Here is a 115,343-nt window from a genome sequence, read left to right on the forward strand (position 1 = left end):
AGACTTGATACTTTCGCTTTCGCGGCAAACCCCGAAAGGTCCACCGCCGCGTCGCCATCAAGCGCCCACACTTATCGGCTGTTAATTTTTAAAGAACTCTCGCTCAGAAGCTCTGCTTTCTTCGCGTCCGTCATCAAACGGGAGGCGAATTATGCGATGCGGTTCCGGGGCCGTCAACCCCATCCACGAAAAAAGTTTGCGAGCACATCGAAGTCAACGTTCATGACCTCCGCTGCGTTGATGAAGACGACGATCGCGCATGTATTGCGCCCCACGTCGCAAGCGCGCAGCTCGTTCCTCACGTATCTCGCAACAACATCTTGTTTGCCGCGAGGTCGCCCCTACATATGGAGGGCAACGCAAGGAACGTCGTCACGCGCGGGGATTCGTCATCATGGTGATCTGCCCCCAGGGCACACACCACTTGACCATTTTCAACATATATCTCACGAAAGAGAGGAGTTCGCCCTCTAGTTCGTATATAATCGTTGGCCGCGCGAATTTCGCGCGTCTCTATGGGCCCGCTTCGAGCGGGCCAATCTTTTCGCTCTTTGCGAGCATAGACAAACCAGCCGCATGTATCACTCAGGTGATGTTGCGGCCTAGCCGAAACGCCTGAGCGACGCGTCTTGCGCCTCATAGCGAAGCCTTCGAGGAGAAGACATTGAACCCTTTCGATCGGGATGATTCCGGAGACAACGCCGGATACTCAATCAAGGCCCCTGCCGGGCGAACCGCCAAAGGCAAGGGCGCGGGTAAAGCGATCCCGGTTGCTGCCGAAACGTCGCAGCAAGTCGAAGAACAGCAACGCCAGATGCGCGCCCTGATCCAGCTGGGCAAGGAGCGCGGCTACCTGACGCACGCGCAGATCAACGACCACCTGCCCGACAACTTCGCGCAAACCGCGGCGATGGAAACCATCGTCGCCACCTTCAACGACATGGGTGTGGCCGTCTACGAGACCGCACCCGACGCTGAAGCGCTGCTGCTGAACGCCAACTCGCCGGTGGTCACTGACGACCAGGCCGACGAAGAAGCCGAAGTCGCGCTGTCGACGGTGGACTCCGAGTTTGGCCGCACCACCGACCCCGTGCGTATGTATATGCGCGAAATGGGTGCAACGGAACTGCTGACCCGCGCCGGCGAAATCGCCATTGCCAAGCGTATCGAAGATGGCCTGCATGAGATGGTGCAGGCGATCGCCGCGTGCCCGTCGGCCGTGTCGGCCATTCTGGCCAGCGCGGATCAGGTCGCGGCCGGTGAACTGCGCATCGACGAACTCGTCGACGGTCTGAACGAAAACATCAACGCCGAAGAAGTGGCGGATGACAGCGTCGAAGCCGCAGCGGATCTCGACACCGACTCAGCAGACAGCGACGAAGCCGACGGCGACGACGACATCGCCGCAGACTCGAGCGCGGTGGACGAAGCACGTCTGAAGAAGCTGACGGCCGACTGCCTCGAGATCTTCGACCGCGTGCGTACCCGTTTCGACGAAGTGGGCACGCTCCACGAGAAAGAGGGCAGTTCCTCGGAAGCGCATCTGCGCGCGCGCCAGGACATCCAGCAGGAACTCGCGGCGCTGCGCTTCACGGCGCGCACGATCGACCGCCTCTGCGGCGACGTGCACCATCAGGTCACGCAGGTCCGCGCTATCGAGCGGCGCGTGCAGCAAATCGTGCTCGAAAAGAGCGGAATGCCGCGCGAGCTGTTCATCGACTCGTTCCCCGGTCACGAAACCGATCTGGGCTGGACGATGCGCATGGCCGCCAAGTCGAAGGAATTCGGTGCCGCACTCGAGCGTAATCTGCCGGCCATTCAGGCCGAACAGCAGAAGCTGATCGCCATCGAAGCCGCCGTCGCCCTGCCGCTGAAGCAACTGAAGGACATCAACCGGAAGATGGTTGCTGCCGAATCGAAGATGCGCAAGGCGAAGGGCGAGATGATCGAGGCGAATCTGCGTCTCGTGATCTCGATCGCGAAGAAGTACGTCAACCGCGGCATGCAGTTCCTGGATCTGATCCAGGAAGGCAACATCGGGCTGATGAAGGCCGTGGACAAGTTCGAATACCGCCGCGGCTGGAAATTCTCCACGTACGCCACGTGGTGGGTGCGTCAGGCTGTGACGCGTTCGCTGGCCGATCAGGCTCGCACGATCCGCGTGCCGGTGCACATGATCGAGACGATCAACAAGCTGAACCGCATCTCGCGTGAGATTCTGCAACAGACCGGCCAGGAAGCGCATCCTTCCGTGCTGGCTGCGCGGATGGATCTGTCGGAAGAGAAGGTCCGCAGCATCCTGAAGATTGCCCGTCAACCGGTTTCGATGGAAACGCCGATGGGCGAAGACGGCGATGCAACGCTGGGCGACATGATCGAAGATTCCTCGGCCACGTCGCCGGCGGAGGCTGCGGTGCAGGCCGACTTGCGGATCGCGATCGACGACGCGCTTGATTCGCTCTCGCCGCGTGAGGCGAAGGTGCTGCGCATGCGTTACGGTATCGACACGAAGTCGGACCATACGCTGGAAGAGGTCGGCAAGCAGTTCGACGTCACGCGCGAACGGATCCGCCAGATCGAAAGCAAGGCGATGCGCAAGCTGATGCATCCTAGCCGCGCGGATCGATTGAAATCGTTCCTCGACCGGTAAATCGGTAAGTTTAAAAAGGGCTCTGGTTGTTGAAATCAGAGCCCTTTTTCTATGCACCAGGCGGATCGATCAAAGAGACGGGTGCGCAAATCCGCTCCTCGATCTGTCATGGAAAATTCTCCACGGCAGTGCGCTTACGTGAATCGCCCGAGTACGGCTCGGAAGCATCTTGCATATCGAGGACTACGCGATACCCTACCCGCGGCATCGTAATGAGGCGCAAGCCCCATGCGGACTCCACTATCCTGCGCCGTAACGCCGACACGAGGCGCTGCAGTGAAACGCCATCTGCCTCCGCATCGCCAAACACGTAACCGATCAGTTCATCGCGCTGCACGACGCTGCCGGCATTGCGCAGCAGGCATTCCATCAACAGGTACTCGCGCCTCGTCAAAGGCAATTCAGTGCCATCCGCGCCGATCAGGCTGCGCTTGGTGCGAGAAAGCACCGGACCGCCAGCCAAAGACGACGACGACGATGATGCGACCGGTACAAGCATGTCCGCATCCACTTGTGCACCATCACGCCAAAGGGCATGCAATCGCGCCTCCAGTTCAGCGTACTCATAGTCCCCAGTAAAACACGCGTCTGCGCCCGCATACAGCGCCTCAATCCGCGCATCCTGGTTGCCTGGCGCATCGATGATCACCAGCACGGTATGGACCGGCCGCGCCACCATCGCGCGTGCTGCGTCCGCAGCTTCTCCCGCGCAGAGCACGATCGCCGCATCAATATGCTCGACTGCCACCAGATAAGCCGCATCGACAACGCGTTCCACGCTCGAAACACTGTGATTCGCTTCGATCAGCGCAGCGGCCAGATACTCGGCACGTGTCCCGCTTCCCACACACAAGATGCGCATGACATCCCCCCGCTCATAAGCCGCGCCGCTCGGGCCAGCAATCGAGCGCGACACACGTGCCCGGATTGGCATCCTCGAGCGCCAGCCGGAAATCATGCAGACGAGCGACCGCCTGCACAACCGAAAGACCCAGCCCGGAGCCCGGCGTGTCGCGCGTGCGCTCGCTGCGATAGAACCGCTGCAGCACCGCGAGCTTTTCTTCGCGCCGAATCCCGGGGCCGTCATCGCGCACCGTGATACGCGGCCCTTCCGCGCATGGCGACACCGCGATCACCACTGTCCCATCTTCTGGCGCAAACTTGATCGCGTTATCGACAATGTTCACCAACGCTTCGTACATCAACGGATAATCGGCGCGCACACGAAGCACGGGTTGCAAATCGAGTTTCAATTCGACGCTTCTCGCAGCAGCAACAGGCGCATAAAGCTCGCCTATCTGCTGGCACAAGGCACCCATATCCGTATCGCTGAACTCTGCGCGACGATGTAATGCTTCGATTTCCGAAATACGCAGTATCGCGGCAAAGCGCTTGAGCACTTCGTCCGTCTCTTGCGCGGCTAGCTGCACACGCTGCGCATCGGCATCCCTGAGCGCTGTAGGCTCGATACGTGCAAGCAGCGACCGGATATGAATGAGCGGTGTACGCAGATCGTGAGCAATCCCATCGCATGCGCTTTTGACCTCGTTCATCAAACGCGATATTTCGTCGAGCATATGATTGACGATCTGCGACAACCATGCGAGTTCATCGCCGCCACGCTCCGGCAAGCGCGTATTCAGGTTGCCTTGCGCGATCAGATTCGCGAGACGGCGCATCTCCTTGATACGCCGCAGTTGCACAGCCGAACACAGAACACCGAAACCGAGGCCACCCAGCAACGCAATCGCGCCGCTCCATGCGATGCCGCCCAGCATGTAATCGCGCAAACGCGTCATTTCGTCCACGTCACGGGCAATCACCAGCACATCGCCATCGGCAAGCCGCGTGGCCTTGGTCCGCATATATTGTGGCCGCTCGATTTTTAGCGATGTCAGCTGCGGCCTGAACCAGACGCCATCTCCGTTGGGCTCGACAACGGCCGGCCGCACGGCGATATCGCCCTTGAGATACTGGCCATCCGGCGCGAACACACCGTAGTAGTTAACCGGCCGGCGGATCGTCGTCCTGATACGCGCATCGATCTGCTCGAGCATGAGATCGCGAGGCAATGCCGCGAAGTACTGGAATTGCCAGTTGATGTTGTAATCGGCCTGGGTCGCCGTGTAGTTCGCAGAGCTACAGTAGTTAACCCACACGAGTCCCAACACGGAGCCGGCAAACACCAGCGCGTAGATCATCAGCAAACGGAATATCGTGCTACGCCACAAGCTCATTGTCATGGCCTAGCCCAGCATGTAACCCGATCCACGCACGGTCTTCAACAACGGACGCATGCCTGCGAGATCGATCTTCCGCCGCAGCAACCCAACGTACACCTCAATCAGATTGGTGCCCGGATCGAAATGCATGTCCCATACAGACTGAAAGATCATCGTGCGGGTCAGGATCTGCCCGGAGTTGCGCGCGAAGTATTCGAGCAGTTTGAATTCCACCGGCGGTAGCGCGACCACATGCTCGCCACGTGTCGCCGTGCGGGCAATCAGATCGATCTCGAGATCGTCGACGCGCAGCACCGTGGACGCAGCTTGCTGCCGACGTCCGCGCCTGCGTAGCAGCACTTCGATACGCGCCTTCATCTCCTCCGCGGAAAACGGCTTGGGAATGTAATCGTCACCACCTGCGAGCAGTCCGCGCACCCGCTCGTCGACATCGGACAACGCGCTGATCATCAAGACCGGCGTTTCGATGCCCACGCCGCGGATCGTCTTGAGAATCGTCAGCCCATCGATGCCGGGCAGCACGCGGTCGAGCGTAATGACATCGAACTCGTCGTGCACCGCACGCGCGATGCCGTCCTGTCCGCTCAAAACCCACTCCACCTCGAAACCGGCGTCGCACAACGTATCCACGATGTCGCGCCCGACAATGCGATCGTCTTCAATCGTCAAGATTTTTGCCATGGTCTGCGTGGCCGGCGTTATGGAAGCCGGCGCCAGGAAAGCGAACCCGCAGTATCTCAAATGCGCTGCAGTGCAACATGAAAGATCCTTTAGGTACGCATTCAATGCGACCCCATCACTCGTTAAACAAACCTTAATCTTTGCCAAGCGAGCATCCACAGCCACGTTGCGAAGATGTGAATGCACCGCGTGCAGAGGGCAACAAGCGCCTGTCTCGCGGTGCGGAACCATTCACTCCCCTCCCAAGGTTGCCACTCATGAAACGCACACTCGCCACGCTGTTGCTTACCGGTACGCTTTCCCTGCTTGCCGCTGCTGCCCATGCCTCTCCCGCTCAAGTCCCTTCGCAGGGTTTGACACGGGAACAAGTGAAGGCGCAGTTGTACCAAGCATTCTTGAACGGCACGACCGCCGCCGACGAGAAGACGTCCTATCCGTCACCTCCCGAGGATCGGGCAGAAGTCGCGGCGCAGCGTGTCAAGGAAGCACGCGTGGACCCCGCCTATGCGAACTTCGTCAGGTAAGCGCTCGCGCGCTATCTGCCTTCGAGGCCGCATAATCACGGTTGCGCGCCGGCATGCTGTGCATGCCGGCTCTACGTCAGGGGTTCACCGTTAGCGGTTGCGACGTCGTGATGCCGTCGTGCACCTGGCACCTTGTCATCCTGCCAATCCGGGGCTTTACCAGAGGCTCTCTCCGGGCAGACTCACAAGAGGGACGCAACATGAATATGCGCACGAAAGACTTCACCACCCCCGCAGCCTGCACCAACCTGGAATGGTGGCGCAGCGCGGTGATATATCAGATTTATCCTCGCTCTTTCTCAGACTCGGACGGCGACGGTATCGGCGATCTGTCCGGTATCACGGCAAAACTGCCCTACCTGGGGCGTCTTGGAATCGACGCTATCTGGCTGTCGCCGTTTTATCTCTCGCCGCAAGCGGATGCCGGCTACGACGTCGCCGACTATCGCGTCGTCGATCCGATATTCGGCACACTGGACGACTTTGACCGCATGCTTGAGCAGGCGCACGCGCTGGGCATGAGGGTGATCGTCGATCTGGTGCCCAATCACACGTCCGACGAACATGCATGGTTTCAGGCCGCGCTGCAATCGCCGCCCGGCAGCGCCGAGCGCGCGCGTTACCTGTTTCGCGACGGCAAAGGCGCGCACGGCAATTTGCCGCCGAATAACTGGCAAAGCGTGTTTGGCGGTAACGCGTGGTCGCGTGCGCCGGGCGACTCGCAGTGGTATCTGCACCTGTTCGACCGCAGGCAGCCAGATCTGAACTGGGACCACCCCGACGTTCGTTCGGAGTTCGAAGATGTACTGAAGTTTTGGCTAGACCGGGGCGTGGATGGCTTCCGCGTCGACGTCGCCCACGGCCTCGTCAAGGCGCCTGGGCTGCCCGACTGGGCCGGTCAGGCCGCAATGGTGGAGGGCACCGAGGGCGGAGACGACAATCCAGGCCCCATGTGGGATCAGGAGGACGTGCACGAGATTTACCGGAGCTGGCGCCGCCTGCTGGACAGCTACCCCGGCGAGCGCATGATGGTGGCGGAGGCATGGATCGCGCCGCAGGCCCGGCTTACCCGCTACATTCGTCCCGATGAAATGCAACAGGCCTTCAATTTCGACTATCTGCTGACGCACTGGGATGCGGCTGAAATCAAGGCTGTCGTCGACAGTTCGCTGGCTGCCTCAGCAGCAGTCGGCGCGCCCACGACCTGGGTGATGTCGAATCACGACTCCGTGCGCCATACGTCGCGCTATGGCTTGAGCAAACCGGGGGCTCGACCTAAAGGCATCGCTGCGGACGGCGAGCAGCCAGACGAAGCGTTGGGATTGCGCCGCGCGCGTGCCGCCGCCTTCCTCACGCTTGCGCTGCCGGGATCGGCATACATCTATCAGGGCGAGGAACTGGGTTTGCCGGAGCACACCACGCTCGAAGCGCATTATCGGCAAGACCCAGCCTTTTTCCGCACCAATGGCGAAGAAATCGGACGCGACGGCTGCCGGGTACCGCTGCCCTGGCTAGCGGACGCACCGTCCTTCGGCTTCGGTCCGAGCGAGAAAAGCTGGTTGCCGCAGCCGGAAAATTTCGCGCGCTATGCGGTGGATCGCCAGGAAGGCGTGTACGGTTCGACGCTGGAACTGTATCGACAACTTCTTCAATTGCGGCATGACTACAAGCTCGGCAATGGCCAGTTGCGCTGGCAGTCCGGCGATTCGTCAGATGTGCTGAGCTTTGACAACGGCACGCTATGCGCGGTGATCAATCTGGGAATGCGCCCCGTCACACTGCCGCCCGGTAGGCTGCTGCTATCGAGCGAACAGCGAGACGCATCGGGACGCTTGCCTGGTAACGCGGCGGCGTGGCTGGCTTTGCGCTGAGACTAACGTTAAAGACCAAGAGGCCACCTACTCCATCGGAGAGGTGGCCGCCCTAAAATATCTTCCCCGGATTCAAGATCCCATTCGGATCGAGCGCGGCTTTCACGGCACGCATCGCGGCAACATCCGCATCGCTGCGCGTGAACTCAAGATACGCTTTCTTCTTGGTGCCAATGCCGTGCTCGGCGGAAACCGATCCGTGGAATTCGCGCGTGACATCGTAAATCACGTCGTCGATCTCGCCATGCAAAGTCTTGCCTGCTCCCGGCACGTCCACAACGATATGGATATTGCCGTCGCCAAGGTGACCGTAAATCATCACCAGGGCCTGCGGCCAGCGCTCACGCAAACGGACATCGCATCGCTGGGCGACATCGCCAACGTTGCTGATTGAGAAGCTCACGTCGAACGCGGCATGATCTGGAATGAACTTCGGATACTCGCCCGGCGCATCGCGGATCGCCCAGAACGCAAGCGCATCCGACTCCGAGACAGCTAACGCCGCATCACTGACTATCTCCGCCTCCAACATACGGCCGAGAAATTCCTCAAACGCTTGCGCATGCCGCACCGGATCACCGCCTACGCTTTCGAGCAACACGTAAAACGGATAGCGCTCCGCCACGGGCGCACGAAGTTCAGGCAGATTCGCAAGCACCGCGTCGTAGTAACCGGCCCACATCACCTCGAAGGCGGAAACGCCAGCCGCGAGTCCGGCCTGGGCTTCTTCGAGCAACTTCGTCACCGCGCTGTATGACGGCAGCGCGCACCATGCAGTCGCGACCGCTCGAGGCCGCGGCCTCAAACGCAGCACCGCACTCGTGATGACACCGAGGGTGCCCTCGCTGCCAATCAGCAGATTCCGCAGGTCGTAGCCGCTATTGTTCTTGATCATCTTGTGCAGCGCGCCTACCACTTCGCCGCTCGCCAGCACCGCTTCGACGCCAAGCACCTGGTCCCGCATCATTCCGTATTTGATGACGCGGTTACCGCCTGCATTCGTTGCGAGATTGCCGCCAATCGTGCAACTGCCGCGCGCGCCCAGATCGAGCGGGAAGTAAAGATCCGCGTCGAGTGCGGCCTCCTGCACGACCTGCAACGGCGTTCCGGCTTCGACCGTCATCGTGCCTGAAATACGATCGATTTCGACGATGTGGTTCATCCGGTCAAGACTCAGCGCCAGTTCGGCATCGAGCACATTCGCACCACCAACGAGCCCAGTCAGTCCGCCTTGCGTAACGACAGGCTGGCGATATTCGTTGCAGATCCTCATCGCCGTTGCGACTTCGTCCGTATTGCGCGGCCGGATGAGAGCGCGCGGCGTCTTGCCCGGCAACCCGCTCCAATCCACCACCTGACGTGAACCGAACTGCTCCGGCAACGTCACCACGTCTGCACCTAGCGCCTCAAGCAACGCCTTCACAACATCGCCTTGCATGACTGTCTCTTTTAAAGGAATGCGCTTCAGGAAGGATCTACAGCAGTCCGCGTTTTGCAAGACTCTGATAGAGCGCTCTGACGCCAAATGTCCACGGAGGAATCTCGGTCGAAAGCTGCACTGTGTTCACCAAAGCACCTAGCGAAGGCGTCGCAATCGTCACCACATCGCCGAGATGGTGAGTGAAACCCGCACCGGGCGCATCGCGATCCTTGATCGGCGAGAACATCGTGCCGAGGAACAACATAAAACCATCGGGGTACTGATGATGCTTTCCACTGGTCTGTGCGACGAGATCAGCCGGATCGCGACTAATCTCCTTCATATGGCTCACACCTTCCAGCACAAAATCATCCGTGCCTTCGATGCGCAGCGACAAGCTCGCTGCGCGTACTGTATCCAATGTGAAGCGCTCGTCGAACAAACGCACGAACGGCCCGATCGCACACGAGCCGTTATTGTCTTTTGCCTTGCCGAGCAGCAAAGCCGAACGGCCTTCGATATCGCGCAGATTCACATCGTTACCGAGCGTTGCGCCAACAATCTGAGCCGAGCTATTCACGGCCAGCACGATCTCCGGTTCCGGATTGTTCCACACGGACGTTGGGTACAGACCAACGTCCGCACCGAGCCCCACGGCCGACATCGGCTGGGACTTAGAAAACACCTCGGCGTCCGGCCCGATACCGACCTCCATGTATTGGGACCATGCACCGCGTCGCTCGAGTTCAGCTTTCAGTTTCATCGCCGCGTCCGAGCCGGGTTTGATCTTCGCGAGGTCGGTGCCGATCAGTTCCGTGATGGTTCGACGCACTTCGTCAGCCTTGCCGGCGTCGCCGCCCGCCTGCTCCTCGATCACCCGTTCAAGCAGGCTCACGGCGAAGGTTACGCCGCACGCCTTGATCGCCTGCACATCGCAAGGCGCAAGCAGTCGTGTGCCAGCTTGACCCGCCGACGCCAAACTTGCTTCTAGCAACGCATGGACTGATCCCAGCGCCTCTCCAGGCGCAGTGCGGGCGATTTGTACGGCGTCGGCCCGATCAAACAGATCGGCCGTCGTGGGCACCGTGGAAGTGATATCGAAGACCTGCCCGCCGCGAACTACCACGACAGACGGTCCATTAACCGGCGCGGGGCGCCATACGCGGCCTACGAGCAGCGCCTGGTCGAGATCGTTGGGAAGCAAGGAAGCGGGTTCGATTCGCATATCGTCATGTCCGGAGCATTGACCAAAAACCGATCCTATCCATGACGACGCAGAGTGTCCACCTCTTGATGCACGCGGCACGTTCTGGGAACGCGCCGCACTACGCCTGACGATGCGCCGCGTGCAGGGCGGCTTGCCGCACATACCAGTCCAGACACTGCGGATTGGCCATGGCTTCGCGATTGACCACCTTCTCGAGTGCGTGGCCGAGAAACAGTTTCTTGATCGGTACTTCCTGCTTCTTGCCGGACAGGGTGCGCGGAATTTCCGGTGCCTGCAGAATCTGATCCGGAACGAAACGCGGCGATAGCGATGTCCTGATTGCCGCCGCCAAACTCGATTCGAGCGCAGCGTCCAGCACGATGCCGTCGCGCAGCACCACAAACAGCGCCATATAGCTCTCGCGGCCGAGAAACTCGAGATCGATCACCATCGAATCGAGCACTTCAGGCAAGGCCTCGACCGCGGCGTAGATCTCGCTCGTGCCCATGCGCAAGCCGCTACGGTTGATCGTGGCGTCGCTACGGCCGTAAATAATGCATCCTCCGTCCGCTTCGATCTTGAGCCAGTCCCCGTGACGCCACACGCCGGGATAAACGTCGAAATAGCTCGAAAGATAGCGGGCGTTGCCTTCATCGCCCCAGAAATACAGCGGCATGCCGGGGATGGGCCGGGTGCATACCAGTTCGCCGACCTCGCCAATCACCGGCTGCCCCGCTTCGTTCCAGACCTCGACTGCAGCGCCTAGCTGGCGGCACTGCATTTGCCCCGGCACCTGCGGCAGTTCCCGGTTACCGGTGGCGAAGTTGCAGCACAGATCGGTGCCGCCGGAGATATTGATCCACCAGATGTCCGGCGTACCGATTGCAGCAAATTGCTCAGTACCCCAGCGCTGGACATCTTCCGGCAGCGGCGAGCCAGTGCTGCCGATCGCACGCATCCGCGAAAGATCGCCGCAGTCGGCGAGAGAAAGCCCCGCCTTCTTGCAGTTGCCGTGAAAAGCCGCGCCTGCTCCCAACACGGTAATGCGATGGCGGGCGGCGAAGCGCCACAGCACGCCCCAGTCCGGATGTTCCTTGCGGCCATTCGGACTACCGTCGTAAAGGCAGATCGTCGTGCCGGCCAACAAACCTGAAAGCTGCACGTTCCACATGATCCAGCCGGTCGACGTGTACCAGTGGAATCGTTCGCCAAGATTGTTGCTGCTATAGCTCGCGCCGAGGTCGTTAAGCAGTGCGACGGCCATTGCGGTCACCGCGACGCCGCCCTGGCTTTGCACAATCGCTTTAGGCAGGCCCGTGGTGCCGCTCGAATACACCACCCATAGCGGATGATCGAACGGCAGCCACTCGGGAACAAACGCGGCCGTAGCCGCATCGTCGCGGGCGACCGCGCCGGCAAAGCTGAGCGCATCGTCCACGCGTGATGCCGCATGCGGCGTTTCCAGCACGATCAACGTATGCACGTCCGGCAGCGCGGCACGCAACGAGGCCACCACCTGGCTGCGGCCCATTGGACGGCCGGCATAGTGGACACCGTCGGCTGCGATCAGAACGCGCGGCTCGATCTGACGAAACCGGTCGATTACAGCGTTAAGCCCCATGTCAGGTGCACACACGCTCCACACCGCCCCGATACTGCTGCAGGCGAGAAACGCCACAATCGTCTCGGGCACATTGGGTAAATAAGCCACAACGCGATCGCCGCGCTGCACTCCACGTTCACGCAAGGTCAGTGCAAGCGAGGCAGCCTGTCGCTTCAGTTCGGGCCAGCTTAGCTCTCTTGTGCGGCCCTGCTCATCCTCGCTGACGATAGCTGGCATACCAGCGGCATGTGCGGCGTCCGCATGCCTAAGCACCTGATGCGCGTAGTTCACCTGTGCACCGGGAAACCACCGTGCGCCCGGCATGCGTTCCTCGGCCAGCACCGCGCTGTAGGGTGTCGGCGAGAGCATGCCGCCAAACTCCCAGACGCTTGCCCAGAACGCGTCGAGGTCAGAGACCGACCAGCGCCACAGCGCATCGTACGAATCGAAGGAGAGGCCGCGGGTTTGCTGCAACCACTCCTGGTAGAGGCGAATTTGCGGAACGCAGGTGGGACCAACAGCCGGGTCTCTAGCGACAGAATCTGCTTGGTTCATATTTTCGATCGGCAATAGAGGAACACTAAACCTCTAGCCACTCCTTGCGTACCTGCGCGTTGGCCTTTAGCTCGGCAGGCGTGCCTTCGAACACGATGTTTCCGTGGCCCATGACATAGACGCGCTGCGAGATGTCGAGCGCAATGGCGAGCTTCTGTTCGATCAGCAGCACCGACACGCCGCGCTCCTTGAGCGCCTGCAGATACTCACCCACCAGCGCCACCAGCTTGGGCGCGAGTCCTTCCGTGGGCTCGTCGATGAGAATCAGATCCGGGTCTCCCATCAGCGTTCGGCACAGCGTCAACATCTGCTGCTCGCCGCCCGAAAGCACACCCGCTACGGTGTTCTCGCGCTCCTTGAGGCGCGGGAACATCTCGTACATCTCCGCTAGCGTCCAGCGTGGTTTGTGTTGTCGACGGTTACGCTTTTCGCCTAACAGCAGATTTTGGCGCACCGTTAGCGTGGGGAAGATATCGCGGTTCTCGGGAACGTATCCAATGCCTAACTGGGCGATCTCAAACGTGCGGCGCCCTAGAATTTCTTCGTCGCGAAATCGCACCGACCCCGCAGCCTTGACCATCCCGAGGATCGTCTTAGCCATGGTGGAACGCCCTACCCCGTTGCGCCCTAGCAAGGTGACGATCTCGCCCTCGTCGACATGCACGTCGACGCCTTGCAGAATATGGCTCTTGCCGTAGTAGGCGTGCAGACCTTGCACGTCGAGCATGCGCTGGGTCATTAGTGCGCTCCTTCCGTGGAGCTTTCGTCGAGGGAGGCGCCGAGATAGGCCTCCTTGACCTTGCTGTTGTTGCGAATCGCCTCAGGCGTATCCGTTGCGATGATCTCGCCATAAACCAGCACCGAGATACGGTCCGCGAGACCGAACACCACGCCCATATCGTGCTCGACCATCACCAGCGTCTTGCCTACCGTCACATTGCGAATCAACTCCACCGCCTGATCCGATTCCGAGCGGCTCATGCCCGCTGTCGGTTCGTCGAGCAGGATCACCTCGGCACCGCCGGCGATAGTGATGCCGATCTCCAGCGCGCGCTGTTCCGCGTAGGTCAGCAGGCTCGCCTGCGTATCGCGGCGACGTTGCAGGCCAATCAGTTCGAGCACCTCGTCGGCACGCTGACGCGCGTCGTGCAACTGGGACAGCCGATGCCAGAACGAGTATTTGTAGCCGAGCGACCAGAGCACCGCGCAGCGCAAGTTCTCGAACACCGAAAGCCGATGAAAAATGTTGGTGATCTGGAAGCTGCGCGAAAGGCCCATACGGTTGATCACAAACGGCTTGAGTCCGCCGATCTCGGTACCGTTAAGCTTGACCGAGCCTGAACTCGGCACACTGCGCCCCGAAATCAGATTGAAGGTGGTCGACTTGCCCGCGCCATTGGGGCCGATCAGCGCATGGCGTTCGCCCTTCGGAACGCTCAGGTTAACGCCGCGGATGATCTCCGTCTGTCCGAAGTTCTTGCGGACGTCTGTTAGCTCAAGTGCGGCCGTCATCGTGCGCCTCCTGCCATTTCCGCCTGCACTGCGTCCCAGGCCTGATGGACGCGCGCCACCGCCGCGCGCCAACCCAGCGCACCCGCTAGCCATAGCACCACGGCAACCGCCCAAGGCTTGAACGACGACGCATCGAAGCTAAAGCCGGCGAGTGTCATGGCCGTGCCGTTGTCACTATCGATCTGCAGCTTGTAGGTCAACTCCACCGTCAGGATCAACGCGGCCAACAGGATCAGGCCCGCTCCCAATGCGACTGAGTACGTCGGCAACATGCGGCCAAACTTGCGCTTAGCTAGCAACGGCACCTGCTTCATCAGCAGACTGGAGACGCCGCCGGGCACGAACATCACCATGAGCACGAAGAACAGCCCCAGATACAGCAGCCACGCCTGAGTCAGGCTGGACAGGGCGACTGCAAACAGCACAAAGACCACAGCACCGATGACGGGCCCGAAGAAAAAGCCGCCACCGCCGATAAACGTGGCCAGCAACACGCTGCCCGAATGCACGGCACCCACGTTCTCCGCCGAGACGATCTCGAAGTTGATAACCGACAACCCGCCGGAAATGCCCGCAAAGAACGCCGAGAGAATTACCACCAGATAGCGCACGCGCTGCGTGTTGTAGCCGACAAACTCGGCCCGTTCCGCGTTGTCACGCACGGCGTTGGCGATGCGACCCAAAGGGGTCTGCGTCCAGGCATACATTGCGATCATCGACAGCAGGCACCACACCGCGATCAGGTAATACACCTGGCGCCCGGGTCCGTACGTAATGCCGAGCACCGCATTGCCGACGACCCGGTTGGTCGAGACGCCACCTTCTCCACCAAAGAAGTCGGGAAACATCAGCGAACTGGCGAACACCATCTCGCCGATACCGAGCGTGATCATGGCGAATGTCGTGCCCGCTTTGCGCGTCGTCACGTAACCGAATAGCACGCCGAACAAAGCCCCACCGAGGCCTCCCACCAGCGGCAACAACGAGACCGGAAACCAGTACGCCCCCGCACCGACCTGGTTGAGCACATGCACGGCGATGAACGCACCCATGCCCGAATAAACCGCATGGCCGAAGGACAACATGCCGGACTGCCCTAGCAGCATGTTGTACGACAGCGCGAAGATGATCATGATGCCCATCTGCGACAACAGGGTGATCGCGAAGCCGCTGGAGAAGATTAGCGGCGCGATCGCCATCACAAGAGCCGTTAGCCCCCAGATCAGGTAGCGCGCGAGATGACGCGGTGGAGCAGCCGCACGGCCCTCTTGTGCCATGGCCTGTTCGTAGCTCTGCCTCATGGTTGGTTTCATGATCTAGCCCTCCCGGGTTCCCATGAGACCACGTGGGCGCACAATCATCATCACCACCATCAAAAGATAAGGCAGCACTGGCGCCATCTGCGAGACGGTCAGCTTCCACACCGAGGACAGCGGCGTGGCACTCGTCACATGCAAGCCAATGAAGCCAAACAGGTCGGCTAGTGAGGAGTCGATGGTGACGGCGAATGTCTGCAAGAGTCCTATCAATAGCGAAGCGATGAACGCCCCTGCAAGCGAACCCATGCCGCCCACCACCGCCACGACGAACACGATGGTGCCCACTGAAGCAGCCATCGATGGCGAAGTGACAAACGCATTGCCGCCGATCACGCCCGCGATGCCCGCAAGCGCTGCGCCGCCGGCGAACACCAGCATGAACACACGCTGCACATTGTGGCCGAGCGCCTCGACCATCTGCGGATGCGTCAGCGCAGCCTGAATCACGAGCCCGATGCGCGTGCGAGTAAGCACGAGGTACATCGTCACCAGCATCAACACCGACACGAGCATCATGAAGGCACGATACTTCGGAAACACCGACGAGAACACCTGAAACAGCGGACCATCCAGTTCCTGCGGAATCCGGTAAGGCACCGCGGACTGTCCCCAGACGAGCTTGACGGCCTCTTCAATCAGATAGGCAAGACCGAACGTAAACAGCAGTTCGGCCACATGCCCGTACTTGTGCACGGTGCGCAAGCCGAAACGTTCGACGAGCGCTCCGACAACCACGATCAGCAATGGCGCTAACACGAGCGCGGGCCAAAAGCCGATCTTGCTGGCGATGGCATACGCAAAATAAGCGCCCAGCATGTAAAAGCTGGCGTGAGCGAAATTGAGCACGCCCATCATGCTGAAAATCAGCGTAAGCCCCGATGACAACAGGAACAGCAACAGCCCGTAGCTGATGCCGTTCAACAGGGAAATGACGAAGAATTCCACAGACAATATTCCTTGCTTCTTGCGCCAGTATCGGGAAACTCGTGCCGCACGATGGAGAGCGCGCCGCCTAGTTCGGTCGCTTCATCTGGCAGGTTGTCGGCTGCACTGACGACGAAGTATCGAGCACCGCATCGGTTCGCCAGCCATAGCCGGTTTTCTCCTGGTCGTACTTGACGTCTTTGCCATCCGCCTTGACCCACGTGGCGATCACGAGGGGCTGCTCCGCCTGATGGTCCGACGCCCGCATCTCGACGGTGCCGTTCAGGCTTTGTACCTTCATGCCCTCCATCGCCTTGGCCACCTTGACCGGATCGGTGGATCTGGTGTCCTTGATCGCCTTGCTCAGCAATGCCACGCCCGTATAGGCGGCCATTTCGAAGAAATCGTCGTCGTACTTCTTCTTGAAGCCGTCCATGATCTGATTCGCTTGCGGCGGATTGCTCGCGGTATTCGCGCCCATGTAACCCACGTATCTGACACGCCCGGCGCCAGCCGCTCCCATCGCCGTCGGCACGCCGGTGGTCGCGGCATAGTAAGTATAGTAATTGGCGGTCACACCTGCGTCCTTACCGGCCTTGATGAGCAGCGCCAGATCGCTGCCCCAGTTACCCGTGATAACCGTATCGGCACCGGATGCCTTGATTTTGCTCGCATAGGGCGAGAAATCCTTGACCTGTGCAAGCGGATGAAAATCGTCGCCCACTATCTGGATGTCCGGACGCTTGCGCTTGAGGTATTCCTGCGCAGTACGCGACACATCATGGCCGAAGGAATAATCCTGATCGATCAGATAGACCTTCTTGACGTTCGGATCCTTGGCAAGAAATGTCGTCAACGCTTCCATCTTCATGTCCGAGTTTGCATCGAGACGGAAGTGCCAGTAGTCGCACTTGGCGTTGGTCATGGCCGGATCCACCGCCGCAAAATTCAGGTAGATGATCTCCTTGCCAGGATTGCGCGCATTGTACTTGGACACCGCATCTTCGAGCGCAAGGCCTACGGAGGAGCCGTTACCCTGCGTGATGTAACGGATGCCCTGATCGGCCGCTTCGTTGAGCAGCGTAAGACTCTGTTGCGGAGACAACTTGTTGTCGAACGGGACCATTTCGAATTTTGTTCCACCGGCCCAGTCCTGCTGGTTGGCCACCTCGGTCACGTATTGCCAGCTCTTCAGTTCGTTGTTGCCTAGCGCACCCATCAGGCCCGACAGCGTATCGATATACGCAATCCGGACCGTTTCCGCCGAGGCGATACTGGAAGCTAGCGCGAAGACAATCGTTGCGCCAGCCATTAAGGAACGCATCTTGTTCATGCAGTTGTCTCCTACGATTCTGGAATCGATTCTTTCTTAGGTATAACTAACTATATGCGAAGCTGAAGCGGCCCTGCACGTTTGCGCTGGGCGTTATGAGACGTTGGGAACGGTGCTGCCGCGACACGTAAACAGGAACGGCTGGCCGACATGCTTCGTATCTCCGTGTCAGTTGAAATCGCTTCAATTGACGAAGTGATGCGCGTCTATCCGGGATGGCTATCGAGGGGATTCGACACACAATTTCGCACGACCGTTCGTAGCGTGTCAACGGGCAAACCGCGCAAAAGTCCTCCCCGGCAGGGGTTGGCCGGGAAAACACCTAGCGCAGTGATGCGCCCCACGAAGTGAATGAGCGTGCTTTTATTTACATGGCACAAGTGCGCACGTATGATCGTCAAACAATACGCGCGTACGCCTGCGCCACACAACAACATCGAGGAGCGCTGTAATGCCTGTGAAAGACGTGTTTCATCCGCTTCGCAAGACGACGCTGTCTGCTACATCGAATGGTGGCATGAAGACCTGCTGGGGCACGCGCAAATGACATGGCTCGACACATTGGTGGACGAACCGTTCGTCTGCATCACGGATACGTTACGCCGCTTCGCCACCGAACGCGGCGATCATCCCGCCTTGATCTGCGACGGCGAGGTTGTGACGTACGCTGAACTGGACGCAAGAGTCGACCGCTTCGCGGCCGCGTCACAGCGCGATGGACTTAAGCCGTGCGATGCGGTGGCGCTATGCGCGGCGGCTTCGGTTGAATACGTAGTCGCTTTTCTTGGCGGCCTGAGGGCGGGCGCAGCGGTTGCGCCGCTTGCACCGACGTCGAGCACGGCGAGCCTTGTCAGCATGATCGGCAATTCAGGCGCGCGATTGCTGTTTCTGGACGCCGAGGTCCAGCGTCTGCTCGAGCCGCTGGCCGGCGACATCAACGCCAAGGCCATCGGACTTGATGGGCACTCAGGCAGCATCGCCCTGCAGACATGGCTCGCGCCCGAGGGTACGGCGCCCCTGCCAGTTGCGATCAATCCTGCATGGGCATTCAACATCATCTATTCCTCGGGCACCACGGGTACGCCGAAAGGCATCGTGCAGTCGCACGGCATGCGTTGGGCTTACGCGCAGCGCAGCGTCGAGCGTGGCTATGGGCCGCACGCCACAACGCTGATCTCGACGCCGCTGTATTCGAACACCACGCTCGTGAGCTTCATGCCGACGCTCACCTTCGGTGGCACCGTCGTGCTGATGCCGAAATTCGACACCACGCGTTACCTGACACTCGCGCAGCAATACCACGCGACGCATACGATGCTCGTTCCGGTCCAGTATCAGCGGCTGATGGCGCACTCCGAGTTCGACCGTTACGACTTGTCCAGCTTCCAGGCCAAGTTTTGCACCAGCGCGCCATTCTCGGCCAGTGTGAAGGCCGACGTGGTACGGCGCTGGCCCGGCAAGCTCACCGAGTACTACGGCATGACCGAAGGCGGAGGTTCATGTCAGCTGGAAGCACACGCGTTCCCCGACAAACTGCATACGGTCGGCAAACCCGTGGAAGGGCACGATATCCGCCTCATCGACGAACACGGCAACGAGGTCGCGCAAGGCGAAGTCGGTGAGATCGTCGGCAACTCACCGGCAATGATGACCGGCTATTACCGGCAACCCGAAAAAACCGCTGAAGCGGAATGGTACGACCCGAGCGGCAAGCGCTTTATCCGCACCGGCGATATGGGACGTTTCGACGAAGACGGCTTTCTCACGTTGCTCGATCGCAAGAAGGACATGATCATTTCGGGCGGCTTCAATGTGTACCCAAGCGATCTGGAAGCAGAACTGCATAGGCATCCTGATGTTGCGGATGCCGCCGTGGTCGGCGCGCTGTCCGAGCAATGGGGCGAAACGCCTGTGGCCTTCGTCGTGCGCCGCCTGGGAGCAACGCTAGACGAAGACGCGTTGCTAACGTGGATCAATGCGCGTCTGGGGAAGATGCAGAGGCTCTCCGCGCTGAGATTTGTCGATACACTGCCGCGCAGCCCCATCGGCAAGGTGCTGAAACGGGAGTTGCGCGAGCAGTTCAGTTCGGGAACGCGTTGAACGTTCTCGCCCGGTATTCGTCCGTTAGAACCTGTGAGTACCGGGGTGCAGACCGAGCAGCACGCGCCCGGCGGTTTCCATATTGCGTTGGGAAAACGCCAGGTGCTGGGCCGCCGCCTGCGCGTCCCGCAGATAAGCACTGAACGGCGAACGCTCGTGTAGCGCCGAGCCGCCGGCCGCCTCGAACATCCGCATCGCAACCTCCTTTCCCATATCGACGACATTGCAACTCGCCATGCGGACGAGCGCGCGCTGCTTCATATCGTCCGGTTGCCCTGAAACGCGGCGATCCCATAGATCCTGGACCGATTCAAAAAGAAATCCCCGCGCCGAACGAAATGCTGTTTCAGCTTGAGCAACGGCAGCCTGGACACTGGCTTGCTCTCGCAACGGGCCTTGTGCGCCCGCGGCGACCTTGTGCTGTGCCAGTTCAACCAGCGCGTCGATAGACCCACGAGCGATACCAAGCGATACGGCCGTGATCCCTAAAGCAAACATGGTAATGAAAGGCAGTCCGTAAAGCGCCCCTGGCTGGCACGGTTCAGGGTTGAAGTCGGTCAAGGCGAATGTACGTGCGTCTTCGACAAACCCATTCTCGATAGCGAAGTCATGACTGCCCGACGAGCGTAATCCACCACCGTCCCACGTGCGGATAATATTAACTTCGCGCGTGGGCAGCAGCGCTGCTCTGAGCACCGGGCCGCCTTCACGGGTTGAGCGTGCGACGCCGTTTTCGTACTCCACGCAGACCGCCAGTGTGACCTTGCTGTGTACGATGAAGCTTCCCCAAGGCCAACGTCCGTTGATTCGCCAGCCGTCCTTTTCCTTGACGATCTTACCGGTCGGACTGAGGCTGCCCGCGACAAAGCCCCCGTCTGCGAGCAATTGCGCTGCGGACGACTGCGGAATCAGGCCCGCCGCGCGTGTTCCCGTGGACGCAATGCTCGCGCACCAGCCGACTGAACCGTCGTGTCTGGAAACCGCTTCCATTACGCGGAAGTAATCTACTGGGGATAGCTCCATGCCTCCAATATTTCGGGGAAGCCACAGACGGGTTAATCCCGCGGCTTCGAGTGCCTCGGCGATTTCAAGCGGAAGATCCGGGCCCAGTGCCAGTGCTTTCTTATGCTTTGCGACGATAGGGCCGAGTGCATCAGCCGCATCGATCAAGGCTTGCGTTGCGTCGGGGGCAGCGGTGGCGGCGGTATCGGTCATTTGTGTTCTCGTCTCTCAAGATCGGCAACGACTGCGCGATATCGTTTTATAGAACGCATGAGCGACTACTTTATTCCATGCTGGCGGCGCACACCGTAGCGCAGCACGTCAGGGGCACCGTACTCGGTAAGGATGATCGCTTCCAGTGGTGTCTTCCCCTCGGCACTCCAGGAACCGTTGGCGTTTCCGATGAGAAAACCTGAGCGAAATGCCATAAGGTCGGGCTCCAGGCGCACCGACTGTTAAGCCTGTTTCGGACGACCTCCGACAGAAAAGGCTTGGGAGGTCACCCAATGTTATGATCGGAAACATTACCCGCCAAAAGGCGAACGTCGGTCCCTACATTCCATGGATACCCATCTCACCAAACCCGCGGAGCCGTCCACCTCGGATCTGGGCCGGCGCGTGCGTGCCGCGCGCCAGGCGCAGGACCTGACGCTCGAGACGGCGAGCCGCCTGTGCGGCGTGTCGCGCTCGACGCTTTCGAAAGTCGAAAACGGCCTGATGTCGCCGACCTTCGACGTGCTGCAAAAGATCGTGCTCGGCCTGAAGATCGAGATCGGCGAGCTGTTCGGCTCCACGCCGAAGGTCAGCGCCGGCGGTCGCCGTGCGCTGACTCGCAAGGATGCGGGTCAACGCCACGCGTATCGCGGCTACCAGATGGAACTGCTCGCCACCGACCTCGCCCATAAGGCAATGCTGCCGTTTCGCATCCGTATCTCGGCGCACACGCTGGATGCATTCGACGACTGGGGGCGTCACGAAGGCGAAGAGTTTCTGTATGTGATCAGCGGCAGCGTGTGCCTGTACTCCGAGCTCTACGCCCCTACGCATCTGAATGCGGGAGACAGTATCTATTTCGATAGCCGCACGGGTCACGCTGCGGTTTCCACTAGCGATGAAGACGCCGAAGTACTCTGGATGGCGACCAGCGCGGACATTCCACAAGTAGCGGCTGATTCGGCGAAGAAATAGGCGCCGCGCGAGTCGCTGCGTGCACGGCACCTCGTTTTAACAACGCCCGCTGCGCCAACTGCGCAATATGCAATGCATGACGCCCCGTGCCGTGCTCGATCTGCTCACGGCAGCTAAACCCGTTGGTCAATACGATGGTTTGCGCCGCCGCGCCGCGAATCGCCGGAAACAGTTTGTCTTCGCCGATCTTCTCCGAGAGCTCATGGTGTTCCGCGTTAAAGCCAAATGAACCGGCCATGCCGCAGCAACCGGTATCGAGCAGCTTCCATTTCACACCGAGCCGTTCCAGCAGCGCCGTATCGCCTTGCATACCGAACAGCGCCTTCTGATGGCAGTGGCCGTGTACGACCACCTCGGCGTCGAGCCTGGGCCAGTCGTACGGCTCGCGCACGACGAAGTCCGAGAACAGGAAAGTCTGTGCCGATAGACGCTTCGCCTGAGCATGATCGGGTAGCTGCTTGAGCAGTTCATCCTTGAACACCGACAGGCAGCCGGGCTCAAGACCGACTAGCGGCACACCTGCTGCGATATCGTCGGCGAGGTCGTCAAGCACGTTCACAAGCAATTGCCGCGCACGGTCCAGCAGGCCGAAGTCGTAGAGCGGGCGGCCGCAGCACAAGCGATTTTCAGGCAGCACGACCTGCCAACCGAGTTGGGTTAGCACGTCCGCGGCGGCGTCGGCGATCTCCGGCGAGAAGTGATCGCTGAACGTATCCACCCAGAGGATGACTTTGCGAGCGACCGGCTTAGGTGCGGCCGGCCCAGGTGCGACCGGCTTCGGTGTGGCCGGCTTAGACAAGCCCAAATTAAACGCCGCCAGCCTCGCACGTTCCCGATACGTCTGCTTCGCAAACTTCGGCAACTCACGCGCCTGCGCCACCCCAGCCATCCACTTACCCAACGACGCCAACCCCGGCGCCGAAGTCATAAAATTGGCCAACCGTGGAAAGCGCGCTGCAATCGGCGCCCACTCGCCAATCCGGCCCATGAACATCGCCTGGCGTGGCCGGCGATTCGTTTCATAGTAATGCGAAAGAAATTCCGCTTTGTACGTGGCCATGTCGGTATGCGTGGGGCAATCGGACTTGCAGCCCTTGCAGGCAAGACACGTATCGAGCGCTTCCTTGATTTCCCGGCTCTGCCAGCCATCTTTAATGACTTCGCCTTGCAGCATTTCCCAAAACAGGTGAGCGCGGCCGCGAGTCGAATACTTCTCTTCGCGCGTAGCCCGATAACTGGGACACATCGTGCCTCCTTCCAGCGAACGGCACTTGCCCATGCCAATACAACGTTCCACCGCGCGCTGAAAACCATCGCCCTCCTGACTGGCGAACGTCAGTCTGGTCTGCAAGGTCACCGTCCTGTACGCCGGCCCCATGCGCAAGTTTTCATCGGCACGATACGCATGCACTACCTTGCCGGGATTAAGACGGTTCGCCGGATCCCAGATTGCCTTGAACTGCTCCATCGCCTGCATCAGTTCAGGCCCATACATGATGGGCAAAAACTCAGCCTTCGCCTGGCCATCGCCATGTTCGCCCGACAACGAGCCGCCAAATTCCACCACCAGTTCGGCCGCTTCGCGCAGAAAACCGCGCCATGTCGCAATACCCTCTGCCGTACGCAGATCGAAGGTGATGCGCGCGTGCACGCAGCCGTCGCCGAAGTGGCCGTATAAGCTGGTTTCATAGCCGTAGCGATCGACCATCGCCTGAAAAGCACGCAGATAATCGCCGAGCCGTAGAGGATCGACCGCGGCGTCTTCCCATCCGACGATCGGATCGGGACGCGCAGGGTCAACCGAAAGCGCCACCGCCGATGCACCCGTCTCGCGAATCGACCAGACCTTCGCCTGCAACGCACGATCTTCGACGAGCACCATCGAAACATCAGGCCCTGCCGCGCCCGATGCAAAATACTCAGCCGCCGCGCGAGCCTGCAGCACTGCCTCGTCGTGCGTATCCGCGCCGAATTCGAGCACGACCCACGCATCGCCCGCGGGCAGGAGCGCAATCTCTTCCTTTTTCAGACCACGCGCCTGCAGGCCACGAATGATTGCCCGGTCGAGTCCCTCGATGGCGATCGGTCCGCAATGCATGAAATGCGGTACCGCGTCGGCGGCCGTAAAGATATCCGTGAAGCCAAGCGTGAGCAGCACGCGCTTCGCGGGGCTTTTCACCAGCCGTACTTTCGCCTGCAAGGTGATCGCACACGTGCCCTCAGTCCCAACTAGCGCACGCGCGACATTAAAGCCGTTTTCCGGCAACAGCTGGTCGAGATTGAAGCCCGACACGCGCCGTTTGATTTGCGGGAATTTCGCGCGAATCAGGTCGGCATACTTATCGCGCAGTTGTCTGAGTGCCGCATAAATCTCGCCCTGCCGACCGCCAGCCGCAATGATGCGTTCGAGTTCATCATCCTGCGTAGGACCGACCCAGAAGCGCGCACCGTCGTAAGTGACGATCTCGAGCGCTTCGATGTTCTCGACCGTCTTGCCGGCCATCACCGAATGCGCGCCGCAAGAATTGTTGGCAATCATGCCGCCCAGCGTGCAGCGACTGTGCGTGGCCGGATCCGGAGCGAAGGTCAGGCCGTGCTGTTCCGCGGCATCGCGCAACGTGTCGCAGACCACGCCGGGTTCGACGATCGCGGTGCGCGCCACCGGGTCCACGGAGACAACGCGATTCACATACTTGCTCGCGTCCGCAACGACTGCCACATTCACGCACTGTCCATTCTGCGACGTGCCCCCGCCGCGCGGCAGGAACGGCACATCGTTGCGTCGGCACACGGTGACGGTGGCAACGAGATCGTCGACATTGGCCGGCACGGCCACCGCAAGCGGCACCTGTCGATAGTTCGACGCATCCGACGAGTACAGCGCTTTGGATGCGTGATCGAACCGCACTTCGCCGCGCACATGCTGCCGCAGATCGGCTTCGAGCGATTGCATGACGGCCGCCGTACCGCGAAACGGCGTAGCGACGGATGGGGTGCCAGTTGCTTTAACCCGTGTCTCATCGGTTGACGATTCCACCTCGACTGCCCTCTCGTGCGAATGAGCGCGGCACGCTCATAGACCTGCTAATCAAGCAGCCTGGAAGCGAATTTACGCAGCCTGACTGGCGGTCATCTTGAAGATCCCCTGCGCATTACCCGCATCGAAACGCAGGTCCGTTTCCCAGCGGCGCGTGTCCTGATCGAACGTCCGCTTGCGCGTGATGAACTCGTAGAACGATCCCGGCACCTCACGCGTCACCGTGCTGCCATCCGCCGCGCGGAATTCGCGCTTCACGATATCCGCCCGGTAAGCGGTCTGAAACACCCGGCCCGAACGCGAACGCTCGACTTCGGGTTTCATCGGACGTCCCTTGGCTTTTTCGTCGTCCGAAAGCTGGAACACGTCGGCGACGCGATCCGTCGCGTGATTGAATGCATTACCTTCGGTGGCGATCCACGCCATTTCCGCCGACTCCTTCAACAATACTTCGTAATCGGCCTCGCGTGGCGTCTCGTGTTGCCGCGCAAACGCGCCCACGATCACCGGTAGCAATTCGTGCGCCGCCGCGAGTGGCAGCACGCCTTCACGCTCGAGCTCCCAAAGATGCGCCGTGGCGAGCGGCGTCAACGGATCGCGCGATGTCCCGATCACATTCGTGACGGCCTGCTGAAATTCAGGCGAGAAGCGCTCGGGATGCAGTTCGCTGACGAAGAACTGGGCGATTTCATCGGGTGCATCCTCGTGCGCCCATGCGCGGCCCGTCATGCCAAGACGATCGAGCGGATAGCGTCCGTTGATGCGAAAACCGAGCGGCCGCAAAATGCGAGCGAATGCGGCCTCGCCCGGCGGCAGCGCTCCACTCGACGCCCAACGCACCGTGCGCAGCGCCCCGTGATCGAAGTACACGCTGCCGCCCGCGGTCAGCGCGTCCTGCGTGTAGGCGCGGCCGTTCGCCGAGCGCGCCAGCAGGTCTTCGAACAGGACCATGTTCATCGCCTGCGCGAGCTCCGCGCGGGTGACCACGCCGGGTTCCCATTCATTGAGTACTTGCGGATGGTTCAGCGTCTTGAAGAGCGCCGCGGTCTTCTCGGCGCCGATCAGTTTCAGCAGCAGTTGTTCGACATTTGCATTTCGCGGGTTCTGCACGGTCTTTCTCCGGAGCGCGGGCTGCATGAGCCAACGCATGTAGGGGGATCCGCCAGTGCCGCGTCGCTTGGACGCAAGCCCGGCATCGTTCGACGGCAATTATTCAAATCCGCGCGGGTGCCGTAAAGCGAGATAAACTTCAGACTTGATGCGTTTTCGGAATCAACGTGCGAAAGTTCAAGATCCCCAACATGGGCGCGCTGCTCGCTTTCGAAGCGTCGGCACGGCATGAAAGCTTCACCCACGCAGCACGCGAACTCTTTCTCACCGAGAGCGCGGTCTCGCGGCAGATTGCGACGCTCGAGGGCAATCTCGGCGTACGGCTATTCGTGCGGGTCAAGCAACGCGTCGTGCTCACCAAGGCGGGCAAGGTCTACAGCGCTCAGGTGCGCCGGGCGCTGGAAGGACTCGACCGCGACACGCTGTCGATCGTCGCGCACGGCAGCGGCGGCGGTTACCTCGAACTGGCCGCCCTCCCCACCTTCGCATCGCACTGGCTGATTCCGCGCATGGGCGAATTCAACGCGCGCTATCCCGACGTCCGCGTGAACATGGGCGTGCGCACCGGCACGTTTCCGTTTGCGGAGACCCACTTCGAAGCGGCGATTCACTACGGCAAGCCGACCTGGCCCGGCACGTCTGCGGACTTCCTGTTTCGCGAGGAGGTCATTCCGGTCTGCGCGGCGAGTCTATTGAAGCGGCCCGTGGCAACGCCCGCCGAACTGCTCGACTACCCGCTGCTGCACTCGACGACGCGCCCGGATGGCTGGGCGAACTGGTTCGAGAAACTGGGTGTGGACGATAACCGTACGATGCAGGGCGTACGCTACGAATTGCATACGATGTTGATCAGCGGCGCCGCGGCGGGGCTCGGCATCGCACTGGTGCCGCGCTTCTTCGTGGATGCGCAATTCGCTCGACTCGGGCTGATCGTGCCGTTCGACGCGCCGGCGATTGCCGAAGCCGCCTACTACCTGGTCTATCCCACCGAGCTCAGCCACGGCCGGCCGCTAGCGAGCTTCCGCGAGTGGTTGCTGGAGCAGGCTGCGGCCTATGGGGCCGCGAATCCTGCGTTAGCCAGCGAGGCAGACGAAGACTGAGCGGCTGCTTCCCGCCTTCCGGCGTTCGATTCGCTAACGCTTCTGGTCGATCTGGCAATAGAGACGTCGATCAACGGGCCTTGGCGAGCGCGCTCAGATTGCCCTCGCCGAATCCGTGATGTCCCTTGCGCTGCACGATTTCGAAGAAGATCTCGCCGGCGCGGCGCCGCACAAAAGTCTGAAAGAACAGCAACGGCACGCCATCCACACCGATCTCGCCGTCCACCAGAATCCGCCCGCGCTTGAGGCGCTCGAGATCGAGCCCATGCCCCGGCAAACGCGCATCGATCTGCTCGTAATAGCGCGGCGGCGGTTCGACGAATTCGATGCCATTGGCCATCAGTTGCTCGACGCAGGCAAAGATATCGCCGGTGGCCAAGGCGATATGCTGCACACCCTCGCCCGGATGGTCAGGCAAATACTCATGCATCAGACTCGTACGCTGCGTGCCTTCCTCGTAGAGCGGAATACGGATCGCCCCGCACGGCGACACCATCACGCGCGATTCCGCGGCAACATGCCAGTTGGCGTGCAACTCGTGAATCTCGCGGAAGTTAAGCAGGTCGCGATAGAAATCGAGCCACTCCTGCATCCTGCCCGCGCCGACGGTTTGCGTCAGATGATCGATGGCGACCAGACCCGTGCCGGCATGACTCAGATCCGCGTGGGCGGTGTCGATTTCGATGGGACGAAAATCGATGTCGAAGATCGAGATGTCGCCTACACCGCCGCGCAGACCACCCCGGCCGCGCCAGCGGTCGACGAAGTAGATATGCGAATCGCCGATGCCCTGGATGGACGGGATCACCAGTTCGCCCTTGCCGACCTTCTCGCCTTCGAAGGCCCAGGCGCCTAGCTCGACGGCCCGGTCGAAGGCCCGCTGGGCGTCGGCTACGCGAATGCCCACAGCGCAGATGCCCGCGCCGTATTCCTCTGCGTAGCGCGCAGCGAACGAATCCGGCTCGGCATTGAGCAGAAAATTCATCTCGCCCTGGCGGTATAGCGTGACGTCCTTGCTGACGTGCCGCGCAATCGGTTTGAAGCCGAGTTGCTCGAAGGTCTGCCCGAGCCCCTGCGGATCGCGCGCGGCGAACTCCACGAACTCAAGACCAGCTGTGCCGAGCGGATTGTGTTCCGGGTCCGATACGGCCTGCATCGCGTCGCCCGGAGTGGGCAGGTCGCTGGGCATGGCACTCTCCTTGTTCATACGTTCCGACGCTCTTCCTGATGTTGTACGCAGGCCATCGCGATTACGCAATGCCGCAGCGACCTGGGGATGTTACGCACTACGCAAATTGCGCCATAACTTTCGCACCGTGTTTGTACACCGGAGACGGGGCAGCCCGCAACTGCATTTTGTACTGAATAGTTCACTTTGGCGTGAGCTCGCTGGATTGGCGGGACTGTCTCGCTGAACGAGCCTGGGCGCGGCGGAAGCAGGCTCAGGCGGGCTTGCGGCGGCGCTTTGACGCCTTTGGCGCGCCGGTGTCTGCGTTTGCGCTGACGCCGGTGCCGGTGCTCCCGCGTGCTCGGGCACCGGCACTAGCGCTGGCCTTGACCGGCGCCGCCGCCGTATCCGCCATGCGTTGCCGCGCGACCGTTCGCAGCGCATCGATGAGGGCCAGCCCCACCGGCGACGGCTGCGTATCGGAGCGCCGGATCAGGCCGACTGGCTCGCCGGTCCCGGCAAACGGCAACGGGAGGCGTACCAGCATGCCATGTGCCAACTCGTATTCGACGGCGCTTTGCGGCACGAACCAGACCGCGTCGTTCTCGAGCGCCAGCGCGCGGCCCGTCGATACCGACAGCACCTCGACGAAGGCCGAAAGCGGCGGCACACCCCACGCCGCCAGCAGACTATCTGCGGACTGCCGGATCAGCGTGCCGAACGGCGGCACGACCACCGTGAAGCCTTCGAGCAACGCGGCCGGCAACCCGGCGCTTGCCTCGAGCGGATGCCCGGCGCGCACGACCGCAATCAGCGGCTCGGTGAAAAGTTGCTCGAAGCTAAGTCCGACCATTCGCTCGGGATCGGCCAGACGCCCCACAGCGAACTCAATCGAACCGGCCTTCAAACGCTCCAGCAGTTCCGCGTTCGCGCCGGTCGCAAGACGCACGATCACGCGTGGCCATTGCTCGCCGAACAGCTTGAGCACCCGCGGCACCAGCGCGCTGGCGACGGTGGGCAGAATACCGATCTCCAGCGTCGCCGGCGCCGCGCCTTCGGCCCTCGACAGCAGATCGACACCAAGCCGCAACGCACTGACGCAGGCGCTGGCGTGCGGCATGAACAACTGCCCCTCGCGGGTGATCACGGCCCCATGACGGCCGCGCTCGAACAGCCTGACGCCGAGAATGGCCTCGAGCTCGGCCACCGTCTTGGAGACCGCCGGCTGAGTGATGGACAGGCTCTCAGCGGCCTTCTGGACCCCGCCGAACTGCGCGACGGCCAGAAAACACTGGAGATGACGGAATTTGACGCGGCTATCCGCGAGGCTTCGTTGCATAACGACAGGTTATACGAAAGGCGAGAAAACGTCATTTTTCATAACTTCTCGGATTAGTTAAAGTCCCGACATAGCCTGCTATCCCATAATTCATCCAAGGAGACGCCCCATGGACGAGTCCATCCTCACTCCGCGCGATTTCGAATCGCACCCCGCTCACGTGTATCCCAGCTACGGTTCATCCGTGAAGCGCGGCCCGACACGCCCGCTGATTCCGCTGAAGGAAAAGCTGCGCGATCAGCGCGTGCCGGTGTATGGCGCGGAAGACCTCGGCGAACTCGACAACGACCTGACGCGCAACGCCGCACGCAATGGCGCGCCGCTGGGCGAACGCATCATCGTGACGGGCCGCGTGCTCGACGAGGGTGGCCGCCCGGTACGCAATACGCTGGTCGAAATCTGGCAAGCCAACGCAGCCGGCCGTTATGTGCATAAGGCCGACCAGCACGATGCGCCGCTCGATCCCAACTTTCTGGGCGCCGGACGTTGCCTGACCGATAACGAGGGCCGGTATCGCTTTCTGACGATCAAACCAGGCGCGTATCCGTGGGGCAATCATACGAACGCGTGGCGTCCGAATCACATCCACTTCTCGCTGTTCGGCGACCACTTCGGTTCGCGACTCGTGACGCAGATGTATTTCCCCGGCGACCCGTTGCTGGCGTTCGATCCGATCTTCCAGGGCACACCTGAGCAGGCACGCGAGCGTCTTGTATCGCGCTTCTCGCTGGATACGACCGAAGAAGCCTACGCGCTCGGCTACGATTTCGACATCGTGCTGCGCGGCCCTAACGAAACTCCGATGGAGCGCTAAGCCATGACCACACTCAAGCAAACGCCTTCGCAAACGGTTGGACCGTACTTCGCGTATGGGCTGTGCCCCGAGCAGTACAACTTTGATTTCAAGAGCCTCTTCACGGCCGCGGTTGCCGATTACGAAGCCGCTGGCGAGCATATTTCGGTTGTCGGCCAGGTGTTCGATGGCGATGGCAAGGTAGTAGGCGATGCGATGCTGGAGATATCGCAACTGGACAGCCAGGGGAAGTATCCGGCTTCGCGCGAAGAGATCGCGTCGAGCGGATTCCGCGGGTTTGCTCGGGTTGGCACCGGGACGGATCCGCAGAAGCGGTTTATCGTCGAAACGGTAAAGCCGGGGCGGGCTTCAGCGAATGAAGCGCCGCATCTGAATGTGATCCTGACGATGCGCGGGATGTTGCTGCATACGTTCACGCGGATTTATTTCGACGACGAGGCGGCGGCCAATGAGAGCGATCCGGTGTTGGCTGCTGTGCCGGCGGAGCGGCGCACGACTTTGATCGCGCGACGTGTGCCGGGGACCAGCAAGACCGTTTACCGGTTTGATATCCATATGCAGGGCGAACAGGAAACCGTGTTCTTCGATCTGTGATCGATCTTTCACGGGGCTTTCATATTGGCGCGATAGGATTGCCTCTCGCGATCTTGATCGCGAAACTCCGAGTACTTTGGGCCCGCTTGTGTGCGGGCTTTTTTTCGCTGTGTCGTGGTTGGCGGACTGCTCATCGACGCCCTCACCCCAACGGCTTCACCCCAATCCACCACCCGTGCAACCAGAACACAAACACGACCCACGCCACCACCCCAACCACCACCGCCACCGCATCCATCGCCACCGTCCCGGCCGGATAAACCACTCCTGAAACCAGGTCCCGCCGCCGCGCAGCGCGATAGCCCAGCACACCCCAAACCAGAAAAGCTGCAAACAGGACAACCGCGTTCAAAGTCCCATTAGCCAGCAGATGCCCTAAAGCCCACAACGCGGCGCTAAGCGACATCGGATGCTTGACCCAGGTCTTAAAGTGATTGCGCGGGACGTAAGCCGCAACAAAGAGAACAAATGCAATCAGCGTCAGCAATGCAGTAAGATGCGGCGCCCAAACCGGCGGTGCCCACAGCAAGACAGGATCGCGTCGTGCGATCCCGTACCCCCAGATGATCAGCACCAACCCCACGCCAGAGGTTACCGAATAGAGGCCCTTCCACCCATTCGCCCCCAAGCGCGCAATCTGCCGTGTACGCCACGATTCGGCAAAGATTCGCACCGAATGCGCGCCCAGAAAAATCACCAACCCCAGTACCAGTACCGACATGGCAAGCTCCTCGCGACGGGTGTCGACCGATGGCCGCGATTGTCGCTCAAGACACCCGTCCTGCCAATGCCGGATTGCCGGGCTTCAGCCCAGCCGTGACTTCATTCCGCGGCCGGAATCCACGCCGCACTGGCCGCGTCGCTCGCGCGAAAAGCCGGGAATTTGGCGCCCAGTTCGGCAACCGTCTTGATGTCGTTCTTCACGAGGTCGTCGCGTGTGATCAGGGTCGGCTTCACCACGATGTGATGCCCGGGATCATCTCCTGCCACTTCCAGCGCGGCCGCGCGTACCGACACTGCGCCCACGACCGCCGGATTGGTTGCAGCTGTGGCGACCCACGGGCTATCCGGCGCGCGGATCGCTTCGATGTCCGCGGTCGAAATGTCCGCGCTGTAAATGCGGAGCTTCGAGCCGAGGTTCGCCTCGTTCGCCGCGAGCGTCGCACCACGCGCAAATTCGTCATACGGGGCAAACACCACGCGAATCTCCGGATGCGCACGGTAAGCAGCGGCCGCCTGATTCGCGACGGATTGCGCGATCGGGTTGTCCACCGTGCCCCAACGCGCTTTCTCCTGCACCTGCGGATGCGCGCTCTTGAAGTCGCGCCACACCGCATCGCGGCGATCGAGCGGTGCGAAGCCCGCTACGTACACATACCCTGCCGCGAATGAATCGCCATTATCTTTCACTGCCTGAGTCAGCAACAGCGTGGCCAGATCATGATCGCTCTGCTCGATCTGCGGCACTTTGGGATTATTCAGGTCGACGTCGAATGCGACCACCTTGATGCCCTTGTCGAGCGCGCGCTGCACCACATCCTTAAGCGATTCCGGTAAGCCGTGATTCACGATGATCGCCGAGACCCCCAGGCTGATCGCCTGCTGGATCTGCTCACGCTGCTCGGCGGCGTCCTGCCGTCCTTCGTAAATGCGCAGATCGATGCCAAGCGCCTTCGCCTGTTTCTGTGCTCCGGCCTCATAGGCCTGGAAGAAGTCCCCAGTCGACAGGTAGTTGACCAGCGCGATCTTCACGCCACCTTTATTGAACGGTGCTGGTGCGCCCTTGAGCGGCTCGGCCTGGATTGTCTGACCCAGCAACACGGTCGCAGACACGAGTGCCAACGCGCCGACCATGCGACGCCCACCCGATATACGACGAAACAGTGATTTCATGAATGCTCCTCAGCGCGTTGTCTAATAGTTCGTGAAGTTTTAAATTCGAAGGCGAAGCGTTAGTCCGCATGGGCCGTGTGATGAGCGCGATAGCGTGCGCCCGGGTGTGGCTCAGCCAGACGCGCACTGCCGCCGTGCAGCTTTTCGCGCAACGTGCCGCTCTCATACTCGGTCTTGTAGACGCCACGTCGTTGCAGTTCGGGCACAACCAGATCCACGAAATCGCTAAACGTCTCGTGCGTCAACGCGTAGGCGAGGTTGAAACCATCGACATCGGTCTCTTCGACCCATGATTGCAGTTCGTCGGCAATCTCCTGCGGATCGCCAACCGAGAGCGGCCCAAGGCCACCTATGCCGCCCCACTTCGCGATCTCACGCACGGTCCACACACGCGTAGGATCGGCGCTCGAGAGCGCTTCCACCGCGGACTGCACCGCGTTGCTCTCCACATGACGCAGCGGCTCGTCGAGGTCGTACTTCGACAGGTCGATACCTGTCCAACCAGACATCAACGTAAGCGCGCCCTCATCGCTCGTGTAGCGCCGGTAGTCCGCATGCTTGGCGTGCGCTTCGGCCGAGGTCTTGCCGGTAATCACGGTATGCAGATTAAAGATCAGCACGTCGTGCGGATCACGGCCGAACGACTTCACGCGAGCGCGAATATCGGCCACAAACTGCTTCAGAATGGTTCGCGAAGGCGCTGCTATGAAGATGCATTCGGCGTGCTGCGCCGCGAAATCCTTGCCTCTCTTCGACGCGCCCGCCTGATACAACACCGGTGTACGTTGGGGCGACGGTTCACAGAGGTGAATACCTGGTACGTCGAAATACTGTCCGTGGTGATCGATCGGATGCACCTTGGAGGGTTCGGTAAAGACCTGCCGTGTCGCATCGCGTACCACGGCATCGTCTTCCCATGACGATTCCCACAGCTTGTAGCAGACATCCAGATACTCTTCGGCCAACGCGTAGCGTTCGTCATGATTGGCCTGGCTCGGCAATCCGACGTTGCGTGCCGCGCTGTCCAGATACGACGTGACGATGTTCCAGCCGACTCGTCCGTTGGTCAGGTGATCGAGTGTGGACATACGCCGCGCGAACGGATAAGGATGTTCGTACGAAAGCGAACACGTCACGCCAAAGCCGAGATGCTCGGTCACGTGAGCCATTGCGGACACCAGCAACACCGGATCGTTGACCGGCACCTGCGCGGCCTGACGAATCGCCGATTCGCCGTTGCCCTTGAAAACGTCATAGATGCCGAGCACGTCAGCAATGAACAGGCCGTCGAATTTGCCGCGCTCGAGCAGCTTCGCGAGATCGGTCCAGTAATCGAGGTGCTTGTAGCGCCAGGATGTGTCGCGCGGATGCGCCCACAATCCCGGCGATTGATGTCCGACGCAGTTCATGTCGAATGCGTTTAGACGGATCTGTCTGGCCATAGTCGGATCCAGTTAGGTGATGCGCACAATGCCCACGGCAAGCGCGAATTGAACGTCAAATCGCGCCGTGACGCGGGGGCAGTACGTCGTTCAGGTAGTAGTTGCCAACCGCGATGTATTTCCAGCGCACCGGGTCGTGCAAGGTATGAGTGCGTGCATTGCGCCAGTGACGATCGAGGTTGTGCTCGGCAAGCGTGGCCTGGGTACCGGCCAGCTCGATCAGACGCGTGGACGCCTGCAGCGCGATCTCAGTGGTCGCGGCACGCGCTTCGGCCACGGCAATGGAAGCCGAAGCGACCGTCTGCGCTGTCGACTCCTTAACCGCAGCGTCCACTCGCCGTCCGGCACGTTCGAGAAGCGCCTCGGCCGCGTGCAATTGCAGTGCAAGCTTGCCGAACAGTTCGAGCGTTAGCGGATCATCACTCGCTCGCTCAACCCCGCTATCGATCCACGGTCGCGAACGTTCGCGCACGAAACGCCGTGCGTCGGCAACAGCGGCGCGTGCGATGCCGAGATCGACCGCAGCGTGAATCAGTTGACCGATCGGCCCGACCGTCGTGGGCCGCGCGTCGAACGCCGAGCTGTAAGGCACGACGGCGGATGCCTCGACGTACACGTTGTCGAGCGTAGTCGTGCCGCTACCGGTCGTGCGTTGGCCGAATCCGGACCAGTCATCCACCACGGACAGCCCCGGTGTTTGCGCGCTAGCGAAAGCAACATACAAGGTGTCGTCCGCCGCCTTTGCGACAATCGGAATCCACTGCGCAAACAGCGCACCCGTCGAGTAGAACTTCGTGCCGTTGACGCGAAAGCCATCGCCGTCCGGCACGAGCGTGGTCCGATAATCGGCGACTGTTTTTGTGCCGCGCTCGGAGAGCGCATTGCCGAATCGCTCTCCCGCCAGTGCACGTTCGAAATAGAACGCCTGTTGTTCGCGTGTACCGTTTACGCGCAGCACGTCGAGCATGTAAAAGTGGTTCTGCGGAATCTGCCCGAGCGCCGGATCCGCCTCGGAGATGATTGCGGTCACCTCTGCAAGCGTGGCGTACGAGACCTCCGCGCCGCCAAACTCGCGCGGCACAGCAATGCCCCACAGACCGCTCGCCGAATAGATGCCGATCTCGGCATACGGCAAGCGGCGCTCGCGGTCGCGCTGCGAAGCGCCTTCCGCAAGCGTGCCCGCAACCGCATGTGCAACCTCGAGTGCCTGCTGATCGTTCGCGATACGCGCTGCCTGCGGCGCATGAGGCGCGTGAGAAGCCACGGTTTCTGCAAAAGCATTCATAACGTCAATTCCACGGATGGCGAGCCGGTTTGACGCCGTTCAGATAGTAGTTGCCGACCAGGTGATATTTCCAGCGGACGGGATCATGCAACGTATGTGTGCGTGCATTGCGCCAGTGCCGGTCGAGATTGTGTTCGCCCAGCGTGGATTGCGTCCCGGCCAGTTCGAAGAGCTTTTCGCTCGCCAGCAACGCAATCTCAGTGGTCAACACCTTCGCTTCACCTACTGCCACCGACGCCACCGCAACGTCGTCCTCGGTCGTGTCGCCTTTCGCGGCGATCACATCGAGTGTCCTTGCGGCGCGTTCGAGCAGCGCTTCGGCCGCGTGCAACTGGATATGCAGGTGCCCGACTTCGCGCACGGTCAAAGGATCGTCGCTGGCGCGCTCGACGTTACTGTCGATCCACGGGCGCGAACGCGTGCGCACGAACTTCAGGGTATCCGCTATCGCCGCTTGCGCGATGCCGGCGTCGATTGCTGCCTGGATGATCTGCGAGATCGGGCCATTCAGCGTGGGAAAATCGGAGACGCGATGCGCAGGAAAGACATGCGACGCCGGCACGCGCACCGCTTCGAGCACCACCGTGCCACTCGCAGTAGTGCGTTGCCCGAAGCCCGACCAGTCGTCGATCACATTCAGGCCTGGAGTGCCCTTCGGGATATAAGCGAGCCAGCCCTTGCGCTCGTCGTCGAGCCCCAGCACCGGCACGAAATGCGCAAACAGTGCGCCGGTCGAATAGAACTTGGTGCCATCGACCACGTAGTCGCCGCCATCACGCCGCACGCGCGTTTTCAGATCGAGTACGTGCTTCGTGCCCTTCTCGGAGAAGCCGTTGCCGAAGCGCTTGCCTTCCAGTATCTGGGTAAAGAAATAGCGCTTCTGATCTTCCGTGCCGGTCAGCGAAATCACATCGACAAGGCCGAAGTGGTTTTGCGGCAACTGTCCCAACGACGGATCTGCCGCCGCGATGATCTTGATCACTTCGGTAAGCGTGACGAAGGAAACACCCGCGCCACCATAAGCCTTCGGCACGGTGATCGCCCACAGCCCTGATTGCGAGAACCACTCGATCTCTTCATGCGGCAAACGGCGCTCGCGATCCCGCTGCGGCGCGTCTTGCGCGAGGCGAACCGCCAGTTCGTGCGCCACGGCGATGGCCTGGGCGTCGTCCCGAATGAGGCGCACCGCATGCTGACCTGCACCGCTTGTATGCGATGAGGTCGCTTCGTAAAGCTCGGCCATACAAATCTCCGCTTGAGTGACTGTTCGCACAATCTATCAGCGGGTACGACACGCGCAAACTGAACGTTTGAGAAATAGATATTCCTTCGGATGGCAAACCAACTGCCATGGAATCGCGCATAAGCACTTCGGCTAAAGCGTGATAAGCATAGTTGGATTTGATGGTTTCATGCGCAGCGGGTTGTTGATTAAAGTCGTCGCAAGCTGGACACCTTCTGCCTCTTTGATCTGGACAACATGAAACGCTTGCACAACACTCTCTCTTCGTTGCTGGCCGCGACAGTCTTTGGCCTGGTCGGCGGTATCGCCATTCACGCTCACGCCCAGGGCGCTGCACCCGCAGCAGATGCAACCGACAACGCGGCTTCCGTGCCTTCGCTCAAAGGCAAGCGCATCGGCATTACCGCTGCGGGCACCGATCACTACTGGGACCTCAAGGCTTACCAGGGCGCTGTCGACGAAGTGAAGCGCCTCGGCGGCACACCGATCGCACTCGACGCGGGCCGTAACGACAATCGCCAGATCGCGCAGATTCAAACCTTGATCGCGCAGAAGCCCGATGCAATCGTGGAGCAATTGGGTACTGCAACGGTGCTCGAGCCGTGGTTGCAGAAAATCCGCCAGGCCAACATCCCGTTGTTTACGATCGATACCGCTTCGCCGTCGAGCATCAACGACACCACTTCGGATAATTTCTTCATCGGCGAGCAGCTCGCGCTAAAGCTCGTCAACGACATCCACGGCGAAGGCAACATCCTCGTCTTCAACGGCTTTTACGGCGTGCCGGTGTGCGCGATCCGCTATGACCAGTTGAAGGCCGTGCTCAAGTACTACCCGAAAGTACACATCATCCAGCCCGAACTGCGTGATGTAATTCCTAACACGGTGCAAAGCGCGTATGCGCAAGTGAGCCAGTTGCTGCAGAAGTATCCGAAGGGACAGGTTGCTGCGATCTGGTCCGCCTGGGACGTGCCGCAGGTTGGCGCCACTCAGGCCGTGGATGCCGCGCATCGCGACGAGATCAAGACCTATGCGGTCGATGGCAGCCCTGACGTCGTCACGCTCGTCAAGGATCCGAAATCCAGCGCCGCGGCTGTCGTCGCGCAGCAACCCGCGTTGATCGGCAAAACCGCGGTCGATAACGTTGCGCGCTATCTCGCCGGCGATCACACGTTGGCGCCGTACACCTATGTGCCGTCCATCCTCGTCACCAAGGACAACGCCGGCACGATCCAGCAGACCCTCGGTCAGCTCGCTGCAAAATGAGCGCCGAAATCCCTGCTGCGCTCGAGCTGCACGACATCGTCAAGCATTTCGACGGTGTGCCCGCGCTGCGCGGCGCCTCGCTGAAGGTAGCGCGCGGTACCGTTCACGGCCTGATCGGACAGAACGGTGCGGGCAAGTCGACGCTCATCAAGATCCTCGCCGGCATTCACGACGCCGACTCGGGCACGATCGCCGTCGAAGGAGTCTCGCAAGCGCTCGCCGCGTCGGACCGCTCAAACGCCACGGGGATTGGTTTCATTCACCAGGAGCGCTTGCTGCCGGCCACCTTCACGGTGGCCGAAGCGCTCTGGCTCGGCGACGAACGCGCCATAGGCCCAAAGGTAACGAACGGCTTCCGGCTGCTCGACGTGCGACGCATGAACCGCGACGCGCGCGACGCGTTGCACAACCACTTTGGGGTCGACATTCCACCGAATCGGCTCATCGGGGACCTGAGCGTCGCTGAACAACAGATCGTGCAGATCACGCGCGAACTGGTCCGTGAGCCGCACATTCTCGTCTTCGACGAACCGACGGCCGCACTGGTTAGCCGTGAAGTGGACCGTCTGCTGCAAACCATCGACCGTTTGCGGCAACGCGGCCTGACGATCCTGTACGTGTCGCACTACCTCAACGAGATCGCTGCCATCTGCGATCAGGTCACCGTGTTGCGCGACGGCGTGGATGTCGCCCATGTCGACGCGCGCTCGACGTCTACCGAAGCCCTCGTCACTGCAATGATCGGCACTCAGGCGGAAGCGCGAGCTGAAACGTCAGCGCGCACGCCGAGGGAAGTTGTCCTCAACGTGCGCAATCTGAGCGCGCCGCGACGCTTTGAAGACGTGTCGTTCAATGTGCGACGCGGCGAGATCGTCGGCATCACCGGTTTGCTCGGCTCCGGTGGCAAGCCCGTAGTGCGCAGCCTGTTCGGCCTCGAACGCGGGGTGCAGGGCGAAATAGAAGTGGACGGCAAGGCGGTGCGCCTGCGCCGTCCCCAAGACGCTGTGCGCGAGCACATCGCTTTCGTCCCCGAGGACCGACGCGCGCATGGCGTAGCGCCAGCGCTCTCGGTGCGAGAGAACACGACGCTTGCAAGCCTCGCCCGTTTCAGTCGTTTCGGACTACTAGCGCAACGCCGCGAAACGGATACCGTGCAACGCCTGATCGAAGAACTGGCGGTGCGCACGTCCAGTACGGAAACTCCTGTACGGCATCTCTCCGGCGGCAACCAGCAGAAGGTCGCGCTCGCGAAATGGCTGAGCCGCACCTCTTCGCTCTATCTGCTGGACGAACCCACAGTGGGCGTCGACGTCGGCGCAAAGATCGAAATCTACCGGCTACTCGACCGGCTCGCCCGCGATGGTGCCGGCGTCCTGCTGTTCTCCAGCGACCTGATCGAACTGCTCGGCGTCACCGACCGCGTGCTCGTGATGGCGCGCGGCCGCATCGTGCGCGAACTTGTTTCGAGCGAAGCCGATAGCCAGGACGTGCTCGCATGGGCCACCGGAGCACGCGGTACGCACGGTTCGACAGGACAACAGGAGATCGCAGCATGAGCAAGGTACTCGATGCCGCGCCGCGTACCAGCAAGTTCGAATTGCCCGAGCGGCTCTTCGGCGCTCAATGGTGGCTGAGAAGCGGCGCGGCGCTCGCGTTCGCCGTGGTCTTTATTGGCTTCGCGGTGAGCTCGCCGTTGTTTTTCACGGTTGGGAATCTTGCGAACGTGTTGCAGCAATCCATTGTCGTTGGGATTCTCGGTTTCGGTTTGACGGTTGTGCTGATCGGTGGCGGTGCGGATCCGCTTAGAGGCGGTCTCGATCTTTCGGTGGCGGCCAATCTCGGACTGTGTGCGGCCGTTTATGCCGTAGCACAACGCGAAGGCATCGCACCTGACAATGCCCTGCTGTTGACGCTCGCAGCAGGCGCGGGAGTCGGTGCGCTTAACGCATTCGCCGTTATCGTACTGCGCATCTTTCCGCTGCTCGCCACGCTGACCACGATGAATCTCTGTGCCGGATTCGAACTGGTGCTGACGCAGAACACGTCAGTGCCTGCGAGCGGCACACTGCTGAGCTCTCTGCTCGATAACGGCGCATTCGGCGTGCCGCATCTTGCCTACGCGCTGCTCGTCGTTGCCGCGTTGTTTACGGTAGTGGTTCATTACACGCCATTCGGGCTGCGGCTACGCGCCACCGGTGCGCATCGCGATGCAGCGCAGGCCGCCGGCATACGGACGAACCGCTATATTGCTGCGAGCTACATATTGAGTGGGATTGCCGCAGCGCTCGCTGCGTTGGCGTCTACCGCACTGCTCAGCGGTAGTTCGCCCGGCGCCGGGGAGAATCTGCTCGCCACCGTGGCCGCAGCGCTACTCGGCGTCGTATTTTCGCGGCGGCTCGTGCCGACCATCCCTGGCACACTGCTCGCCGTTCTCTTTATCGGCGTCATCAGCAACGGGTTTCAGCTCGACAACGTATCGAGCTATTGGGTCAACGGTGTCGAAGGTGCATTGATCCTGTTCGTCGTTGCCACTACGGCGCTCGTGCGCCGCCATGCAGGGAATCAAGCTCATGATTGAACAGATTGGCCGCTTGCAGCGCTTCGCGCTGGTGGCGGCACTGATTGCGGTGATCGCTTTCTTCGCGATGTTCGCGCCCGGTTTCGCGCGAGCGGATAATCTTGCTAACGTGCTGTTGAACAATTTCGCACTGCTGGCAATTGCTTCGCTTGGGATGACGCTCGTGTTGTCGCTGGGTGCCATTGATCTATCGCTCGGCACATCAATCGATGTAGCCAGCCTCGCGTTTGTCCTGCTAAGCGCACACCAGGTTGGCGTCGTGCCCGCGGCGCTCGGCGGCCTTGCTGCAGCGCTCGTCGTCGGCGCGTTTAACGGCGTGCTGATCGGCTGGCTTGGCATTGCACCGTTTCTTGCTACGCTGGGCACGCTCTTTATCGGCCAGACTGTCCAACAGCTCGCCACCGACGGCGGTCAGCCGGTATACCTGCTCAACGTCGCGTTGCCGCCGCTCTTTAGCGCGCTGGCACACGGCACATTTGCAGGCCTGCCTGTGCCGCTCTGGATCGTGGCGGTGCTGGCGCTCGGCGTGCATGTCACACTCGCGCATGCCGCGTTAGGCAGGCAGCTAACCGCGCTCGGCGCACAACCCGGCGTGGCACGTTATTCCGGCCTGCCGGTTGCGGCCGTCACGCTGGTGACGTTTATTGCCAGCGCATTGATTTATGGCGTCGTCGGTTTGATCTTGTCTTCAACCGTCAAAGCTTACGTACCGCAGGCCGGCAACGGTTATCTGCTCAATGCGATCGGTGCGACCTTCATTGGTACGACGTTGTCACCGACTCGCCGTCCCGGCGTCGTCGGCACACTGCTTGGTGTCCTGCTGCTAAGCCTGGTCGCAAACGGTTTGCTGCTGATTGGCTGGAATTTCTACTGGCAGCAGGTTGCGACCGGTGCGTTGATCTTCGCCGTGCTGGCCGTCAGCTTCGCGCAAAGGCGTGGCCGCTATGCGTGAGATTCCGTGCCACGCCCCACGCTGAACGTGAACGCCAACGCACCCACCAGCAATACGCCCTTGATGAAATCCTGCATGTAGTACGGCGCGTTTAGCATCGTCAGGCCGTTAAGCAAAACGCCGACGAATACCGCGCCGACTACCGTACCAAACACGTTGGGCCGCTTGGCGCCCCAAACTGCATAGCCGACCAGCGCAGCCGCCACCGCATCGAGCAGCATCGAATGGCCTGCGCTGACGTCGCCACGCCCAACACGTGCGGCAATCAGCACGCCACCCAGCGAGGCAATCACGCCCGACGCGACGTAGGCAGCGACGCGATATCGCGCGGTCGGCGCACCGGCGAGGCGCGCCGCTGTTTCGTTGCCGCCAATTGCGTAGATGACCCGCCCCCAGCGTGTGGTTTCCATCACGACACACGCCACTACGGTGAGCACGAGCAGCACGATCACCGGCAATGGCACGACATCGAACAATCGCAGGCGCCCGAGCGCAAGAAACGCATCGGGGAAGACACCTGTCGTTTCAGTGCCATCGGGCAGAATCGTGCCAGTTGCGAGCGAACGGCCGCCCGTCGGAATCAATTGCAGACCGGCAAGCAGAAACAGCGTGCCAAGTGTTGCCAACTGGTCCGGCACACGCAGACGTGTAATCAGCAGGCCATTAAACAGGCCTGCGGCGACACCAAGGACGAGGCATGCCGCAACCGCTTCCAGCGCATTGCCGTGCCAGACGATTAGCACATAGCTCGCCGCCATCTGCGCCGAGGCAGCCACACTGCCCACGGAAAGATCGAAGCCGCCCGCGGCAAGCGTCACTGTTACGCCAATCCCCAGCAACGCGACAATCGACACCGCTTGCAAAATGCTGAAGAGATTGTCGATGTTCAAAAACGCCGGCTGGTTGACGGCGAATACGATGACGAGCAACGCAAGCACGAGCAGCATGCCGGTCCGTTCGAGTTGCACGCGCAGCCTTTGCAGCCAGCTGGGGCGAATTCGACCAGCAGACTCGTGGATAGCGGGGACGCCTTCAGAGGCAACATCGGAGGTAACCGAAGGGCTGGTTTTCATGAGTGAACGTAGGAAGTGAGATCGGAATGGGAAACATGATCGAGCGTCGCTCGGTCGAAGCGAACGACGCGATCTGCGATCTCGAGTGCCTCTTCGAGATCGCTGACGAAGACGAGAGTGGCGCGTTCGGGCGCACGGCGACGCAGCGTATCGACGATATCGGCACGTGCTCCGGCATCCACGCCTTGAAACGGTTCGTCCAGCAATAGCAGGCGTGCGGGCTGCGCATGCCAACGCGCTAGCACTACCTTCTGCTGGTTGCCACCGGAAAGCCGCGTGAGACGATCGTCAGGGCCTGTGCAGCGAATCCCGAAGCGTTCGATCGCTTCAGTCGCGGCACGCTGTTCGCGCGCGCGTTGGACCCTGCCGTGCTTGAACCAGCGTGACAGGAACGGAAAACTAAGCGTGCCCGCAATCGAAGCGAACGGCACGCTATCCGGAAACAGCGAGCTTCGCCAACGGTCCTCACCGGCGAGGAACACGCCGGCACGGATTGCATCGGCGGGTGAGCGAGGACGCCACGGCTTGCCATCGAGCGTCATCGCCCCCGCCGCAGGGCGCGACGCGCCGAAAATGGCTCGCGCGAAGCGGGATTTGCCACCGCCGACCGGACCGGCAATCGCGACAATTTCACCGCGCTGCACATCGAGATCGAAGGGGATGCTGCCGGGCGTCAACTGAAGATCACGCACGCTGAAATACGGCACCTGTGTCGCAAAAGCGGAAGCGCAAGCAGAGCCGAACGCCGCCGTTGCGCTCGCATCAGCAGCTTTAGTACGCAACGGACGGCCGATCATCGTTTCAACCGCGGCATCGAAATCGATCGGTGCAGACAGATCGGCGACGATGCGCCCATCGCGCACAATCGTCACGCGTCCGGCAATGCGGCGCAGATCGCCCAGCCGGTGCGACACCAGCAGGATCGCGACACCCTCGGCGCGCAACCTGTCAAGCAGACCGAAGAGACGCTCGGCCTCAGGGGCAGACAGACTGGCGGTGGGCTCGTCGAGAATCAGCAGCGCGGGCCGCGTCGCCAACGCACGCGCCAACGTCACCAACTGCTGCGACGCGAGCGACAACGAGGCGAGCGGTGCGGACAGATCAACCTCGAGCCCAACACGCTCGGCCAACGGCGCGGCCGCCTGAAGACGGGCGGCAGGCGTCGCGCGCCACGGCGAGGACGGATCGCACAAGCGGTCGAGCAACAGGTTGTCCGCGATCGAAAGCGTCGGCACCACTGCATCCGCAATCGATTGATGAACGGTCGAAACACCGCTCCGTTTGGCATCGTGCGGCGAAGCAGGACGAAGCGGTTGCCCGCGCAACGAGAGCTCACCTTCATCGGGAGAATAGACGCCGCTAAGAATCTTCACGAGAGTCGACTTGCCGGCGCCGTTCGCGCCCATTAGCGCAACCACTTCGCCCGCATGAATCGACAGATCGACACGATCGAGCGCGAGCGTAGGACCAAAGCGTTTCGAAACCGCGCGAGCGGTCAGAACAGGAACAGTCATCGAAGGGGACGCGCGCTTTACTGCGCTCGTAAAGGATGACCGTTCATCGTAGCCACCCGCTACGGGTGTGCCAACGAAGCGTTGTTCATATCGATAGCTTGTCTGGGGATGACAAAGCCTCTACCCGGACCGATGTGTCCGAAGGCTAGCAGGAAGGAGATGGCATATCGCAGGCCGGCGCGTATTTAGCGCCCACTGGAAAAGCCCGATTCAGCAGGGGTTTAACAGCGGAAATGCTCGATATTCTGACCGGCGTAAATCGCACGCGCGAGCCAATCGGGTTTATCGCCCTGGCCGTCCCATGTGTTGCCGTAGGCGTCCCGGTACATTATCGCCTTGGTTGCATGAGCGTCCGCTTCAATCGCCGCGGCCAATGCTTCCATCGTAATGCCGTATTCGTCCATGCGGCGACGTATCCACAGGACCAGCCGCTCACGCGCGTTCCCGTCGAGGTCGAACATCCGTTGTTCTTCTCGCTCTTTCATAACGTACCGATGTCGCGGCTGATATTGCGCGCGTTTTGAAAAAATAAAAGGCTTCGCTGAGAAACGCGAAGCCTATGCGTGATTCGGGTGAGCCGAACGCCGTTCGACCTCACCTTGCCTTTTGCGCAAATGCGCCCCCGGAAATGATGCCCGACAAATCTATTGATCAGGAAATCCGTTCGGCAAGCGGCTCGAATCGTCGCCCGTCTGGCCCTTTACCCTCAAGGGCTGCTTCAGCGTCTATATCTGGATTTTAGCACCCATTTTTTCCGCCGCGCACGGCAATACGCGGTGGAGACCTCGATATCGCGGCAGTAGCGTGCTATTTTGTCGTTCCAGACTTTCTTTCGCCCTACTCAAAAGGAAAGCAGCCATGTCTCCGTCAACTGCAATCGCCGCTATTCTCACTGCGCTTTTGATCGGCGCCATGAGCCCAGGACCGAGTTTTGTCATCGTCGCGCGCAACTCGATCGGCCTGTCGCGGCGCGACGGACTGGCGACCGCGCTTGGCATGGGAATCGGCGGCGTGTTCTTTAGCGGCATCGCCTTGCTAGGGCTGTACACCTTGCTGGCCGCGGTCACGTGGTTGTATGTGAGCCTCAAGGTGGCAGGCGGCCTGTATCTGATCTATCTTGCGTCGAAGATCTGGCGGGGCGCAAAGACCCCGCTCGCGTTCAACCAGGGGCAAGCGAATGCCAGCGCCAATCCGAGAAAATCTTTCTGGATTGGTTTGAGCACACAACTCAGCAATCCGAAAACCGCTATTTATTACGGCAGCATATTCGCGGCCCTGTTACCCCAGCATCCGCCGCTGTGGTGTTATTTCGCGTTGCCTCCAGCGATCTTCTCGATTGAAGCCGGGTGGTATACGGTCGTCGCATTGTGTTTTTCCAGCAAGCGTCCACGCGAACTGTATCTGCGGGCGAAGACCTGGGTCGACAGGGTTGCGGCCGGTGCGATCACTGCCCTGGGCCTCAGATTGATCATTGCGGCACATCGCGTCGGACTTTAACGCGTCTCGAGGTGCGGAGCCTCGGCCCGCTCCGAGCCGAATCCTTGCAAACCATGCCAGGCATGACATCCAGAGGGTTCGCCGCGCGCCGTTTTCTTAAGGGGGGCTGACCATTTGGCGCTCCGCCGCACGCCGCCCGACGGAAACTTTACAAGATAGTTCTTGACGACAGTAGTCCCGAACCGCTATTGTGGCCCTCGAAGTTCAAGAAGTTCGATTGCTGTTCATCAATTGCTCGCTCCCTCAGCGGTATTCGTTGTCCATTCCCTCCTTGACGCTTCACGTGCTCCATAGCGAGCGATTTCTTACTTTTTCTACCTCAAGGATTCTTCATGGATACCGGTACCGTTAAGTGGTTCAACGACAGCAAAGGCTTTGGCTTCATTACACCGGACAAGGGCGGCGACGACCTGTTCGCTCACTTCTCGGAAATCAGCGGCGACGGCTTCAAGACGCTGGCTGAAAACCAGAAGGTGAGCTTCGAAACGAAGCAAGGCCCCAAGGGTCTGCAAGCGGCTAACATCAAGCCGCTGTAAAGTTTGAAGGGTCCGGTATCCGACATCGGGTACCGGGCTGCAGCGACACCCTCGCGGAGCTTGGTCTCCCACAGTTGGCGTAATCGCTTAGCAGTTTCTTTGCGCCAAACGCATCGCTTGCCCCCTCATCCTCCCTGGCTTGACCGGCTTTAACGCCTTTCCCCGCCTTTTCCATCAGGCATTCGCTTCGGCTCGAACGGGTTCGTCCTGATCGCCGTGAGCGCGTACGAATATTTAAAATTAAAATGCAAAACAAACACATTCATCATTACAACGGCTATGCCGTCCAACCTTCGGCACATCGTTTGCCTGACGGTTCGTTTTCCTCCAACCTGTTGCTCGAGCGTGCCGACACGGCTCGCACCGAAGCGCGCTATCAGTTCTACTCGCTCGACTACTTCAACGACGAAGAACAGGCGCTGCAGCACTCATGCCGCTGGGCCCGTCATTGGGTCGACAGCCGCGGTTAATAGCGTCCGGCCCGCTTCACGGTTTGGCCTGCGGTGAGCTAGCACTCCCGTCGGCCAGATCAATCGCGCTGCCGGATTTCACCCGTGCGCGCAGTTCGAATTTCTGGATCTTCCCGGTCGACGTTTTAGGTAGCTCTCCAAAGCGAACTGCCTTGGGCAACTTGAAACTCGCCAGGAACAGACGGCAATGCGCGATGATCTCTTCGGCAGTAGCCTCTGCGCCCTCTTTCAGCTCGACGAAGGCGCAGGGCACCTCGCCCCACTTCGCGTCGGGCATCGCCACCACGGCGGCCACCGAAACCGCCGGGTGCCGGTATAACGTGTCTTCGATCTCGATGCTCGAGATGTTTTCCCCGCCCGAAATAATGATGTCCTTGCTGCGGTCGCGAATGCGCATGTAGCCATCCGGCATCATCACGCCCAGATCGCCGGTATGGAACCAGCCGCCCCTGAAGGCATCTTCGGTGGCGCGCTCGTTCTTCAGATAGCCCTTCATGCAGATGTTGCCGCGAAACATGATTTCGCCCAGCGTTTCGCCGTCGTTCGGTACCGGCTCGAGCGTGTCCGGATCCAGCACGGTCGCGGCGGCTTGCAGGTGATAGCGCACGCCCTGACGTGCGTTGAGCCGCGCGAGTTCGTCGTCGCCGACGCTGTTCCAGTGTTCTTGCCTGGCACAGACAGACGCCGGTCCGTAGACCTCGGTGAGGCCATAGACGTGAGTCAGATCGAAGCCAATCTCCTTCATCCTGGCTATCACTGCAGGCGCAGGCGCCGCGCCGGCCACCATCGTGGCGACCCGGTGCCCGATACCTTCGCGCCACGCTTCAGGCGCATTGGCCAGCGCGCTCTGGACGATCGGCGCGCCGCAATAATGGGTGACACCCTCTGTGCGAATCAGCTCGAACACGGTCTTCGCGTCGAACTTGCGCAAGCAGACATTGACGCCCGCACGCGCCGCCACGGTCCATGGAAAGCACCAGCCGTTGCAATGAAACAGCGGCAGCGTCCATAGATACACCGCGTGCTTCGGCATATCCCATTCGAGGATGTTGCTCACGGCGTTCAGATAGGCGCCGCGATGATGGTAGACGACACCCTTCGGATCGCCCGTCGTACCGGACGTGTAGTTCAGCGCGATCGCGTCCCATTCGTCGGCCGGCGGCTGCCATGCGAATTGCGGATCGCCGCCTTGCAGGAAGGCTTCGTAATCGGTTGCGCGTGGAAACCTGTGCGGATCAGCAGGCATCACGTCATTGACGCTGACAATCCGCAGTTCCGGAAACTCCAGCGAAGCACGATGCGCCAGTTCGGCGTACTCGGTATCGACGATCAACACCTTGGCCTCGCCATGCCGCAACATGAACAGGATCGACGCGATATCGAGCCGCGTGTTCAGCGTATTGAGCACCGCTCCTGCCATCGGCACACCGAAATGCGCTTCAATCATCTGAGGGATGTTGGGCAACAGCACCGCGACGGTGTCGCCACGTCCTATCCCTGCCTGTTGCAGCGCGCTGGCAAGGCAGCGCGTACGCTCATACGTCTCGCGCCACGTGCGTCGGACCGCACCGTGAACCACCGCGCAACGCTCGCCATAGACCTGCGCAGCACGAGCGATGAAATCGATCGGCGTGAGCGGAACATGGTTCGCCTCACGGCGGCCGAGACCTTCGTCGAACATAGGCATCATTGGGTCGTCTCCTCGGGAGCCAGCGGCTCCGCTGTCCTTCTGCGTCTTATGGCCAATCAGCTTATCGTACTCGCGACTTCCCATGCGGCATAGCGGGAAGACGCCGTGCGATCAAGCGTGAATGGTACAGAAGGGAGACGACGCGTCGAAATCAGGCAGCTTTGTTTTCGTGCTGCTCGCGCTTGCGGGAGACGTAACGGGCTAGCACCGCGTCGGTATGAAACAACTCGAGCGCGATGTCCGACAACACACCCGCCTCACGCCAGCGTAAGTAGTACCGGTGCGAGGTCTGATAGGGAGGGTAGTTCTGCGGCATGGCGTTCCATGGTTTGCCGGTACGCAACACCCACAGAACGCTGTTGACCACGCCACGCAGATTCACGCACGGACGCCCTCTGCGCACAACGCTCTGGTTAAGCTCGGGCAGCAGCGGCACGATACGTTCCCACTGCGCGTCGGTCAGATCGTAGACCGAAAGCGCGAACGGTAGCGGCGAATGCGATTGGGTCGACTCGAGTGTATTCATACAAGTGAGGAACGCTAACGACGCGACTGAGGGTGGCATCCGCAGGACGACTATCCGGCCGCCCTTCCGATGCCTTGCATTCAGCTTAACTGATGCGCCGGTCGAAGAAAGTCAAATCTTGTTAGATCGATCTGTAGGACTAGCCGTGGGACTGCTAGTCGCGCGTGTCGATCACTTCATCGCCGATCTGTTCGAGCCGGTAGCCATAACCGTAGATCGGCGTGAGGCGGTAGCCATTTTCCGGGCGCAGGCCCAGTTTCGAGCGCAACATCGACACATGGGTGTCCATGGTGCGCGTGGGAATGTCGACGGTCTGCTTCCAGACCATATCGACGATATGCGCCCGCGACAACGGGCGGTTCAAATGCTGGAACAGCAACAATGCGAGTTCGAATTCCTTCTGCGTGAGATTCACCAATTGTTGCTTCACGTGTACCTGTTTAGCGTTCAGGTCGAATTCGAAATCGCCAAAGGTCGCTTTGACGGCAGCCGCGTTGAGCTGATAGGTGCGCCGTAGCAGCGAGCCGACCCGCGCTAGCAGCACACTCGCGGCGACCGGTTTGACGACGTAGTCGTCCGCGCCGGCATTTAACATTGCAACGATGTCGCTTTCGCGGCCGCGCGAGGTCATGAAAATCACTGGCACGCGCTCGGCTAGCGTCGAGCGCACCCAGCGCAATACTTCTTCGCCGGACAGGTCCGGCACGATCCAGTCGAGGATCAGGAGATCGAAGGTCTGACGGTGCAACTGCTGGACGAGTGCGCGACCTTCGGAAAAGGTATGGCAGACATGGCCCGCCGCTGACATCGTTTCATGCACGAAAGCGGTTTGGGCGGGGTCGTCATCGAGTACCGCGATTCTCATGCTCGCCTCTTGAAGTGACATGCAACATGGGCGCGAAATTATTGTAGCCCGGTGGGACAAAAGTCGCTGATAAGCCTGAACCCTGGTGACGCATCCATTAGTCCGACTACTGCGTTTCGCGCTCAAACCCCGCCATCAACCCGCTCGCCCGCTGCACCTTCGCGCACACCGCCTGTTCGAGCACGGGCTTACCTTGCGGGATCGCCAGAGTCAGAAACGCCCGCGCCCGGGTGATGCCTGTGTAGACGAGTTCGCGCGACAGAATCGGACTAAACGTATCGGGCAACACCAATGCGGCATGCATGAATTCCGAGCCCTGCGATTTGTGTACGGTGAGCGCGAGCACTGTTTCCACTGCCTGCAAACGGCTAGGCAAAACCCACTTGATGCCGCCTGTGCCGTCGGCCGCCGGAAAGGCCACTCGCAACACCGGGTTCTCATCCGTCGTGCCCGGAAGCTCCAGCGTGATGCCGATGTCGCCATTCATCAGCCCCAACTCGTAATCGTTACGGGTTACGAGCACCGGCCGTCCCGGATACCACTCGCCGCGCATCGCAATCAGCCCGTCTTCCTGCAGCAGCCGCGCAATGCGCTTGTTGAGTCCTTCGACACCCCACGGTCCGCGGCGCAACGCGCACAGAAGCTGGAATTCGCCGTGCGCCTTCAGCACCGCGCGCGCCCAAATGTCAAATGCTTCGGGCGCGTCGTAGCGGTCAGGCTGCTGGGTGCGCATCGTCTCCAGATAATGCCGATAGCCATAGCGTGGCCGGCCCAGCTCGCCATTGGCGCCGAACAACTGCGCTGACGCCGATGCATCGCTAGCGCCGCCGTATCCATCTATAACAAGTGCCTTAAAGGACGCATCGTCAGTAGCCGAGCAAACCAGCAACGCGAGATCCGCGTGACCGTGTGTCCAGATCCTGGCGACAGCCGCAGCGTCACCCGCATTGACGAGCGTAGCGAGCTGGCCGATCCCGCTCTGTGCGGAAAACCGATGACTGTGCCGCAACATCGCGATCGACTGATCGAGCGCCGTGCCCTGTTCGTCCAGCATGGCGCCCTCGATGCGCTCGCCGGTTGCGGCGAGCAACCAGTCGCGCGTGGCCGGCGTGTAATGCCCTTCGCCCGCACGCTGACACAGTTCCCCGAGCACGGCCCCGGCTTCGACCGACGCCAACTGATCTTTATCGCCCAGCAGAATCAGCCGTGCCGATGCGGGCAATGCGTCGAGCACGGCCGCCATCATCTCGAGATCGACCATGGAGGCTTCGTCGATCACCAGCACGTCAACCGGCAATGGATTGCTCGCGTCGTGACGAAAACGCCGGCTGTCGGGACGCGTGCCGAGCACGCGATGCAGCGTCGTCACTACGGTCGGGATCGCCTCGCGCACAGCCGCGCCGTTCGGCAGCGCGTCGACGGGCAGTTGCTCGACCGCGCCTGCAATCGACTCGTTCAGACGCGCCGCGGCTTTACCGGTCGGCGCTGCGAGACGAATCCGCAACGGTCGCGCGGGACGCAGCGGATTCGCTATGCCGTCGAGTGCAAGCGTCTGCAGCAACGCAAGCAGTCTGACCACGGTAGTCGTCTTGCCGGTGCCTGGGCCGCCGGTAATGATGCTGAACGCGCTGCGCGCTGCCAGTGCGCAAGCGAGCTTCTGCCAGTCCGCGCCCGTCACGTTGGCGGCGCGCGGTGGAAACAACGCGTCCAGCGCGGTGCGCGCAGAACCGGCCTGCAGCGACGCTTCCATCTGCGCCGACGCCGCGAGCCGACGCTCGATGCCAGCGCGCACATCCTGCTCGTATTGCCAGTAGCGACGCAGATACAGCCGCGTACCGACGAGCACGAGCGGCGTATTGCCGGCATCGGCGCCGACCAGCGCTGGCTGATCGAGCGCTCCCAGCCAGCGCGCGAGATTCACGCCTGCCAGGACTTCCGCCGGCGCCTGCGGCGGTTCCACTGTGGTGAGCGCCTGTGGTCCATCGGGCGGCAACGAAAGCGCGAAGGTCGGATCGTCCAGTGTCGCCTGCAGGTCGAGGCACACGTGGCCACGCCCCAACTGATGACTCGCGAGCGCGGCCGCCAGCATCAGCAGCGGCGGCGTCTGCGGTTCCTCCGTCCACAGGAAGCGCGCGAAGCCGGCATCGAGCGCGCGCAACCAGCCGCGCTCGACCCACTGGTCCAGCACGGCGAGCATGCGGCGCGTGTCGCCCTTGGCGTCAGTGATGGCTACGGTGTCGTTGGAACGGGGCGTCATTCGATTTCCTTCAACGCATACTCATCGACATCTTCGCCCGCGGAGCGATGATGCGCAAACAGCGCATCCAGTTCTTCGATCAACTCGCGCGGCGGCCGCTCGACATGCAAGCCCTGACCGGGCGCACGACCGCCCCGCAAAAACAGATACACCGCACCACCCACGTCGCGGTCGTAGTCGTAATCCGGCAGACGCACTTTTAACAAACGATGCAGTGCGAACAGATACAGCACGTACTGCAGTTCATAGCGTGAATGCAGGATCTGCGCGCGCATCCTCGCCGGCGTGTACGCCGCGTCATCCGGTCCGAGCCAGTTCGACTTGTAGTCCGCGACGTAATAGCGACCTTCGTGTTCGAACACCAGATCGATAAAGCCCTTGAGCATACCGTTCAGGCGGGCGGGTTCGAGCGCGGGCCGCGCTTCGCCATCGAGTGTCAGGTCGCACACGAGTTGATCGAGCACTTGTGTATCGACGGTGTGCGCCGCGAGCCAGAACTCCATTTCGGCCATGTATGACGCGGGGTCAAGATTCGCCAGCACGACTGGCTGCACCGTCTCGCCTTCTACTGGCGGCAGTGCGAGCGGCGTGCGCAGCAGGTACAGCAGCCAATCCGTCAACGGTTCGATCCAGCGCGGCCAGCCACGCAGATTGCAGCGGCGCGCCACGGTATCGCGCACCGTTTGCGGGTGGGCGGCGAGCTTCGCGAAGCCTTCGTTGGCCGCCCACTCCATCAGGTCATGCAGGAAACTGCCTGCGTCCGCGCCACGCAGAAAGCCGTGCAAGGTCTCATCGGCCGGCAACGCGAGCGCGGTCGCGGCCGCGGCGGGCGCTGCCGGTTGCACGTGCCGCGGCGGCGCTGTTGACGCAACCTCGTCGTCTTCGAGCGTTTCTGCTTCAAGCAACTCGTGGAAAACATCTTCACTGCGCGTTTCAGGGGCCAAGCGTGAATCGTCTGTCGCCGCGTCGTCGGTCGCGCTTACCGGCACGGAAACTACATGAGCACCCGTACCGCCGATCACACCATTGTCCTTGCGCAGACTCGAATAACTGGCGATCCACCACGATTCGCGCACGGGCCGCGTCAGCATGCGAGCTTCACCGCGCAACTGCTGTGTGCCGAGCGGCACGAACGGTTCGCCGGTCGGCGGCGGCGCCTCGGCAATACTGATATCGCCACACGCACCTCGCAATTGCTCCAGCAGCGCGCCTAGTTCAGTGCCGGCAATCGGCTTGCCACCACCGAGCAGATAGCCGAACGCGCTCAACTCGACGCTCTGGATCGGCGCAATCCCCACCCACGTCGCATAGCGCGCCCGCGTCAACGCCACATAAAGCTTGCGCAGGTCTTCGCCGAGCCGCTCGCGGTCCGCTCGCGGCAACACGTCGACGTCACCCAGCGTGATGTGCAACTTGCCCGCTTCGTCATGCCATTTGAGCGGCATATCGTCTGCATTGACCGGGCGGTAGGTGCACGCAAACGGCAGGAATACCAACGGATACTCCAGCCCCTTTGACTTGTGTACCGTCACCACCTGCACCAGACCCGCATCGCTCTCGAGACGCAGTTGCCGTGCATCGCCGCCCGCATTGGCGCCCTCATCCGCGCACTGTTCGTCCAGATAGCGAATCAGCGCGTGCTCGCCGTCAAGCTGCGCACTGGCCTGTTGCAGCAGCTCGGCCAGATGCAGCAGGTTAGTCAGCACGCGTTCGCCGTTGACTGCCGCGCCTGCCGTCTGTCCGAGCAGCCGCTGCGGCACGTGGAAATCGTTGAGCAGACGGCGCAGCATCGGCAGCACGCCTTTGTCGCGCCAGCAGTCGCGGTAGTCGCGGAACCGCAGCACGCACTTCTCCCACGCAAGTTCGTCGCGGTTGAACGTATCAAGCGCGGCCCAATCGAGTCCGAGCGTCGCGGTCGCCAGCGCCGTGCGCACCAGACGCCCGTCATCGGGGTCCGCACACGCCGCGAGCCAGTGATGCAATTCCTGTGCTTCCCCCGTCTGAAACACCGAATCCCGATCGGACAGGTAGACGCTACGCACGCCGCGTTCAGCCAGCGCAGCGCGGATCGCACGCGCTTCCGTGCCGTTGTTAACCAGCACCGCCATATGGCCCGGCTGCAGCGGCGTATTGCCACTAGCGCCTTCGAAGGCCGCGTTGCCGGCTTGCCCCAGGTTGAGAAGGCGCACCATCTCAGTCGCGCAACTGGCGGCCATCTCGCGCAGATATGCTTCCTTGCTGAGCGGCTTGCCTTCGTCGACGGAGGGCAGCCACCACGCACTCAGCGCAGGCACCTCCATACCCTGGACCTGCAGCGAGTCTTTACGGCCTGCTGCGTCGGCGGCAATAAACGGAAGCGGATTGGCTCCCCCCTCGGCGCTGCGGAACAGGAATGCCCCCTCGCCGCTCTGCCGCTCTTCGGCCGCCTCGAAACAGCGATTGACGGCGTCCACCATTCCCTGCGTCGAGCGGAAGTTTTTCTTCAGCGTGAACAACCGTCCAGCGCAGGCACGACGCGCTTCAAGGTACGTGTAAATATCCGCACCACGGAACGCGTAAATCGCTTGCTTCGGATCGCCAATCAAAACGATTGCCGTGTCCGGATCGTTCTCCTCAATGCGGTAGACGGCATCGAAAATCCGGTATTGCACCGGGTCCGTGTCCTGGAACTCGTCGATCAGCGCGACCGGGTATTGCTGACGGATGATCTCAGCCAAGCGTTTGCCGTTCGGCTTGTGCAAGGCTTCGTTAAGACGCGTGAGCAGATCGTCGAAGCCCATCTGCGAACGGCGCGCTTCCTCTTCCGTGAAGCGCTGCGCAATCCAGCGGGCCGAGTGCCGCAGCAATGCGCGTTGCGCAGTGGGCTGTGCGGCCAACGCGTCGCGCAGCGTCTCCATCGCGACGAAGGCAGGATGCGCCGGTGGCTCGCCGATGAGCCAGATTTCAGCGACGCCAGCCCGCGTAAACCGCGTCCACACTGCGGCGGTAGCCTCGAAATCGGGCCGCTGCATGTCGGGCGTGTTGGCCCAGTCGCGAAGCTTGTCGAGCCACTTCTTGCAGTTCGGCGCGTTCAGGCTCGTCGCCTTGAACTGCTTCTTCGCCCGCGCGTCGTCGAACAGCGTCTGGAGTTCGTCGCACCACTTTCCCCAGTTCGTCTTCAGATGGTCGACATGTTCGCGCTGCTTTTTGCGCGCCTCCTGCAGCGCTTCGAGCGGCGGCGGGGCCTCTTCCAGCAGATCGGCATGGCCTAGCAGACCGCGAATCGCCTGCTGCAGCTTCGCCGGGCTCGCGAACCATTGGCGAACTTCCGCCGCCGACTGCACATCAAGCGACGCAAGGAAGGTGCGCCAATAATCGCGCACGACTTCAGCGCGCAACTCGCTCTGGTCGGTTTCGAGCGTCTGCGAAAACAGGCTGTCGCTGTCGAACGCATGCTCGCTCAACATCCGGTTGCACCAGCCGTGAATCGTGGAGACCGCGGCCTCGTCCATCCATTCGGCGGCGAGCTGCAGGCGGTGCGCGCAGGCGGCCCACTGCTCGACGTCGTAGCTGTCGCGCAAGTCGTGCAACAGGTCCTTGCCGGAGGGGAGCGGCTCGACCTCCTCCGGCGACGCGCGGAAATAGGCGGCGGCCTCGATCAGCCGCGCGCGGATGCGATCCCGCAACTCCTTGGTGGCCGCATCGGTAAACGTCACGACCAGGATTTCGGGCGGCGTCAGTGGTCGTGCTTCGCTATCCGCTCCACGATGACCGAGCACGAGCCGGACGTACAGCATGGCGATCGTGAAGGTCTTGCCAGTACCGGCGCTCGCTTCGATCAGGCTGCTGCCCTGCAGTGGAAATTCGAGCGGCTTTAGTTCTACCGCGGTTCCCTCGGACTGGTGCGTTGTCAGGGGAGTATTCATTGCGCGTCTCCCGTTTGTGACGATGCATTTTTCGGTTTCGACACCGAGACCGGAATCGCGCGATGCAGCGGCAACAACAGTGCGACGGCAAGTGTCTCGAACTCGCCGCTTTCAGCGAGCGCGTCGAAATCCGGGTAGGCACGGGAGAGATACGCGTTGGTCTGCCGCTCGCCTGCCTGGCGACCCACGCCATCGTAAGTGAGACGGGCGGCTTCGCGCGCTTCGTTGAGCTGCGCAGCGAGCGTCTCACCGCCACCATTAAAGTCATGCTCGCCACCCGCGCCCGCGCGACTCTCGGCATCGGCGAAATCAAGCGCACCTGGCCGCTTTCTAAGCCACGCAAACGCCGTTCTAACGGCGAGCGGCAGCGGTTTGCGTGTGCCTTCGTCCCAGGCTCGCAGCAAGGTCAGCAGATGCGCGCGCGCCACGTCCTCCGCGAGCGGTGTGAACTCCACGCTCCCTACCTTGCTGACGATTACGGTCGTGACCGCGCCTGCAGCAAGCTGCGCGGCCAGGTGCCCCACCCAATAGGCGATAAGCCGGTCGCCGCGATACTTGCGGTCCTTGATCAGCGTGCCCGGTTCGAGAAACACCCGGCCACGGGTATGGTTGGGACCGGCCCGCAATTCGCCGACCCAGTCTTCGATCGTCAGCGTGCCCAAACCCGGGCCGCCCTCCACGCGCAGTTCAAACTGCTCGTCCAGAAGATCGGGCCAGCGCTGCAGTTCCGCCCGAAAGCGCTCGAACAGATCGGCCATCGGTTCCATCAACTCACCGGCGATAACCTCGCCGAAACCGCCTGCCGCCAGATCGCCGCTGCGATGCATGCGCTCGAGGCGGGCCATCGCCGCCGGCAACACATCCTCGTCACCGCGCTCCAACGCTGCAGCCTGTGCGCGAATCAGTTCATTCTGCAATTGCCACGCTTCAAGCTGATTGACTTCAAACGGCTCGTGATTCTCGCTGGCCGCATCTTCGGCTTCGAAAGCGACGCGCAAACGCTGCCGGAAGAAGCTCTTGACCGGATCCTTGAGGAAGTCCGCCAGCTCGCGCACCGATAACGGCTCGGTCCGCTCCAGCGGCGGTAGCGGCGCATCATCTGCAGCTGTGCCAAAGCCAGACCGCGGCACAGCCCGGCTCCATTCCCGTGCATACGTGAACAACCCCGACGCCTTCGGCTGCACCGGGAAATAATCCGCGCTGAACGGTTGCAGCTTGTGATCCACTGTAAGCGCCTTGAGGAGCGCATCCGCATCATCATCCGCTGCGCCTTCGAGACGCCAGCCCGCTTTCAGATGATCGCGCAACTGACCGACCAGCACCGACGGCGGACGCGGCGTGTTGTCGTTGACACTGCGCCCCACCCACGACACATGCAGATGCTCGCGTGCCGACAGCAGCGCCTCCAGAAACAGATAACGATCGTCCTCACGACGCGAGCGGTCGCCAGGCCGGTAGTTGCGGCGCATCAGGTCGAAGTCGAGCGGCATCCGGTTACGCGGATAGTCGCCGTCGTTCATGCCGAGCAGACAGACGACGCGAAACGGAATCGCGCGCATCGGCATCAGCGTTGCGAAGGTAACGGCGCCAGCAAAGAAGCGCTGCGTCAGGCCACCGCCTTCGAACTGGGACAACCAGTAGTCGCCGACAATCGAAAGCGGCAGCTCGCCCGTAAGCGCCGCCTCGTCGCACGCATCGCGCCAGGCTTCGAGTGCGGCGTCGAGGCGTTCCAGTGTGTAGGCGTCCTCGCTATCGTCGGTGGCGAAGAAAGTGGTCTTGAGCCAACGCAGACGGTTGCACCATTCCTCCACCGTAGCGGGCTCGCGTAGCGTCTTCCAGGTGTGGTCGAGCGCATCGACGAGGCGCGTCAGCGGCCCCAGCAACGCTGCATCCAGTCCGCCGATTTCCGCATACGGTTCGATCTCGCGCCACGCGCCGGCTTTGTCGCCCGCGGCGTAGCCGAGCAGCATCCGGCGCAGACCGAAGGCCCAGCTGTTCGGCGCGTTGTCGGCGCCGGCCTGCGGTAAGCCCAAACTCGCGCGCTGTTCAGCGTGCAGCCCCCAACGGATATTGGCCCCGCTGACCCACGTCCGCAGCTTCGGAAGATCGTCCGTACTGATGCCGAAGCGCGCGCGCAGCGCGGGCACTTCGAGCAGATCGAGCACATCGCTGACCGTCAGGCGCGATTGCGGCAGCGCCAGCAGCGTTTCGAGCGCGCCGATCAGCGGATCGAAATCGCGCTGTCCGCGGTCCGCCACGCTAAATGGGATGTAGCGCGGGTCTTCCTTGTCGAGCAGACCGAACACGGCCTGGATATGCGGCGTATAGACTTCGATATCCGGCACCATCACGATCACGTCGCGGGGACGCAAAGTCGAATCTGCGGCGAACGCGGCTAGCAACTGGTCGTGCAGGATCTCCACTTCGCGCTGCGCGCTGTGCGCGACGTGGAAGCGGATCGAGTGGTCCGTGTGCGGGTCCACCTCGTCCCAGAGATCACGCGTTTCCCGTATTGGCCGCAGATCGCGAATGTCGTCTTGCAGCTGCTGCAGCATGGTCAACGCGTCTTCGCTTTCGAACAGGTCGATCCGCTGCCCGATACCAGTGAACTGCGATGCGTAGCGTGCGCGTTCCTCCGCGCTGTCGTACTCATCGAGCAGACCGATAAAGTCGCGGCCCTGTTTCCCCCACGCCGCCAGCAACGGTTGCGCGTGCAGGTGCAACTGCGCATCGTCCATTGCGACAGGCGCACCCTGGCGGCGCTGCTGGCGCGAGCGCTCCGCCCGCAGCAAATCCTTGTCGGCGACGATGTCGGCCCAATAATGCGCACAAGGGTTATGCACGCACATCAGCACCTGGGTCCAGCGCGAGAGCGCGGCGAGCACTTCCACCGCCTGCCTCGGCAAACTCGAAATGCCGAAAATGATCACCCGCCGTGGCAAATCAGCCGGACGTTCGTCGTCAGGCATGGCGGCGGCACGCCGCATGAATTCTTCGTGCACCGCGGCGCGTCCAACCGTCGCCATGTCGATGCCATCCGGTGCATGCGCCTCAACGTCCTCCAGCAGCGAGCGCCATAGCGCCGCCTGCCAGCGGTATTCGTCCGGCAGCGGTGTGCTGTTGTTGCGCGCGTCGATCTGCACGTCCTTGCCCGCGGCCCATGCCGCGAGCCAGTCCGCGCGGTACACCTGATACTGATCGAACAGATCCGCCACCCGCTGCGCAAGCTGGAAGCGTTTGCGCTGGTCATCATCGCGGGACATGAAGCGTTTGAGCGGCGCGTACTCTGGCGATTCGAGCAACTCGGGCAGCAGACGCGTGAGCCGCCATACGAGGCGCGATTTGTCGAACGGCGAGATGGCCGGCACCGAGTCTTCGCCAAGTACCGCGCGATACACCTGCCACAGGAAGCTCGCCGGCAGCGACATATCGAGCGCTGCCGAAATACCGCAACCACCGTCTTCAGGATCGGCGGCCAGAGCGAGTTTTAGCCATTGAGCAATGCCGTTGCTCTGGACGAGGATGACCTCCTTTTCCAGCGGCCTCAGCGGATGCTGGCGAATCCATTGCACCATCAGATCGCGCAGGCGTTCCGGCTGATTACCGTGGACCAGCATAAGCCCTGCGGGAATCGAGCTCATGCGGCGACCCTCAGGTCATCAATAGCGCGTTGTTTGACGCCGAGGTCGTCCCATAGCTCCGGATGACAGGTGAACAACAAAATCTGATGGCGCGTCGCTGCGTCGAGCAGGGCGCGCTTCAATGCGTCGCGGCGTGTGCCGTCGGTGTGCACTGCGGCGTCGTCGAGCATCAGCAGCGTGGGACGTCCGGAGGCCTTCAGCAAGTCTGCGTAGGCTAGGCGCGCGAGGATCCCCATCTGTTCGCGAGTACCGAAGCTGAGGGCATCGAGTGTGTCGATGCGGCCGTCTCGCTGCAACGCGATGGGGCTCAGGTCGTCGCCAAGTTCGAGCGCCGACTGCGGGAACAGACGCTTCAGATAATGCCCGAGCCGTTCCGTCAACGGCGCGCGCAATTGAGCCACCGCCGCATCGCGTTCTTCGACCAGCACCTTGTCGAGCAGGCTCAACGCGCCAGCGCGCAGACTGAGTTCGGCTTTGCGGCGCTCCATCTGCTCAATCGAGGCGTGCACAGCGGCGAGCCGCTCGCCGAGCCCGGAAGCACCCATGGTTTCCAACTGGCTGCGCAGTTCGGCGATCCGCACTTGCCGCTCCTGCTGCTCGGTGCGTGCGAGTTCCGCCGACGCGCGATAGCGCTTCACCTCCGCAGCCGGATCGTCGGTGCGCGCGGCGCCGAGTTCCTGATTGCGTTCGTCGCGCTGCTTCGTTAAAGCGTCCACACGTGCGCGCTGTTCGACGATTTTTGCCTGCCATTGCGAGCGACGTGCGCGAAACGCTTCGTCCTGCAACTGTGCTTCCTTGCGTTGGACCTGTTCGGCAAGCGAGCCGCTCGACGCGAGTGCGGTCGAACGCCGCTCGCTGGTTTGAGCCAAAGTCCGCGTCGCGGACTCGATCGCCTGGCGTGCCTCATCTGAAGTGCGACGCGCTTCGTCGACGCCTGGAGCACCCGCGACATCGGGCAATTCGGCAAGACGTTTGTCAGCTGTTTGGTGACGCGCCAGTGCGCTTGCTAACGAAGCACGCAGCGGCTCGATGCCCTTCGGTGCATGCACCGCGAGAATCTTTTGCTGGCTCTGCAGATGCGCCACCTGTGCTTTCCATTGCTCATGCCGCGTCTGCGCATCGCTGAGTGAAGCTACGCCCAAGGCTCGCAACAACTCCGCTTGCTGCGCTTCGGCATCGGACAGTTCCGTACGCAGCGCTGCGAGATCCGATACGCCGGGCACAATGCGCAACTCGCCGACGCCCGGCAGCTCAATAGTCTGCTCATCGTCGAGCCGCAATACGCCTTCGCCTGTGAGCGTTTCGCCGCCCACCACGATCGCCCCGCCGCTCAACCGATAGTCGATGCGCGTCATCGCAGCTTCCTTGCGCGCCCGCAGCACACTGATGCGCGATTCAAGCGCTTGCAGCCGCTGCAATTGGGCCACATCGATTTCGAGCGAGGCTGCGCTGCGCGTCGCGTCGAGCACCGCGGTCTGCGCAGCCTCCGCAGCAGCGATCGAAGTTTCAAGCCGCGCGATCTCGTCCTTGTGCAGCGTGATCTGATTGTTCAATTCCTGCGCCATCACAGCGGCATTCGCGAGTTCGAGCGCGCGGGCTGCAGCATCACTAATCTGCTGGCAACGCGCCACTCCAGCGCTTGCTTGAGCGTGCTCAGCATCGGCTGTCAGCACCGCCGCCTTCGAACGTTCGAGTTGCTGCCGATCGTTGGCAAGCGTCGCTTCCAGTTCCGCCGCGCTTTGCTCCTGCTGCAACGACATGGCCAACTCGACTTCACTGACGTGTAGCGTTTGCGCCAGCCCCTGTACGCTACGCTCGAGTTCGGCCAGCGCGGCGGCACGCGCCTGCGCTTGCGCTGCCTTTTGTTCGTGAACTTCCCAAGGCCGCTTGCGTTGCGCATCCTCGAACGCTTCCTGCTGCGTCGCGAGACGCGTGAGGTTCTCGTCGAACTGACGACGTTGCGCATCGAGCGTGTCGCGTTCGCCCGCGAGCGTAGCCAAAGCCTGCTCAGCTTCAGCAAGCGGACCCGTCGAGCGTTGCGTGCGCGCGGTGAGCAGTTGCCGCAACTCGCGTTGCACCGCGCCGATCAACACATCTTCGCCGGCCGAGCTGTTACCGCCCGAAAGCTGCGTAAGCGCATCACGCAAATAGAGTGCCGCGTGGCCGCTCGCATCGCGCACGTCATGCGTTTCGCCTTGCTGTACCCACAGCAACCCCGGCACACCGGCCTGATCGGCCTTCATCGCACCACGCGTCGCACGCGAGAAACCAAGCAGCGCCGCCAGCCGGTCCTCGGCTTCATCCTCGCCGAACACCTGCTGACCGATCCGCAGATCGCAGCGCTGCCGCGTGACGAACTGTTTGGCGAGCATGCAGGCGACGCCATCAAGCGTGAAACTGACTTCCACCGACGGCTGCCCACTCGCCTTTCCCCAAGGCAACAGGTCTTTCAGATGCGAGGCTTTGTAGCGTTCGAGAAACACCGTGCGCACCGCTTCGGCGATCGTGCTCTTGCCCGCCTCGTTCGGTCCGATAAAAAGATTCAAACCCGGCTGCAGATCGCCGATGAACAGACGTCCGCTGAACTGCTTGAATTCCTGGATCGCGATGCTTTCTAGCTTCATGCAGGCCTCGCTTCACGCTGAAACTGGGCAAGCAGCAATAGCGCTTCCGCCGCGAGTTTCGCCTGCTGCGGGTCGGCCTGCAGATCGCGTAGACGCGCGACCACTTTGCCAAGGTAGCCGCTTTGCGCACCGAGCGCGGCGAGGTCGTCCTCAGTGGGCTGCACTTGCAGTTCGCTCATCTCCACGCGTAGTGCACGCACTCGTGCGCGGGCTTCGTCCACAGCAAGACGCACGGCTTCGGCGGAAGCGAGATCCGTTGTACCGCGCACGTCCAGCTTGAGCACGTCCGTCGCACCGAGCGCCTGCAGACGCGCTTTCAACGCGTCCACATCGCTCGGCACCACGATCTCCTCTTCCCAACGCAGCCAGCGATATTTGCCCACAGGCACCGCCTGCACCGACGGCAGCGCGCCTGGCTCGTCGAGCGTGACATCGAGCATGAAGCCCGGATCGTTGGCGCGGAAGCGGTCCTGCTCATGCGTGCCGGCGTACCAGGTGCGAGCGTTCACCTGGAAGTGGCCGTGCCAGTCGCCCAGCGCGAGATAGTCGAGGCGCGCGGTCTCGGCGCGGGTCGGCTCGATGGGATTGGTCGAATCGATTCCTTCCTGCAGGATGCCGCTCACGCTGCCGTGAGCCAGGGCAACGCGGAAATAGTCGGGCGGCGTCGACGTCTGGTCAAAAAACGCCGTGGTGTCGTCGTAGGTGATGCGCTGCGTAAGCGGCGCGCAGAGGAACGCGCACTTCAGCGCGTCGAACTGGACGACGCCCGGTGTCAGCACGACATGCACATTCGCCGGGATGCAGTTCAAACGCTGCGCACGCGTCCAGACACTTTCGACCAGCGCCGCATCGTGATTGCCGGGCAGCATGATCCACGCGCCGGTAAAGCCTGCGAGCGCGCCGAACAGGCGCCGGATGACGGTATCGGAGACAGTCTGCTGATCGAATACGTCGCCGGCCACCAGCACCGCATCGACGCGGCGCGTGGCGGCCTCACTGGCGATCCGGCGCACCGTTTCGAAACGCGCTTCAGCAAGATGCGCGGCTTCCTCGGCGTCGAACTGGCCGAATTGGGTGCCGATCTGCCAGTCCGCGGTGTGCAGAAATCTGATCATGAAGTTCCCATTCTATGGATGAGCGTAGCTGCGTGCGTCATGGATCATGGATGTTACCGTGACCGCGGCTCGAAACGGAGCCGCCCAGGTCATTTTCGCGGGCATTTTTTATACTGAAATTCGACAGAAATACAGTAACAAAACCTGAAAACGTCGATCTATGCTAGTGCCCGAAACTGGGTGGAGATCAAAAACCCAGTGCATGCCGCTGACTCCTAACCCCTATTTCCGCAGAGGACTTCGATGCCCCGCCCGATTGTTGCCCGCATTCATCCGGATGCCGTCCGACACAATCTTCAACTGATCCGGCAAAAGACCCCTGGCTCGCGGGTTTGGGCCGTCGTCAAGGCAAACGCCTATGGGCATGGAATCGAACGTATCTATTCGGGCCTGGCCGATGCCGACGGTATTGCACTGCTCGACCTCGACGAGGCGGTCCGCGTGCGCGAGCTGGGCTGGACGAAGCCGGTTCTGCTGCTCGAAGGCATCTTCACGCCGGGCGACGTCGCCGTTGCGGACGAGCAGCGCCTGAGCGTCTCGGTGCACTGCACGGAGCAGCTCGAACTGCTACGCGCCGCCAAGGTGACGCAGCCTGTCAATATCAACCTGAAGATGAACTCCGGCATGAACCGCCTGGGATTCAGACCGGACGTCTACCGGGCCGCCTGGGAACGGGCGCGTGCAGCGGAATCGATTGGCAACATCACGCTGATGAGCCACTTCGCCAGCGCGGACAATGACGATATCGACTGGCAGGTGGAGCGGTTCGATGCCGCCACCGCCGGGATTCCCGGCGAGCGCAGCCTTGCCAATTCGGCGGCGGCTCTGTGGCATCCGGGCGCCCATCGGGACTGGGTCAGGCCGGGTATCGTTCTTTACGGTGGCTCGCCGTCGGGCGTGTCGCGCGATATCGCGGACACCTCGCTGCGCGCGTCGATGAGCTTGACGAGTCAAATCATCGGCACGCAAACGCTGTCTGTGCAGGAGACCGTCGGCTATGGCCGAAAGTTTGCGGCCAACGAGGAAATGCGGATCGGCGTGGTGGCCTGCGGCTACGCGGATGGCTATCCGCGGCACGCACCGACAGGAACACCAATCGCCGTGGACGGCACGCTGACACGCGTGGTGGGCCGCGTGTCGATGGACATGCTGACCGTGGATCTCACGCCCTGCCCGGACGCACATGTCGGGTCGCAAGTCGAGCTATGGGGCGATCAGGTGAAGATCGACGATGTGGCCGAGGCGTCGGGCACGATTGGGTATGAACTGATGTGTGCCTTGGCGCGCAGGGTGCCCGTTGAAGTAGATTGAGCGCCCCAGGCACTCTAGGCATGCACTGCGGCGCTGATCGGCAACTCGAAAGAAAACGTCGTCCCGGTGCCACCATCGCGCTCAACCAGACGAATCCGGCTGTGATGCAATTGCAGCATGCGTTGAACAATCAGCAGCCCAAAGCCCCCGCCGCGATGCGCCCCACCCGCGCTGAACGGCCGCTCGAATAGTCCTTCGCGCATCTCGGCCGGAATACCCGGACCGGTATCGCTGACCATCACCTGCACCTTGCCATCGCGATACGCGAGCTCGACATCAATCGCCCCTTCTGCCGGCGTGTGGCGAATCGCGTTATCGAGCAGATTGGTCAGCACACGCTCGATCATCCCCAGATCGGCACTAACCGTCGGCAAGCGCGGCGGAATGTTGGCCCGCAACTGGATACGCCGAGCCTCGGCCGGCAATTCGAATTTCTGGAACACGTCCTGCACCAGATCGACCAGCGAAAAATCCTCCAGCGCCGGCTGCACATTGCCGTGCTCGAGCCGCGCCAGTTCAAACAGTGCCTGCGCAAGCCGCCCCACCTTGACGCTCTGCGCCAGCGCGATCCCCAGATAGCGCTTGCGTTCCACGTCGCTCAGCGTATCCGCCTTGAGCGATAGCGTTTCGAGGTAGCCGTGCAGCGAAGTCAGCGGCGTGCGCAGATCATGCGAAATGTTGGCGAGCAGTTCGCGCCGCTGCTGATCCTGCCGCGTCAGTGCGCGCCACTGTTCGCCGATGCGATCGGCCATCTGCGTGAAAGTGGCCTCCAGTACGGCGATTTCATCACGCCGCCCCGCCGACGATGAGCGCGGCACCTTCGGCTGCGTATCCGGCTCACCGTTGGCATCGAACTGGCGCATCGCCTCGGTCAAACGCCGCAACGGCCGTGTGATGAAGCCAAATGCCATCAAACCTGCCACGAGGCATAGCAGCGCCACCAGGGCCATCGACCACAGCGTCGTCCGCAAAACCGAGCTTGCGGCCACGCGCGCCGCGAGCTGGTCGTGCGCCTCGCCCTGCAGCACGACGTAGATGTAGCCCGAAGGCGGCTGCCCGGCCGTTTGCAATGGCGCGGCGCTGAACACCTTGCCCCCGTCGAGACTGCGCGGGTCGTCACCGAGGATCGGCAACGCATCGCCGGCAATGAAGCGTCGGATCGGCGCGAGGTCGATCTGCTGGCGCTTGACGCGTCCGGCGGGGGCATCATCGCCCTTGATGCGCCCCTCGTTGTCGAGCAGATAGACCTCGACGCTCGGATTGACTGCCATTAACTGGCCGAACAGTTGCCGCACGGCGTCGGGTCGCAGGCCATTGGCATCCATCAGTGTCGCGCTGCCGGCAATGTGTGCGGCAAGGTCGCGCGAGAGGCCCTGCACGACTTCCTTCTCGTGCAGGTCGCTGGAGCGAATCTGCAGCCACGCGGACGCGCCCGAACAGGCGAGCAACAGCACCGAGAAGACGATCAGGAGCCGCTGGGTAAGCGTCAGGTTCACGATGCATCCTTCTGCTTGGAGTCTTGGGAAGAAGCCCCTTCAGAAGGCGCCACGAGCTTGTAGCCGTGCCCCCAGACGGTCAGGATGCGCGAAGGCTGCGCCGGATCGGCTTCGATCTTCGCGCGCAGCCGGTTGATGTGCGTGTTGACCGTATGCTCATACCCCTCGTGCTGATAACCCCAGACGGCGTTCAGCAGATCCATCCGCGAAAACACCTTGCCCGGATGCTGGGCGAAGAAGTACAGCAGGTCGAATTCGCGCGGCGTCAGCTCGATACGGCGGCCATCGACGGCTGCTTCGCGCGTCAGCGGATCGATCGTCAAACCCGCGGTCTGCAATGTACCGGCGTCGATCCGCGAGTCTTTCGCCATTGCATCGACGCGCCGCAGCAGCGCCTTCACCCGCGCCACCAGTTCGAGCACGGAGAACGGCTTGGCGAGGTAGTCGTCGGCGCCCAGTTCCAGGCCAAGAATCCGGTGCACTTCGCTCGAACGCGCGCTGGTGATGATGATCGGCGTGTAGCGCGTCATCGCGCGGGCCCGCCGGCAGATTTCCAGGCCGTCGACGCCGGGCAGCATCAGGTCCAGAATCAAGGCATCCCAGCCGCCCTGCTCGAGCAGCCGCAGGCCCTCGTTACCGTCCGCGCTATGCACGACTTCATAGCGTTCGTCGCGCAGATGCAGGCTCAAAACGTTGGCAATGTCGACGTCGTCCTCGACGATCAGTACGCGCTTCGGATGATCCATAGGGGCTTCAAACGCCTGTCAGGCGGTGGTTGGAGGGGTGTTCGGTCATAGCAGCGCAGGAACGCCGCGTTGCCCCCATTGTGCAAAATTTCCAGCCGGCGAGTTATCACATTTAATTTAACTTTCTGTGAGGACTTCGACACCGCCTCCGTCCTAGTATGGCGCCACTATCCTCAGACTGGCACCAAGGAGCATCTCATGCAAAGTCGCAGACGTTTTCTGTTCTCGGGCGGCGTAGCCGTGGCGGCGCTGGCCGCCGTCAGCCGTTTGCCGAAGCTGGCCGCGGCGCCGACCGATACCGGCACGCCGGCCAAGGCCTTCGAAGTGACCCACACGGACGTCGAATGGGGCAAATTGCTGACCCCGGCACAGTACAAGGTGCTGCGCGAGGAAGGCACGGAGCGCCCCTACTCCAGCCCGTTGAACGAAGAACATCGCACCGGCGTGTTCTCCTGTGCCGGATGCAAGCTCGACCTGTTCTCGTCGCATACGAAATTCGACAGCCATACCGGCTGGCCGAGCTTCTGGGCGCCGCTCGATCACGCCGTGGACAAGCGCGAGGACAGCTCGTTTGGCATGTCGCGCACAGAAGTGCACTGCCGGCGCTGCGGCGGGCATCTGGGCCACGTCTTCGACGACGGCCCGAAGCCCACCGGCCTGCGTTATTGCATGAACGGCCTCGCCATGGAATTTACGCCGGCCGCCACCTGAACCCCAGTGGACCAAACATAGGCCAATAACCTTTCTGGACCAGTCATGTTGCTCATCGTTCTTGCCTACCTCGGCGGCGCCCTGACGATTCTCAGCCCGTGCATCCTGCCGGTGCTGCCGTTCGTCTTCGCGCGCGCCGATCAGCCATTCGTGCGCAGCGGCCTGCCGCTGCTCGCCGGCATGGCGCTCACGTTCGCTCTGGTGGCGACGCTTGCCGCGGTCGGCGGCGGCTGGGTGACCCAGGCCAACCAGTACGGCCGCTGGGTCGCGATTGCGCTGCTCGGCGTGTTCGGCTTGACCCTCCTGTTTCCGCGTTTTGCGGATCATCTGATGCGCCCGCTGGTGAGCGCCGGCAACCGCCTGTCGAACTTTGCCCAGGCCGATGGCCAGCAGGTGCGGGCGGGATCGTCGTTTCTGCTCGGCATTGCAACGGGACTGCTGTGGGCACCGTGCGCGGGTCCGATTCTCGGTCTGGTGCTGACGGGTGCGGCGCTGCGTGGTGCGAGCGTCGGTACTACGCTGCTGCTGGTTGCCTATGCGGCCGGCGCGGCTACCTCGCTGGCGGTGGCGCTGCTGATCGGCGGACGCGTGTTTACGGCGATGAAGCGCTCGCTGGGCGCAGGAGAATGGGTCCGTCGTGGGATCGGCGCGGCGATGCTGTGCGGCGTGGTTGCGATTGCGCTGGGTCTCGACACGGGCGTGCTGACCCGCGTGTCCACGGTGGCGACCGGCGGTATTGAACAGAAGCTGGTCGACCGGCTTGCGCCCCGCACGACGACGGCGATGGCGGCGGCCAACCCCCTCGCTGCTTCGGGCACGATAGCTGCCTCTTCCGACAACGACGTGGTCACCACAGGCAACGCGATGGTCGCGACGTCGGGCAGCATGATGGCGGCGTCATCCGGCGGCATGCTGCGCGCAGCACAACCCGTTAGCGAAAACGCACCGCCGTTGCCTGTCGAAGGCCAGTTGCCGTCGCTCAACGGCGCGGTCCAGTGGCTCAACTCGCCCCCTCTGACTGCCCAGAGCCTGCGCGGCAAGGTCGTACTGGTCGACTTCTGGACGTACTCGTGCATCAACTGCCTGCGCTCGCTGCCATATGTCAAAGCATGGGCCGAAAAGTACAAGGATCAAGGGCTCGTCGTGATCGGTGTGCACGCCCCGGAATTCGCCTTCGAACGCAATATCGACAACGTGAAGAAAGCCACGCATGACCTCGGTATCGACTATCCGGTAGCGATCGACAACAACTACGCCATCTGGCGCTCGCTGAACAACGAATACTGGCCGGCGCATTACTTTGTCGATTCACAAGGACGCATCCGCTATCACCACTTCGGCGAAGGCGACTATGCGGAGTCGGAGAAGGTCATCCAGCAGTTACTGGCTGAAGCAGGGCACGCGAACGCGACCAGCGTCCCGACGGGTTTGACCAGCACCAGCGTCATGGGCGTGGAAGCAGCGGCCGACAACTCGGATATGAAGTCACCGGAAACGTATATCGGTTACTCGCGTGCCGAGAACTTCGCTTCGCCTGGCGGCGAAGCAGAAGACAGGTCGCATACGTACGCGGCCCCCACACAGCTCTCGCTCAACGAGTGGGGTCTCGATGGCAAGTGGCGGGTCGGTGAAGAGCACGCGACGCTCGCCGCAGCGTCCGGTGGCATCGTCTACCGCTTCCATGCGCGCGATCTGCATCTGGTGCTCGGTCCGGACAAAGACGGCAAGCCTGTGCGGTTCCGCGTCAGCATCGACGGCGCCGCGCCGGGCGCAGCACACGGCAGTGACGTGACGGCCGACGGCACAGGCACGGTGACGGAGCAGCGGCTCTATCAACTGGTGCGGCAGACCGGCGACGTCAAGGATCACACCTTCTCGATCGAGTTTCTGGACCCGGGCGTCGAAGCTTATTCATTTACGTTCGGCTGATGCCGGGCGCGATGTCGATACGTTTGCAGTACTCAACACTTAAGACTTAACAGGTGATCATCGTGAGCAAAATTTCAGACAAAGTAGCTTCGTCATCTCCGTTAGTGAAGCGTGCATCGTTCGCGAAGCTGGCAGGCGTTGCAGCGCTCGTCCTCGGCGCAGTCGCCGTGCAGCGCGTAGCAAACTCCGCGGAAGCGGCAACCCAGGTCCCGCCGCCCGCGCAGGACGAGAAAGTCACCGCGACCCATAGCGAAACCGCGGTGTTCGCAGGCGGCTGCTTCTGGGGTGTGCAAGGGGTGTTCGAACATGTGCGCGGGGTGAAACAGGTCGCGGCAGGCTATAGCGGCGGCGCGGCCAGCACCGCGCAATACGAAACCGTTAGCGGCGGCGACACCGGTCACGCTGAATCAGTGCAGATCACCTACGACCCGACGCAGATTACCTACGGCCGGCTGCTGCAGATTTTCTTCTCGGTTGCACATAACCCGACCGAACTGGATTACCAGGGCCCAGACCACGGCACGCAGTATCGTTCCGCCGTGTTTCCGGTCAATCCGGAGCAACGTATCGTCGCGCAGGCATATATAGCGCAACTCGACAAGGCGCATGTGTTTTCGCAGCCGGTGGTCACGCGCGTGGAGAACTTCAAGGGCTTTTACCCTGCGGAAAACTATCACCAGAACTTCCTCGTGCTGCATCCCGACTACCCGTATATCGCCATCAACGATTTGCCCAAGGTCACCGATCTGAAGAAGATGTTCCCGGATCTCTATCGCAACGATCCGGTGCTGCTGAAGGTTGCTTCGTCATAGAAGGGCACGTTACGCTGTATCCTCAGGAAGATGATCCTGTGCTTGCGCAAGTTGGACACCTCCTCGCAATGAGGTGTCCAACTTGCTGCGCGGGCACGCGGGAACCTGCGGAGTTGGTAGGATTCAGAGTTCTGGTGCGGTTCGCTGTCCGCGGCGGTCGCCGCCCGCTGCCACCTCTCTGCGATTAAAAATGAAAAAACGCTTCGCGCAAGTCCTTGGTATGGCGTTGGCCACCCTGTTCGTCATGGGACAGACGTGGGCCGCCGGTTCGTTCTACGTCGATCCCAACTCCCAGCCGGCCGTATGGGCTCGCAATCATGCGGACGATCCGCGCGCGGCAAAAATCACCGAGTCGATCACACACGTGCCTACCGCCCAATGGTTCGGTAGCTGGAACAAGGACGTTCATGCGGCAGTAAGTCAGTTCGTGGCTGCCGCCGACGCGGCACATCAGGTGCCAATCCTCGTCGCCTATAACATTCCCAACCGCGACTGCGGCGGCGCGTCTGCGGGCGGAGCCGCGGATGCCGACGCCTATCGCGCATGGATCGACGCGTTCTCGCAAGGCATAGGCAAGAACCAGGCGGTCGTTGTTGTCGAACCGGATTCTCTGGCGCAGTTCGACTGCCTGAAGACGACCGACGCACAGGACGCCCGCCTGAACCTGCTGAGCTATGCGGTATCGCGCTTGCGGCTCAACGCACCGGCAGCCGACATCTACCTTGACGCCGGCAATGCTCACTGGACTGCCGCGGATGTCATGGCGAACCGTCTGCACGATGCAGGCATCGGCGAGGCGAAGGGGTTTGCATTGAACGTGTCGAATTTCTACCCGACTCAGGAATCGATCGCGTATGCGAACGCAGTGAATGGCGTTTTGGGGAGCAGATTCGGCTATACGAAGCCAGTTGTGATCGACACCAGTCGCAACGGCAACGGTTCAAATGGCCAGTGGTGCAATCCGGCCGGCGCGAAACTGGGCGAGCCGACCGGCGACACAACAGGTCAGATCCTGCTTGCCTGGATCAAGAACCCTGGCGATTCCGACGGGCCTTGCGGCGTTGGACCGACTTTGAAAGCGGGGGTATTCAGCCCCGATCTGGCAGCGCGGTTGATTGAGGGAAACTGACAAGCCCTACCGCGTCCCCAACTCCCGCGCCAGCGTCATGAACAACGCCTCCTGCGGCGACAGCTTGCCGGCGCGCAGCACCATCCACATGGCGGAGCGCGCGGCTTTCCCACGTAGCGGCCGGTATGCCACGCCGTCCACATTGATGCTGCTCAGAGAGGCCGGCACGATCGCCACCCCGAGCCCGGCCGCCACCAACGCCACGATGGTGGCCGACTCCCGTGCCTCCTGGGCAAGCCGCGGCGCGAACCCCGCTTGCTGACACAACGCGATGATCTGGTCGTACACCCCTGTGCCACGCTCGCGCGGATACATCACGAAGCCCTCGTCCTTCAGGGCTTCGATGGAAAGCGCACTCTCCCGCGCGGCGAGCGGATGCTGCGCGGGCAATACGACCACGAGCGCATCCTCGAAAAGACGCGTGACTTGCAGCGACGACGGCAAATCCGGCGATGTCATGCCGCGCACAAACGCCACCTCCAGCCGCCGCTCCAGCATCGCCGTCAACTGCTGCTGAGTGGTCAGTTCTTCAAGCCGTAAGTGCACCTCCGGCAGGCGGCGGCGGAATTCGAAGATCAACTTTGGGATGACCGAGCCGAAGGCAGCCGAACCGGTAAAGCCGACGCGCAGCTCACCGAGTTCGCCCAGCTGGGCCCGCCGCGCCACCTCACCCGTGCGCTCCGCCTGCGCCACGAGTGCGCGCGCCTCGGGCAACAGCGCCTTGCCGGCGGCCGTCAATTCCACGCGCCGGTTGCTGCGGTCAAACAGGCGCGCACCTAGTTCGTCCTCCAATACGCGGATCTGCTGGCTCAGCGGAGGCTGCGCGATGTTCAGGCGTTGCGCTGCCCGCCCGAAATGCAACTCTTCGGACAGCACGATGAAATAGCGAATGCGGCGGAGATCCATGATATCGATTATGTATCAATTCCAGTTGAATCGATATTGGACTATGGAACGAGCCGGCGTCATTATTCAGTCTTAAGGAAATGGCACATGGAGTTACTGGAATCATGGGAAAGAACAACGTCAATCTGCTGACGCCCAATACGATGGCCGCGACGGTGGCCACGGGCGAGGCGCCTCTTACCCGCGGGCCAGCCGGCAAAATCGAGCACGGCACGCCGGCGTTCTGGCAAACCAATTTCGCCCTGTTCGCAGCCGGCTTCGCGACTTTCGCCCTGCTGTACTGCGTGCAGCCGCTGATGCCGCTCTTCTCCGCAGACTTTCATGTCAGCGCTGCAGGCGCGAGCCTCTCCCTTTCGCTGACCACTGGGCTGCTCGCGGTCACCATGCTCGTGGCAGGCGCGCTGTCGGAGGCATGGGGCCGTAAGCCGATCATGGTCGCCTCGCTGATGCTCTCGGCGGTGCTCACCGTCGTCTGCGCCGCGGTGCCGCACTGGCCGACTTTCCTCGTCATGCGCGCACTGATGGGGGTCGCGCTCAGCGGCCTGCCGGCGGTCGCAATGGCTTATGTCGGCGAGGAGATGCATCCGCGTTCACTCGGTCATGCGATGGGGCTGTATGTCGGCGGGACCGGCCTGGGTGGCATGGCCGGCCGTCTGTTGACCGGCGTCATAACCGATGTCTGGGGATGGCGTTCCGCGGTGCTGGTGATCGGCGTGCTGGGCATACTGAGTGCCGCCATTCTGTGGCGCTTCCTGCCGCCCTCGCGCCACTTCGAGAAGCGGGAACTCCGCCTTGCGCCTCTCGCAAGAGCCTTTGGCACTCACCTGCGCGATGGCGTTCTGCCGTTGCTGTTCGTCGAAGGCTTCCTGCTGATGGGCAGCTTCGTCACCGTGTACAACTACGTCGGCTATCGCCTGATTGCCGCTCCGTTCTCGTTGAGCCAGACGAAGATCGGCCTGATTTTCGCGGTGTATCTGTTCGGTATCGTCAGCTCGGCCTGGGTGGGTAGTCTCTCCGGCAAGCTCGGAAGGCGGACTGTGTTGCCCGCCACGCTGATACTGATGCTCGCGGGAACGGCCATGACGCTGTCGAACCAGCTCTGGCTCATCATCCTCGGAATCACCGTTTTGACGATCGGTTTCTTTGGCACGCACTCGATTGCCAGTGCGTGGGTCGGCGCGCGAGCGCAGGTCAGCAAGGCACAGGCATCGTCGCTGTATCTGTTTGCGTACTACCTGGGGTCGAGCGTGGTCGGATCGCTCGGCGGGGTGTTCTGGAATCTGCGTGGATGGCACGGCGTCGTTGCAATGGCCAGCGCGCTGTTGCTGCTCGCGATCGTTATCGCGCTCTGGCTCTACCGCACGCCAACGCAACCCGCACAACGTTAGGTTCCTGTCCCGAACGAGGGAAAAAGGGCGTAAGCCAGGCCGCACTATTTCATCTGTAACGGAACTGATCACGTTTGATTGCCGACTTGGCTGAAGAGATCGTGGGACCCGTGCTAGCATTTCCCCACTCTCGTCGCGTTGTCGTTCGAGTGATCTAAATTTCGTTGTGTGTCTGGAGGTTGTCGTGGCGTTGGAACATCGTGGCTTTCGAGTAAATGTTGACGTGGTACCGGATGAACTCGGCGTGCAGTGGATTTGTCGGGCGCTGATCGAGCGCATTGATGGCGATAGCGAAAAAGGCGCGCCAATCGGCCCCGAACTGACCATTCCTCGAGTCAAGATCGATCCGCTGATGGCAATCAGCACCCTCGAGCACAGGTCCACGCTGTTGATCGACGAATTCTGCGAGCAGGGTCAAGCAGTAGCGTCCTGACCCTTGAAACTCTGCCGCCACACCGTTGGCGAGACACTAAACGCTCGCCTGAAGTGAAGCCGCAGCGACTCCGGCGATCCGAAACCGGCAAGCACCGCAATCGCGTCCACTGAGTGATCGCTGGTCTCCAGCAATCGCTGCGTCAAGGCCAGTCTCTCGTTCAGCAGCCACTCACCGACTGTCATGCCGGTCAGTTGCCGGAATTGCCGGGTGAAGGTACGGCGAGTCATCAATGCCTCGCCGGCGAGGCTGTCCAACGTGTGCGCTTCGTCCAGCGTACCGCGTACCCGATCGATCAGCCCTGACAGCCGCGATTCTCTCGCGGTTGCCGGCATAGGCTGCTCGACGAATTGCGCCTGGCCGCCCTGACGATGCGGCGGCACGACGAGGCGTCGCGCGAGGCTGTTGGCAGACTCGGTCCCGTAACGCTGGCGCACCATGTGCAGACAGCAGTCGATGCCCGCAGCAGTGCCCGCGGAAGTCAGCACGTTGCCGTCCTCCACATACAGCACATCGGCGTTCACCGTGACCATGGGGTAGCGTTGCGCGAAATCGCGCGCATACGCCCAATGCGTCGTAGCGCGACGTCCGTCCAGCAGTCCCGCTTCCGCCAGCACATAAGCGCCGAGACAGAGGCCGACAATCTGTGCACCTCGTCGCTGTGCAGCGACCAACGCCTTAAGAAGCGGTTCTGGCGGCCGTTCCTCGATGTCACGCCACGTCGGAACGATGATCGTATCCGCCGTCCTTAAAGCGGACAAACCGTGACTTACGCCGAGGGAAAAGCCAGCCGTCGTATTGATAGCACCGGGCTCGGCTGCGCAAACCTTGAATTTGACAGGTGGCAGGCCCGGATGAGGCTCACCGAACACAACACAAGGTACGGAGAGGTGAAACGGACTGATCCTGTCGAACGCCACGACGGCGATGATAGGTTGGGACATGGATGCACCTGACGACGAACCCGCAATGGCCCGATCTTACCGGATATTGTCATGACGGCCACTTCCGTTGAAAGGCCGGATGGCGAAGAATGCATCTATTCCGACCTCACCTGGAGCCCATCGTGTCCAAACAAGCGTTGATCGTCATCGACCTGCAGAACGATTACTTCCCTGAAGGCAAATTCCCGCTATGGAACGCCGACGCCACTCTGGCCAAAACCGAAACTGCGATCGCGCAGGCCCAGGCGAAGGACATTCCGGTCGTTCTGATCCAGCACGTTGCTGACAAGACCAAGGGTACTGCACCGTTCTTCAACGAAGCGACGCCAGGCGTCGAAATTCATCCACGCATACTCGCAGCCGCGCCGGATGCACCTGTCGTCATCAAGTCTTTTGCTGACGCGTTCCACCGCACGACACTCGAGGAAACGTTGACGCGACTGGATGCCGAAGAACTTCTGATCTGCGGAATGATGACGCAGAATTGCGTCACGCACACGTCGATCTCGAAGGCAGCGGAGAAGTATTCCGTGAAGATTCTGGCCGATTGCTGCACAACCGTAACCGAGATGATTCACCTGATCGCGCTTAGCGGTGTATCGACGCGTGTTGAATTGATGCAAGCGAAGGACGTGCTCTGACAGGGCCGCGTTGCCGCGCAAAAAAAAGCGGCCGGTCACAGCGACCGGCCGCTTCACACTTCAGCTTAAGAACTTTAAAACCTGACCGCCAGGCTCAAGCAAGATCAAAGCGGTCACTGTTCATCACCTTGTTCCAGACCGCGACAAAGTCATGAACAAACTTCTCCTGCGCGTCCGCGCTCCCATAGACTTCGGAGAAAGCCCGAAGCTGCGAGTGTGAGCCGAAGATCAGATCGACACGTGTACCGGTCCACTTGAGCGCACCCGTTGCACGATCACGACCTTCGAACACATCGTTAGCGTCCGATACTGGCTTCCACTCCGTGCCCATATCGAGCAGATTGACGAAGAAGTCGTTGGTCAGCGCTTCCGGACGCTTCGTGAAGACACCATGTTGGGTCTGACCGAAGTTGGTGTTCAGAACACGCATCCCGCCGAGAAGCACCGTCAGTTCCGGCGCGGTCAGCTTCAGCAATTGCGCCTTGTCCACCAGCAGCGCTTCGGCTGTGACCGTGTATTTGCCCTTCAGATAGTTGCGGAAACCATCGGCAAGCGGTTCGAGCACCGCGAAAGCATCCACATCGGTTTGCGCCTGTGACGCATCCGTGCGGCCCGGTGAAAACGGAACCTTCACGTCATGGCCGGCATTCTTCGCCGCCTTTTCGACGCCGGCACAACCGGCCAGCACGATCAGGTCGGCGAGCGAAACCTGCTTGCCACCCGCGTGTGCGCCGTTGAACTCGCGCTGGATACCCTCGAGTGTTTCGAGCACCGTCGCCAGTTGAGCCGGCTGATTGACTTCCCAGTCTTTCTGCGGCGCGAGACGGATTCGAGCACCATTTGCACCGCCACGCTTGTCCGAGCCGCGGAACGTCGACGCCGATGCCCAGGCCGTCGAAACCAGTTGCGACACCGGCAGCCCTGAAGCGAGGATCTTGCTCTTGAGCGCGGCGATGTCCTGCTCATCGATCAAGGGATGATTGACCGCAGGCACAGGGTCTTGCCAGAGCAGCTCTTCTTTCGGCACTTCCGGACCGAGATAACGTGCGAGCGGCCCCATGTCGCGGTGCGTCAGCTTGAACCAGGCTCGCGCAAACGCGTCGGCCAACTGGTCCGGATTTTCGAAAAAGCGCCGTGAAATTTTCTCGTAAGCCGGATCGAAACGCAGCGCGAGGTCCGTGGTCAGCATGGACGGCGCACGCGGCTTTGACGGGTCCTGCGGATCGGGCACCGTACCCGCGCCTGCATCGCCCTTCGGCTTCCATTGATGCGCACCGGCCGGGCTCTTCGTCAATTCCCATTCGTAGCCGAACAGATGCGTAAAGAAGTCGTTGCTCCACTTCGTCGGCGTAGTGGTCCAGGTGACTTCCAGACCGCTGGTGATAGCGTCACGGCCCTTGCCGTTGCCGTAGGCGCTCTTCCAGCCAAACCCCTGCTGCTCGAGCGGGGCCGCTTCCGGCTCGGGGCCCACAAGCGTCGCATCGCCTGCACCGTGGGTTTTACCGAACGTATGGCCGCCTGCGATTAGCGCCACCGTCTCTTCGTCGTTCATGGCCATGCGGGCAAACGTCTCGCGAATATCGCGGGCGGCCTTGAGCGGATCGGGGTTGCCGTTCGGGCCTTCCGGATTGACGTAAATCAGGCCCATCTGAACGGCGCCAAGCGGGTTTTCGAGGTCGCGGTCGCCGGTATAGCGCTTGTCGTCGAGCCACTTGGTCTCAGTGCCCCAATAGATGTCGTCATCCGGTTCCCACGAGTCCTCGCGGCCACCGGCGAAGCCGAACGTCTTGAATCCCATCGACTCCAGCGCGACGTTGCCCGTCAGGACAATGAGGTCGGCCCAGGAGATTTTTTTGCCATATTTCTGCTTGACCGGCCAGATCAGCCTGCGCGCCTTGTCGAGGCTCACGTTGTCAGGCCAGCTATTGAGCGGCGCAAAGCGCTGCTGACCACCGCCGGCACCGCCACGGCCGTCGGCAATGCGGTAGGTGCCTGCGCTATGCCATGCCATGCGGATAAACAAAGGTCCGTAATGGCCGAAGTCCGCCGGCCACCAGTCCTTTGAATCGGTCATTACCGCGAGAAGATCTTTCTTGACGGCCGCCAGATCGAGACTCTTGAACGCTTCAGCGTAGTTGAAGTCCTTGTCCATGGGATCGGACAGGGACGAATGCTGGTGCAGGATCTTCAGGCTTAGCTGATTGGGCCACCAGTCTCGGTTCGACGTGCCGCCACCAGCGGTGTGGTTGAACGGGCACTTCGTTTCAGTCGACATGCGCTTTCTCCTTGAGATCGTTTTCACTCAACTGCTCGGCTAAGCTTCGACTACTCAACCCAGTTTAGCGTTCGGGCGCGCACTGCGAGTATTAATTCTTCCAAACGGACTGATAGCCGAAGCAGCGACGGTTTGAAGGTGCAGGTGCAGCAAAATTCCGGCGTCAATCTCGAGACATCGCCCGCGCCCAAGGTGTCAATACGGCTCAACCGCCCGGAACGCCCTGAGGAAATGCACCGAGCTGCCTGAATACCGAAAGCCAGTCTTCGATATGCCAGGTCTTGGCGACCAGGCCATCGCGGATTTCATGAAAGGAATGAATCGCAAATTTCACTGGCTTTGCGGTTGCCTCGATACCGAGCAGCTTGCCTGACTGCGTGCCGCTCACTTCCGCCCGGACGGCAACGCGATCGCCATGAATGAGCACGTCCAGCAGCTGAATCGACATGTCGGGCAACGCGCTGTCGATCCTTGCGAAGACCGTGGTCATCTGATCCGGTCCCGGCTGGGCACCTGCAGGCTCGGGAATGTACTCCCAATCGGCAGCGACCACCTGACGCAATAACTCGACGCTCCTGCGCGAAAACGCATCGTAAAGCCGAGCGATCAGGTCCCGGGTTGCCTGCTCATCCAAAACGGTATTCATGGTGACGCCTCCGGGCGACGAGAGTCTCGATTGATCACTGAAACGGAACACACCTGATGCACTATGCAGCGCTCTCCATAAGATAGCGCAATCTGGTCGTCGACGTCACAGTGCGCCGCGCGCTACGCTGTGGGTGCGCTTGCGCGGGCAATCTCGAGAATCAGCGAGGTCATCGCCGAAAGCGGCCGGCCGCGCCGGGTAATGGCGACGATACGCCGGCGCATCACAGGCTCCTCGATCGGAATACGTTTGAGTTCGTATTCGCGCAGCAGCTTTTCAGGAATCAGACTGGGCAAGATGCATTGACCGTTGGTCAGCGAAACGAGTTTGAGCATCGCATCCACCGTTTCGACTTCAGCCGCGACAGTGGCATTGAAAGCCCGGCTATGCAGCATGCGGCGCAACGCATAGCCCGCGGGAAAGACGACCAGCGGAGGGGTCTCTTCGTTCAACGAGACACTGGCGAGTGTCGCAAACCGCGAATTCTCGTGCACCACGAAACTCATTTCCTCCTCGAACAGCGGAGTGATTTCCAGCTCGTCGGAGGCGACCGCTGAATCGTAGACGAAGCCGATCTCCGCGCGGCCCGCCTCGACCAGTTCGACCACGCCGGGCGAGCTGCGTCCGAGCAATGCGACGTTCGCTTTAGGCCGCTGCGCCATGAATCGCGCCACCACCTCGGCCATGAAGTAGTAGCTCAGCGTATGAATGGTGGCGACGTTCAGGCTGCCGGCGGTCACGCCGTGCTGGTCGCGCAACTGTACCAACGTGCTATCGACCAGCTGATACGCCGAGGATGCAGCCTCCAGCAGTTTCTGTCCGGCCTCGGTGGGCTCCACGCCACGCCCGTGCCGCACGAAGAGCGGCTGACCGATGTAGCTCTCGAGGCTCGAAAGCTGCCGGCTCAGACCCGATTGCGTCAGCGATAGCGCCTCGGCCGCAGCGGACAGCGACTTGCTGTTAGCGATCTCAACAAACAGGCGCACCTGGTGATCGACGTTGGCTTTCATTCGGTCTTCCTGGCATTGCGTGCGGCTGAACGGCGCCGCAACCTTTAAGCGATTCGCGCTTCTCCTGCCGGCACTATGCCACGCCTAATGAAACCACCCGCTCACACCCGGTCCGCCTGACGGCACCAGTAATCGAACGTGCCCTTCACGATCGATGGCTTCAGCAGATAATCGTGTGCCTCGGCTGCAAGGTCGTCGGGTACCGGCGTAATCGGGCCAAACACGCGCGCGCGCACTTGCATGCGAGCTGCCCGCTCCAGGTACACAGCGAGATACGTAGCCTCTTCGACGTACGCACCCGTCGTGAGCTGGCCATGATGAGCCAGCAGAATGCAACGCTTGTCGCCGAGCGCCTTCGAAATGATCACCCCTTCCTGATCGGCGATCGGTACACCGGGCCAGTCGGCCAAAAACGCGCAGTCATTATGCAAGGGGGTCATGTCCATCTGCGCGATCACCAGCGGCTGACGCGCTGCGACCAACGCGGACACATAAGGCGAATGCGTATGGATGATCGCATTCGTCTGCGGCCGCGCTTCGTAGACCCACAGATGAAAACGCGTCGCGGGATTGGCCATTCCCTTGCCGCTGATCGTGTTCAGATCGGCATCGACCTCGATGAAATCGTCGGGCGTCGCTTCATCGAAGCCCAAGCCGAAACGCAGCGTCCAGTAGCATTTCGGCTTGTCCGAACGAGCCGTGATCTGCCCGGCCAGTCCCGCTTCCTGACCCGTCATCGCGAGGATGCGACAGGCGTACGCCAACCTCTCCTGAATCGTCCGGTCCTGCGGCTTCAGGTTCTCTTTCATTTCCTGAGTCGCACGCTCGTCGAAATACTGCTTTGCTCGCAATTCCATGACTGCCTCCGTTACCCGAACTCCGCCAGCCGTCTGAACCTCAAACGCCTTTGATTTCGCCGCCATCCATCCGCAACGCCGAGCCCACCATCCAGCGGCCCGCTGGCGACAGCACGAACGCCATCAATTCCGCGATGTCCTCAGGATTGCCGTAACGCGTGATGCCGACTTGCGCCGGAAACTTCTCGAGCGCTTCTTCCAGCGTCATACCGTGAGCCGGCGCGTACTTTTCCATATACGTACGGCGACGATTGGTCATCACCGGGCCGGGCAGCACACTATTCACCTGCACGCCGTCCGCAATGCCGCGATCTGCGAAGGCCTTGGCCATCGCGACGATCGCCGCGTTGACTGTCCCAACCGCGCCGTAACCCGACTTCGGGGCCTGGGCCGAATTTCCCGATGTGAAAATGACCGAGCCTTCCGACTTCTTGAGCGACTCCCACGCGTGAACCGCGAGCCGCCGCGCGCCATGCAATTTCAGCGCAAAACCGTCGTCCCACTGCTCGTCCGTCATGTCGAGCACATCGATCTGAGGAACCGCGCCGGCGATATTCACCACCGCATCGATACGCCCGAACTTCGCCAGCGTCTGATCGACGGTTTCCTTCGCGGCGGCCGGTATGCGCAGGTCCGCGCCCAGCGGCAGCGGTTCGGCCCCGGCGGCGCGCACCGCCTCGGCAGTCTCTTCCAGCAACTCCGTGCTGCGGGCCACCAACACAAGGCCGCCAAAGTCTTTAGCGAGGCGAATTGCAGTTGCCCGTCCGACCCCACGGCTGGCCCCAGTTACGATCGCGATACGATTGCTCATGTCGAATTCCTCCGGTTGGTTTAACGCGTTTCATTGCGCCGTCACGTCTCGGCGCTTGAGACCAGTATCGGACAAGGAGCCATGACGAGCTATGCAGTTGGGTTCATACCTGCTATGACAGACCGACCCGGCCGTCCACGTGATTCCCAGGGTTTTCCGAAAGACACGGCCCGGCCCGATGCGCTCCGGGCCCAATGCGCTCTAGAATGGCAATTCGCCTTCCCGTATGGCGGTTGCGCTGCTCAGAGGGCGCCTATATCCACAAGCCTCCACAAGCCGAACGGAATAACAGCATGTCAAACCACTCATCCCCCGACAGTCCTCAGAATGGTTCACCGTCACGCCTGCGCAGCCGCCGCTGGTTCGACGATCCCGCCGATCCGGGCATGACGGCGCTGTATCTCGAGCGCTACATGAACTACGGGATTACCCGAGAGGAGCTGCAGTCGGGCAAACCGATCATCGGGATTGCGCAGACAGGGTCGGACCTTGCGCCATGTAACCGCCACCATCTCGAGCTGGCGACCCGTGTGCGCGACGGCATTCGTGACGCCGGCGGCATCCCCCTTGAGTTTCCGGTCCATCCGATTCAGGAGACGGGCAAGCGCCCCACTGCCGCGCTCGACCGCAATCTGGCGTACCTCGGCCTCGTCGAAATCCTGCACGGCTATCCCATCGACGGTGTCGTCCTCACCACCGGTTGCGACAAAACCACGCCGGCGTGCCTGATGGCGGCGGCGACCGTGAATATCCCGGCCATCGTGCTCTCGGGCGGCCCGATGCTCGACGGCTGGTGGCACGGCAAGCTCGCAGGTTCCGGCACGGTCATCTGGGACGCGCGCAAGCGCCTCGCCGGCGGAGAGATCGACTACGAGGAATTCATGAACATGGTGTCCTCGTCGGCACCCTCCGTCGGCCATTGCAATACGATGGGCACCGCCCTGTCGATGAACTCGCTCGCCGAAGCATTGGGTATGTCGCTGCCGGGCTGCGCGGCGATTCCGGCGCCACATCGCGAGCGCGGCTGGATGGCGTATCGCACGGGCAAACGCATCGTCGAGATGGTCGCGGAGAATCTGCGCCCGTCGGATGTCATGACCAAAGAGGCTTTCGAAAACGCGGTGGTGGCCGCCGCCGCACTTGGTGCATCGTCAAACTGTCCGATCCATATGGTCGCGATCGCCCGGCACATGGGCGTCGAACATTCGCTCGACGACTGGCAACGACTGGGACCAGACGTTCCGCTGCTGGTCGATTGCCAGCCGGCCGGCCGCTTTCTGGGCGAAGCATTCCATCGCGCAGGTGGCGTCCCCGCCGTGATGCGCGAGCTGCTCAACGCGGGCAAGCTGAACGGCGACGTACGTACGGTTTCCGGCCGCACGCTTGCCGAGGATCTCGCGGAAGTCGTCGAGCCCGATCGCGAAGTGATCCGCAGCTACCAGCAGCCGCTCAAGGAAGCAGCGGGTTACGTGGTGATGTCCGGCAATCTGTTCGACAGCGCCGTGATGAAAATCAGCGTGATCGACCAGGCGTTCCGCAAACGCTTCCTCGCCGATCCTGAGCATCCCGATGTGTTCGAAGGGAAAGCGATCGTATTCGAAGGGCCGGAGGACTACCACGCGCGCATCGAAGATCCGCAACTGGGCGTCGACGAGCGCTCTATCCTCGTGATTCGCAACTGCGGGCCGGTCGGTTATCCGGGCGGTGCCGAAGTGGTCAACATGCAGCCGCCTGCGGCGTTGCTCAAGCAAGGCGTCGACACGCTGCCGACTCTCGGCGACGGCCGTCAAAGCGGTACCTCGGCCACGCCTTCGATTCTCAACGTTTCGCCGGAAGCGGCAGTCGGCGGCGGGCTTGCGTTGCTGCAAACCGGCGATCGGGTCCGCATCGACCTGAACTCGCGCAAGGTCGACGTGATGATCCCGGAGAGCGAACTGGCAGCACGCCGCGCCCAGTGGAAAGCGCCTGTTCTGCAGAACAAAACGCCGTGGGAAGAGATCTATCGCAGCATGGTAGGTCAGCAGGCGAGCGGCGCATGCCTCGAGCCGGCAACGCTGTATCTCAACATCCTGGAAACGCGCGGCGAATCGCGCCATAACCACTGATAAGGACGCGCCGATACGGCTACCAGCAAGCAGTCGTGCCGGCGCACCTTCTTCTTTAGAACCCCTGGAACGACTCTTCGAGCATGGCCCGATAGTCCGCAGGGCTTGCCTCGCGCGGATTGGTCTTGTGACTATGATCGGCGAGTGCGCCTTCGATAATCCTGTCGAACTGCTCGCGCTCGACCCCAAGCGTCGACAAACGAGTCGGCAGCCCCAGGTCGGCCGTCATGCGCTCAATCGCGCTTTCTACGTTCGCTGGCGATTCCAGCCCCATTGCGCCCGCTAACCGCACCATTTTTCCTTCGTCCTGGACTGTAGCGGCCTCGCGATTAAAGCGGATCACGGCGGGAAGAAAGATCGCGTTCAACGTTCCGTGATGCAGTTTCGGATTGATGCCGCCCAGCGAGTGGCTCAGGCTATGGACACATCCCAGCCCTTTCTGGAAGGCAAGCGCTCCCTGCAATGAAGCGCTCATCATGTTCAGACGTGCGGTGACGTTGCTGCCGTCACGCGTTGCAATCTCGATGTGACGCCATGCGCGCCAGAGTCCGTCGAGGGCGATGCCATCGGCAGGCGGGTTAAATGCGGGCGACAGGAAGGTCTCGATGCAATGGGCAATCGCATCCATTCCCGTTGCTGCGGTGAGTTGCGGGGGCAACCCTAACGTGAGTTGCGGATCGCAGATTGCGGAACGGGGCACGACGTAGGGGGAAATAATGCCGAGCTTGCGGCCGTCATCGAGAATCAGGATGGCGCCACGCCCCACTTCGCTGCCGGTGCCGGCAGTCGTTGGGAGTGCGATAACCGGCGCCGTAGCCGCTGTGATGCGCTGCAAGCCACCTTCGATAAGCGCGAACTGGCGCAAAGGCCCTTCGTGGGTCGCGCACACTGCGACGCCCTTGGCCAGATCGATCGAACTGCCCCCTCCTACCGCGATGACGCCATCGCACTGATTCTCCTTGTACATCGCGACAGCGGCCCGCACAGCCCGCTCGTTGGGGTTCGGAGGGGTGTCCAGAAAGATGGAGGGTTCGTTATCCGCTCGAAGAGCAACGAGCACCTTGTCGATGAGGCCCGCGGCTTTCACGCCCGCGTCGGTGACGATCAGAGGACGTTTGATGCCGATCCGTGTGCATTCGTCAGGCAGTTTCGCAATCGCGCCGAAATCGAACTGGATCTGCGTGATGTAATTGATGAGCGACATGGATCGGAAGCCTCCAGAGTGGGGTTCGTGGCGACCGTCGGCACGGGATGAACAACGCGGCAGAGTGCATCGACTACATGGAAGTCGCAAAACATTGTCGCACCTTCTGGCTCAAGCATCCTCAGACCTTTTCGCAGATAGCCTGGATAAGCGCCGCACGTCCCTCGCTCAGATTGCGGCGAAGGTTGACGGTCGCTTGCCCGAACTCGGGGCCCATCACAGCGCCGAGTGCAAGCAAGGGTGGCGTCGAAGACTGCTTGCGTTCGGCTTCGCGCTCCAGAAACCAGCTGATCCCGGCTTCCGTGCAGTCGGTCCAGGACGTGATGCGGAACCCCTCCTTAGCGAGAACAGTGCGCATCTCGTCCGCCGTCACCAGGAAGCTTGACTCAGGCACGCTCGCCCACGGCACAGGGAAATGCAGGGGTTCGTTGGATGCAGCGATGACATCGAAGATGGCGAAATGGCCGCCAGAACGTAAAACGCGGCATGTTTCACCGTAAAGCGCAGCGCGGTCGCTAATGTTCATGGCAACGTGCTGCGTCCACGCGAGATCGAAAGCGTTGGCGGGGAACGGCAGCGAGAGCGCGTTGCCGCGCTGATACGTGACCTTGCCTCCGAGACCCGAACGCTCGGCCAGAAACGTAGCAGCCTCGACGAACGACTGACTGAGGTCGACGCCGTGCACCGTGCAGCCATAAGTTTCCGCCAGATAGCGCGACGGGCCGCCCAGCCCAGATCCGATATCGACAACACGGGTCGCCTCGGTGATCGGCAGGGCCTTCGCCAGTTCTACCGTGGCCGCGAGGCCGCGCGAATGAAACTGGTCAAGTTGAGCAAGATCTCGCGCAGAGAGTTGTTTCTCGCCGAGTCCGCTTTTGGCCATAGCCGAGCGAAGGTGCTCGACCAGGCTCTCGCGCTCGTAATGCCGGGTGATCTCTGCTGCGTCGTCCATCTTCGTACTCCTTCGTGATGCACATCTTGATTCGGCTACGGATGCTTGAGCTGCAGGCGATCCATCATCGGTGAAATCTCATCGAACGGTTCTTCAACGAGATCCGACACGTCAAACGGATCGCCATACGCTCACGGCTTATGACTTCACTGACTTCACTTGTTCTGGATCAGCATGCCAAGCGGGGCCAGCGGGCCGACTGGCAACAGTTCGTAGCTCATGACGCCGTCAGCCACGAGCGGCAACGTATCGAGCGTCGCCTTGGCTTGCTCGACCGATTCGACGTTCATCAGAAAGATCGGACCGCCCTTCTCACGAAACCAGAACTGCTCGACCTTGCCGTCGAGATAGAGCTTGAGTGTGGCCGGAACTTCGTTTGGCATATGCTGCTGGAGCTTCTCCGGTGTGAGGGTCGGCTTGGCGGATGCGATGGCAAAAACTTTCATGGATAACTCCTGGTTCAACGTTCATTGACAGAGACTGCGTGTTCATTGCTGCAAACAGCGCGATCGAGTCTAGTCTCTGAACCCTAGAACTCACACAGTCACAAACGCCAACTTTAGAGCCATTCGCGCCAGGCGCATCCGCGTGTCAGAGCAGGTCGGAACGGAGGTCGCGCACACCCCGTCCCAGACGTTGGCGCAGCAGCGTACGCAATGTCGCACCATCGCCGTAGCCGACTTCGCTTGCGATCGCTTCGAGGTCGAGGCGTCCCCCGCGCAGAAGCGATTGTGCGTGCTCGACTCGCAGGTCCTGGAAGTAGGCAAGCGGCGATTTGCCAAGCACCTCCTGACAACGGCGCTGCAGCGAGCGCGTGCTCGTCGCGAGTGCGCTGGCGGCTTCCTGCAGCGAAAAGCCCGAGCGAAGATTTTTCCGCGACCACTGTTCGAAGCGTTGAATCAGCGGATCTGCCTGCGCGAGGTGATTGGGAATGATGTACGGCGCCTGCGAGGAGCGTATATCAGCCAGCAGGTAACGCGAGACGAGCGTGGCCAACTCGGGGCTCGCGCGCCGTATCAGCCAGAGGGCGAGATCGAGATGTCCTAAAGCCGCGCCGGCTGTCACACCTACATCCGACGGTACCAGCATGCGAGACTCGTCGAGCGACACGTTGGGGTAGCGTTGTCGAAACAGTGGGCCGAGCCACCACGTCGTCGTCGCTTCCTGCTGATCGAGAAGTCCGGTTTCCGCCACAAGAAATGTTCCGATACAGGACGCGGCGATCAGCGCTCCTTCGGCATGCCATTTCAGCAGTTGCGCTTTGGCCTGAACCACATCCGGTCTCGTGAGAGCGGGAACCAGCTGCTCAGGCGTGCCAGTGCTCAATGCCGGAACAACTACCCAGTCCGGTTTCAAACCTGCCGTTACGGGTTGCACAGGGATCGTCAGCCCTTGTGCGGACCGAACCCGCTTGCGCACGCCTACGATCGATACATCGAAACGCGGTGTGCCACCTAGTTGCGTGGCCGAGAATTTGTTGGCGAGCCCGAACGCGTCGAGCATGACAGTGAGCCCCGTATCGAAGAGCCCTTCAAGAGCGAGCACAGAAATGCGCATGGCGTAAATACCTCCAAAGCCGGTATTTGCGACTCTACCAGCTATCACCTTCATGCGTATCCGGCGAGCCAGACATGCACATTCGCAACAGGCGAAGGCCTTTACAACGCAGCTCTGCGCAAGCACAGTGGTGAGGTCAATGACGCCAAAGCAGCCTTAAGCGTCGAGCCTGGACTATCAAAAATGGAGACAACGAAATGGATCTGAATTTACGCGGTAAGGTGGCCGTATTGACGGGAGCCAGCGTGGGTATCGGGCTGGCTGTGGCAGAGGCGTTCGCAGCAGAAGGCACGCATCTTCTGCTCGCGGCGCGCAACGAGGAGCGCCTGTCCGCTGCCGCAGCAGGCATCGCAACGAAGTTCGGCGTGACCGCTGTGCCGGTCGCTTGCGACGTGTCGACTTCGGCAGGCGTCGACAAACTGGTTGCCGCCGCGAAGGAAAATTTCGGTGGCGCGGATATTGTCTTCAATAACGCGGGCACGGGCAGCAACGAAACGATCATGAACGCACCCGACGAAAAGTGGCTCGCGTACTGGGACCTTCATGTGATGGCTGCAGTGCGCATCGCACGCGGCCTCGTACCTTTGATGAAAGCACGCGGCGGCGGCACGATCCTGAACAACGCATCGATTTGCGCAACACAGCCGCTCGGCTACGAGCCGATCTATAACGTGACGAAAGCGGCGTTGATGATGTTGTCGAAGAATATGGCGAACGAATTCATACAGGACAACATCCGCGTGAATACGATTAACCCGGGGCTCGTGCTCACACCCGACTGGATCAAGACCGCCAGGCAGTTGACGCAGGATTCAGGCGGCGATTGGGAGGGACATCTGCAGCAGGTCGCGGATGAGCACGCGCCTATCCGCAGGTTTGCGTCTCCGGAAGAGTTGGCCAACTTTATTGTGTTTCTTTGTTCCGACAAGGCTAGCTACAGCGTCGGGTCGACCTACTTTGTCGACGGTGGGATGTTGAGGACGGTTTAGGGAGACTGCATGCGCCATGCAAGTGCAAGCAACAATCGACGCGCCCGGCGCTAGACAACCATTAAGTTAGCTGGCAGGATTCATCCATCGCGGATGAATCCGCCGATTCTTCGTTGAATTTAACCCCAACACAATGCAAGCTAGCCAAGTCCTCCTTCGTTCGATGCGTATGCCCCTGGCAGGTTCTCCCCCCAGGCGCTGAGGGCTTTTTTGCTTCTGAAAAAGGGACGCCGCAGGCGTCCCTTTTCTTTTTTGGAGCGGCAATGTCATACCGATACATCACCACGCCGATTTACTACGTAAACGATCGGCCGCATCTGGGCCATGCTTACGCCAGCGTGCATGCTGACATCATGGCCCGCTACCTGCGTGCTGCCGGTCACCAGGTCCTGCTGCTAACGGGCGCTGACGAGCACGGCGAGAAGATCGCCAGGGCCGCCCTACAGGCCAACGAGGCGCCACAAGTGTTTGTGGAACGCCACGCACAGAGCTTCAAGGAAGCGTGGCGGCGCCTGGCAGTCAAGCCCGACATGTTCGTTCGCACCACGAACCCCGCGCACGCCAGGGTGGTGTCCGATTGCCTGACACGGCTCTTCAATGCCGGGGATATCTACCTGGCGGACTACGAGGGGCTTTATTCGATCGGTCAGGAGCGCTTTGTCACTGAGAAGGAACTGGTGGATGGCAAACTTCCTGAAGACAAGGAACCGCCTGTGTTGCGGCGCGAACCCAATTATTTCTTCCGCATGGAAGCGCATCGCGAATGGATGCGTCAGCTGTTGCTGGACACGCCAGACCTGATTCAGCCCGTGCAATACCGCAACGAGATATTGAAGCTGCTGGAACAGCCGATAGGTGACCTGAGTATTTCGCGTCCCGTGGATCGTCTCGACTGGGGCATCCCGATTCCGTGGGATGCCGGACATGTTACGTACGTATGGTTCGACGCGCTCCTCAGCTACGTTTCGCCGCTGGGTTATCCCGACCAGCCTGCCTTCGCTGATTACTGGCCGTCGGTGCGGCATGTGATCGGCAAGGACATCCTGCGCACGCACACGCTCTTCTGGTTGAGCATGACCCATGCGTTAGGAATCGCGCCGTATCAGCGTTTGCATGTTTCCGGGCACCTGCTCGGTTCCGATGGTCGCAAGATGAGCAAGTCGCTCGGCAATGGCGTCGATCCGCTGGAGGCCGCCGATACCTACGGTGTCGATACGCTGCGCTACACGCTAATCCGGGAGGTCAGCTTCGGCTTCGACGGAATCGTTAGTAACGCAGTGATCGAACAACGCCTGAATCGGGATCTCGCCGACGACCTGGGCAATCTGGCCGCACGCACGCTGGCCATGGCGATGAAATATCGCGGCGGCACGGTGCCTGCGCCGAAGGCCTATGAAGCGCGCGAGGAAGCGATCATCGACTGGTCGAACGAACTGCCCGGCATCGTTCTGGCGCTAGTGGAAGAAATGAAACTGAGTCGCGCGGTGGAACAGGTAATGGATTTCGTCAAACACCTGAACGGCTACGTTGCGAGCAGCGCGCCATGGGCACTGGCAAAGGATTCCAACGCGTCGGACCAGCTGGATACGGTGCTCTATACGCTGTTAGAAGCGCTCTGCAGCATCAGCAATCTCTTGCATCCTGTGATGCCGGGCAAGATGGAGGAGTTGCGAGGCTTGCTTGGGGTTTCCGCCGAAGCGCAGTGGAATCTGCCTTGGGGTCATGGCGTAAGACCGGGGACGCAAGTCAAGGAAGGCATCCTGTTTCCAAAGCGGCCGGGCGCTGAACACCCGGACTAGCCATTTGATCTGATCTGTTCAATCCGCAATCCACCGTCTTTATCAGAACGGTGTTTGCGGATCTGCACAGCAATCAAAGGTACCGGTTCAAGCCCGACGGCTCACTGCGCGCTGAGTCTCCCGCGCATCAGGAACTGTTATTTGAGCGTTCGGGCGTACAACGCGAACAGCTCCTTCCAGCCCCGCTCGGCCGCCTCTGCGTCGTAGACGGGCATGTCCGGTTTCATCCAGCCGTGCGCCTTGCCTTTGTACAGTTCGCTCTTATGCTTCACGTCCGCGGCGCCCAGCGCGGCTTCGAAGCGCTCGCCCATTTCGGGCGGGAAGCTGTGATCGTTGTCGGCAATGCCGATGTACAACTCGGCCTTGATCTTGTCGAGAAGCAGGTGGGGACTCGTCGGCTGGTCGGTCGCGAGATTGCCGCCGTGGAAGCTCGCCGCCGCAACAACGCGATCCGGGTAGTAAGCCGCTGCCGTGAGTGCCATGCCGCCGCCCATGCAGAAACCGACGGTGCCAATCTTCTTACCCGCCACATCAGCGCGCGTATCGAGGTATTCGATAAAGGCCGCGGTGTCTTCAGCGGCTTTGTGGTTGTCGCTGCTCGCCATCATGGGCCCAACGGTGGCACGGAAATCGCCCTTCAGCACTTCCTTGGGGTCGAGCGGCCCGTAAGCTCCGAAGCGGTAAAACAGGTCGGGCAGAAGCACGACGTACCCTTTGCTCGCCACGTGCTTTGCCATCTGGAGCATGCCTGGCCGGATGCCAAACGCGTCCATGTAGAAGATCACAGCGGGCCATTTGCCCTCGCCTTCGGGCGTCAGGACCCACGCCTTACAGGCACCTTCCTGTTCCTGAATGGTGACTTGTGATTCGCTCATGCTCTACGCCTCCGTGTGTGTTCGCCGCGGGTTTCCGACATCGGCCCAATGATCACGACGATCATGGTTATTCAGGGAAAACTTAATTGTAACGGGGATCGTCGTTACAAGCATGGGCGGACGGCGCCTTCAATCATCTGATGCGACAATATCCGCCACTATATTTCTTTCCTGATCTGTTCCGCGAAGGCGCGAATCACTTCATCGTTTCGCATCACAAACATCCACTGACCGACGCGCGTCGAAACAAGCAGTCCAGCTTCGACCAGGGTCGCGAGGTGGGCCGACACGGTCGACTGGGATAGCCCACTGCGCGCGTGAATTGCGTTTAAAGGTACCCCGCATCCAAGATCGATTCGACTTCGCAAAAAGTATTCTTCTGGCGTCTTTAACCATCTCAAGATCTCGCGCCGGAACGGATTTGCGAGTGCCTTATGGATCAGGTTTTCGTCAACCATACATTTCATTTCGACCGTTAGCGCGTGAAAGGCAGATCCGTCACATTCGACGATAGGGTCCCGGGTCATGACTGCCTCGACAATGACCGTGCGAGGCTCGTGGCGAATTCGTCACCAAGGTCCTCCCTGACCAGGGCCAACGCGACCCGCATACCGTCACTGACGCCGCGCGACGAGTGGAGGTTGCCGTCCTTCACGCAGCCTTGATTGCTCATGACGTGTACCAAGGGGTAGTCGCTGGAGAGACGTTCGGCGTCGCGCCAATGCGTGGTCAGCGAGCGATGGTCGGCGAGGCCGGCGCGCGCGATTAAAAAGGCCCCATTGGACACCGACGCGAGCCTTCGCACCCGACGGCCGGCGTCACTGAGCCACTCCACCAGCTCGCGATGCGCGTGCCTCGGGCCAACCACCGGCGAACCTGGCACTACGACGATGTCAAATGGAGCGCTCACATCCAGCAGACACTCAGTCGTGCTAACCGCCACGCCACTCGAGCACACCACCGGCCCTCGGGACGGCCCCACGAGATGCTGCTCGTACATCGTTGCGCCGCACAAGCGGTTCGCTTCGTGGAAAACCTCCATCGGGCCCGTCACTTCGAGCAGCCGAAATCCCGCGTAGAGCATCATTGCAACATGCATGCGCCGTCACTCCTGTCCCTGGTTGTCGTCCCGTGTCAACGTAGACCGCGACGAAGGGGCGGCTATAGCCGTATCCATGGGATAAAGTCTAATCAGACCGCATGGGAGAGGAAACACGCGGATGGCACGATACCGGGCCAATCAACGTGAGATTTGGGCCAGGCACGGCTGGACGCCCGTCCGCTTGTTACACGGCTGCAAAAGTCAATTACCGGTTAGTGCGTCCCTCTTTCTGGGCCATTGCGGTAAGCTGCAATACCGCTCGGAAACGGGTCCATTCACTCCACGAAGGTCACGGTATGAAAGTCGCCATTGTCATATTCGATGGTGTCCAGGCGCTCGACGTTGCAGGCCCCCTCGACGTGTTCGCGGAAGCAAACACGATCCTGCCCGAACATCAGAAGTACGAAGTCTCGCTGGTGGGCGCGCGCGCCGGTACCGTGACCTGCTCGAACGGGATGGGACTTTCCGTGCCGTTCGGCTACGCGGACCTCGACACGCAATGGGATCTGCTACTCGTCGCAGGCGGTCCGCAATTGCCCGACGCTCAACCGTCCAGTGACTTCCTGAGGTGGCTGCAAAATCAGGCAAGCAACGCGACGCGGTTTGGCTCCGTTTGCAATGGCGCATTCGTACTGGCTCATGCGGGACTGCTCGACGGCAAGGAAGTGACGACTCATTGGTCGGACGCAGATCGCCTCGCCCACGAATTTCCGCAGGCCTCCGTGCAGCCCGACAAGATCTTCGTTCGTGACGGACGCCTGATTACCTCGGCAGGTGTGACGGCCGGCATCGATCTGTGCCTCTCGCTTGTCGCCGAAGACTGGGGGCATGAGCTGGCGGTACGCGTCGCAAAGCGTCTTGTCGTCTACATCCAGCGCGAAGGTGGTCAGTCCCAGTACAGCCCATACGTCGGAAGCGGAAGGGATGAAGATCCGATTATCGGCAAAGTCCACCGCTACGTGACCGAACACATCACCGAAGCGCTATCGATCGAACAGCTCGCTGGCGCAGTTGCGGTGAGTCGAAGAACCTTCTCGCGAGTATTCGCGAAGTATGCCAAGGTGACACCCTCCGCGTTCGTCGAACAGGTTCGCGTCGACACCGCGAGAAAGTTGCTCGAAGACTCGGATGCACCGCTGAAGACGGTCGCATTCAAATGCGGATTTCGGAGTGCCACACATATGCGCACGACTTTCTCGCGCCGGCTGGAGGTCACCCCGAAACAATATCGGCAACGATTCCGCGGCGAGGCCGGCGCGCAACCGTGGGCCAATCAGGGTGTCGGCAAGCAGATATCGCTTCAAGGACTGGCTCATCTGTGACCGAAGCTGATTCCATTCAGTCGCTTCCTGACATCCTTGAACCGGGCCTGTCGGTAATCTTTTGCGGGATCAATCCGGGTCTGCGTGCGGCGTCGACAGGTCATCACTTTGCGGGCCGCGGCAACCGGTTCTGGCGGGTGCTGCATCTTGCAGGCTTCACGCCTGAACAGATCCTTCCCGAAGACGACCGTTCGCTTCTTCGATACGGTTGCGGTCTCACCGCGGTGGTCCCGCGCGCCACAGCGCAGGCTGCCGAGTTGTCGCGCTCGGAGATCGAGTTGGCCGGGGAGGCTTTTCGGCTAAAGATCGGACGGTACGCCCCGCAACACGTCGTTTTCCTCGGAAAGATGGCACTCGCGGCCATCTCCGGCACGCGCGATATCGATTGGGGGCTGCAAACGAAGCCCTTCGGCGGCGCATGCGCGTGGGTCGTACCCAATCCAAGCGGATTGAACCGGGCGTTCGGCCTTGACGCGCTGGTGACCGCCTACCGGGAAGTTCGCGTCGCTGTAGCGTCCACGTCCTGAAGGTGCGCGTTTTTGCGCAGCGCCTCGGTCACGAACTCCACGAAAGCGCGAATCTTGCCGCTGGTGCTTCGCCTTTCTACGTGAAGCAGGCTCACCGGTGTCGCCTCGGGCTCGAATGAGGTCAGCACCGGTTGGAGCCTGCCATCGGCTACATCGGGCGCTGCCTGATACGAAAGAAACTGGGCGATTCCCACTCCATCGACGGCAGCGAGAAGAGCAGCGGGACCCAGGTCGACAATCATCCGCGGCTGAAGTCTCACAGGCAGCCGCGAACCGTTCTCGTTGAACGCCCACTCGAGCGGAAGCGAGACGCCCGTGAACGATACACAGTGGTGATCGGCCAGATCTCTGGGGTGACGGGGCTCCCCATGCTCGGCGAGATAGGACGGCGCCGCGTACGTCCGACGCCGCACAAAGCCTAGCGGAACGGCGAATGCCGAAGAGTCGCCGAGATGGCCGATACGGATGGCAATATCCACACCCTCTTCCAGAAGCCGCGTCGTTCGATCAGCGTACACCGCATTGACGTTGACGTCCGGATAACGCAGCACGAAGGCGTTGACCAGCGGCGCAACATATCGCTGGCCGAACAGGACCGGTGCGGAAATAGTCAACGTCCCCACGGGATTGAGTTGATCGGCCGCAAGGGTCGCTTCTGCATCCGTGATGGTGTCCAACACCTTGCGGCAGGCTTCGAGGTATGACAGGCCTGCATCCGTCGGACGAACCGTTCGGGTCGTGCGGGCCAGCAGATGTGTGCCGAGACGCGATTCCAGCGAATTGACCGCCCGTGAGACCGCAGCGGACGACATGCCAACTTTGTCAGCCGCACCCGTGAAGCTGCCCCGGTCGACGATGGCCACGAAAATCTCCATCTCACGCAATTTGTCCATTTCGCTCCCTACCCTCATCACGCGTCCATAAGCCGTGATTCTATGCGTTGTGATCGAGGTGCCGGAGATCGGCCTGCAAAAGACTCTTTCAGGCCGCGAGGGTTATGCAGAACGTCCTTGAAAGCATGGCAAATTTCGATCACTCATTGGCCCAATACCAACCCGTTTGGACTCCAATGAATCGGGCCGATCCTGGACAATCTCTACACGTTGTACGACTAACCAAACGAGAGAGGTCCACATGTTCTCCGCAATGCTTGAAGTTCACCCGATCCCCGAGCAGGTCGATGCCTATCTCGGCATGGCCAAAATGCTGCGTCCTGAACTGGACAAAATCGACGGATTTATCGACAACAACCGCTACGCCAGTCTCACACGCGAGGGGTGGCTTCTTTCGCTGTCGAGTTGGCGCGACGAGAAATCGCTCATCCGCTGGCGTACCGAAGCGACGCACAACAGGATCATGCAGGCTGCGCGCGACCGCGTGTTTTCCGACTATCGCCTGCGCATTGGTCAGACCGTTAGCGATACGCATGTGCCCGCGGGACACGCCTTGCTCGAACAGCGCCTGGATGTCACCGAGACGGGAAAAGGTAAGGCAGTGACGCTACATGATGGGAAATTCTCGCCGGCATGGGTGAAGCAGAGCAGCGCAGACGAGGTGGCGAAATCACTCGGAGTGGATACGAGCGCGACTGACCTCGTTTCCTGGGACGTCTTCGACGCACTGCTGGCACCGGGAGACGTCATCGCCGTTCTGACGTGGCGCGACCATGCAGCAGCTGAAGCGTTCCTGGCCAAGGCGGCTACGGCGGATGCATCGCGCGTACGCAATATCCGCGTTATCCGCGAGTACGGCATGTTCGATCGCCGGGAAGCTCCGCAGTACTTCAAAGAGGCGCAACCGAAGATGTAACCCGGCCGCCGGTCGCTATCGGTGCCGGAGAGTCTTCGCTTCTCATGTGATCTCCAACACCGACATTTAGAAGCCCTATTGAACCTGAACAGTAACGGGATTGCCATGACTACAGCCAACCTTTTAACGACGACAGCCGCTCCTGCGCAGGCGGCGCCCGCACAATCCGCGCTTCCGCTTCGTCTGGCGATTGGTCTCGTTGGAATGCTGCTCGCGTCTTTATTGGCCATTCTCAACGAACAGGTCACCGCGCAGTCCCTGGCGGACATTCAGGGCGCGCTCTCGATAGGGCATGACGACGGAACCTGGCTGACCGCCTTATTCGAAGCAGCCAATGTCGCGACGATGGTGTTTGCTCCGTGGTTTGGCATCACGTTCACGCTCAAGCGATTCACCATCGGCGCCGTGATCGCGACGATGCTGTTCGGGATCCTCTGCCCCTTCGCACCAAACCTGCTGACGCTCTATGCGCTGCGCGTCCTGCAGGGAATTGCAGGAGGATGTCTGCCCCCGATGCTGATCATCGTAGCGCTGCGCTACCTTCCGCCCAAGGTGAAGCTATACGGCCTCGCGGGCTACGCCCTCACGGCGACCTTTGGACCGGCGCTCGGCACGCCGCTCGCTGCTTTGTGGACCGAGTATGTCGGCTGGCAGATGGCGTTCTGGCAAATCGTGCCGCTTGGTATCGCGTGCTGTGTGGCGATCCAGCAAGGGCTTCCCGCCGATCCCCTCAAACTCGAACGACTTAAGGCATTCAACTGGACCGGGTTTCTGACGGGATTTCCGGCCGTCGCGATGCTCGTGACGGGCCTGCTGCAAGGCGATCGTCTGGACTGGCTCAATTCCGAGCTCATTCGCGTGATGTTTATTGGCGGGGGGCTTCTGTTTGCGACATTCCTCGTCAACGAGTGGTTTCACCCCCTGCCTTTTTTCAAGCTGCAGTTGCTGTCGCGCAGAAACTTCACGCACGGACTGACGACCCTGCTGGGCGCGGTGATCCTGCTGGTGGGTGTGGCCGCGATACCCGGCCAGTATCTCGCGAGCGTTCATGCCTACAGGCCACTGCAGACTGCGCCCTTGTCGTTGCTGGTTGCGATCCCGCTCCTGATCACGCTCCCACTGACCGCTGCCGTTCTGAATCTGCGGCGGGTCGATCACCGCTGGGTCATGGCGATCGGCCTGTGCCTCATGCTTGCCACGTGCCTGATGGGGAGCTTCATTACCTCAGAGTGGATTCGCAACAACTTCTACTGGCTTCAATCGATCCAGATCGTCGCGCAGCCGATGGTAATCCTGGGAATCCTGATGGGTGTGACGACGGGCCTGGCCCCGACAGACGGCCCATTTGCTTCGGCGATGTTCAACTCGCTCAAAACCTTTTCAGCGGCTGTGGCAACGGCGCTCATCGAAGGGCTGAGCACCGATCGGGAACACCTTCATTCGAACATGCTCGTGGACCATTTAGGCAACCACGCGCTTGTAGCAAGTCAAAGCGTCGACGCAGCAAATAGCCTCGGCGAACTTGCACACCGGATCCACGAGCAGGCAGTGGTGCTGACGTCGGCGGATCTTTACCGGGTCATGGCGGGTGTTGCCATCGCCCTCCTTTTCCTGGTGCCCGTGTTACCCGTGCGGATCTACCCGCCGTGGTGCACGACGCCCTCCACTTCACGCTAAGGACGGTTCTTATGTCATCCGCTGCTAAATCTCCCCTCAGGATTATTCGTGTTGCCGCGTTGCTTGTTGCGGCCGGCATTGGTGCGTGGGCTTGCACAAGTCTGACCGGCAACTCGAATACCGAATCCACTAACGACGCTTACGTTGAAGCCGATTTCACCTTGGTGGCGCCGCGTATCGCCGGTCAGATATCCGACGTATTCGTCAACGACAACGAGTCGGTCAAGGCCGGGCAATTGCTGGTCCGTATCGATGATCGTGACTTCAAGGCCGCTTTGATGAGTGCCGAAGCGGACGTGGCAGCGGCAAAGGCGTCCGTTGCGAACTACGACGCCGAGATCGCGCGGCAGCCCTCGCTGGTCGAGCAAGCGAGCGCGACGCTCAAATCGGACGATGCGTCGATCGGGTTTGCAAGAGCCAACGCCTCGCGATATCAGGACCTCTCGGACGCAGGTGCGGGAACAACCCAAGAGCAACAGCACGCGTCAAGCACGCTCGCCGAGCAACTCGCGCAACAGGCACACGACCGAGCCGCGCTGGCGTCGACCGAGCAGAATCTCGACGTATTGCGTACCCAACGCGATAAGGCAGTCGGTGCACTCGCACGCGCCGAAGCGGCGCTCGATCAGGCACAGCTCAATCTGTCCTATACGGAGGTTCGCGCCCCGGTGGACGGCAAGGTTGGACGGCGTTCCGCACGGGTTGGAGCATTCGTGACGCCAGGTGCGCCGGTTCTCGCGATCGTGCCGCTTTCGGACGCCTACGTTGTTGCTAACTTCCAGGAAAACCAGATCACCAACATGCGCCCTGGCGAGAGCGTACGCATCAAGGTCGACAGCTTTCCTGGCGTTGTGATTCATGGCCGTGTCGATAGTCTCGCGCCTGCAACCGGCGTGGCCTTTGCGCCTATCGCACCCGACAACGCGACGGGCAACTTCACGAAGGTGGTGCAACGCGTGCCGGTGAAGATCACGATCGATCGAGGTCAAGAGGCAGCGTCTGCGCTGAGCGTGGGGCTGTCTGTCGAAACGGAAGTTGCCGTGGGTCAGCATAGCGATACCCTGGCCGAAGCAGGAGAGAGAAAATGAATACGAACGGCTTTTCCTTTAGTGCGCTGGTGTTGGAGATACTGGCGTGCCTCGTGATAGCGGGCTGTACGGTTGGGCCGAACTTCGAACCTCCCGTGACGTCCACGCCGCCGCAAGTGTTCGATCGCACCCAGGCGGCGCAGGCTCCAAGCAAGGCAGTCGAGACCGGCTTCGATACGGACTGGTGGACCCTGTTCAACGATCCCACCTTGAATACGCTCGAACAGCAACTGGCCAATGCGAACCTCGATGTGGCCGCGGCATCGGCGCGCCTTCGCCAAAGCCGGGCTGAGCAACGGGTCGCAGGTGCAGCAGAATATCCCACGCTGGACGGCGCTGCGTCGTATGACCGCGAGCGCGGAAGTCCGAACGGCATCCTGTCGCTGCTCGGGGTTAGTCCGACCGAAACGCAGTCGCAATCCGCTTCGGGTAATACGCCGCTCGGTGTCGCGCCGTTGCCGGGCTCCAAGGGTTCGCCGGCGTACAACCTCTATCAGGCAGGCTTCGACGCCTCCTGGGAACTCGATATCTGGGGCCGCAATCGACGCGGAGTGGAAGCAGCGACTGCCTTGACGCAGGCTTCTTACGAGGATCGAAACGCTGTGTTGCTGTCAGCCCGCGCTGAACTCGCGCGAGACTATATAGAGCTTCGCGATACACAGTCGTTGCTACGCATTGCGAAGCAAAACCTCGAACTTGCTCGCGATACCACGAAACTCACGCAAGTCCAGGTACGCGAAGGCGTGACGACGGATCTGGACGTGGCCAACGCTTCCGCGCAGGCGGCTTCGATCGAGAGCCTGATCCCGACGCTCGAATCGCGCTGCGAGACCACGATCAACGCGATTGGCGTATTACTCGGCGAAGAGCCAGGCGCGCTCGCGCAAACACTCAGCGAGCCGCATGACGTCCCCGAGCTGCCTGCGCAGGTACCCATCGGCTTTCCGTCGGAGCTGGTGCAACGCAGACCGGATATCCGGCAAGCGGAGGCACAGCTGCATGCTGCCACTGCCTCGATCGGTATGGCAAAAGCCGATTTTTATCCGCGCATTTCGCTGAATGGCAGCGCAGGTTTTCAGAGTCTGCAGCTCTCGAGCCTCGCCAACTGGGCCTCGGGACAGTTTGTTGTCGGACCCTCCATCACGATGCCGATTTTCGAAGGCGGGCGTCTCAAGGGGACATTGCATCTGCGTGAGGCGCAACAACAGGAAGCCGCGATCGTCTATCAACGCACCGTACTTGAAGCGTGGCGCGAGGTGGACGATGCGCTGGTGGTCTACGATGCCGAACAGCAGCGGCGTGACCGATTAACGGAGGTGGTGGCTCTGAACCAGCGCGCACTGTCGGTCGCGCAGCAGCGTTACAAGGCCGGTGCACTCGATTATCTCGACGTGCTGAACGTACAGAGGCAGTTGCTCGATGGCGAAAGCAATCTCGAACAAAGCAAGGCAACCGCTGACGCGAATCTGATCACGCTTTGCAAGGCGCTTGGCGGTGGCTGGGAGTCGACTTATGCCAGGCAAGACGTGTCGCGTTGATGGGAGCATCGCTCACCGTCCCTGCGTAGTACTGACCGGAACGGTACGCGCTGCAACCAGGTTCTGCCGACGCAGTGCTTCAGTTGTTTCGCCGGAACCATCAGCGCGCCAGCCCGGCGGCAAGATCACATAGCAGATCGCAGCCCACACGCTACGCGCCGACGCGATATCCCGTGCAAGACTAACCCAGTGCTCGAATTCGACGACAAGCGGATTGCGTGAGCGCGTCGGTGTCGTGAGACCGTAGCGGCACGGCTCATCGGCGCGTTCTTCCACATAGGTGCCGAACAGGCGATCGAAGATGACAAGCACGCCGCCAAAGTTCGCATCGAGATAATCGACATTCGATGCGTGGTGCACGCGATGTGCCGACGGCGTATTGAACACGTATTCAAGCCAGCCGAGTTTCGGCGTCCACGTGTTATGCAGCAAGAACTGATAAAGCAGATTAAAGCTCAGCGTCGCCAGCACGATTTCAGGGCGCACACCGAGCCACACGAGCGGTGCGAAGAAGATCGCCGAGCCAGTCAGTTTGCCGGTCAGGCCGAGGCGATAAGCAGACGAAAGCGTCAACTGGTTCGGCGAGTGATGAACCGCATGCGTCGCCCAGAAAAAGCGGATGCGGTGTGACGCACGGTGATACCAGTAGTAGCAGAACTCCTGTCCGATAAAGAGCAGGAACAACATCAACGCGCTGTTGAGCGTGACGGTAAAGATCCGGTGATCCCAGGCAAGGGCGAAGACCGGCGTCGCGAGCGAAAGCGGCAACAGCGCGAGCAGCTTGCGGCCGGCTACATCCGCCAGCGAAATCCATACTTCATACCAGTCGAACGGCGAGGCGCTATTGCGCTGTGTGCGGGTGAGCACGCATGCCTCGATCAGCGAGACACCAATGACGAACAACGTAACAAAAAGCGCGATTTTTCCAGTAGTCAACATGATGGGCAGATAACGGGTTGAGAGGTGAGACGCGTCGTCTGCGGGTAAAGCCGCTATCGCGTCGGGTGAAGCTAATGTAGTGGGCTGCCCGGCCAAAAACCACGCGTAAACCATGTCGCCAGATGTCACGGAACTCCGGCCGCGACGGCAAGCCGCCCGCGCAGCCCGGCTGCTGGCGGCGCGCCGCCATGGTGTAACACCGCGACATCTTTTACCGGGCGATTATTTCGCGAGCTCCTTTTATAGTTCGTCCCGTTGCCGCGCCGCAGTGCGTGACTGAACCGAACCTTGAAGGACACCTCATGAAACTCCGCCACCTCACCGCAGCCAGCGCTGCGCTGCTCATCGCCGTCAGCACGCCCGCCTTCGCCGGATGGTCGGGTCATGGCACTGCCTACACGCCGCACGGCACCTACAACGGCGCACATTACGGCTCCTGCACGGGCGGCAGTTGTACGCACGCAGGCGGCGTCGCGAATCCCTATGGCGGTATCGCCACCAACACCGGCACCGTCACTCGCACTGCTCCCGGCCAGTTTTCGAATTCGGGCACAGCCACCGGCCCTAACGGACGCCAGGTCCAGCACTCGGGTGACACAAGCTGCGCAGGCGGTACGTGCGACCACACCGGCACCCTGACCGGCTCGGACGGCCACAGCGCCACGACGTCGGGCAGCGTGACGCGCAGCGCGCCGGGTCAGTATTCGTCTTCGGGCACGATCACTGCCGCGAACGGCAACACCACTAGTCACACGGCATCGACAGACTGCGCCGGTTCCACCTGCACCCGTTCCGGCACCGTGACGGGCACCGACGGTGGAACCGTCACGCATTCGGGCAGCGCGACACGCGTGGCCGCTGGCGTGGTCACGACGGGCGGCGGCACGACGGTTGTGCACGGCGGCACAGTGACCACCAGTGGCACTGTCACGACGGTGGGCGCTACGGTTGCCGTGGGTACCGCACCGGTCGTGGTCGCGCCGCCGCCAGTCGCCGTCGCACCCGCACCGGTGGTCGTGGCGCCGGCACCCGTGGTCGTCGCGCCTCCGGTTGCATACGTGCCACCGCCGCCCGTCGCCTACGTTGCGCCTCCTGCACCGAAGACCGTCTACGTTGCGCCGCCCCCGCCCAAGGTGGTCTACGTCGCGCCGCCCCCGCCGCGTGTCGTGTTCATCGCGCCGCAGTCCCGCACGCTGTATGTCGCGCCGCGTCCAGTGTATGTAGCGCCCGCGCCGCGTCCTGCTGTATTCGTGCCGGGCCACTGGGTTGGGCGCTTCTGGGTGCCGGCGCACTGGGCGTAACGGCAAACATCAGATCAATGAATTAACCCTGCCGGCCATGAGCGTCGGCCACACCACGGAGTAAATGATGAAAAAGATGATCGCGGTTCTTGTCTTGTGTATTGTTTCGGCAACGGCTTCGGCTCAGAGCGCACTGCCACCTGCGGATACCCCGCGCGGCGAGCGTGCGATGCAACAATTGCAGGCTCGCTTTGCCAGTGCCAACACGACGGGCGACGGCAAGCTGACGCGGGAACAGGCGGCTGCGGGTATGCCAATGGTCGCGAAACATTTCGACGAAATCGATACGCAGCACGTCGGTTATGTCACGCTGCCGCAAATCGAGGCACTGATGCAACAGAAAGCAATGTCACGCTGAATGCCAATGAAGCCAGGAGACGCGTCATGGAGCAGGTGAACAGGATTATCGTGCTGGACGACGAAGCCGAGTTGCGCAACATGCTGCAACGGTTTCTGACCGGCCACGGGTTCCATGTGCGCGTCGTCGCCGACGGCAAGCAGCTCGACCGCTACCTGCAGCGCGAGCCGTACGACCTGCTCGTGCTGGACCTGATGATGGAACCGGAAGACGGGCTGACGATATGCCGGCGGCTGCGCGCCGAAGGGCAGACGCTGCCCATCCTCATGCTGACCGCGAAAGGCGACCCGGTCGACCGCGTGGTCGGCCTCGAAACCGGTGCCGACGATTACCTCGCGAAACCGTTTCTCCCTGATGAACTCGTCGCGCGCATCCGTGCGCTGCTGCGCCGCCAGAAAATGGCCGCGGGCGTGCCGACCGTGACCTCGCAAACGCTGCGCTTCGGCGAATACCAGTTCGACGTCGGTACGCAAACGCTGCTGCATCGTGGCGAGCCGGTCGAGGTGCACTCCGCGCAGATGTTGCTGCTGCACGCGCTGGGGTCGTCGCCGAACCGGCCGGTGAGCCGCGAAAACCTGCTTGCGCGGGCGCGCGGCCGCGACCATGACGCGCTCGATCGCAGCATCGACGTGCAGATTCTGCGGTTGCGCCAGATCGTCGAAGACGATCCGTCGAAACCGCGCTTCATCAAGACCGTCTGGGGCGTCGGCTACATGCTCGTGGCAGGCATCGACTCGTGAGCACGCCTACGCGTTCAAACCGGCGCAGCAGATGGCTGCCGCGTTCGCTGCTGGCGCGCAATATCGTGCTGCTGGTGGCGCTCGTCGCACTGACCCAGGCATGCTCGTTTGCGGTGCTGCTGCATTTCGTGCAGCGCCCGCGTATCGACCGTGCTGCGATCATCTTTGCCGACTACGTCAAGACGCTCGATGGCGTGCTGGCCGCCATGCCACCCGACGAAGGCCGCGCCGCGGCCGCGCGCCTCGGCGCTCAGACAGAGACGCCCGAACATCTTGGCGTCGAACCGCAGCGCAGCCCGGTCCGCCTGTTTCGCACGTGGCAACGCGACGTCTTCGTCGGCGCACTGCAGCACTATCTACCGCCCGACATGCTGGTGCGCTGGCAGACCGGCGATGGCGAGCGGCTCTGGATTCGTGTGCACGTAGCCGGCGCGCCCTGCTGGATTGCGCTGCCGATGACCGAAGATGCGCAGGCGAGCGGCATTACCACGACGCTTGTGCTCTCCGTGGGCCTCGCGTTGCTGGCCGCGCTAACGGGTTATCTGATCCAGTTGCACATCAACCGACCGCTCAAGGATCTGGCGCGCGCCGCGCGACACGTGAGCGCGGGCGAAGCGCCCGTCGTTCTCCCGACCGACGGGCCGACCGAAATCGCCCAGGTGAGTAGCGCGTTCAACCAGATGACCCAGGCGTTGCAGCAGGCCGAAGCGACGCGTGCGCTGATGCTCGCTGGGGTGTCCCACGACATCCGCACGCCGCTCACCAAGCTGCGTCTCGCGATGGCGATGGCGATTCCGCGTGGCGCCGACGATACGTTCGTGGCGTCGGCGGAAAGCTATCTCGACCACATCGACACGATTCTCCAGCAGTTCATGGATTACGCCGGCAGCGGCGAGCGCGAGGCTCCGCTGCCAGGCGATCTCAACGCGCTCATCGGTCAGCTCGCGGCGGATTTCGCGGGGCTCGGACACGAGTTCGAACTATCGCTCGGCGAAGTGCCCGTATTCGCGTACCGGCCCGTGAGCCTGATGCGGCTCCTGATGAACCTGATGCAGAACGCGGTTGTCTATGGGCGCACAGGTCTCGCCGTGCGCACATGGACCGAAGACGATGTCGCATGCGTCGCCGTCTGCGACCGCGGCAGCGGAATTGCCGCCGGGGAAATGGAGAAGCTCAAGACGCCGTTCAGCCGCGGCACGAACGCACGGACGCATTCGGGCGGCACAGGTCTCGGGCTCGCCATCGTCGAGCGCATCGCACGCCTGCACGGCGGCTCGCTTCAGTTTCGCACGCGTGAAGGCGGCGGTCTCGAGGTGCACGTCACGTTGCCGCTAAACCGGCATTCTTCATAAAAAACGCGGGCATCCCCTGCCCGCGTGCGACGCATCCCAGCGACATCGCGCGACACAATTCCTGAATGGTGTGCGGAGCCACTTCCTCCCATACTCACGTCTGCGTGCTGCGGCACACCTCCCCCCGACATTTTCCGGCGCCACGGTGCCGATGACAGGATCGACATGCAAACCTCATTCAAATCCCTCGTTCGCAATGCAAAACGTTTGGCAGGCATGGCACTCGTGGCAGGATCGCTACTCTTGACGGGCTGCGCCTCGGGCATCAACGGCACAACGCAAACCAGCGCTGCGCCGCACGTTCGTGCTGACGTCATCTATGTGTATTCGTTTAACGCCACGCCCGAGCAGGTGAAAATGGACAGCGGCATCGCACAAAAAATTGGGTCGGCGATGAGCGGCGAATCGTCTGCGCAAAAGCAGGTTCAGACCGCGATCGATACGCGCGAACAGGTCGCTAACGAAATCGTCCGCGAGCTGCAATCGATGGGCCTGCACGCGGTGCGCGTGGATGGCCCCGCACCGGCGAACCAGAACGCGCTGGTCGTCGAAGGCAGCTTCCAGACGATCGACGAAGGCAAGCGTCGCCGTCGCATCCTGATTGGTCTTGGGGCTGGCAAAAGCGAAGTGAGTGCGTCGGTGCAGATCCTGTATAAGCCCGCCGCAGGCACACCGATCGCACTGCAAAGCTTTTCCGCAAACGCCGACAGCGGCCATATGCCGGGCATCGCGGAAACAGCGGGGGTCGGTGCAGCGGCTGGTCATATTGCAACGGCTGCAGCGACAGGCACGGCGTTGCATGGCGTGTCCGAGGTGAAGCAGGACGGCGTGAGTGGTGACGCGAAAAAGCTGGGCGATTCGATCGCGAAGCAGATTGCAGCGGCAAACACCGCAAACGGGTGGATGTCGGCTAAACGTATCGACTGACGCCAGTCTCAACCTGGCGGCATCTGGCCGGACGCGTGCGGAGTATAGGGCACCTATCGAACCGGCCCAGGATGTCAGTCGTGGTTTCCGTCACTCCGGCAGTGCTACGCCGAGGCTCGCCATCAGCCCCCCGTCAACCCTGAACTCCGCGCCTGTGCAAAAACTTGCGCGATCGCTGGCCAGAAACGCGACGACCTCGGCGACTTCTTCCGGGCGCCCAATACGGCCGAGCGGCTGTGCTTTACCCCACTCCCGAAGGATTTCTTCCTCTCGCCCAGGAGCGGTTTCAGCGGCCGAAAAGCGTGTCATCGGCGCATCGATGCAGCCCGGACAGACTGCATTTGCGCGTATGCCGGCAGGACCAAAATCGACTGCGAGAGAGCGCGTCAAAGCAAGCATGCCACCCTTCGACGTCGCATAGGCGGCAACCCGGGCCTGGTTAGCAAGGGCCTGAACTGAGGCGATGTTGATGATCGAACCGCGTTGCAGTTTGAGCATGTGCGGCAATGCGTGATGACATGCCAGATACGTACCTCGCAGATTGACACCGATAACGCGGTCCCACTCGGCGGAGCCCATGGACGCAACAGTGCCATAGGGCTGAATTGCCGCATTGTTGACCAGTATGTCGATCGAACCCAGAAATGCGGCGGACTGCTCCATCGCGGCGGCAACCTGGTCCTCGATGCAAACATCGGCGGCGATCGCGATGACATTGTGTCCTTCGGCACGTAACGTCAGGGCTGCCTGTTCCAGCACTTCGCGGTCCTCGCCCAGCAGTGCTACGGATCCGCCGCGCTGCGCAATCAACCGTGCGCATGCCAGCCCGATACCGCGTCCGCCACCGGTTACGATCGCGCCCTTCCCTGTCAGCTCACTCATAACGCCCCCGTTTTTCTGCCTGCTGTTATGCAGGCAACAGTAGATGCATCAGCATGAGAGGTTACGTCTCAAGAAGTCAATATAGACGATTTGAGGCGGCCAGCGGCGTGTAGTGCATCGGTCCACTAGACCCTGCTCCTTACGATCGTCGTGCACCACTCCGATTGACGTCGAAACCCACAACCGGCTCTTGGCCGACTTCAGCGGCCGGTTTTGCAGAATCATTCAAGGGAGTTTTGAATCCGGCCATATATGTCATCGCATGGCGTGCCGGCATGGGTTTCGCGAAGTAATAGCCCTGCACGAAATCACACCCGAGGTCTACGAGGAAGGACAATTGCGTCGCAGTCTCCACGCCTTCTGCAACGACAGACAGCCCAAGGCTGCGGCCCATTGCGAGAATGGCAGTAATAATCGCCTCGTCTTCACGGTTGAGACTGATGCCCCGTACAAACGACATATCGATCTTGAGGCGGTCGGCGTGAAATGTCCGCAGGTAGGAAAGGCTCGAATAGCCCGCACCAAAATCGTCAATCGCGATGCCCACGCCCAGTTCGCGCAAGTCCTTCAGAACCTCCGTCGCGCCGGGCGCCACCAGCACACTTTCGGTGATCTCCAGTTCCAGTAACCGGGACGGCAACCCCGCTCCCGCAAGGGCACGCTGGACGACCTGCAGGAAGTCACCCCGCACGAACTGGAGTGGAGAAACGTTGACTGACATGCGCAGTCCAGGCATCACCTGCTGCCACGCTCTGGCTTGCACACAGGCTTGCTCGAGCACCCATTGGCCGATCGGACCAATCAGCCCGTTTTCCTCTGCAACGGGGATGAAGGAGGCGGGATTGACGTGCCCCAACTCGGCATCGTGCCATCTGATCAGCGCCTCGACGCCAGTAATGCGGTTCAACTGTATGTCGACCTGCGGCTGGTAGACGAGCTTGAATCCACCGCTTTCGAGTGCAATGCGCATGCGTCGCGACAATGTCGTGCGCACCTGCGCTGCCTGCGCAAAACTCAGGTCGAAGCGCTGGATGGCATTGGGCCCCGACGCCTTTGCGCGGTACATGGCGAGGTCGGCGTGCCTGAGGAGGGTTTCGACGTCGTGCCCATCATCGGGAAAGCAGGCGATGCCGAGACTCATCTGCACGTGCACGAGGACATTTTCGAGCGAAACCGGTTCTTTCAGGCACGTGTGTATCAATGACAGCACGCCTTTCAGACGATCATCTGTTTCCGGCTTGGCAACAGTAAGGACAAATTCATCCCCGCCGTAACGCACCACCAGATCATCAGGCCCAACACAGGTTCGCAGTTCTCTCGCGACATGCTGCAGCAGACCGTCACCGGCTCTGTGGCCGAGCGTGTCATTGACGTCCTTGAAATGATCGATATCCATGAACAGGATTGCGAAAGTCACCTCGCCCGGCTGTGCATGCCGGACAGCGCGTTCGATCCACTCGCGCAACACGGCACGATTGGGCAGTGACGTCAGTGCATCGCTGCGCGCCTGCATATGCAACCGATCTCTCGATTCAACCAGTTCGGTAACGTCGTTCAGCACGCTGATGTGGTGGGTAATCGCACCGCTCTCATCGCGCACCGGCGCGATGTAGAGCTGATTCCAGAACAGGGAGCCGTCGGCCCGGGTGCTGTGCAGCAAGGTGCTGACTTCCCGCTGCGCGGCCAGTTCGTGACCCAGTTGATCAAAGCCAGGCCGCGAACGATCACGTGCCAGCAGGAATGCGCCATCGCGCCCAAGAACGTCTTCCGGCGCATAACCGGTAATCCGCCCGAAAGCAGGATTGGCGTATTCGATAACCGCACCGCCCGTGGCGGTCACACGCGTAATAAGCACGGCGTTGACGCTCGCGTCCAGCGCGCGGCTTCGCAAACGCAACGCGAGTTCGGCCCTTTTCTGCGAGGTGGTGTCCTCGTAGCACGTCAGCACTCCTGTCACGTTTCCCTGCGCGTCGGACAATGGCACTTTTGTTATGCACAGCCAGTGCAGGCTGCCGTCCTGCATTCGCAGGCTTTCTTCCTGCGACACCAGAGGCTCACGCGTTCGCATGACCTGGGCGTCGAGATTGATGAGCTGTGCTGATGACTCCTTCCACGGCATGTCGAAATCACCCAGACCAGCGACCTGTTCGACCTCGGTGAAGCCGGCGTCGGCAGCAAACGGCCGGTTACAGCCGACATATCGCAGATCGCGGTCTTTCCAGCAGATACGGTTCGGCACGCTGTTGATGACCGTCTCCAGCATCTGCTTGGCCTGCTGGATTTCCTGCTTGGCCTGCTCGCGTTCGGTCACATCGATGGCTGTGATGAAACAGGCGTCGTGACCACCGTACTGCAGGAAATGATAGGACATCTGCACGGTGATCACGCTCAGGTCGCGTCGCATATGCAGGCAGGTGTCACTGGCCTCGCTGCCCTCCGCCCCGCGGTGGAATCGCTCTATTTTTTCCTCGAACGAGACGCGCTGAGCGGCCGGAAAAAGCGCGGTGATGCGCATGCCGCTCAAACCGTCCGCACCATACGCATATTGACGCTGCGCGGCCCCGTTTGCCGCGAGAATGGTGAGTGACTGGACCTCGAAGATCAGCATTGCCACCGGGTGTTTCTCGAAGTATTCCCGAAAGCGCTTTTCCGCTTCGTCCGCAACGATCTTTGCGCGCGAGCGGGCAAGTGAGATCCGGTAATTGGCGGTAAATCCGTAAGCGAGCAGGCCGCTTGCCAGTACGGCAGTGATGGCAAGGGCAGTCCGCTCAATGGCAAGCCGCTGCACGGCGTAGCTGGCATCTGCCCGCGCGCGTGCATCTTCCTGTGCGCGCAGTCGTGCGACCGCCACGGCGATCACGCTGAATGTTTCGTTTGCTGCAAGCAGGGTCGAACTGTTGACCGCCGTGCCGTGCACGCTCACCGCACCAGCGGTCAGTTCGTCCAGTTGCTGCGCCCACTGGGCGCTGGCCTCGCGCATCCTGGCGACCGTCGCGAGCGCGTCAGGCGTTCCCGCAAGGAGCTTCGCGAGGTCGTCGTAGCAACGCGTCGCTTCACCCACCCGTGCTATGGGCCACGCGTAGGAAGCCCAGCGGCTCGTGCCGAGGCCCTTCAGAAAATCAGTGTTCGCGTCGACATGCAACGCCTGCAGCACGTCAAGATCCTGTTTGACCTGGATGACCGCGGCCATGCGGGCATCGGCCCGTTCGCTGGAAGCGAAGATCTGGAAGGCTGCCGCCGCCACACAGCCGATGGCGATGACGCTCACCAGCACAGTCCGCAGCGCAGTGCCGTGCCGGGAAAGCCACTGCCGAGCCGTGCTACCGGCCCAGTTCACCGAGGCCCCGCTATTCGTGGCACCCTGCCAGGGTGCAGCAATTCAACGGAGCAATGGATACGCCCGGATCCGGTCTGCGGTTCGGGCCGGGTATTGAGGTAAGACGCCGTAGCGCCAGCCGACAGCCTGCGCTCGCGCAACTTGCTGTGGACCGGATTTCCGGTGAAGTTCATGAATTGACCTCCAATGCTGCCTCAACACATTATCGGCAGTTGGCCATCAAAACTTCAGCGGCAAGAATAGGTGCGACGTTTTTGAGCCTCGGAGAGCTTTAATCCGCGCGCCTTGTGATGATTTATACCGTCCCGTCGCCTATAGGGCATCGTTATCCATAACGCATTAATAACAGACTCAATCGCGATCCGCGCATGAACTTGCCGCGCATCGCGATGAGATCCTGCTCGGCCTCCTGACCCTTCGGCGAGACGAAGTCTGATGTTGTCACGAGGCTGGTAAACCCCAGCCGCGACTGCTGAGTGCCATGGAACTAGAAGCGCTTGCGGATCCCGATCCGCAGCGCCACCTGATTCGGCGAGCTGGACGGTTCGAGCACGGGCGCGAGATCGGCAACCGCTCCGCCTCCAGCATGCATGTAGGTTCCGGACAGGTAGACATCGGTGGACTTGGAGAGAAAATAGTCCGCGCTCGCATCGAACTCCTGATACTTCGGTTCCTGCCCGGTCGCGGAGACATTCCCTATCGTATAGCTGTACGCAGCGCCCAGTTGCAACGTCGGCGTCACCATGTAGCTGGCAACCACTTCGCCGATATTGAACGTCACGTGTCCGTCGATCTTCGCCCCCACCGTCGGGTCGAGACCACCGAACTGCGTGTGCGTCCAGTCGGCGCTCAACTTCGCCGCACCGAACGTGTACGCGGCGGCAAACCCGAACACCTTGTAGCTGCTGGCAGCGAGTCCATAGTTGCCGTCGACGGTATTGGTGGCCGTCCATACCCCTTCCGTCACGGCGGTGGCCGGATGATCGATCGAGGTATAGGCGCCCACCAGTTGCAGACTGCCGTTCACATACTGCAGCGCAAAGGACTTCGCGCTGTTCTGCGCGACATCGCCCGCGACGCCGCCGAAGCTATAGGTCGCCACGCCGGTTAAGCCAGCAATGGTTGGAGAGACGTACTTGACGGCATTGTTGAGGTGAAAGTCGATGCCGTTATTATCCAGGTCCCCGGGGTGCGGAAACAGAATGCCACCCGGCAAGAGACCGTTTGCCGATAGCGCGCCGATATAGTCGCCGATTTCTTCGCCCTGCCGTCCTAACGTCAACGTGCCGTATGTGTCGTTGGTCAGGCCGACATAAGCCAGTCGTCCAAACTCCCGGCCGCCCTGGCTGAACGCGCCGGTATTGACGTTAAAGCCGTTTTCGAGCCTGAAGATCGCCTTCGTACCGCCTCCGAGGTCTTCGGCGCCCTTGAAACCCCAGCGATTGCCCTGCGAAATGCTGCTCTGCATCTGCAAGGCGCTCTTGCCGCCCTGGTTACTCGACCACGTCAGACCGTCGTCGATGATGCCGTAAATCGTCACGCTGCTTTGGGCCCAGGCCCCAGCACTAGAGAACGAGAGTCCAGCCAAAGCGAGGAGCAGCTTCTTCACAATGTTTCCTTATATGATTTATCCAGCTTTCGTTTGCATGACGAACTAATCTGATTGGGCAGAAGATTTGGCGTTCACCCAGCACGCGCAACGGGGCGGCACTTCGACATGGCGAAGACCCACCCCGTGAACCGAAATCTAAGTTGGCATATTCCCGGCAGCAAATCAGCCAAAAACAGCCTGACAAATAAGCGTGACTTATTCGGGAGAAATTCGGCAAGTGCAGCGCGCCCGACATGAAGCCGGCTCATAGCGTTCATTTTTGTCCCGAATTTGACCGGCCTTTTCGCCGCGCCTATCGTTCGGCCATGTTTCCCGAGTGCCTCTTCTGCCTGCTGTCCCCGGTCTCCGGCGAGCAGGAACTCCAACTTCGTGTGTGCCCAATACCATGAACTCCGACGCGACAGTGACGCTTGCTCCCCCAACTCCCGCCCGCCCCATCAGCACGGTGCGTCGCGCCGTGACGACTGCCGTGCTTGGACAGGTGCTCGAGTGGTATGACTTTTTTCTGTACGGCACGGCCGCTGCGCTGGTGTTTGGCCACCTGTTTTTCCCGGTCGGAAACGATCCGTTGACAGGCACGATTGCCGCATTCGGCGGCTTTACGGTGGGCTTTATCGCGCGTCCGATCGGCGGTGTGCTGTGCGGGCACATTGGCGACCGCTACGGCCGCAAGACGGTCATGATGCTAACCCTGCTGACCATGGGAACCGCGACCGTCTGCATGGGTTTGCTGCCCACCTACCAGCAAGTCGGCCTGGCGGCTCCGGTATTGCTCGTGCTGCTTCGCATCCTTCAAGGGCTTGCGGCGGGCGGCGAATGGAGCGGCAGCATCCTGCTGATTCACGAGAGCGCCCCCGCGTCGAAGCGCGGTGCACTCGCAGCCTGGAGCCCTGGCGGCGCAGCGTTTGGTTTCGTCCTGTCGACGCTCGCGTTCCTCCTCGTCAAGCGCTTGTCGCCCGATGATTTCCAGAGCTGGGGCTGGCGCTTACCGTTTCTTTGCAGTGCGCTGCTCGTGGTGCTCGGCCTGTGGATGCGCCGCTCCGTGGAGGAAAGCGCCGAGTTTGCCGAAGTCCGGGCCACGGGTAAAGAGAGCCGTCTGCCAATTGCGGAAGTGCTGCGCCGTTGCCCCCGCCAGGTGCTGACGGTCTTCGGCCTGCGCTTCGGCGAGGGCGCGGCATCGTATATCTTCTTCGCCTTTTCGATCGCCTACGGTCAGTTCATCGGCCTGAAATCGTCGTGGCTCCTCGGCGGCCTGACGGTCTCCATGCTGCTGATGATTCCGGTCTCGCTGTTCACAGGACACCTTACCGACAAGGTGGGCCGCAAGCCCGTCTACCTGGTCGGCGCCATTGCAATTGTTCTGGTCGCTTACCCCTACTTCGTGTTGCTGAGCTCCGGCGAGTTCGCCAAGGTCATGGCCGCTCTTATTCTCGCCAACAGCATCACGCTCGGCATACTCGAAGGCGCGCAACCCGCCTTCATCAGCGAATTGCTGCCGGTCCATCTGCGCTTCTCGGGACTCGGTATTGGACGGGAGATTTCATCGGTGCTGGGTGCCGGCCTCTCGCCCATGATCGCGACTGCCCTGCTCGCGCATTACCACAGTGCGAAGCCCGTCGCCCTCTATCTCGGCGTGCTTGGGCTGATTACCGTGTTCGCCACCTGTCTCGCGCCCGAGACTTTCCCCAAGGCGCTCCGGCTGCAGGCGAGACAGGACGCTCAATGACACCACAGCGGCGGTAGTCCGCGACTCCATTCGTTTCATCAATACATTCAAGGTATCGAGCATGCAAACCCTCCAAAGCTCAGGCGCGTCGACTTATGTCTACAACGCCCAGCCCGGCAGTTCAGCCACTGACTATCCGGATTACTCAGGCCCGATCAGCCTGGATATCCTGATCGAGGAAATCGAGCGTCGCCGGGACGAATTCGACCGGTTGTCCCACGTTCCGCGTGACATGGTCGCAAAGATGAAACGCGCGGGTATTTTCCGCGCCAGCACGCCGCAGCGCTTCGGCGGCGATGCACTGCCGCCCCCGCGTTTTCTGGAAACACTAGAACGTATCGCCATTGCCGATGGCTCGACTGCGTGGGTGGCGGCGTTCGGTTCCGCGAATACCTATCTCGCGGCGCTGCCGCTCGAGACTCAGGCGCACATCTACGCGGGTGGTCCGGATCAGGTGTTTGCCGGTGGTCTCTATCCGCTTCAGAAGGCCGCACAGGCTCCGCACGGCTACCTGGTCAGCGGGCAATGGCGTTTCGCCAGCGGGTGCAAGGGCGCGGACTGGATCGGAGTGGGCATCGGCGGCGTCCCAGCCAACACGGGCGAAGCAGGCGCCGGGAAACCGTTCACAGCCGTCTTTCCGGCAAGCGAGGTCGAGATCGTCGAAAACTGGAACGTGGTCGGGATGCAAGGCACCGGCAGCCACGATCTGCGTCTGCAGAACAAGTTCGTCGACGCCCAGTGGACCTTCGTGCGCGGCGGCGCGGCGCTCATCGACGAGCCGCTTTATCGATACCCCGCCATCGCATATCAGGCCCAGGTGCATGCCGCGGTCAACATCGGGCTGGCGCGCGCCGCGCTCGATCTGCTTGCGCAGATGTCCGGCGTCACGCAGACCACCACGGGCGCACCGCGTCTGGCGGACCGCGCCTATTACCGCTCAGGTCTCGCGAAGGCAGAAGCCAACTGGCGCAGCGCACGGGCCTTCTTTTTCGAATCCGCGGAAGCCGCGTGGCAGACGATTCTGGCGGGCGACCCCGTGATGCCGGCTCAGGCGAACCTTCTGCGGCTCAGCGCAACACATGCGGCGCAGGTCGGTGCACAGGTCGTGATGCAGGCGTATCAAATGGCCGGCATTGCGGCGATCTACCGCGAGAATCGTCTGCAGCGGCTGGTGCGCGATTCGATCGTGGTGACACAACACGCGTTTCTTGGCGAGGGCACCTACGATGCATCGGGTGCGCTGTTCGTCGGCATTCCGCCCGTCACGCCCTATCCGTGATGCGGAGCCCCTTATGACCGAGGACAACACCATGACGAGCGACGACACCCGGCGCCAGTTCCGCGATGCAATGGCATATCTGCCGGCAGCGGTCAACATCATCACGACGGACGGCCCACATGGACGCTGCGGCATCACCGCCAGCGCAGTCTGCTCGGTGACGGACACACCGCCCACCATGCTGGTGTGCATCAACCAGACCAGCTACGTGCACGACCTGCTGCGGCAAAACCGCAGTGTCTGCATCAATGTGCTGGCCGCGGAGTGCCAGGAGCTAGCGCGCACGTTTGCCGGCATGACAGGCTGTTCGATGGACGAGCGTTTCGAACATTGCGGATGGACCGCCGGCTCCTCTGCCGTGCCGGTGCTGGCGGATGCCATCGCGAGACTCGAAGGGCGGATTGTCGACAGCAAGGCGGTAGGTTCGCACTCGGTCCTGTTCGTGCGCATCGATCACACTTCGATGCGTGAGGACGGCGACGGTTTAATCTATTTCGGACGGCAGTTCCACCGCCTCGAGCGGCCTGGCATTGCGACGCCTTCGGGCAGCGCCGGCACGGCGAGGTAAGCATGGACGTCTGCCTCTTTCTGATCGGCACCGTCGGGGATATGCCCGACGGGGCGCCCACGATCGA

Annotated in this window: 94 protein-coding genes (1 of these 94 running past the window's edge); 41 read left to right on the forward strand and 53 right to left on the reverse strand. The window is 61.4% G+C overall.

The annotated features are described in order from the left end of the window. Positions 1-664: 664 nt before the first annotated feature. Positions 665-2,650: an RNA polymerase sigma factor RpoD gene (gene rpoD, locus P3T17_RS06395; RefSeq protein ID WP_074266426.1), complete on the forward strand. Its 1,986-nt coding sequence runs from the start codon at positions 665-667 to the stop codon at positions 2,648-2,650. A gap of 106 nt (positions 2,651-2,756) precedes the next feature. On the opposite strand, the gene P3T17_RS06400 is transcribed toward rpoD, so the two are convergent. Genes P3T17_RS06400 through P3T17_RS06410 form a run of 3 tightly spaced genes read right to left on the reverse strand, consistent with a single transcriptional unit; the run spans position 2,757 to position 5,574 of the window. Next, on the reverse strand, positions 2,757-3,512 hold the full coding sequence (locus P3T17_RS06400; RefSeq protein WP_429405544.1) for a response regulator transcription factor: 756 nt from the start codon (positions 3,510-3,512) through the stop codon (positions 2,757-2,759). A gap of 13 nt (positions 3,513-3,525) precedes the next feature. Further along, entirely contained in the window at positions 3,526-4,887 is a 1,362-nt protein-coding gene (locus P3T17_RS06405) for an ATP-binding protein (RefSeq protein WP_429405546.1), read from the reverse strand. A gap of 9 nt (positions 4,888-4,896) precedes the next feature. Beyond that, positions 4,897-5,574, reverse strand: a complete 678-nt coding sequence (locus P3T17_RS06410; protein ID WP_074266429.1) for a response regulator transcription factor — start codon at positions 5,572-5,574, stop codon at positions 4,897-4,899. 257 nt (positions 5,575-5,831) lie between these two features. Here P3T17_RS06410 and P3T17_RS06415 point away from each other — a divergent pair, with 257 nt between their 5' ends. Both P3T17_RS06415 and P3T17_RS06420 read left to right on the forward strand, forming a co-directional pair. After that, positions 5,832-6,098: a DUF4148 domain-containing protein gene (locus P3T17_RS06415; RefSeq protein ID WP_074266430.1), complete on the forward strand. Its 267-nt coding sequence runs from the start codon at positions 5,832-5,834 to the stop codon at positions 6,096-6,098. 200 nt (positions 6,099-6,298) lie between these two features. Then, positions 6,299-7,969, forward strand: a complete 1,671-nt coding sequence (locus P3T17_RS06420) for a glycoside hydrolase family 13 protein (RefSeq protein WP_429405548.1) — start codon at positions 6,299-6,301, stop codon at positions 7,967-7,969. Between the two features lie 52 nt (positions 7,970-8,021). Here the strand turns inward: P3T17_RS06420 and P3T17_RS06425 are convergent, their stop codons facing one another. The 8 genes from P3T17_RS06425 to P3T17_RS06460 form a co-directional block, all read right to left on the reverse strand. Beyond that, complete coding sequence (locus P3T17_RS06425; RefSeq protein ID WP_429405550.1) at positions 8,022-9,407, reverse strand: FAD-binding oxidoreductase; 1,386 nt, start codon at positions 9,405-9,407, stop codon at positions 8,022-8,024. Between the two features lie 37 nt (positions 9,408-9,444). Next, the gene (locus P3T17_RS06430) at positions 9,445-10,614 is read right to left on the reverse strand and encodes a fumarylacetoacetate hydrolase family protein (RefSeq protein WP_429405552.1); all 1,170 of its coding nucleotides are present in this window, start codon (positions 10,612-10,614) and stop codon (positions 9,445-9,447) included. A 100-nt stretch (positions 10,615-10,714) separates the two neighbouring features. Beyond that, positions 10,715-12,754, reverse strand: coding sequence for an acetoacetate--CoA ligase (locus tag P3T17_RS06435; protein ID WP_429405553.1), 2,040 nt, complete (start codon positions 12,752-12,754; stop codon positions 10,715-10,717). Positions 12,755-12,779: 25 nt separating this feature from the next. After that, on the reverse strand, positions 12,780-13,493 hold the full coding sequence (locus P3T17_RS06440; protein ID WP_429405555.1) for an ABC transporter ATP-binding protein: 714 nt from the start codon (positions 13,491-13,493) through the stop codon (positions 12,780-12,782). Continuing rightward, positions 13,493-14,266, reverse strand: a complete 774-nt coding sequence (locus P3T17_RS06445; RefSeq protein WP_429405556.1) for an ABC transporter ATP-binding protein — start codon at positions 14,264-14,266, stop codon at positions 13,493-13,495. Before P3T17_RS06445 ends, P3T17_RS06440 begins: the two co-directional genes overlap by 1 nt. Beyond that, on the reverse strand, positions 14,263-15,567 hold the full coding sequence (locus tag P3T17_RS06450) for a branched-chain amino acid ABC transporter permease (RefSeq protein WP_429406431.1): 1,305 nt from the start codon (positions 15,565-15,567) through the stop codon (positions 14,263-14,265). Before P3T17_RS06450 ends, P3T17_RS06445 begins: the two co-directional genes overlap by 4 nt. A 15-nt stretch (positions 15,568-15,582) precedes the next feature. Next, complete coding sequence (locus tag P3T17_RS06455) at positions 15,583-16,530, reverse strand: branched-chain amino acid ABC transporter permease (protein ID WP_074266437.1); 948 nt, start codon at positions 16,528-16,530, stop codon at positions 15,583-15,585. Between the two features lie 67 nt (positions 16,531-16,597). Next, positions 16,598-17,842 carry a branched-chain amino acid ABC transporter substrate-binding protein gene (locus P3T17_RS06460; RefSeq protein ID WP_429405558.1) on the reverse strand — a complete coding sequence of 415 codons (1,245 nt, stop codon included), beginning with the start codon at positions 17,840-17,842 and terminating at the stop codon, positions 16,598-16,600. A gap of 543 nt (positions 17,843-18,385) precedes the next feature. On the opposite strand from P3T17_RS06460, the gene P3T17_RS06465 reads away from it, so the two are divergent. Beyond that, positions 18,386-19,942, forward strand: coding sequence for a class I adenylate-forming enzyme family protein (locus P3T17_RS06465; RefSeq protein ID WP_429406433.1), 1,557 nt, complete (start codon positions 18,386-18,388; stop codon positions 19,940-19,942). A 24-nt stretch (positions 19,943-19,966) separates the two neighbouring features. On the opposite strand, the gene P3T17_RS06470 is transcribed toward P3T17_RS06465, so the two are convergent. Continuing rightward, positions 19,967-21,157, reverse strand: coding sequence for an acyl-CoA dehydrogenase family protein (locus P3T17_RS06470; protein WP_429405559.1), 1,191 nt, complete (start codon positions 21,155-21,157; stop codon positions 19,967-19,969). Between the two features lie 348 nt (positions 21,158-21,505). Between P3T17_RS06470 and P3T17_RS06475 the strand changes: the two genes are divergently transcribed. Further along, positions 21,506-22,132: a helix-turn-helix domain-containing protein gene (locus tag P3T17_RS06475; protein ID WP_074266440.1), complete on the forward strand. Its 627-nt coding sequence runs from the start codon at positions 21,506-21,508 to the stop codon at positions 22,130-22,132. Here the strand turns inward: P3T17_RS06475 and P3T17_RS06480 are convergent. Next, on the reverse strand, positions 22,050-25,085 hold the full coding sequence (locus tag P3T17_RS06480) for an FAD-binding and (Fe-S)-binding domain-containing protein (RefSeq protein WP_429405561.1): 3,036 nt from the start codon (positions 25,083-25,085) through the stop codon (positions 22,050-22,052). The two genes, P3T17_RS06475 and P3T17_RS06480, sit on opposite strands and share 83 nt — an antisense overlap. 156 nt (positions 25,086-25,241) lie before the next feature. Further along, complete coding sequence (locus tag P3T17_RS06485; protein ID WP_429405563.1) at positions 25,242-26,306, reverse strand: DUF1338 domain-containing protein; 1,065 nt, start codon at positions 26,304-26,306, stop codon at positions 25,242-25,244. A gap of 140 nt (positions 26,307-26,446) precedes the next feature. Between P3T17_RS06485 and P3T17_RS06490 the strand changes: the two genes are divergently transcribed. Next, entirely contained in the window at positions 26,447-27,379 is a 933-nt protein-coding gene (locus P3T17_RS06490; RefSeq protein WP_429405565.1) for a LysR substrate-binding domain-containing protein, read from the forward strand. A 70-nt stretch (positions 27,380-27,449) separates the two neighbouring features. Here the strand turns inward: P3T17_RS06490 and P3T17_RS06495 are convergent, their stop codons facing one another. Both P3T17_RS06495 and pcaQ read right to left on the reverse strand, forming a co-directional pair. Next, entirely contained in the window at positions 27,450-28,568 is a 1,119-nt protein-coding gene (locus tag P3T17_RS06495) for a 4-hydroxyphenylpyruvate dioxygenase family protein (protein WP_429405567.1), read from the reverse strand. A gap of 253 nt (positions 28,569-28,821) precedes the next feature. Beyond that, the gene (pcaQ, locus tag P3T17_RS06500) at positions 28,822-29,886 is read right to left on the reverse strand and encodes a pca operon transcription factor PcaQ (protein ID WP_429405569.1); all 1,065 of its coding nucleotides are present in this window, start codon (positions 29,884-29,886) and stop codon (positions 28,822-28,824) included. 109 nt (positions 29,887-29,995) lie between these two features. Here pcaQ and pcaH point away from each other — a divergent pair, with 109 nt between their 5' ends. Both pcaH and pcaG read left to right on the forward strand, forming a co-directional pair. Then, complete coding sequence (gene pcaH, locus P3T17_RS06505) at positions 29,996-30,700, forward strand: protocatechuate 3,4-dioxygenase subunit beta (protein ID WP_074266444.1); 705 nt, start codon at positions 29,996-29,998, stop codon at positions 30,698-30,700. 3 nt (positions 30,701-30,703) lie between these two features. Beyond that, a complete protein-coding gene (gene pcaG / locus P3T17_RS06510) occupies positions 30,704-31,294 on the forward strand; it encodes a protocatechuate 3,4-dioxygenase subunit alpha (RefSeq protein WP_429289279.1) in 591 nt (196 codons plus the stop codon). A gap of 142 nt (positions 31,295-31,436) precedes the next feature. Here pcaG and P3T17_RS06515 read toward each other — a convergent pair whose 3' ends face one another. The 5 genes from P3T17_RS06515 to P3T17_RS06535 all read right to left on the reverse strand — a co-directional run bounded on the left by P3T17_RS06515 (position 31,437) and on the right by P3T17_RS06535 (position 37,157). Continuing rightward, positions 31,437-32,015, reverse strand: coding sequence for an NnrU family protein (locus P3T17_RS06515; RefSeq protein WP_429405570.1), 579 nt, complete (start codon positions 32,013-32,015; stop codon positions 31,437-31,439). A 101-nt stretch (positions 32,016-32,116) separates the two neighbouring features. Beyond that, positions 32,117-33,187 (reverse strand): substrate-binding domain-containing protein, encoded by a 1,071-nt coding sequence (locus P3T17_RS06520; RefSeq protein ID WP_429405572.1) that lies wholly within the window; start codon positions 33,185-33,187, stop codon positions 32,117-32,119. 59 nt (positions 33,188-33,246) lie between these two features. Beyond that, complete coding sequence (locus P3T17_RS06525; RefSeq protein ID WP_429405574.1) at positions 33,247-34,629, reverse strand: LLM class flavin-dependent oxidoreductase; 1,383 nt, start codon at positions 34,627-34,629, stop codon at positions 33,247-33,249. Positions 34,630-34,684: 55 nt separating this feature from the next. Continuing rightward, positions 34,685-35,914: an SfnB family sulfur acquisition oxidoreductase gene (locus P3T17_RS06530; protein ID WP_074266449.1), complete on the reverse strand. Its 1,230-nt coding sequence runs from the start codon at positions 35,912-35,914 to the stop codon at positions 34,685-34,687. Positions 35,915-35,918: 4 nt separating this feature from the next. Then, a complete protein-coding gene (locus P3T17_RS06535) occupies positions 35,919-37,157 on the reverse strand; it encodes an SfnB family sulfur acquisition oxidoreductase (RefSeq protein WP_074266450.1) in 1,239 nt (412 codons plus the stop codon). A gap of 237 nt (positions 37,158-37,394) precedes the next feature. Here P3T17_RS06535 and P3T17_RS06540 point away from each other — a divergent pair, with 237 nt between their 5' ends. The 4 genes from P3T17_RS06540 to P3T17_RS06555 are packed head-to-tail and all read left to right on the forward strand — an operon-like array spanning position 37,395 to position 41,953. Then, positions 37,395-38,423 (forward strand): sugar ABC transporter substrate-binding protein, encoded by a 1,029-nt coding sequence (locus P3T17_RS06540; RefSeq protein ID WP_429405576.1) that lies wholly within the window; start codon positions 37,395-37,397, stop codon positions 38,421-38,423. Continuing rightward, positions 38,420-39,979 carry a sugar ABC transporter ATP-binding protein gene (locus P3T17_RS06545; RefSeq protein ID WP_429405578.1) on the forward strand — a complete coding sequence of 520 codons (1,560 nt, stop codon included), beginning with the start codon at positions 38,420-38,422 and terminating at the stop codon, positions 39,977-39,979. Before P3T17_RS06540 ends, P3T17_RS06545 begins: the two co-directional genes overlap by 4 nt. Beyond that, positions 39,976-41,001: an ABC transporter permease gene (locus tag P3T17_RS06550; RefSeq protein WP_074266453.1), complete on the forward strand. Its 1,026-nt coding sequence runs from the start codon at positions 39,976-39,978 to the stop codon at positions 40,999-41,001. The genes P3T17_RS06545 and P3T17_RS06550 overlap by 4 nt, the downstream gene beginning before the upstream one ends. Continuing rightward, the gene (locus P3T17_RS06555) at positions 40,994-41,953 is read left to right on the forward strand and encodes an ABC transporter permease (RefSeq protein WP_429405579.1); all 960 of its coding nucleotides are present in this window, start codon (positions 40,994-40,996) and stop codon (positions 41,951-41,953) included. Before P3T17_RS06550 ends, P3T17_RS06555 begins: the two co-directional genes overlap by 8 nt. Here the strand turns inward: P3T17_RS06555 and P3T17_RS06560 are convergent. The 3 genes from P3T17_RS06560 to P3T17_RS06570 form a co-directional block, all read right to left on the reverse strand. Continuing rightward, entirely contained in the window at positions 41,944-42,900 is a 957-nt protein-coding gene (locus P3T17_RS06560) for an ABC transporter permease (RefSeq protein WP_429289304.1), read from the reverse strand. The genes P3T17_RS06555 and P3T17_RS06560 overlap by 10 nt on opposite strands. A 122-nt stretch (positions 42,901-43,022) precedes the next feature. Next, positions 43,023-44,540, reverse strand: coding sequence for a sugar ABC transporter ATP-binding protein (locus P3T17_RS06565; RefSeq protein ID WP_429405581.1), 1,518 nt, complete (start codon positions 44,538-44,540; stop codon positions 43,023-43,025). A 221-nt stretch (positions 44,541-44,761) separates the two neighbouring features. Further along, the gene (locus P3T17_RS06570) at positions 44,762-45,025 is read right to left on the reverse strand and encodes an H-NS family nucleoid-associated regulatory protein (protein ID WP_074266457.1); all 264 of its coding nucleotides are present in this window, start codon (positions 45,023-45,025) and stop codon (positions 44,762-44,764) included. Between the two features lie 373 nt (positions 45,026-45,398). Between P3T17_RS06570 and P3T17_RS06575 the strand changes: the two genes are divergently transcribed. From P3T17_RS06575 to P3T17_RS06585, 3 genes are all read left to right on the forward strand, one after another. After that, positions 45,399-46,037: a LysE family translocator gene (locus P3T17_RS06575; protein ID WP_429405583.1), complete on the forward strand. Its 639-nt coding sequence runs from the start codon at positions 45,399-45,401 to the stop codon at positions 46,035-46,037. 332 nt (positions 46,038-46,369) lie between these two features. Then, a complete protein-coding gene (locus P3T17_RS06580) occupies positions 46,370-46,573 on the forward strand; it encodes a cold-shock protein (protein ID WP_012428559.1) in 204 nt (67 codons plus the stop codon). Between the two features lie 245 nt (positions 46,574-46,818). Beyond that, the gene (locus P3T17_RS06585) at positions 46,819-47,043 is read left to right on the forward strand and encodes a hypothetical protein (RefSeq protein WP_074266459.1); all 225 of its coding nucleotides are present in this window, start codon (positions 46,819-46,821) and stop codon (positions 47,041-47,043) included. 16 nt (positions 47,044-47,059) lie between these two features. Here the strand turns inward: P3T17_RS06585 and P3T17_RS06590 are convergent, their stop codons facing one another. From P3T17_RS06590 to P3T17_RS06625, 8 genes are all read right to left on the reverse strand, one after another. Further along, complete coding sequence (locus P3T17_RS06590) at positions 47,060-48,733, reverse strand: acyl-CoA synthetase (protein ID WP_429405585.1); 1,674 nt, start codon at positions 48,731-48,733, stop codon at positions 47,060-47,062. Positions 48,734-48,884: 151 nt separating this feature from the next. Next, positions 48,885-49,259, reverse strand: a complete 375-nt coding sequence (locus P3T17_RS06595; RefSeq protein WP_074266461.1) for a transposase — start codon at positions 49,257-49,259, stop codon at positions 48,885-48,887. Positions 49,260-49,413: 154 nt separating this feature from the next. Continuing rightward, positions 49,414-50,124 (reverse strand): response regulator transcription factor, encoded by a 711-nt coding sequence (locus P3T17_RS06600; RefSeq protein ID WP_074266462.1) that lies wholly within the window; start codon positions 50,122-50,124, stop codon positions 49,414-49,416. Between the two features lie 106 nt (positions 50,125-50,230). Further along, positions 50,231-52,381, reverse strand: coding sequence for an exodeoxyribonuclease V subunit alpha (gene recD / locus P3T17_RS06605; RefSeq protein WP_429405587.1), 2,151 nt, complete (start codon positions 52,379-52,381; stop codon positions 50,231-50,233). After that, positions 52,378-56,286 carry an exodeoxyribonuclease V subunit beta gene (gene recB / locus P3T17_RS06610; RefSeq protein ID WP_429405589.1) on the reverse strand — a complete coding sequence of 1,303 codons (3,909 nt, stop codon included), beginning with the start codon at positions 56,284-56,286 and terminating at the stop codon, positions 52,378-52,380. Before recB ends, recD begins: the two co-directional genes overlap by 4 nt. Continuing rightward, positions 56,283-59,927: an exodeoxyribonuclease V subunit gamma gene (gene recC / locus P3T17_RS06615; RefSeq protein WP_429405591.1), complete on the reverse strand. Its 3,645-nt coding sequence runs from the start codon at positions 59,925-59,927 to the stop codon at positions 56,283-56,285. Before recC ends, recB begins: the two co-directional genes overlap by 4 nt. Beyond that, positions 59,924-62,551 carry an AAA family ATPase gene (locus P3T17_RS06620; protein ID WP_429405593.1) on the reverse strand — a complete coding sequence of 876 codons (2,628 nt, stop codon included), beginning with the start codon at positions 62,549-62,551 and terminating at the stop codon, positions 59,924-59,926. The genes recC and P3T17_RS06620 overlap by 4 nt, the downstream gene beginning before the upstream one ends. Continuing rightward, the gene (locus tag P3T17_RS06625; RefSeq protein ID WP_429405595.1) at positions 62,548-63,666 is read right to left on the reverse strand and encodes a metallophosphoesterase family protein; all 1,119 of its coding nucleotides are present in this window, start codon (positions 63,664-63,666) and stop codon (positions 62,548-62,550) included. Before P3T17_RS06625 ends, P3T17_RS06620 begins: the two co-directional genes overlap by 4 nt. Positions 63,667-63,909: 243 nt before the next feature. Between P3T17_RS06625 and alr the strand changes: the two genes are divergently transcribed. Further along, positions 63,910-64,977: an alanine racemase gene (gene alr / locus P3T17_RS06630; protein WP_429405597.1), complete on the forward strand. Its 1,068-nt coding sequence runs from the start codon at positions 63,910-63,912 to the stop codon at positions 64,975-64,977. A gap of 14 nt (positions 64,978-64,991) precedes the next feature. Here alr and P3T17_RS06635 read toward each other — a convergent pair whose 3' ends face one another. Both P3T17_RS06635 and P3T17_RS06640 read right to left on the reverse strand, forming a co-directional pair. Continuing rightward, positions 64,992-66,473: an ATP-binding protein gene (locus P3T17_RS06635; protein WP_429405598.1), complete on the reverse strand. Its 1,482-nt coding sequence runs from the start codon at positions 66,471-66,473 to the stop codon at positions 64,992-64,994. After that, positions 66,470-67,219, reverse strand: coding sequence for a response regulator transcription factor (locus P3T17_RS06640; protein ID WP_429405600.1), 750 nt, complete (start codon positions 67,217-67,219; stop codon positions 66,470-66,472). The genes P3T17_RS06635 and P3T17_RS06640 overlap by 4 nt, the downstream gene beginning before the upstream one ends. A gap of 198 nt (positions 67,220-67,417) precedes the next feature. Between P3T17_RS06640 and msrB the strand changes: the two genes are divergently transcribed. The 4 genes from msrB to P3T17_RS06660 all read left to right on the forward strand — a co-directional run bounded on the left by msrB (position 67,418) and on the right by P3T17_RS06660 (position 71,800). Further along, positions 67,418-67,930, forward strand: a complete 513-nt coding sequence (gene msrB, locus P3T17_RS06645) for a peptide-methionine (R)-S-oxide reductase MsrB (protein ID WP_074266471.1) — start codon at positions 67,418-67,420, stop codon at positions 67,928-67,930. 45 nt (positions 67,931-67,975) lie between these two features. After that, complete coding sequence (locus P3T17_RS06650) at positions 67,976-69,859, forward strand: cytochrome c biogenesis protein DipZ (RefSeq protein ID WP_429405602.1); 1,884 nt, start codon at positions 67,976-67,978, stop codon at positions 69,857-69,859. 104 nt (positions 69,860-69,963) lie between these two features. After that, a complete protein-coding gene (msrA, locus tag P3T17_RS06655) occupies positions 69,964-70,671 on the forward strand; it encodes a peptide-methionine (S)-S-oxide reductase MsrA (RefSeq protein ID WP_429289303.1) in 708 nt (235 codons plus the stop codon). Between the two features lie 190 nt (positions 70,672-70,861). Beyond that, positions 70,862-71,800, forward strand: coding sequence for a glycoside hydrolase family 6 protein (locus P3T17_RS06660; protein WP_429405604.1), 939 nt, complete (start codon positions 70,862-70,864; stop codon positions 71,798-71,800). 6 nt (positions 71,801-71,806) lie between these two features. Here P3T17_RS06660 and P3T17_RS06665 read toward each other — a convergent pair whose 3' ends face one another. Beyond that, positions 71,807-72,706, reverse strand: a complete 900-nt coding sequence (locus P3T17_RS06665) for a LysR substrate-binding domain-containing protein (protein WP_074266474.1) — start codon at positions 72,704-72,706, stop codon at positions 71,807-71,809. Positions 72,707-72,810: 104 nt separating this feature from the next. On the opposite strand from P3T17_RS06665, the gene P3T17_RS06670 reads away from it, so the two are divergent. After that, entirely contained in the window at positions 72,811-74,094 is a 1,284-nt protein-coding gene (locus tag P3T17_RS06670; protein WP_429405606.1) for an MFS transporter, read from the forward strand. Between the two features lie 184 nt (positions 74,095-74,278). Further along, complete coding sequence (locus P3T17_RS06675; RefSeq protein WP_429405607.1) at positions 74,279-74,527, forward strand: hypothetical protein; 249 nt, start codon at positions 74,279-74,281, stop codon at positions 74,525-74,527. On the opposite strand, the gene P3T17_RS06680 is transcribed toward P3T17_RS06675, so the two are convergent. Then, complete coding sequence (locus P3T17_RS06680) at positions 74,509-75,471, reverse strand: helix-turn-helix domain-containing protein (protein WP_429405608.1); 963 nt, start codon at positions 75,469-75,471, stop codon at positions 74,509-74,511. The two genes, P3T17_RS06675 and P3T17_RS06680, sit on opposite strands and share 19 nt — an antisense overlap. 122 nt (positions 75,472-75,593) lie before the next feature. On the opposite strand from P3T17_RS06680, the gene P3T17_RS06685 reads away from it, so the two are divergent. After that, on the forward strand, positions 75,594-76,112 hold the full coding sequence (locus tag P3T17_RS06685) for a cysteine hydrolase family protein (protein WP_429405609.1): 519 nt from the start codon (positions 75,594-75,596) through the stop codon (positions 76,110-76,112). Between the two features lie 94 nt (positions 76,113-76,206). On the opposite strand, the gene katG is transcribed toward P3T17_RS06685, so the two are convergent. The 5 genes from katG to P3T17_RS06710 all read right to left on the reverse strand — a co-directional run bounded on the left by katG (position 76,207) and on the right by P3T17_RS06710 (position 81,711). After that, the gene (gene katG, locus P3T17_RS06690) at positions 76,207-78,387 is read right to left on the reverse strand and encodes a catalase/peroxidase HPI (protein ID WP_429405610.1); all 2,181 of its coding nucleotides are present in this window, start codon (positions 78,385-78,387) and stop codon (positions 76,207-76,209) included. A 205-nt stretch (positions 78,388-78,592) separates the two neighbouring features. Continuing rightward, positions 78,593-79,033 carry an ester cyclase gene (locus P3T17_RS06695; RefSeq protein WP_429405612.1) on the reverse strand — a complete coding sequence of 147 codons (441 nt, stop codon included), beginning with the start codon at positions 79,031-79,033 and terminating at the stop codon, positions 78,593-78,595. A gap of 122 nt (positions 79,034-79,155) precedes the next feature. Beyond that, on the reverse strand, positions 79,156-80,043 hold the full coding sequence (locus P3T17_RS06700) for a LysR family transcriptional regulator (RefSeq protein ID WP_429289251.1): 888 nt from the start codon (positions 80,041-80,043) through the stop codon (positions 79,156-79,158). A gap of 101 nt (positions 80,044-80,144) precedes the next feature. Next, a complete protein-coding gene (locus P3T17_RS06705) occupies positions 80,145-80,900 on the reverse strand; it encodes an aldolase (RefSeq protein ID WP_429405613.1) in 756 nt (251 codons plus the stop codon). A gap of 40 nt (positions 80,901-80,940) precedes the next feature. Further along, positions 80,941-81,711 (reverse strand): SDR family oxidoreductase, encoded by a 771-nt coding sequence (locus P3T17_RS06710; protein ID WP_429405616.1) that lies wholly within the window; start codon positions 81,709-81,711, stop codon positions 80,941-80,943. A gap of 293 nt (positions 81,712-82,004) precedes the next feature. Here P3T17_RS06710 and P3T17_RS06715 point away from each other — a divergent pair, with 293 nt between their 5' ends. Further along, positions 82,005-83,816 (forward strand): IlvD/Edd family dehydratase, encoded by a 1,812-nt coding sequence (locus tag P3T17_RS06715; RefSeq protein ID WP_429405618.1) that lies wholly within the window; start codon positions 82,005-82,007, stop codon positions 83,814-83,816. A gap of 55 nt (positions 83,817-83,871) precedes the next feature. Here P3T17_RS06715 and P3T17_RS06720 read toward each other — a convergent pair whose 3' ends face one another. The 4 genes from P3T17_RS06720 to P3T17_RS06735 all read right to left on the reverse strand — a co-directional run bounded on the left by P3T17_RS06720 (position 83,872) and on the right by P3T17_RS06735 (position 87,529). Then, entirely contained in the window at positions 83,872-85,020 is a 1,149-nt protein-coding gene (locus tag P3T17_RS06720) for an iron-containing alcohol dehydrogenase (RefSeq protein WP_429405620.1), read from the reverse strand. 121 nt (positions 85,021-85,141) lie between these two features. Further along, positions 85,142-85,972, reverse strand: coding sequence for a class I SAM-dependent methyltransferase (locus P3T17_RS06725; RefSeq protein ID WP_429405621.1), 831 nt, complete (start codon positions 85,970-85,972; stop codon positions 85,142-85,144). A 155-nt stretch (positions 85,973-86,127) separates the two neighbouring features. Next, positions 86,128-86,418, reverse strand: coding sequence for a hypothetical protein (locus P3T17_RS06730; protein WP_074266485.1), 291 nt, complete (start codon positions 86,416-86,418; stop codon positions 86,128-86,130). Between the two features lie 145 nt (positions 86,419-86,563). Then, complete coding sequence (locus P3T17_RS06735) at positions 86,564-87,529, reverse strand: GlxA family transcriptional regulator (protein ID WP_429405623.1); 966 nt, start codon at positions 87,527-87,529, stop codon at positions 86,564-86,566. A 197-nt stretch (positions 87,530-87,726) separates the two neighbouring features. Between P3T17_RS06735 and P3T17_RS06740 the strand changes: the two genes are divergently transcribed. Both P3T17_RS06740 and metG read left to right on the forward strand, forming a co-directional pair. Further along, positions 87,727-88,518: an SDR family NAD(P)-dependent oxidoreductase gene (locus tag P3T17_RS06740; protein WP_429289244.1), complete on the forward strand. Its 792-nt coding sequence runs from the start codon at positions 87,727-87,729 to the stop codon at positions 88,516-88,518. Positions 88,519-88,781: 263 nt separating this feature from the next. Beyond that, positions 88,782-90,317: a methionine--tRNA ligase gene (gene metG, locus P3T17_RS06745; protein ID WP_429405625.1), complete on the forward strand. Its 1,536-nt coding sequence runs from the start codon at positions 88,782-88,784 to the stop codon at positions 90,315-90,317. 137 nt (positions 90,318-90,454) lie between these two features. On the opposite strand, the gene P3T17_RS06750 is transcribed toward metG, so the two are convergent. From P3T17_RS06750 to P3T17_RS06760, 3 genes are all read right to left on the reverse strand, one after another. Next, positions 90,455-91,192 (reverse strand): dienelactone hydrolase family protein, encoded by a 738-nt coding sequence (locus tag P3T17_RS06750; protein WP_429405627.1) that lies wholly within the window; start codon positions 91,190-91,192, stop codon positions 90,455-90,457. 158 nt (positions 91,193-91,350) lie between these two features. Beyond that, positions 91,351-91,650, reverse strand: coding sequence for an ArsR/SmtB family transcription factor (locus tag P3T17_RS06755; RefSeq protein ID WP_429406435.1), 300 nt, complete (start codon positions 91,648-91,650; stop codon positions 91,351-91,353). A gap of 65 nt (positions 91,651-91,715) precedes the next feature. Further along, positions 91,716-92,291: an AraC family transcriptional regulator gene (locus tag P3T17_RS06760; protein ID WP_074266490.1), complete on the reverse strand. Its 576-nt coding sequence runs from the start codon at positions 92,289-92,291 to the stop codon at positions 91,716-91,718. Between the two features lie 299 nt (positions 92,292-92,590). Here P3T17_RS06760 and P3T17_RS06765 point away from each other — a divergent pair, with 299 nt between their 5' ends. Both P3T17_RS06765 and mug read left to right on the forward strand, forming a co-directional pair. Continuing rightward, positions 92,591-93,616 carry a GlxA family transcriptional regulator gene (locus tag P3T17_RS06765; protein WP_429405629.1) on the forward strand — a complete coding sequence of 342 codons (1,026 nt, stop codon included), beginning with the start codon at positions 92,591-92,593 and terminating at the stop codon, positions 93,614-93,616. Next, positions 93,613-94,143, forward strand: a complete 531-nt coding sequence (gene mug / locus P3T17_RS06770; protein ID WP_429405631.1) for a G/U mismatch-specific DNA glycosylase — start codon at positions 93,613-93,615, stop codon at positions 94,141-94,143. Before P3T17_RS06765 ends, mug begins: the two co-directional genes overlap by 4 nt. On the opposite strand, the gene P3T17_RS06775 is transcribed toward mug, so the two are convergent. Next, a complete protein-coding gene (locus P3T17_RS06775; protein ID WP_429405633.1) occupies positions 94,104-95,036 on the reverse strand; it encodes a LysR family transcriptional regulator in 933 nt (310 codons plus the stop codon). The two genes, mug and P3T17_RS06775, sit on opposite strands and share 40 nt — an antisense overlap. A gap of 241 nt (positions 95,037-95,277) precedes the next feature. On the opposite strand from P3T17_RS06775, the gene P3T17_RS06780 reads away from it, so the two are divergent. The 4 genes from P3T17_RS06780 (at position 95,278) to P3T17_RS06795 (ending at position 100,255) form a co-directional block, all read left to right on the forward strand. Beyond that, the gene (locus P3T17_RS06780; RefSeq protein WP_429289302.1) at positions 95,278-95,952 is read left to right on the forward strand and encodes an antibiotic biosynthesis monooxygenase family protein; all 675 of its coding nucleotides are present in this window, start codon (positions 95,278-95,280) and stop codon (positions 95,950-95,952) included. A gap of 105 nt (positions 95,953-96,057) precedes the next feature. Then, complete coding sequence (locus P3T17_RS06785) at positions 96,058-97,629, forward strand: MFS transporter (RefSeq protein WP_429406436.1); 1,572 nt, start codon at positions 96,058-96,060, stop codon at positions 97,627-97,629. Positions 97,630-97,640: 11 nt separating this feature from the next. Further along, positions 97,641-98,717 carry an HlyD family secretion protein gene (locus P3T17_RS06790; RefSeq protein WP_429405634.1) on the forward strand — a complete coding sequence of 359 codons (1,077 nt, stop codon included), beginning with the start codon at positions 97,641-97,643 and terminating at the stop codon, positions 98,715-98,717. Then, positions 98,714-100,255, forward strand: coding sequence for an efflux transporter outer membrane subunit (locus P3T17_RS06795; RefSeq protein WP_429405636.1), 1,542 nt, complete (start codon positions 98,714-98,716; stop codon positions 100,253-100,255). The genes P3T17_RS06790 and P3T17_RS06795 overlap by 4 nt, the downstream gene beginning before the upstream one ends. Positions 100,256-100,267: 12 nt before the next feature. Here P3T17_RS06795 and P3T17_RS06800 read toward each other — a convergent pair whose 3' ends face one another. Beyond that, positions 100,268-101,194, reverse strand: a complete 927-nt coding sequence (locus tag P3T17_RS06800) for a sterol desaturase family protein (RefSeq protein ID WP_429406438.1) — start codon at positions 101,192-101,194, stop codon at positions 100,268-100,270. A gap of 302 nt (positions 101,195-101,496) precedes the next feature. Here P3T17_RS06800 and P3T17_RS06805 point away from each other — a divergent pair, with 302 nt between their 5' ends. The 5 genes from P3T17_RS06805 to P3T17_RS06825 all read left to right on the forward strand — a co-directional run bounded on the left by P3T17_RS06805 (position 101,497) and on the right by P3T17_RS06825 (position 105,872). After that, positions 101,497-102,495, forward strand: a complete 999-nt coding sequence (locus P3T17_RS06805; protein ID WP_429405638.1) for a hypothetical protein — start codon at positions 101,497-101,499, stop codon at positions 102,493-102,495. A gap of 67 nt (positions 102,496-102,562) precedes the next feature. Then, complete coding sequence (locus P3T17_RS06810) at positions 102,563-102,853, forward strand: hypothetical protein (protein WP_074266500.1); 291 nt, start codon at positions 102,563-102,565, stop codon at positions 102,851-102,853. Between the two features lie 26 nt (positions 102,854-102,879). Further along, complete coding sequence (locus P3T17_RS06815) at positions 102,880-103,593, forward strand: response regulator (RefSeq protein ID WP_074266501.1); 714 nt, start codon at positions 102,880-102,882, stop codon at positions 103,591-103,593. Beyond that, positions 103,590-104,945, forward strand: coding sequence for an ATP-binding protein (locus P3T17_RS06820; protein ID WP_429405640.1), 1,356 nt, complete (start codon positions 103,590-103,592; stop codon positions 104,943-104,945). The genes P3T17_RS06815 and P3T17_RS06820 overlap by 4 nt, the downstream gene beginning before the upstream one ends. Before the next feature lie 165 nt (positions 104,946-105,110). Further along, positions 105,111-105,872 carry a DUF4410 domain-containing protein gene (locus P3T17_RS06825; RefSeq protein WP_429405641.1) on the forward strand — a complete coding sequence of 254 codons (762 nt, stop codon included), beginning with the start codon at positions 105,111-105,113 and terminating at the stop codon, positions 105,870-105,872. Positions 105,873-105,962: 90 nt separating this feature from the next. Here P3T17_RS06825 and P3T17_RS06830 read toward each other — a convergent pair whose 3' ends face one another. The 3 genes from P3T17_RS06830 to P3T17_RS06840 form a co-directional block, all read right to left on the reverse strand. Beyond that, positions 105,963-106,754, reverse strand: coding sequence for an SDR family NAD(P)-dependent oxidoreductase (locus tag P3T17_RS06830; protein ID WP_429405643.1), 792 nt, complete (start codon positions 106,752-106,754; stop codon positions 105,963-105,965). Between the two features lie 139 nt (positions 106,755-106,893). Further along, positions 106,894-109,944, reverse strand: a complete 3,051-nt coding sequence (locus P3T17_RS06835; RefSeq protein WP_429406440.1) for a sensor domain-containing protein — start codon at positions 109,942-109,944, stop codon at positions 106,894-106,896. Positions 109,945-110,578: 634 nt separating this feature from the next. Continuing rightward, the gene (locus P3T17_RS06840; RefSeq protein ID WP_074266512.1) at positions 110,579-111,700 is read right to left on the reverse strand and encodes a porin; all 1,122 of its coding nucleotides are present in this window, start codon (positions 111,698-111,700) and stop codon (positions 110,579-110,581) included. A 388-nt stretch (positions 111,701-112,088) separates the two neighbouring features. On the opposite strand from P3T17_RS06840, the gene P3T17_RS06845 reads away from it, so the two are divergent. The 4 genes from P3T17_RS06845 to P3T17_RS06860 all read left to right on the forward strand — a co-directional run. Continuing rightward, the gene (locus tag P3T17_RS06845) at positions 112,089-113,429 is read left to right on the forward strand and encodes an MFS transporter (RefSeq protein ID WP_429405645.1); all 1,341 of its coding nucleotides are present in this window, start codon (positions 112,089-112,091) and stop codon (positions 113,427-113,429) included. A gap of 61 nt (positions 113,430-113,490) precedes the next feature. Beyond that, the gene (locus tag P3T17_RS06850; RefSeq protein ID WP_429405647.1) at positions 113,491-114,708 is read left to right on the forward strand and encodes an acyl-CoA dehydrogenase family protein; all 1,218 of its coding nucleotides are present in this window, start codon (positions 113,491-113,493) and stop codon (positions 114,706-114,708) included. 31 nt (positions 114,709-114,739) lie between these two features. Next, entirely contained in the window at positions 114,740-115,276 is a 537-nt protein-coding gene (gene hpaC, locus P3T17_RS06855) for a 4-hydroxyphenylacetate 3-monooxygenase, reductase component (protein ID WP_429406442.1), read from the forward strand. A 2-nt stretch (positions 115,277-115,278) separates the two neighbouring features. Further along, a protein-coding gene (locus P3T17_RS06860; RefSeq protein ID WP_429405649.1) for an ethyl tert-butyl ether degradation protein EthD crosses the window boundary here: on the forward strand, positions 115,279-115,343 show its 5' end (the start). It continues 670 nt past the right edge of the window; only the first 65 of its 735 coding nucleotides appear in the window; it begins with the start codon at positions 115,279-115,281; the stop codon falls past the right edge of the window.

Origin of the sequence: Paraburkholderia sp. GAS82 (genome assembly GCF_050436285.1) — a bacterium.
Taxonomy (GTDB): Bacteria; Pseudomonadota; Gammaproteobacteria; order Burkholderiales; family Burkholderiaceae; genus Paraburkholderia; species Paraburkholderia phenazinium_B.

Excerpts from the sequence above, each read along its gene's own strand:
- P3T17_RS06400 (WP_429405544.1), bottom strand. The coding sequence starts at position 3,512 with ATGCGCATCTTGTGTGTGGGAAGCGGGACACGTGCCGAGTATCTGGCC.
- P3T17_RS06405 (WP_429405546.1), bottom strand. The coding sequence starts at position 4,887 with ATGAGCTTGTGGCGTAGCACGATATTCCGTTTGCTGATGATCTACGCG.
- P3T17_RS06410 (WP_074266429.1), bottom strand. The coding sequence starts at position 5,574 with ATGGCAAAAATCTTGACGATTGAAGACGATCGCATTGTCGGGCGCGAC.
- P3T17_RS06415 (WP_074266430.1), top strand. The coding sequence starts at position 5,832 with ATGAAACGCACACTCGCCACGCTGTTGCTTACCGGTACGCTTTCCCTG.
- P3T17_RS06420 (WP_429405548.1), top strand. The coding sequence starts at position 6,299 with ATGAATATGCGCACGAAAGACTTCACCACCCCCGCAGCCTGCACCAAC.
- P3T17_RS06425 (WP_429405550.1), bottom strand. The coding sequence starts at position 9,407 with ATGCAAGGCGATGTTGTGAAGGCGTTGCTTGAGGCGCTAGGTGCAGAC.
- P3T17_RS06430 (WP_429405552.1), bottom strand. The coding sequence starts at position 10,614 with ATGCGAATCGAACCCGCTTCCTTGCTTCCCAACGATCTCGACCAGGCG.
- P3T17_RS06435 (WP_429405553.1), bottom strand. The coding sequence starts at position 12,754 with ATGAACCAAGCAGATTCTGTCGCTAGAGACCCGGCTGTTGGTCCCACC.
- P3T17_RS06440 (WP_429405555.1), bottom strand. The coding sequence starts at position 13,493 with ATGACCCAGCGCATGCTCGACGTGCAAGGTCTGCACGCCTACTACGGC.
- P3T17_RS06445 (WP_429405556.1), bottom strand. The coding sequence starts at position 14,266 with ATGACGGCCGCACTTGAGCTAACAGACGTCCGCAAGAACTTCGGACAG.
- P3T17_RS06450 (WP_429406431.1), bottom strand. The coding sequence starts at position 15,567 with ATGAGGCAGAGCTACGAACAGGCCATGGCACAAGAGGGCCGTGCGGCT.
- P3T17_RS06460 (WP_429405558.1), bottom strand. The coding sequence starts at position 17,842 with ATGAACAAGATGCGTTCCTTAATGGCTGGCGCAACGATTGTCTTCGCG.
- P3T17_RS06465 (WP_429406433.1), top strand. The coding sequence starts at position 18,386 with ATGACATGGCTCGACACATTGGTGGACGAACCGTTCGTCTGCATCACG.
- P3T17_RS06470 (WP_429405559.1), bottom strand. The coding sequence starts at position 21,157 with ATGACCGATACCGCCGCCACCGCTGCCCCCGACGCAACGCAAGCCTTG.
- P3T17_RS06475 (WP_074266440.1), top strand. The coding sequence starts at position 21,506 with ATGGATACCCATCTCACCAAACCCGCGGAGCCGTCCACCTCGGATCTG.
- P3T17_RS06480 (WP_429405561.1), bottom strand. The coding sequence starts at position 25,085 with ATGCAATCGCTCGAAGCCGATCTGCGGCAGCATGTGCGCGGCGAAGTG.
- P3T17_RS06485 (WP_429405563.1), bottom strand. The coding sequence starts at position 26,306 with ATGCAGCCCGCGCTCCGGAGAAAGACCGTGCAGAACCCGCGAAATGCA.
- P3T17_RS06495 (WP_429405567.1), bottom strand. The coding sequence starts at position 28,568 with ATGCCCAGCGACCTGCCCACTCCGGGCGACGCGATGCAGGCCGTATCG.
- pcaQ (WP_429405569.1), bottom strand. The coding sequence starts at position 29,886 with ATGCAACGAAGCCTCGCGGATAGCCGCGTCAAATTCCGTCATCTCCAG.
- pcaH (WP_074266444.1), top strand. The coding sequence starts at position 29,996 with ATGGACGAGTCCATCCTCACTCCGCGCGATTTCGAATCGCACCCCGCT.
- pcaG (WP_429289279.1), top strand. The coding sequence starts at position 30,704 with ATGACCACACTCAAGCAAACGCCTTCGCAAACGGTTGGACCGTACTTC.
- P3T17_RS06515 (WP_429405570.1), bottom strand. The coding sequence starts at position 32,015 with ATGTCGGTACTGGTACTGGGGTTGGTGATTTTTCTGGGCGCGCATTCG.
- P3T17_RS06520 (WP_429405572.1), bottom strand. The coding sequence starts at position 33,187 with ATGAAATCACTGTTTCGTCGTATATCGGGTGGGCGTCGCATGGTCGGC.
- P3T17_RS06525 (WP_429405574.1), bottom strand. The coding sequence starts at position 34,629 with ATGGCCAGACAGATCCGTCTAAACGCATTCGACATGAACTGCGTCGGA.
- P3T17_RS06530 (WP_074266449.1), bottom strand. The coding sequence starts at position 35,914 with ATGAATGCTTTTGCAGAAACCGTGGCTTCTCACGCGCCTCATGCGCCG.
- P3T17_RS06535 (WP_074266450.1), bottom strand. The coding sequence starts at position 37,157 with ATGGCCGAGCTTTACGAAGCGACCTCATCGCATACAAGCGGTGCAGGT.
- P3T17_RS06540 (WP_429405576.1), top strand. The coding sequence starts at position 37,395 with ATGAAACGCTTGCACAACACTCTCTCTTCGTTGCTGGCCGCGACAGTC.
- P3T17_RS06545 (WP_429405578.1), top strand. The coding sequence starts at position 38,420 with ATGAGCGCCGAAATCCCTGCTGCGCTCGAGCTGCACGACATCGTCAAG.
- P3T17_RS06550 (WP_074266453.1), top strand. The coding sequence starts at position 39,976 with ATGAGCAAGGTACTCGATGCCGCGCCGCGTACCAGCAAGTTCGAATTG.
- P3T17_RS06555 (WP_429405579.1), top strand. The coding sequence starts at position 40,994 with ATGATTGAACAGATTGGCCGCTTGCAGCGCTTCGCGCTGGTGGCGGCA.
- P3T17_RS06560 (WP_429289304.1), bottom strand. The coding sequence starts at position 42,900 with ATGCTGCTCGTGCTTGCGTTGCTCGTCATCGTATTCGCCGTCAACCAG.
- P3T17_RS06565 (WP_429405581.1), bottom strand. The coding sequence starts at position 44,540 with ATGACTGTTCCTGTTCTGACCGCTCGCGCGGTTTCGAAACGCTTTGGT.
- P3T17_RS06570 (WP_074266457.1), bottom strand. The coding sequence starts at position 45,025 with ATGAAAGAGCGAGAAGAACAACGGATGTTCGACCTCGACGGGAACGCG.
- P3T17_RS06575 (WP_429405583.1), top strand. The coding sequence starts at position 45,399 with ATGTCTCCGTCAACTGCAATCGCCGCTATTCTCACTGCGCTTTTGATC.
- P3T17_RS06580 (WP_012428559.1), top strand. The coding sequence starts at position 46,370 with ATGGATACCGGTACCGTTAAGTGGTTCAACGACAGCAAAGGCTTTGGC.
- P3T17_RS06585 (WP_074266459.1), top strand. The coding sequence starts at position 46,819 with ATGCAAAACAAACACATTCATCATTACAACGGCTATGCCGTCCAACCT.
- P3T17_RS06590 (WP_429405585.1), bottom strand. The coding sequence starts at position 48,733 with ATGATGCCTATGTTCGACGAAGGTCTCGGCCGCCGTGAGGCGAACCAT.
- P3T17_RS06595 (WP_074266461.1), bottom strand. The coding sequence starts at position 49,259 with ATGAATACACTCGAGTCGACCCAATCGCATTCGCCGCTACCGTTCGCG.
- P3T17_RS06600 (WP_074266462.1), bottom strand. The coding sequence starts at position 50,124 with ATGAGAATCGCGGTACTCGATGACGACCCCGCCCAAACCGCTTTCGTG.
- recD (WP_429405587.1), bottom strand. The coding sequence starts at position 52,381 with ATGACGCCCCGTTCCAACGACACCGTAGCCATCACTGACGCCAAGGGC.
- recB (WP_429405589.1), bottom strand. The coding sequence starts at position 56,286 with ATGAATACTCCCCTGACAACGCACCAGTCCGAGGGAACCGCGGTAGAA.
- recC (WP_429405591.1), bottom strand. The coding sequence starts at position 59,927 with ATGAGCTCGATTCCCGCAGGGCTTATGCTGGTCCACGGTAATCAGCCG.
- P3T17_RS06620 (WP_429405593.1), bottom strand. The coding sequence starts at position 62,551 with ATGAAGCTAGAAAGCATCGCGATCCAGGAATTCAAGCAGTTCAGCGGA.
- P3T17_RS06625 (WP_429405595.1), bottom strand. The coding sequence starts at position 63,666 with ATGATCAGATTTCTGCACACCGCGGACTGGCAGATCGGCACCCAATTC.
- alr (WP_429405597.1), top strand. The coding sequence starts at position 63,910 with ATGCCCCGCCCGATTGTTGCCCGCATTCATCCGGATGCCGTCCGACAC.
- P3T17_RS06640 (WP_429405600.1), bottom strand. The coding sequence starts at position 67,219 with ATGGATCATCCGAAGCGCGTACTGATCGTCGAGGACGACGTCGACATT.
- msrB (WP_074266471.1), top strand. The coding sequence starts at position 67,418 with ATGCAAAGTCGCAGACGTTTTCTGTTCTCGGGCGGCGTAGCCGTGGCG.
- P3T17_RS06650 (WP_429405602.1), top strand. The coding sequence starts at position 67,976 with ATGTTGCTCATCGTTCTTGCCTACCTCGGCGGCGCCCTGACGATTCTC.
- P3T17_RS06660 (WP_429405604.1), top strand. The coding sequence starts at position 70,862 with ATGAAAAAACGCTTCGCGCAAGTCCTTGGTATGGCGTTGGCCACCCTG.
- P3T17_RS06665 (WP_074266474.1), bottom strand. The coding sequence starts at position 72,706 with ATGGATCTCCGCCGCATTCGCTATTTCATCGTGCTGTCCGAAGAGTTG.
- P3T17_RS06670 (WP_429405606.1), top strand. The coding sequence starts at position 72,811 with ATGGGAAAGAACAACGTCAATCTGCTGACGCCCAATACGATGGCCGCG.
- P3T17_RS06680 (WP_429405608.1), bottom strand. The coding sequence starts at position 75,471 with ATGTCCCAACCTATCATCGCCGTCGTGGCGTTCGACAGGATCAGTCCG.
- katG (WP_429405610.1), bottom strand. The coding sequence starts at position 78,387 with ATGTCGACTGAAACGAAGTGCCCGTTCAACCACACCGCTGGTGGCGGC.
- P3T17_RS06695 (WP_429405612.1), bottom strand. The coding sequence starts at position 79,033 with ATGAATACCGTTTTGGATGAGCAGGCAACCCGGGACCTGATCGCTCGG.
- P3T17_RS06700 (WP_429289251.1), bottom strand. The coding sequence starts at position 80,043 with ATGAAAGCCAACGTCGATCACCAGGTGCGCCTGTTTGTTGAGATCGCT.
- P3T17_RS06705 (WP_429405613.1), bottom strand. The coding sequence starts at position 80,900 with ATGGAATTGCGAGCAAAGCAGTATTTCGACGAGCGTGCGACTCAGGAA.
- P3T17_RS06710 (WP_429405616.1), bottom strand. The coding sequence starts at position 81,711 with ATGAGCAATCGTATCGCGATCGTAACTGGGGCCAGCCGTGGGGTCGGA.
- P3T17_RS06715 (WP_429405618.1), top strand. The coding sequence starts at position 82,005 with ATGTCAAACCACTCATCCCCCGACAGTCCTCAGAATGGTTCACCGTCA.
- P3T17_RS06720 (WP_429405620.1), bottom strand. The coding sequence starts at position 85,020 with ATGTCGCTCATCAATTACATCACGCAGATCCAGTTCGATTTCGGCGCG.
- P3T17_RS06725 (WP_429405621.1), bottom strand. The coding sequence starts at position 85,972 with ATGGACGACGCAGCAGAGATCACCCGGCATTACGAGCGCGAGAGCCTG.
- P3T17_RS06730 (WP_074266485.1), bottom strand. The coding sequence starts at position 86,418 with ATGAAAGTTTTTGCCATCGCATCCGCCAAGCCGACCCTCACACCGGAG.
- P3T17_RS06735 (WP_429405623.1), bottom strand. The coding sequence starts at position 87,529 with ATGCGCATTTCTGTGCTCGCTCTTGAAGGGCTCTTCGATACGGGGCTC.
- P3T17_RS06740 (WP_429289244.1), top strand. The coding sequence starts at position 87,727 with ATGGATCTGAATTTACGCGGTAAGGTGGCCGTATTGACGGGAGCCAGC.
- metG (WP_429405625.1), top strand. The coding sequence starts at position 88,782 with ATGTCATACCGATACATCACCACGCCGATTTACTACGTAAACGATCGG.
- P3T17_RS06750 (WP_429405627.1), bottom strand. The coding sequence starts at position 91,192 with ATGAGCGAATCACAAGTCACCATTCAGGAACAGGAAGGTGCCTGTAAG.
- P3T17_RS06755 (WP_429406435.1), bottom strand. The coding sequence starts at position 91,650 with ATGGTTGACGAAAACCTGATCCATAAGGCACTCGCAAATCCGTTCCGG.
- P3T17_RS06760 (WP_074266490.1), bottom strand. The coding sequence starts at position 92,291 with ATGCATGTTGCAATGATGCTCTACGCGGGATTTCGGCTGCTCGAAGTG.
- P3T17_RS06765 (WP_429405629.1), top strand. The coding sequence starts at position 92,591 with ATGAAAGTCGCCATTGTCATATTCGATGGTGTCCAGGCGCTCGACGTT.
- P3T17_RS06775 (WP_429405633.1), bottom strand. The coding sequence starts at position 95,036 with ATGGACAAATTGCGTGAGATGGAGATTTTCGTGGCCATCGTCGACCGG.
- P3T17_RS06780 (WP_429289302.1), top strand. The coding sequence starts at position 95,278 with ATGTTCTCCGCAATGCTTGAAGTTCACCCGATCCCCGAGCAGGTCGAT.
- P3T17_RS06785 (WP_429406436.1), top strand. The coding sequence starts at position 96,058 with ATGACTACAGCCAACCTTTTAACGACGACAGCCGCTCCTGCGCAGGCG.
- P3T17_RS06790 (WP_429405634.1), top strand. The coding sequence starts at position 97,641 with ATGTCATCCGCTGCTAAATCTCCCCTCAGGATTATTCGTGTTGCCGCG.
- P3T17_RS06795 (WP_429405636.1), top strand. The coding sequence starts at position 98,714 with ATGAATACGAACGGCTTTTCCTTTAGTGCGCTGGTGTTGGAGATACTG.
- P3T17_RS06800 (WP_429406438.1), bottom strand. The coding sequence starts at position 101,194 with ATGTTGACTACTGGAAAAATCGCGCTTTTTGTTACGTTGTTCGTCATT.
- P3T17_RS06805 (WP_429405638.1), top strand. The coding sequence starts at position 101,497 with ATGAAACTCCGCCACCTCACCGCAGCCAGCGCTGCGCTGCTCATCGCC.
- P3T17_RS06810 (WP_074266500.1), top strand. The coding sequence starts at position 102,563 with ATGAAAAAGATGATCGCGGTTCTTGTCTTGTGTATTGTTTCGGCAACG.
- P3T17_RS06815 (WP_074266501.1), top strand. The coding sequence starts at position 102,880 with ATGGAGCAGGTGAACAGGATTATCGTGCTGGACGACGAAGCCGAGTTG.
- P3T17_RS06825 (WP_429405641.1), top strand. The coding sequence starts at position 105,111 with ATGCAAACCTCATTCAAATCCCTCGTTCGCAATGCAAAACGTTTGGCA.
- P3T17_RS06830 (WP_429405643.1), bottom strand. The coding sequence starts at position 106,754 with ATGAGTGAGCTGACAGGGAAGGGCGCGATCGTAACCGGTGGCGGACGC.
- P3T17_RS06835 (WP_429406440.1), bottom strand. The coding sequence starts at position 109,944 with ATGGCCGCGGTCATCCAGGTCAAACAGGATCTTGACGTGCTGCAGGCG.
- P3T17_RS06845 (WP_429405645.1), top strand. The coding sequence starts at position 112,089 with ATGAACTCCGACGCGACAGTGACGCTTGCTCCCCCAACTCCCGCCCGC.
- P3T17_RS06850 (WP_429405647.1), top strand. The coding sequence starts at position 113,491 with ATGCAAACCCTCCAAAGCTCAGGCGCGTCGACTTATGTCTACAACGCC.
- hpaC (WP_429406442.1), top strand. The coding sequence starts at position 114,740 with ATGACGAGCGACGACACCCGGCGCCAGTTCCGCGATGCAATGGCATAT.